General features: G+C 53.5%; 91 protein-coding genes and 18 pseudogenes (1 of these 109 running past the window's edge). 47 read left to right on the top strand and 62 right to left on the bottom strand.

Translation table 11 applies throughout. The features are described 5' to 3' along the window. From CFBP5473_RS24035 to traR, 6 genes are all read left to right on the top strand, one after another. Positions 1-67, top strand: the final stretch of a protein-coding gene (locus tag CFBP5473_RS24035) for a PfkB family carbohydrate kinase (RefSeq protein WP_027676682.1). The gene continues 752 nt to the left of window position 1, outside the view; the window shows 67 of its 819 coding nt (coding positions 753-819); its start codon lies off the left edge, out of view; its stop codon occupies positions 65-67. Positions 68-74: 7 nt separating this feature from the next. Continuing rightward, entirely contained in the window at positions 75-1280 is a 1206-nt protein-coding gene (locus CFBP5473_RS24030) for a M24 family metallopeptidase (protein WP_027676683.1), read from the top strand. Then, positions 1280-2362 carry a polyamine ABC transporter ATP-binding protein gene (gene potA / locus CFBP5473_RS24025; RefSeq protein ID WP_051441386.1) on the top strand — a complete coding sequence of 361 codons (1083 nt, stop codon included), beginning with the start codon at positions 1280-1282 and terminating at the stop codon, positions 2360-2362. The genes CFBP5473_RS24030 and potA overlap by 1 nt, the downstream gene beginning before the upstream one ends. 32 nt (positions 2363-2394) lie before the next feature. Next, on the top strand, positions 2395-3414 hold the full coding sequence (locus CFBP5473_RS24020; RefSeq protein WP_051441387.1) for an ABC transporter substrate-binding protein: 1020 nt from the start codon (positions 2395-2397) through the stop codon (positions 3412-3414). Between the two features lie 26 nt (positions 3415-3440). Continuing rightward, complete coding sequence (locus CFBP5473_RS24015; RefSeq protein WP_027676684.1) at positions 3441-5219, top strand: ABC transporter permease subunit; 1779 nt, start codon at positions 3441-3443, stop codon at positions 5217-5219. Positions 5220-5676: 457 nt separating this feature from the next. Further along, positions 5677-6381, top strand: a complete 705-nt coding sequence (gene traR / locus CFBP5473_RS24010) for an autoinducer-binding transcriptional regulator TraR (protein ID WP_136954446.1) — start codon at positions 5677-5679, stop codon at positions 6379-6381. 339 nt (positions 6382-6720) lie between these two features. Here traR and CFBP5473_RS24005 read toward each other — a convergent pair whose 3' ends face one another. The 5 genes and pseudogenes from CFBP5473_RS24005 to CFBP5473_RS25630 all read right to left on the bottom strand — a co-directional run. Beyond that, positions 6721-7623, bottom strand: a complete 903-nt coding sequence (locus CFBP5473_RS24005) for a homocysteine S-methyltransferase family protein (RefSeq protein WP_027676687.1) — start codon at positions 7621-7623, stop codon at positions 6721-6723. A gap of 24 nt (positions 7624-7647) precedes the next feature. Beyond that, positions 7648-8088, bottom strand: a complete 441-nt coding sequence (locus CFBP5473_RS24000; RefSeq protein ID WP_027676688.1) for an Lrp/AsnC family transcriptional regulator — start codon at positions 8086-8088, stop codon at positions 7648-7650. A gap of 154 nt (positions 8089-8242) precedes the next feature. Further along, a complete protein-coding gene (locus tag CFBP5473_RS23995; protein WP_051441388.1) occupies positions 8243-8884 on the bottom strand; it encodes a phosphotransferase in 642 nt (213 codons plus the stop codon). Between the two features lie 23 nt (positions 8885-8907). After that, positions 8908-10170: a trans-sulfuration enzyme family protein gene (locus tag CFBP5473_RS23990; protein ID WP_084631801.1), complete on the bottom strand. Its 1263-nt coding sequence runs from the start codon at positions 10168-10170 to the stop codon at positions 8908-8910. A gap of 268 nt (positions 10171-10438) precedes the next feature. After that, positions 10439-11431 (bottom strand): annotated as a pseudogene (locus CFBP5473_RS25630) (homoserine dehydrogenase); the annotation flags it as partial. Between the two features lie 225 nt (positions 11432-11656). Between CFBP5473_RS25630 and CFBP5473_RS23980 the strand changes: the two are divergent. After that, entirely contained in the window at positions 11657-12124 is a 468-nt protein-coding gene (locus CFBP5473_RS23980) for an Lrp/AsnC family transcriptional regulator (RefSeq protein WP_027676689.1), read from the top strand. 10 nt (positions 12125-12134) lie between these two features. Here CFBP5473_RS23980 and CFBP5473_RS23975 read toward each other — a convergent pair whose 3' ends face one another. Further along, the gene (locus tag CFBP5473_RS23975) at positions 12135-13049 is read right to left on the bottom strand and encodes a LysR family transcriptional regulator (protein ID WP_037171568.1); all 915 of its coding nucleotides are present in this window, start codon (positions 13047-13049) and stop codon (positions 12135-12137) included. A 228-nt stretch (positions 13050-13277) separates the two neighbouring features. Between CFBP5473_RS23975 and CFBP5473_RS23970 the strand changes: the two genes are divergently transcribed. From CFBP5473_RS23970 to CFBP5473_RS25525, 5 genes and pseudogenes are all read left to right on the top strand, one after another. Continuing rightward, positions 13278-14051, top strand: a complete 774-nt coding sequence (locus CFBP5473_RS23970) for an ABC transporter ATP-binding protein (protein WP_027676691.1) — start codon at positions 13278-13280, stop codon at positions 14049-14051. Positions 14052-14115: 64 nt separating this feature from the next. After that, the gene (locus tag CFBP5473_RS23965) at positions 14116-14967 is read left to right on the top strand and encodes a lysine/arginine/ornithine ABC transporter substrate-binding protein (protein ID WP_027676692.1); all 852 of its coding nucleotides are present in this window, start codon (positions 14116-14118) and stop codon (positions 14965-14967) included. Positions 14968-15043: 76 nt separating this feature from the next. Beyond that, positions 15044-15751, top strand: a complete 708-nt coding sequence (locus CFBP5473_RS23960; RefSeq protein ID WP_027676693.1) for an ABC transporter permease — start codon at positions 15044-15046, stop codon at positions 15749-15751. Positions 15752-15755: 4 nt separating this feature from the next. Further along, complete coding sequence (locus CFBP5473_RS23955) at positions 15756-16481, top strand: ABC transporter permease (protein ID WP_027676694.1); 726 nt, start codon at positions 15756-15758, stop codon at positions 16479-16481. Positions 16482-16585: 104 nt separating this feature from the next. Beyond that, positions 16586-16720 (top strand): annotated as a pseudogene (locus CFBP5473_RS25525) (LysR family transcriptional regulator); the annotation flags it as partial. 66 nt (positions 16721-16786) lie between these two features. Here CFBP5473_RS25525 and CFBP5473_RS25520 read toward each other — a convergent pair. Then, a pseudogene (locus tag CFBP5473_RS25520) lies at positions 16787-17071 on the bottom strand (hydantoinase/oxoprolinase N-terminal domain-containing protein); the annotation flags it as partial. 604 nt (positions 17072-17675) lie between these two features. Between CFBP5473_RS25520 and CFBP5473_RS23940 the strand changes: the two are divergent. The 6 genes from CFBP5473_RS23940 (at position 17676) to CFBP5473_RS23915 (ending at position 23789) form a co-directional block, all read left to right on the top strand. Further along, positions 17676-18794 carry an NAD(P)/FAD-dependent oxidoreductase gene (locus CFBP5473_RS23940; protein WP_027676696.1) on the top strand — a complete coding sequence of 373 codons (1119 nt, stop codon included), beginning with the start codon at positions 17676-17678 and terminating at the stop codon, positions 18792-18794. Then, positions 18791-19084, top strand: coding sequence for a (2Fe-2S)-binding protein (locus tag CFBP5473_RS23935; RefSeq protein WP_084631802.1), 294 nt, complete (start codon positions 18791-18793; stop codon positions 19082-19084). The genes CFBP5473_RS23940 and CFBP5473_RS23935 overlap by 4 nt, the downstream gene beginning before the upstream one ends. After that, complete coding sequence (locus tag CFBP5473_RS23930) at positions 19081-20499, top strand: FAD/NAD(P)-dependent oxidoreductase (RefSeq protein ID WP_027676698.1); 1419 nt, start codon at positions 19081-19083, stop codon at positions 20497-20499. The genes CFBP5473_RS23935 and CFBP5473_RS23930 overlap by 4 nt, the downstream gene beginning before the upstream one ends. A gap of 46 nt (positions 20500-20545) precedes the next feature. After that, complete coding sequence (gene rocF / locus CFBP5473_RS23925) at positions 20546-21520, top strand: arginase (RefSeq protein ID WP_106389456.1); 975 nt, start codon at positions 20546-20548, stop codon at positions 21518-21520. Between the two features lie 77 nt (positions 21521-21597). Further along, on the top strand, positions 21598-22680 hold the full coding sequence (locus tag CFBP5473_RS23920; protein ID WP_027676700.1) for an NAD/NADP octopine/nopaline dehydrogenase family protein: 1083 nt from the start codon (positions 21598-21600) through the stop codon (positions 22678-22680). 47 nt (positions 22681-22727) lie between these two features. Further along, positions 22728-23789, top strand: coding sequence for an ornithine cyclodeaminase (locus tag CFBP5473_RS23915; protein WP_027676701.1), 1062 nt, complete (start codon positions 22728-22730; stop codon positions 23787-23789). A 188-nt stretch (positions 23790-23977) separates the two neighbouring features. On the opposite strand, the pseudogene CFBP5473_RS23910 reads toward CFBP5473_RS23915, so the two are convergent. Next, a pseudogene (locus tag CFBP5473_RS23910) lies at positions 23978-24546 on the bottom strand (transposase); the annotation flags it as partial. A 594-nt stretch (positions 24547-25140) separates the two neighbouring features. Between CFBP5473_RS23910 and CFBP5473_RS23905 the strand changes: the two are divergent. Beyond that, entirely contained in the window at positions 25141-26301 is a 1161-nt protein-coding gene (locus CFBP5473_RS23905; protein ID WP_051441389.1) for an NAD/NADP-dependent octopine/nopaline dehydrogenase family protein, read from the top strand. A 181-nt stretch (positions 26302-26482) separates the two neighbouring features. Here the strand turns inward: CFBP5473_RS23905 and CFBP5473_RS23900 are convergent, their stop codons facing one another. Beyond that, a complete protein-coding gene (locus tag CFBP5473_RS23900; protein ID WP_136954445.1) occupies positions 26483-27892 on the bottom strand; it encodes a hypothetical protein in 1410 nt (469 codons plus the stop codon). 740 nt (positions 27893-28632) lie between these two features. Between CFBP5473_RS23900 and CFBP5473_RS23895 the strand changes: the two genes are divergently transcribed. After that, positions 28633-29832 carry a M24 family metallopeptidase gene (locus CFBP5473_RS23895; RefSeq protein WP_084631803.1) on the top strand — a complete coding sequence of 400 codons (1200 nt, stop codon included), beginning with the start codon at positions 28633-28635 and terminating at the stop codon, positions 29830-29832. Positions 29833-30183: 351 nt separating this feature from the next. Here the strand turns inward: CFBP5473_RS23895 and CFBP5473_RS23890 are convergent, their stop codons facing one another. Continuing rightward, positions 30184-31383 carry an SDR family NAD(P)-dependent oxidoreductase gene (locus CFBP5473_RS23890; RefSeq protein WP_037171571.1) on the bottom strand — a complete coding sequence of 400 codons (1200 nt, stop codon included), beginning with the start codon at positions 31381-31383 and terminating at the stop codon, positions 30184-30186. A 483-nt stretch (positions 31384-31866) separates the two neighbouring features. On the opposite strand from CFBP5473_RS23890, the gene CFBP5473_RS23885 reads away from it, so the two are divergent. Beyond that, the gene (locus CFBP5473_RS23885; RefSeq protein WP_027676704.1) at positions 31867-32973 is read left to right on the top strand and encodes an SIS domain-containing protein; all 1107 of its coding nucleotides are present in this window, start codon (positions 31867-31869) and stop codon (positions 32971-32973) included. A 443-nt stretch (positions 32974-33416) separates the two neighbouring features. On the opposite strand, the gene CFBP5473_RS25775 is transcribed toward CFBP5473_RS23885, so the two are convergent. From CFBP5473_RS25775 to CFBP5473_RS23865, 3 genes are all read right to left on the bottom strand, one after another. Beyond that, the gene (locus tag CFBP5473_RS25775) at positions 33417-34124 is read right to left on the bottom strand and encodes a RolB family protein (protein ID WP_027676705.1); all 708 of its coding nucleotides are present in this window, start codon (positions 34122-34124) and stop codon (positions 33417-33419) included. A gap of 1880 nt (positions 34125-36004) precedes the next feature. Next, positions 36005-36724, bottom strand: coding sequence for an isopentenyl transferase family protein (locus CFBP5473_RS23870; RefSeq protein ID WP_027676707.1), 720 nt, complete (start codon positions 36722-36724; stop codon positions 36005-36007). A 473-nt stretch (positions 36725-37197) separates the two neighbouring features. Beyond that, on the bottom strand, positions 37198-39444 hold the full coding sequence (locus tag CFBP5473_RS23865) for an FAD-dependent oxidoreductase (RefSeq protein WP_084631804.1): 2247 nt from the start codon (positions 39442-39444) through the stop codon (positions 37198-37200). Positions 39445-39844: 400 nt separating this feature from the next. Here CFBP5473_RS23865 and iaaH point away from each other — a divergent pair, with 400 nt between their 5' ends. Beyond that, positions 39845-41203 (top strand): indoleacetamide hydrolase, encoded by a 1359-nt coding sequence (gene iaaH, locus CFBP5473_RS23860; RefSeq protein ID WP_328703253.1) that lies wholly within the window; start codon positions 39845-39847, stop codon positions 41201-41203. Between the two features lie 543 nt (positions 41204-41746). Here iaaH and CFBP5473_RS23855 read toward each other — a convergent pair. Together CFBP5473_RS23855 and CFBP5473_RS23850 are read right to left on the bottom strand one after the other, a co-directional pair. Then, positions 41747-42370 (bottom strand): annotated as a pseudogene (locus tag CFBP5473_RS23855) (RolB family protein). Between the two features lie 763 nt (positions 42371-43133). After that, positions 43134-43679: pseudogene (locus CFBP5473_RS23850) on the bottom strand (ATP-binding protein). A 166-nt stretch (positions 43680-43845) separates the two neighbouring features. Between CFBP5473_RS23850 and CFBP5473_RS25625 the strand changes: the two are divergent. The 5 genes from CFBP5473_RS25625 to CFBP5473_RS25670 all read left to right on the top strand — a co-directional run bounded on the left by CFBP5473_RS25625 (position 43846) and on the right by CFBP5473_RS25670 (position 46777). After that, positions 43846-44052 (top strand): transposase, encoded by a 207-nt coding sequence (locus CFBP5473_RS25625; RefSeq protein ID WP_106389457.1) that lies wholly within the window; start codon positions 43846-43848, stop codon positions 44050-44052. A gap of 75 nt (positions 44053-44127) precedes the next feature. Further along, a complete protein-coding gene (tnpA, locus tag CFBP5473_RS23840; RefSeq protein ID WP_136954338.1) occupies positions 44128-44490 on the top strand; it encodes an IS66-like element accessory protein TnpA in 363 nt (120 codons plus the stop codon). Beyond that, a complete protein-coding gene (tnpB, locus tag CFBP5473_RS23835; RefSeq protein ID WP_136954339.1) occupies positions 44487-44834 on the top strand; it encodes an IS66 family insertion sequence element accessory protein TnpB in 348 nt (115 codons plus the stop codon). The genes tnpA (CFBP5473_RS23840) and tnpB (CFBP5473_RS23835) overlap by 4 nt, the downstream gene beginning before the upstream one ends. 72 nt (positions 44835-44906) lie before the next feature. Then, complete coding sequence (tnpC, locus tag CFBP5473_RS23830) at positions 44907-46472, top strand: IS66 family transposase (RefSeq protein ID WP_136954438.1); 1566 nt, start codon at positions 44907-44909, stop codon at positions 46470-46472. Further along, positions 46472-46777, top strand: a complete 306-nt coding sequence (locus CFBP5473_RS25670) for a hypothetical protein (protein ID WP_035209878.1) — start codon at positions 46472-46474, stop codon at positions 46775-46777. Before tnpC ends, CFBP5473_RS25670 begins: the two co-directional genes overlap by 1 nt. Positions 46778-46927: 150 nt before the next feature. Here CFBP5473_RS25670 and CFBP5473_RS23820 read toward each other — a convergent pair. Then, positions 46928-47134 (bottom strand): annotated as a pseudogene (locus CFBP5473_RS23820) (IS21 family transposase); the annotation flags it as partial. 209 nt (positions 47135-47343) lie between these two features. Here CFBP5473_RS23820 and CFBP5473_RS23815 point away from each other — a divergent pair. From CFBP5473_RS23815 to CFBP5473_RS23785, 6 genes and pseudogenes are all read left to right on the top strand, one after another. Continuing rightward, positions 47344-47793 (top strand): annotated as a pseudogene (locus CFBP5473_RS23815) (DDE-type integrase/transposase/recombinase); the annotation flags it as partial. Between the two features lie 71 nt (positions 47794-47864). Further along, positions 47865-48272, top strand: coding sequence for an IS66-like element accessory protein TnpA (gene tnpA, locus CFBP5473_RS23810; protein WP_084631712.1), 408 nt, complete (start codon positions 47865-47867; stop codon positions 48270-48272). Continuing rightward, entirely contained in the window at positions 48269-48616 is a 348-nt protein-coding gene (tnpB, locus tag CFBP5473_RS23805; RefSeq protein ID WP_027676207.1) for an IS66 family insertion sequence element accessory protein TnpB, read from the top strand. Before tnpA (CFBP5473_RS23810) ends, tnpB (CFBP5473_RS23805) begins: the two co-directional genes overlap by 4 nt. A gap of 45 nt (positions 48617-48661) precedes the next feature. Next, a pseudogene (locus CFBP5473_RS23800) lies at positions 48662-49363 on the top strand (transposase domain-containing protein); the annotation flags it as partial. Positions 49364-49871: 508 nt separating this feature from the next. Continuing rightward, positions 49872-50012: pseudogene (locus CFBP5473_RS23790) on the top strand (transposase domain-containing protein); the annotation flags it as partial. 21 nt (positions 50013-50033) lie between these two features. Next, positions 50034-50270 (top strand): annotated as a pseudogene (locus CFBP5473_RS23785) (IS3 family transposase); the annotation flags it as partial. Positions 50271-50417: 147 nt separating this feature from the next. Here the strand turns inward: CFBP5473_RS23785 and CFBP5473_RS25515 are convergent. Continuing rightward, positions 50418-50561, bottom strand: coding sequence for a transposase (locus tag CFBP5473_RS25515; protein ID WP_136954444.1), 144 nt, complete (start codon positions 50559-50561; stop codon positions 50418-50420). Between the two features lie 203 nt (positions 50562-50764). Next, on the bottom strand, positions 50765-51478 hold the full coding sequence (locus tag CFBP5473_RS23775; RefSeq protein WP_051441330.1) for an AcvB/VirJ family lysyl-phosphatidylglycerol hydrolase: 714 nt from the start codon (positions 51476-51478) through the stop codon (positions 50765-50767). A 139-nt stretch (positions 51479-51617) separates the two neighbouring features. On the opposite strand from CFBP5473_RS23775, the pseudogene CFBP5473_RS25510 reads away from it, so the two are divergent. After that, positions 51618-51918 (top strand): annotated as a pseudogene (locus CFBP5473_RS25510) (ATP-binding protein); the annotation flags it as partial. A gap of 50 nt (positions 51919-51968) precedes the next feature. On the opposite strand, the gene CFBP5473_RS23770 reads toward CFBP5473_RS25510, so the two are convergent. The 8 genes from CFBP5473_RS23770 to virD1 form a co-directional block, all read right to left on the bottom strand. Then, positions 51969-53831, bottom strand: a complete 1863-nt coding sequence (locus CFBP5473_RS23770; protein ID WP_027676208.1) for a virA/G regulated protein — start codon at positions 53829-53831, stop codon at positions 51969-51971. Positions 53832-53897: 66 nt separating this feature from the next. Beyond that, positions 53898-55568: a VirE2 family protein gene (locus CFBP5473_RS23765; RefSeq protein ID WP_027676209.1), complete on the bottom strand. Its 1671-nt coding sequence runs from the start codon at positions 55566-55568 to the stop codon at positions 53898-53900. A gap of 13 nt (positions 55569-55581) precedes the next feature. After that, positions 55582-55773 (bottom strand): type IV secretion system chaperone VirE1, encoded by a 192-nt coding sequence (locus tag CFBP5473_RS23760; RefSeq protein ID WP_027676210.1) that lies wholly within the window; start codon positions 55771-55773, stop codon positions 55582-55584. A gap of 591 nt (positions 55774-56364) precedes the next feature. Beyond that, positions 56365-58875: a virA/G regulated protein gene (locus CFBP5473_RS23755; protein ID WP_027676211.1), complete on the bottom strand. Its 2511-nt coding sequence runs from the start codon at positions 58873-58875 to the stop codon at positions 56365-56367. 99 nt (positions 58876-58974) lie between these two features. Continuing rightward, positions 58975-60993, bottom strand: coding sequence for a type IV secretion system ATPase VirD4 (gene virD4, locus CFBP5473_RS23750; RefSeq protein WP_027676212.1), 2019 nt, complete (start codon positions 60991-60993; stop codon positions 58975-58977). Positions 60994-61052: 59 nt separating this feature from the next. Next, entirely contained in the window at positions 61053-62780 is a 1728-nt protein-coding gene (locus tag CFBP5473_RS23745; protein WP_136954443.1) for a hypothetical protein, read from the bottom strand. Positions 62781-62793: 13 nt separating this feature from the next. Beyond that, positions 62794-64050, bottom strand: a complete 1257-nt coding sequence (locus CFBP5473_RS23740) for a relaxase/mobilization nuclease domain-containing protein (protein ID WP_027676214.1) — start codon at positions 64048-64050, stop codon at positions 62794-62796. 27 nt (positions 64051-64077) lie between these two features. Beyond that, complete coding sequence (gene virD1 / locus CFBP5473_RS23735; RefSeq protein WP_027676215.1) at positions 64078-64521, bottom strand: T-DNA border endonuclease subunit VirD1; 444 nt, start codon at positions 64519-64521, stop codon at positions 64078-64080. A gap of 254 nt (positions 64522-64775) precedes the next feature. Here virD1 and CFBP5473_RS23730 point away from each other — a divergent pair, with 254 nt between their 5' ends. Further along, positions 64776-65471, top strand: a complete 696-nt coding sequence (locus tag CFBP5473_RS23730) for a conjugal transfer ATPase VirC1 (RefSeq protein WP_027676216.1) — start codon at positions 64776-64778, stop codon at positions 65469-65471. A 2-nt stretch (positions 65472-65473) separates the two neighbouring features. Continuing rightward, entirely contained in the window at positions 65474-66076 is a 603-nt protein-coding gene (locus CFBP5473_RS23725) for a conjugal transfer protein VirC2 (RefSeq protein ID WP_027676217.1), read from the top strand. Between the two features lie 39 nt (positions 66077-66115). On the opposite strand, the gene virG is transcribed toward CFBP5473_RS23725, so the two are convergent. From virG to CFBP5473_RS25505, 14 genes are all read right to left on the bottom strand, one after another. Then, positions 66116-66841 carry a two-component system response regulator VirG gene (virG, locus tag CFBP5473_RS23720; RefSeq protein ID WP_027676218.1) on the bottom strand — a complete coding sequence of 242 codons (726 nt, stop codon included), beginning with the start codon at positions 66839-66841 and terminating at the stop codon, positions 66116-66118. Positions 66842-67053: 212 nt separating this feature from the next. Continuing rightward, positions 67054-68088, bottom strand: a complete 1035-nt coding sequence (gene virB11, locus CFBP5473_RS23715; protein ID WP_027676219.1) for a P-type DNA transfer ATPase VirB11 — start codon at positions 68086-68088, stop codon at positions 67054-67056. Between the two features lie 33 nt (positions 68089-68121). Next, the gene (gene virB10, locus CFBP5473_RS23710) at positions 68122-69249 is read right to left on the bottom strand and encodes a type IV secretion system protein VirB10 (RefSeq protein ID WP_027676220.1); all 1128 of its coding nucleotides are present in this window, start codon (positions 69247-69249) and stop codon (positions 68122-68124) included. Continuing rightward, positions 69249-70127 (bottom strand): P-type conjugative transfer protein VirB9, encoded by an 879-nt coding sequence (gene virB9, locus CFBP5473_RS23705; RefSeq protein WP_027676221.1) that lies wholly within the window; start codon positions 70125-70127, stop codon positions 69249-69251. Before virB9 ends, virB10 begins: the two co-directional genes overlap by 1 nt. After that, positions 70124-70837 carry a type IV secretion system protein VirB8 gene (locus tag CFBP5473_RS23700; protein WP_027676222.1) on the bottom strand — a complete coding sequence of 238 codons (714 nt, stop codon included), beginning with the start codon at positions 70835-70837 and terminating at the stop codon, positions 70124-70126. The genes virB9 and CFBP5473_RS23700 overlap by 4 nt, the downstream gene beginning before the upstream one ends. Beyond that, a complete protein-coding gene (locus CFBP5473_RS23695; RefSeq protein WP_413228990.1) occupies positions 70824-70955 on the bottom strand; it encodes a type IV secretion system lipoprotein VirB7 in 132 nt (43 codons plus the stop codon). Before CFBP5473_RS23695 ends, CFBP5473_RS23700 begins: the two co-directional genes overlap by 14 nt. A 62-nt stretch (positions 70956-71017) precedes the next feature. Further along, a complete protein-coding gene (locus CFBP5473_RS23690) occupies positions 71018-71905 on the bottom strand; it encodes a type IV secretion system protein (RefSeq protein WP_027676223.1) in 888 nt (295 codons plus the stop codon). Between the two features lie 64 nt (positions 71906-71969). Next, on the bottom strand, positions 71970-72638 hold the full coding sequence (gene virB5, locus CFBP5473_RS23685; protein ID WP_027676224.1) for a pilin minor subunit VirB5: 669 nt from the start codon (positions 72636-72638) through the stop codon (positions 71970-71972). Positions 72639-72654: 16 nt separating this feature from the next. Continuing rightward, positions 72655-75021: a type IV secretion/conjugal transfer ATPase VirB4 gene (gene virB4 / locus CFBP5473_RS23680; protein ID WP_027676225.1), complete on the bottom strand. Its 2367-nt coding sequence runs from the start codon at positions 75019-75021 to the stop codon at positions 72655-72657. After that, on the bottom strand, positions 75021-75347 hold the full coding sequence (locus CFBP5473_RS23675) for a type IV secretion system protein VirB3 (RefSeq protein ID WP_027676226.1): 327 nt from the start codon (positions 75345-75347) through the stop codon (positions 75021-75023). Before CFBP5473_RS23675 ends, virB4 begins: the two co-directional genes overlap by 1 nt. Further along, a complete protein-coding gene (gene virB2 / locus CFBP5473_RS23670; RefSeq protein WP_027676227.1) occupies positions 75344-75709 on the bottom strand; it encodes a pilin major subunit VirB2 in 366 nt (121 codons plus the stop codon). Before virB2 ends, CFBP5473_RS23675 begins: the two co-directional genes overlap by 4 nt. A gap of 15 nt (positions 75710-75724) precedes the next feature. Beyond that, positions 75725-76441, bottom strand: coding sequence for a type IV secretion system lytic transglycosylase VirB1 (locus tag CFBP5473_RS23665; RefSeq protein ID WP_027676228.1), 717 nt, complete (start codon positions 76439-76441; stop codon positions 75725-75727). Between the two features lie 178 nt (positions 76442-76619). Further along, positions 76620-77036 (bottom strand): transposase, encoded by a 417-nt coding sequence (locus CFBP5473_RS23660; RefSeq protein WP_084631718.1) that lies wholly within the window; start codon positions 77034-77036, stop codon positions 76620-76622. Between the two features lie 91 nt (positions 77037-77127). After that, positions 77128-77382 carry a hypothetical protein gene (locus CFBP5473_RS25505; RefSeq protein ID WP_234881941.1) on the bottom strand — a complete coding sequence of 85 codons (255 nt, stop codon included), beginning with the start codon at positions 77380-77382 and terminating at the stop codon, positions 77128-77130. Between CFBP5473_RS25505 and CFBP5473_RS23650 the strand changes: the two genes are divergently transcribed. After that, positions 77302-77664 (top strand): tyrosine-type recombinase/integrase, encoded by a 363-nt coding sequence (locus CFBP5473_RS23650; RefSeq protein ID WP_328703252.1) that lies wholly within the window; start codon positions 77302-77304, stop codon positions 77662-77664. The genes CFBP5473_RS25505 and CFBP5473_RS23650 overlap by 81 nt on opposite strands. Before the next feature lie 9 nt (positions 77665-77673). Here the strand turns inward: CFBP5473_RS23650 and CFBP5473_RS25800 are convergent, their stop codons facing one another. The 4 genes and pseudogenes from CFBP5473_RS25800 to CFBP5473_RS23630 all read right to left on the bottom strand — a co-directional run bounded on the left by CFBP5473_RS25800 (position 77674) and on the right by CFBP5473_RS23630 (position 83031). After that, positions 77674-77928 carry a hypothetical protein gene (locus tag CFBP5473_RS25800; RefSeq protein ID WP_234881936.1) on the bottom strand — a complete coding sequence of 85 codons (255 nt, stop codon included), beginning with the start codon at positions 77926-77928 and terminating at the stop codon, positions 77674-77676. A gap of 297 nt (positions 77929-78225) precedes the next feature. Then, positions 78226-80775 carry a two-component system VirA-like sensor kinase gene (locus CFBP5473_RS23640; RefSeq protein WP_027676229.1) on the bottom strand — a complete coding sequence of 850 codons (2550 nt, stop codon included), beginning with the start codon at positions 80773-80775 and terminating at the stop codon, positions 78226-78228. A gap of 215 nt (positions 80776-80990) precedes the next feature. Beyond that, positions 80991-82232 carry a cytochrome P450 gene (locus CFBP5473_RS23635; protein WP_234881935.1) on the bottom strand — a complete coding sequence of 414 codons (1242 nt, stop codon included), beginning with the start codon at positions 82230-82232 and terminating at the stop codon, positions 80991-80993. Positions 82233-82257: 25 nt separating this feature from the next. Further along, positions 82258-83031, bottom strand: a pseudogene (locus CFBP5473_RS23630) (aminotransferase class I/II-fold pyridoxal phosphate-dependent enzyme). On the opposite strand from CFBP5473_RS23630, the gene CFBP5473_RS25190 reads away from it, so the two are divergent. The 3 genes from CFBP5473_RS25190 (at position 82924) to CFBP5473_RS23620 (ending at position 85757) form a co-directional block, all read left to right on the top strand. Further along, complete coding sequence (locus CFBP5473_RS25190; protein WP_027676232.1) at positions 82924-83199, top strand: hypothetical protein; 276 nt, start codon at positions 82924-82926, stop codon at positions 83197-83199. The pseudogene CFBP5473_RS23630 and the gene CFBP5473_RS25190 overlap by 108 nt on opposite strands. Before the next feature lie 306 nt (positions 83200-83505). Further along, complete coding sequence (locus CFBP5473_RS23625; RefSeq protein WP_027676233.1) at positions 83506-85404, top strand: potassium transporter Kup; 1899 nt, start codon at positions 83506-83508, stop codon at positions 85402-85404. Between the two features lie 116 nt (positions 85405-85520). Further along, entirely contained in the window at positions 85521-85757 is a 237-nt protein-coding gene (locus CFBP5473_RS23620; protein ID WP_027676234.1) for a hypothetical protein, read from the top strand. Positions 85758-86457: 700 nt separating this feature from the next. Here CFBP5473_RS23620 and CFBP5473_RS25185 read toward each other — a convergent pair. Then, positions 86458-86631 (bottom strand): hypothetical protein, encoded by a 174-nt coding sequence (locus CFBP5473_RS25185; RefSeq protein ID WP_169696919.1) that lies wholly within the window; start codon positions 86629-86631, stop codon positions 86458-86460. A gap of 358 nt (positions 86632-86989) precedes the next feature. Between CFBP5473_RS25185 and CFBP5473_RS23615 the strand changes: the two genes are divergently transcribed. Both CFBP5473_RS23615 and CFBP5473_RS23610 read left to right on the top strand, forming a co-directional pair. After that, a complete protein-coding gene (locus CFBP5473_RS23615) occupies positions 86990-87334 on the top strand; it encodes a hypothetical protein (RefSeq protein WP_027676235.1) in 345 nt (114 codons plus the stop codon). Then, entirely contained in the window at positions 87324-89165 is a 1842-nt protein-coding gene (locus CFBP5473_RS23610; protein WP_027676236.1) for a zeta toxin family protein, read from the top strand. The genes CFBP5473_RS23615 and CFBP5473_RS23610 overlap by 11 nt, the downstream gene beginning before the upstream one ends. A gap of 73 nt (positions 89166-89238) precedes the next feature. Here CFBP5473_RS23610 and CFBP5473_RS25495 read toward each other — a convergent pair. The 12 genes and pseudogenes from CFBP5473_RS25495 to CFBP5473_RS23550 all read right to left on the bottom strand — a co-directional run. Next, a pseudogene (locus tag CFBP5473_RS25495) lies at positions 89239-89438 on the bottom strand (LysR family transcriptional regulator); the annotation flags it as partial. A gap of 834 nt (positions 89439-90272) precedes the next feature. Then, positions 90273-90410 (bottom strand): hypothetical protein, encoded by a 138-nt coding sequence (locus tag CFBP5473_RS25795; RefSeq protein WP_475361372.1) that lies wholly within the window; start codon positions 90408-90410, stop codon positions 90273-90275. A 121-nt stretch (positions 90411-90531) separates the two neighbouring features. Next, positions 90532-91461 carry a hypothetical protein gene (locus CFBP5473_RS23595; protein WP_027676239.1) on the bottom strand — a complete coding sequence of 310 codons (930 nt, stop codon included), beginning with the start codon at positions 91459-91461 and terminating at the stop codon, positions 90532-90534. Positions 91462-91950: 489 nt separating this feature from the next. Next, positions 91951-92190 carry a Blp family class II bacteriocin gene (locus CFBP5473_RS23590; RefSeq protein WP_027676240.1) on the bottom strand — a complete coding sequence of 80 codons (240 nt, stop codon included), beginning with the start codon at positions 92188-92190 and terminating at the stop codon, positions 91951-91953. Positions 92191-92258: 68 nt separating this feature from the next. Beyond that, a complete protein-coding gene (locus tag CFBP5473_RS23585; RefSeq protein ID WP_027676241.1) occupies positions 92259-93497 on the bottom strand; it encodes an HlyD family secretion protein in 1239 nt (412 codons plus the stop codon). Beyond that, complete coding sequence (locus CFBP5473_RS23580) at positions 93494-95626, bottom strand: peptidase domain-containing ABC transporter (protein WP_027676242.1); 2133 nt, start codon at positions 95624-95626, stop codon at positions 93494-93496. Before CFBP5473_RS23580 ends, CFBP5473_RS23585 begins: the two co-directional genes overlap by 4 nt. A 545-nt stretch (positions 95627-96171) precedes the next feature. After that, the gene (locus tag CFBP5473_RS23575) at positions 96172-96576 is read right to left on the bottom strand and encodes a hypothetical protein (protein ID WP_234881934.1); all 405 of its coding nucleotides are present in this window, start codon (positions 96574-96576) and stop codon (positions 96172-96174) included. Between the two features lie 116 nt (positions 96577-96692). Beyond that, positions 96693-97352: a DUF3313 domain-containing protein gene (locus CFBP5473_RS23570; protein ID WP_027676244.1), complete on the bottom strand. Its 660-nt coding sequence runs from the start codon at positions 97350-97352 to the stop codon at positions 96693-96695. A 101-nt stretch (positions 97353-97453) separates the two neighbouring features. Next, positions 97454-98836: an ATP-binding protein gene (locus tag CFBP5473_RS23565; RefSeq protein WP_051441332.1), complete on the bottom strand. Its 1383-nt coding sequence runs from the start codon at positions 98834-98836 to the stop codon at positions 97454-97456. Further along, positions 98833-99597: a response regulator gene (locus CFBP5473_RS23560; RefSeq protein WP_027676245.1), complete on the bottom strand. Its 765-nt coding sequence runs from the start codon at positions 99595-99597 to the stop codon at positions 98833-98835. The genes CFBP5473_RS23565 and CFBP5473_RS23560 overlap by 4 nt, the downstream gene beginning before the upstream one ends. A 176-nt stretch (positions 99598-99773) precedes the next feature. Beyond that, a complete protein-coding gene (locus CFBP5473_RS23555) occupies positions 99774-100220 on the bottom strand; it encodes a hypothetical protein (protein ID WP_051441333.1) in 447 nt (148 codons plus the stop codon). After that, positions 100207-100686, bottom strand: a complete 480-nt coding sequence (locus tag CFBP5473_RS23550) for a hypothetical protein (RefSeq protein ID WP_027676246.1) — start codon at positions 100684-100686, stop codon at positions 100207-100209. Before CFBP5473_RS23550 ends, CFBP5473_RS23555 begins: the two co-directional genes overlap by 14 nt. 734 nt (positions 100687-101420) lie before the next feature. Between CFBP5473_RS23550 and CFBP5473_RS25790 the strand changes: the two are divergent. After that, a pseudogene (locus CFBP5473_RS25790) lies at positions 101421-102436 on the top strand (IS110 family RNA-guided transposase). Between the two features lie 395 nt (positions 102437-102831). On the opposite strand, the gene CFBP5473_RS23540 reads toward CFBP5473_RS25790, so the two are convergent. Both CFBP5473_RS23540 and CFBP5473_RS23535 read right to left on the bottom strand, forming a co-directional pair. Beyond that, positions 102832-104034 (bottom strand): pyridoxal phosphate-dependent aminotransferase, encoded by a 1203-nt coding sequence (locus CFBP5473_RS23540; RefSeq protein ID WP_027676249.1) that lies wholly within the window; start codon positions 104032-104034, stop codon positions 102832-102834. 177 nt (positions 104035-104211) lie between these two features. Then, positions 104212-105357, bottom strand: coding sequence for a branched-chain amino acid ABC transporter substrate-binding protein (locus CFBP5473_RS23535; RefSeq protein ID WP_027676250.1), 1146 nt, complete (start codon positions 105355-105357; stop codon positions 104212-104214). Between the two features lie 245 nt (positions 105358-105602). Between CFBP5473_RS23535 and CFBP5473_RS25490 the strand changes: the two are divergent. Then, a pseudogene (locus CFBP5473_RS25490) lies at positions 105603-106501 on the top strand (DDE-type integrase/transposase/recombinase); the annotation flags it as partial. Positions 106502-106524: 23 nt separating this feature from the next. Here CFBP5473_RS25490 and CFBP5473_RS23525 read toward each other — a convergent pair. Then, a pseudogene (locus CFBP5473_RS23525) lies at positions 106525-108587 on the bottom strand (recombinase family protein). Then, the gene (locus CFBP5473_RS23520; RefSeq protein WP_234881933.1) at positions 108577-108780 is read right to left on the bottom strand and encodes a hypothetical protein; all 204 of its coding nucleotides are present in this window, start codon (positions 108778-108780) and stop codon (positions 108577-108579) included. Before CFBP5473_RS23520 ends, CFBP5473_RS23525 begins: the two are co-directional and overlap by 11 nt. 1450 nt (positions 108781-110230) lie before the next feature. Here CFBP5473_RS23520 and CFBP5473_RS23505 point away from each other — a divergent pair. Then, positions 110231-111444 (top strand): IS3 family transposase gene (locus CFBP5473_RS23505; protein WP_106389433.1). Its coding sequence is split into 2 segments (ribosomal slippage): positions 110231-110567 and positions 110567-111444, totalling 1215 coding nucleotides; the frame shifts between segments, so codons are not numbered across the junction. Between the two features lie 598 nt (positions 111445-112042). On the opposite strand, the gene CFBP5473_RS23500 is transcribed toward CFBP5473_RS23505, so the two are convergent. After that, positions 112043-113518, bottom strand: coding sequence for an alpha,alpha-trehalose-phosphate synthase (UDP-forming) (locus tag CFBP5473_RS23500; protein WP_084631720.1), 1476 nt, complete (start codon positions 113516-113518; stop codon positions 112043-112045). 563 nt (positions 113519-114081) lie between these two features. Here CFBP5473_RS23500 and CFBP5473_RS25765 point away from each other — a divergent pair. Together CFBP5473_RS25765 and CFBP5473_RS23495 are read left to right on the top strand one after the other, a co-directional pair. Continuing rightward, positions 114082-114489: pseudogene (locus CFBP5473_RS25765) on the top strand (glycerophosphodiester phosphodiesterase family protein); the annotation flags it as partial. Positions 114490-114507: 18 nt separating this feature from the next. After that, positions 114508-115332, top strand: coding sequence for a hypothetical protein (locus tag CFBP5473_RS23495; RefSeq protein ID WP_234881932.1), 825 nt, complete (start codon positions 114508-114510; stop codon positions 115330-115332). The last annotated feature ends 11 nt before the right edge of the window (positions 115333-115343 follow it).

Raw genomic sequence — 115343 nt, 5'->3', positions numbered from 1 at the left:
GCTAATCTGCGGGACGCGCGGCGCCTTTGGTCACGCCCGTCCTATCACCCGCGATATTCCTTTGTGAGAGCGCCATGACAGAAAACCCAGCAGACTCCAAACTGACATTTCCAAACGAAGCCGACTACACCAGGCGCATCGAGCGCGCCAGAACCGCAATGAAGGAGAACGACATTGACGTTCTCGCATTGTCGAGCTTCGACAACCATCGCTTCTTTACCGGTCTCGACGGCATTGCATCCGTGAGGCCAATTTGGTTCGTCTTCCCTCAGGATGGCAGCCCGGCGTTCATTTCTCCGCGCATCGAAGCACCTGAAATTCGCTCGCAGTGTACCGTTCCGGTCGCCGTCGAATGGGTTGAGTGGGAAGAGCCGGCCAAGACGCCAATGTCGTTTTCGGCTGCTCTGGCAAAGCATATTGAGGCGGTCGCGCCAACAGCACGCAAGATTGGCGTAGATTTTGATGCCACCTCCGCACGCAGCCTGGATCTGGTTCGCGATGCTCTCGGTAGCGATCGAATCGTCGATATTACTGACATCATTCGCGACGTGCGCCGTCGCAAAGATCAGGCAACGATCGACGTCGTTCGCCGCAGCGCTGACATCGCAGCGCACCAGTTTCTGGCAAGCCGCGAAGCCGTCAAGCCAGGCGTTCCGGAATGGAAGGTGGCGCTGGCATCCCGGACCGCGGCAATGGAGCGTGCGGCGGAGTGGTGGAATGGCGACGAAGATCATTCGCCGCTTCTGCAGGGTATCCACGTCATGGGCTGTGGGAGCATCCGCTCCGGTCGTGCGCATGCCGTTGCTGCGGGGCGCCCAATGCGCGAGGGCGAGGTTGTACAGCTTTGCTATTGCGGCCGCCCGTTCTTTGGCCACGGAATATGTTTCGATCGCCCGCTAAAGGTGGGGGCAGAAGAAGTCTCGGATGATCTTCGCAAGATTGTCGATGTCGCACGCAAGGCGCAAGAAGCCGCACTGGCAAAAGTTCGTGCCGGCGTGACGACCGGCGAGGTCCACGCCGCTGCGGTCGCAGTTATCGAGGGCCATGGATACGGCGGCGCTATGCAGCATCGCACTGGGCGCGGTATTGGCCTGTCAGATCCTGAATTCCCTGAGATCAAAGCCAACGATCCGACAGTTCTCGAAGCCGGCATGTTGCTGGGCATCGAGCCTGGTGTTTACGTCGATGGCGTCGGCGGCGCCCGTTTTGGGGACACCGTCCTTGTGACGGAGACCGGATACGAACCGCTCACGCCTCTTGAATTGGGCAGGGACATCTAATGACAGACCAGTCGCTCCCCGCCGTTTCCTTCCAGGGTGTCACCCGGCGCTATGGGCCGGTCACTGCGGTGAGCGGCGTCACCCTCGACATAGCAAAGGGCGAATTCTTCGCCCTGCTCGGCTCAAGTGGTTCCGGCAAAACAACGCTTCTGATGTTGCTTGCGGGTTTCGACCAACCGACGGAAGGCACGGTGCTGATGTCTGGCACCTCCGTGACGGAGGTTCCGCCGCACCGCCGCAGCATCGGCGTGGTATTTCAAAACTACGCCCTTTTCCCTCATATGACCGCAGGAGAGAATGTCGCCTATCCGCTCAAGATGCGCGGCGTCGGGCGAAGTGAACGGGAAGAGCGCGTGAAAGCGGCGCTCAGTCTCGTCAACCTGACGGATCGCGGGGCTTCATATCCTATCCAGATGTCTGGAGGACAACAGCAGCGTGTGGCACTTGCCCGCTCACTGGTCTTCGGTCCTGATATTTTGCTCATGGATGAACCGCTCGGAGCTCTCGACCGGAGACTTCGTGACCAGATGCAGCACGAGCTGAAGCGCATCCAGCACGAACTCGGCATCACCGTCATCTATGTGACCCATGACCAGTCGGAAGCGATGGCGATGGCGGACAGGATTGGAATCATGTCGTGCGGTGAACTACTTCAGGTAGCCGATCCTGAGACCATTTACGCAGCGCCTTCCAATCATTTCGTTGCACGGTTCATCGGCGAATGCTCGATCCTCCGGGTTACAAGCCTGGACGATGGCCGAGGATACCAGATCGCAGGCGCGCGCCAGTTGCTGCCGTCCCCGGCTAAGACCCCTTTCGATATTGTGGTCCGACCGGAAAGCGTTTCAGTCCGCTCAGTCGCCGAAGCAAATTCGGACGAAGGCTTCGCGGTTCCAGCAACAATCCGCGACATCACCTATCTCGGATCCGGGTGGCGCGTAGCACTGGAAATTTCTGACGGGCAGTCGCTGCTCGCCAACATCATGCGAGGAGACCTTTTGGCCGGAAGCCTTGAGCCCGGAAAAAGCGTGATTGCGCGATGGGCTCCAGCATCCGTCGCCGTTCTTCCGACTGAAGGATGACCCTAAAGCGGAATATTAGAGGAGAAGAAACTGTGGGAACGATCAAACAAAAAACTGGGATTTGGCTTGCAGCTGCGGGCGTTTTTCTTCTTGCCGGCGCCGCACCAGCCGCCGAAGTGGTGGTCGCATCATACGGCGGGACTTTCCAGGATGCTCAGACAAAGGCTTTTTTCGAGCCTTACAACAAAGCATCGGGTGTGAAGGTCACTGCCACGACGGGTTCAGCCTATGCCAAGGTCAAGGCTATGGTTGAGAGCGGTAATGTGACGTGGGACGTCGTGTCTGCTGAAAGTTCGGCACATGCGAACGAGGCCAAGGACAACCTTCTCGAACCCCTCGACTACAAGACCATCAAGGCGGACGGTATCCCCGCCGAACTGCGCACCAAATACGGCATCGGCTATATCACATTCGGGATGAATCTTTCCTGGGACAAGGCGAAGTTTGCGAATGGCGTCACGCCGGCGCAGTTTTTCGATCCCTCGGTGAAAGCCCGTCGTGCTATTCCGCTAGAACCCGAATACACGATTGAATTTGCCCTGCTCGCCGACGGCGTCAAGGCTGCCGACCTCTACCCGTTGGACGTTGACCGCGCACTTAAGGTGATCGACCGCGTTAAAGACCAGATCGTTGCCTACAAGGGTGCCGCCGACACGCAGGCGCTGATCCAGCAGGGTGAAGTCGATCTGGCCTACATCCCGAACGGCCGCGTGAACAACGCGATCAAGGCCGGCGCAAACTGGGCTTACGGTTGGGACGCATCGGTCTCAGATACCGAATGGTGGGTCGTCGTGAAAGGTGCTCCACACAAGGATGAAGCGATGAAATTCATCAATTTTGCGGTTCAGCCCGAGAACCAGGCGGAGCTGACACGAAACATCCCCTACGGTCCGACCAATGTCGAAGCGCTTAAGCTTCTCGATCCTGCGGTCGCAAAAGACCTCCCAAGCTACCCGGAGAATGCGAAGCTTGGCGCGATCCTCGATTCAAAGTGGTGGAACGACAACCGTGATGCAGTGAAGGCCCGCTGGTCCACTTACATAATGAACTGATCGCATTAAGGCAGGAGCGAACGACGATGACGCGAAATTTTTCAAGAGACTGGGAGCGGCTCTTCCTACTTGCTCCGGTGTTTATTCTCCTTCTCGTCGCACTCGCACTGCCACTGCTTTACATTGTGCCCTCTGCGTTCGGCGGAAATGCCGCCGGACGCTTTCTCAAGATTTTCGAAAGTCCGGTATACCTGAAAATTATTTGGACGACGGTGCGGATCAGCCTTGAAGCGACTGCAATAACACTCGTTGTCTCCTTTCCGCTGGCGTGGCTCCTGAGCCGGGCGACGGGATTTAAGGCGATGTTTCTCGGATTGCTGGTCCTCGTTCCGTTTTTGAGCAGCGTTCTGGTTCGAACCTTCGCGTGGCTGGCAATCCTAGGTCAGCGTGGACTTATCAACGGGACGCTACTTAGTCTCGGGCTTATTTCGGAACCATTGCCGCTTCTCTTCAGCGAACCTGCAGTCATCCTCGCTTTGGTTCACTCTTCAATTCCTATGATGGTATTCGCCCTGGTAACAGTGCTTCGTCGCATCGACGGCCGCGTCCTGCTGGCAGCTAATACTCTCGGCGCGAACCCGCTCCGGGCTTGGTTTGGCATCGTCATCCCACTCTCAATACGTGGTATCCAATCAGGCGTTATCATCATCTTCCTCTTCACCATCGCGAGCTTCATTGCGCCGGCTTTTCTTGGCAATCAACGCCAGCAAATGCTCGCGCAAGTTATCCAGTCGGAGATCGAGACTGGTGCAGACTGGCCGTTCGCGGCAGCACTTGGCATCACGCTCGCGTTGGTCGCGACAATCGTCGTCGGCCTATTAAGTTGGGGTTTGAGTTTCTTCTCTCGTTGGCAAAGGCCAGGCTCGTCGCCTGCGGACCGATCGCAGCCGTCAGCAGGGCACGCGGATATGGATCTTCTACGTCGGCCTGTAGCATTACCCTCTGCTCGGTTTCAGCTTTCGGCGCTGTTGTCGAACGGCGCACGCTTGTTTGAACCAGTCTATCTTACATTGGTTTCAATCTTCATTCTCCTGCCGCTCGTTGTCCTCTTTCCGGTATCATTCAGCTCGGCCGACGTACTCATCTTTCCGCCTCCTGGCTATTCGTTGCGCTGGTTCGAGACGATCTTTAGCAGTTCAGAATGGACTAGCGCGGCACTTACGAGCCTACGTATAGGTGTAGCCACTTGCTTGCTCAGCCTGATGCTTGCCACGCTCGCCGTGCTCGGGTTCGGTCGGCAAAGATTTATCTTTCAGGGAGCACTCGAAGCCTTGGTGCAAGCTCCCCTCAGCGTCCCGGCCGTCGTATTCGCCCTTGGCGCATATCTGGCTTTCGCACGGGTGGGGCTTGTGGATACGGAGATGGGCATCATCATAGCGCACACGGTGCTGATCTTCCCCGTTGTCTATCTTATCGCATCGGCAACTTATAGCTCGATCGACCCCAGGCTTTCGCTCGCAGCGGCAAGCCTCGGAGCAAACCCTTGGAGCGTTTTTCGCACGATCGTCTACCCATTGTTGCTACCAGGTCTTGCAATCGGCGCACTGATCGCCGTCCTCCTTTCATTCGATGAATCTGTGGCTTCGATCTTTCTCAGCGACCTTTCGGTCAAGACACTGCCGAGAAAATTGTGGGAAGGGATCCGCTTCAACACAAGTCCAGAATCCGCCGCCGTTTCCGCGGTTCTGCTAGGCGTGACATGCGCCTTTATCGTCGTCGGCATAGTGGTCATGCTGTGGCGCAAGAGGGTCGCTGGCGCTCCGACCATGATTGGAGTTTTGAACACCCCGGTGGAAGAAGCTTAGGCCTCCCAAGGCGATGTGGCTGCCGTCGGACTCTCCTGCGGCAGCCGCACACAGCTTGGCTCTGAATGAGCCGGTCCGACCGGAACAAGAGAAAGTCACGAGAGTATGGAGAAGAAGCCCAACACAACTGATAATCCGTCGAACGGCAGCAGGGTTGCATCTGATTTGGTCGAGAACTACGGACCAATAGGACTTAAAGCTGTGCTGTCCGCGACCCTTACTTACCGGACGCATGGATGTGGGCCAGGAAAGACAGCCGACGATATCAACATCCACCTTTTATCTCGCCTTTCCAATGTTGCGGGGCCAGACGCAGTTGAGATTGAAGTCGAAGGGAACGAGAAGCGGAAGGACGTGTAACGCGAATGAATTCATTTCCTTCTTAGGAGAAATGTACCGACTGTCGGCTTGAACGGCCGCGCAACCGACATTCGATGGATTTTGACGGAGGGCACGAATGCAAACTTGGCTGGATAAGCTGACCGATCTTGCCGCGATTGAAGGCGATGAGTGCATCCTGAAGACCGGGTTGGCCGAGATCAGCGATCATTTCGGCTTCACCGGTTACGCCTACCTTCACATCCAGAATCGGCACATTACCGCCGTGACCAATTATCATCGCGAGTGGCAGTCGGTCTATTTCGATAAGAAATTTGACGCTCTCGATCCGGTCGTCAAACGCGCAAGGTCCAGGAAGCACATCTTCACCTGGTCGGGCGAGCAAGAGCGCTCGACGCTGTCGAAGGGCGAGCGCGCCTTCTATGCCCACGCAGCCGATTTCAGCATCCGCTCCGGCATTACCATTCCGATCAAGACCGCCAACGGGTCGATGTCGATGTTCACTCTGGCATCGGAGAAGCCTGTGATCGATCTCGATCGGGAGATCGACGCAATTGCAGCTGCGGCGACCATCGGGCAGATCCATTCCCGCATCTCATTCCTTCGCACTACACCCACGGCGGAAAATGCCGTGTGGCTCGATCCGAAAGAAGCGACCTATCTTACATGGATCGCGGTCGGCATGACGATGGAGGAGATCGCCGACATCGAGGGGGTCAAGTATAACAGCGTCCGGGTGAAGCTTCGTGAGGTGATGAAGCGCTTCGATGTCCGCTCCAAGGCGCAGCTGACCGCGCTCGCAATCCGCCGAAAACTTATCTGAAGAGAGTTCGACAGGTTTCTGAGCAGCGATGTCGGGGTTATTTCAGTCGAGAACGAATAGGTGTTTCTCAAAAAGTTTGAGAGTTGGGGTTATCCGGTTCCCTTCGTGACGATTGGCGATGAGCGCCACGTGGCCAGATGAGCGCAATACCGTCGCGCACCTGCCGTAGCTTGATTGCGCTGGGGCTGTATTGCTGCCGGCTTTACTCGTTATTGGGCGCAGAGGAGCTTACAATACCGACTTTCTGCTCGACTACGCTGCATTTTAAACTGCGTCGTCGCGCCAGCTTTTGCCTCGTGTGACATCGTTTCGGCTAAAAAGCCCCAACATTTCCAGTGATCAGCCCTTCAATGCGCGATGGAGCTCGCTGATGTGGTTAGCACCGATGCCGCAGCACCCACCAACTAGGGTTGCGCCAGCAGCCACCCAGTCGCAAGCAAAACCGGAATAGCGATCGTTGGTAAGGTCGGCCCGTGTTGCGTGCAAGGTTTCATTGGCAGCACCAATTTCCGTGTCTGTTTCGAAGGCGTTGGCGTAGACGCCTATTTCAACCTGCGCACCCTCGTCGGCGATGACGCGCGAAGCCGTCGCGACAGCCTTCGCCATCACTTCCGGCCTGCTACAATTGAACAGAAGCGCATTTGCGCCGGAACACGCCGCCCACCGGGCGGCGTCCTCGACGCTCTCGCCCGAACGCAGGCGTGCTGGACCAATGTCGTCCTCGCGTGCGTCGGCAAGAGTGAACGAAATCCATATGGGCTTTCCGCTCGGCTCGACGGCAGCACGAACCGCCTCCCCTTCCTCGATCAGGCTCAGCGTTTCCCCGAGCCATACATCGACAAATGGTTCCAGGTTCTTCACGAGCACCGACAGATAGTCCTGCACCCGGCTGCCATCGAAGAGATGGGGTTCGTAGGAACCGAAGATTGGCGGCAGCGAACCGGCGACAAGCACGGAGCGCCCGGCGGCATCAGCGGCTTCCCGCGCAAGACGTCCGGACAGCGCGATGAGCGATGCGCCCTCGGCCCTGAAACGCTCCTCGCCGATATGATAGGGTACCAGCGCGTAGCTGTTGGTCGTGACGACGTCTGCGCCTGCCTCGATGAACTCTCTGTGCACCTGCATCACGATATCGGGATTTTCGACGAGCGCCAGGGCAGACCACTCAGGCTGGCGCAATTCGGCGCCAAGGCGCTGGAGTTCGCGGCTCATGCCGCCGTCGAGAATTTTTATGTTCGTCATGGCATTCTGTTCCTTTGTAAATAGTCAGCGGCGTACAGGCAAGGCCAGCACAAATGCAGTCAGCGTATCGCGCACACCAGTCAATGAAGAGATATCATGCCAGACTTTGCGGATCTGGTCGGCATCCCCGGCCTCGAGACGCACGACGAGATCGAATTCGCCACTAACGACGTCGCAGGAGACGACCTCCGGCATATTCTGGATCGCATTCACGACGTCCCCTCCTCGCATTCGATCATGAAGATAGACCAAGAGCAACGCAGCACTCACCCCGCTTTGAGTCCCTGCGCCACGGAGGATCGTATATCCCTTGATGAGCCCGTCCCGTTCCAGTCGCTCAATGCGTTTTCTGACCGCGTTACGCGAAAGGTTCACGCGTAGCGCGAGGTCTGCATGGGCAATTCGGGCGTTACGACCGAGTTCTGAAAGGATGCGCTCGTCGGCTCTATCGATGACGCGCATCACGAGATCTCCAGTCTGATTGTATCGAGGAGCCTGCGCGTCGAGACCTCCAGTGACGCTGCGATCGTTAGGGTCTCGATACCCGGCATCCTTGCCGCATTCCGTTTGACCGCCGCCGAGTGCAGGAAAGCTGGGAGGACCTTCATTTCCTGTTCGCTCAAGGGGCGGATACATACATAGCCGGATAGGATTGCGCGAGCACGCCCGGCGTCGATACCGCCAAGGCAATCCACTGTCCATCTGACGAGGACTTCGGCCAGTTCATAAGCCCAATAGTCTCATGCCGCAGCCGGAAATTAATGATACCGCTGACAAGATCCCCGAGAAAGAAAACGTTCTCGGGGTGGAGTGCACCGTGCACCGGGCCCTTCGGGAGGTCATTCGTTGTGGACACTGCAGGCTTCAGCGTCAGGTGAACTTTTGCGATGTTCCTGCCAAGGTCGACAAACCGCTGTAGTGTTGGCGACTGGGACTGGGCGCCCTGCAGGAATCCAACCACCGCGACCAGCTTGCCGCCGATTGTGATCGTCGCATCGCCCCGAGCCGTTCGAACTGTTCGCGGGCAAGGAATACCGGCGGATAAAAGTTTGTCCATCGTCAAGAAAGCCTGATCAAGACTGGAAGGCTCTGCCCCGTTTTCAAACAGGGTCACCACGAATTCGCCATTAGCCGTTCGAAAGAGGTACGTTGTTTCGCTATCACCGTCGGCAATGCCTATGGCGGAGGTCAACGATCCCAAACGGAAGGCTGCGGCTATCTGATTATGCTGATGGTCTGAAAGCTCGGTGAAGACGTCCATATCAGTGCGAAGCCTTCAAACTCTCAAGCTCTGAGCGCCTGATCCAGGTCTTCGATCAGATCCTCCGGCGCTTCCAGCCCTACGGACAGGCGAAAGATGCCGTCACCTGCAAAGGACCGATAGGACCGCAACTGGCTGCCCTGCAGACGATAAGTCGACTTCATCATCTCGTCGGTTTCAAGAAGAACCACGATGCTACGCTGATGCCCGAGCGAGAAGGCATAATGAACGACGCGGAGCCGACCTGCGAGTCTAAGCGCAACTGCCTGCGGATCGGTGACCTGAAATGTGATCATGCCGCCAAAGACGGACATTTGCCGCCTCGCCAATTCATGCTGCGGATGACTCTCAAGTCCGGGATAGGTAACTGCGCTCACCATGGGGTGAATTGCCAGTGCCTGCGCGACTTCAAGTGCCGAGTCCGAAATCGCCTTCATTCGAGGGAAAAGAGTGTCCATACCGCGCATGATCAGCCACGCATTGTGCGCGGACATGGCGGCTCCGAGATAAATTCCTGCGCGCGCGCGTATCCTTGCAACCAGGTTCTTGCGACCGCACACTACGCCACCCAGTGCATCGCCGTGACCATTGATGAACTTCGTCAGCGAATGGATGATAAGGTCTACGCCAAAGTCCGCCGGCCGGGTGGCAACGGGCGTTGCAAAGGTTGAATCGACGGAGACAAGAATATCCCTCTGATGCGCCATTTGCGCGACGAGGGAAAGATCCGTTAGCCTGAGGATCGGATTGCAGGGCGTCTCGCAGTGGAGGAGCTTCGTATTGGGGCGGAAAGCCGCGATAACCTCGGCTGGGTTTGCCATGTTTACCGGCGTGACCTCAATTCCGAGTTCTGGAAGAATGCGACACGCAAGCTCGTTGGCGCCAGCGTAACAGACGTCGCTGACAATCAGATGATCGCCCTGCCTGAGGAGAGTCAGGAACGTCGCGGCTATCGCCGCAATACCAGTTGCGGTGGCAAGGGCCTCCTCCGTGCCTTCAACCGTTGCCATGCGCTGTTCAAGGGCGCGAACGGTCGGGTTCGTCCAGCGGGCGTAAAGAAAAGGCAGGTCTGCAAGATCCTCAACGCCTTCTGCTGAAAATGCGCCGTCGCCAGGGACAAGCGTATTGTTGACGGACATTGAGATGTTCGGCGCAATCGCCTTCGTGCTCGGATCAATGGTAAGGCCGCCATCCAAAGCGAGGGTCTGCCATCGCAGCGGCGATGGCGGCTGATCTTCTCGAGCGCTTGGCGCCGAATGTACATTTGCACGGGACGTCACGGACATGAAAAGCCTCTTACGCTCGATACTGGGGTATCAATCTAGATGCATTCCGGTAGGTAAGACCGCAATCTGTGTGCTTAAATAGCCGAAAACACCAAAAACTTCGGGTGGGCGCGCGGAAAAAATGCGCGGTGCGCCTCGTCCCCGAGACGACGATGCCGCATCATCGTCCGTTGATGCAGACGACTTTAGGCTGTGTCATATCCCTCGTAGGCAAAACGGACGCCCTCCCGACCCATGGTTCCATATTTGTATCCGCCAAAAGGCATTGCATCGAAGCGGTTGTTTCGACCCGCCCTGCGCCGTGCCGGATATCGTGACAGCCCCTAGCAGATGCATGCTGAGTGACAGGGCATTGGTGGCCCCGCCGATGCCCGCAAGCGGAAGATCGCGCGGAAGGAGACGGGGCGTGACCTCGGCAACGATCGTCCCAGCGGCGTGGCGCGTTGCCGAACCGATCAACTTCCAGCGCTTCCCATTGTGTCTTGCAGCGGCGACATCTGCCGCCGAAATACCGGAATGCCTCTGCAGGCGACGTCATCTGGTTGACGTTACCGCCAAGCAATTCATTTGCCAGGATCGTTGCCTTCAAGCGGACGTCATGCCCCTCGATATCGGCCGTCGGATCCGCTTCCGCATATCCAAGTTCCTGTGCCTGGTGCAAAGCTTCCAGGAAATCGCATCCCGTCTCCATGCGGCTAAGAATGAAGTTCGATGTTCCATTCAGGATGCCTTCGAAACCAAGAATGTCACAACCGCCAAGCGTTTCTTTCGCCATTCGCATAATCGGCGTGCCGCTCATGACGGACCCCTCGTATTCGAAGCGCACGTGGTTCTGCGCCGCCAGTGCTTTCAGTTCCACCGCCGCAAGGGCAACGGGGCCTTTGTTCGTCGTCACTACGCGACGGACGCTTGAAAGCGCCCACCTGCAATGCGAGATCGCGGGTTCGCCGTCACCGGGATTCGTAAAGGTCGCTTCCACAACGATGTCGGCTTGTACTTTGCGGATCACCGCCTCGTTTTCCGCGACGCTACGCCCGCCGGGCAGGCGTGAGAAACCGCCCTGTTCGACGGACGTGTCGACAAGGGCCCGTGCATCTATACCGGCGTCCGACACAAGCGATCCGAGCTTAAGATCGGTAACGGCGACGATCTTCAGTCGGAAGCCGAGCGACTTGGCCCATGTTTTGTTTCTCGTGGCGATAAGCTCAGCCAAGGCGCGATTGACGCCGCCGAACCCTATCAGCACAACTCTGTATTCCATATCGTTCTCTCTCCCGCTCTCATCTGTCGGTCAAAGTGACGTTCCAACTAGGTGTTAGGAAGATTGCGAAACGCTCAAAAGAGTGTGCGACCTGGCCAATGCGGGAGCAAAATGCATCGGACCCCGGATGATATGCGGCAGAACTGCGCGGTGAAACCATAATGCGGGTTAAATCTGCAAAGCTTTTTGCTAGCGTGCGGATACGATGTGATGGGAGACGCCGCTATGGGCGAGCCGCTTGACGCGTTCGACAAACATATTTTGAGGATCGTGCAGTGCGACTGCCAACTGAAGGCCGAAACCATCGCGGGCATGGTTGGGCTCTCGGCGTCTGCCGTGCAGCGGCGGTTGAAAAGGATGCGCGAGACCAGAGTCATCTCGAGCGAGATCGCTGTTATAGACCGCAAGTCGGTCGGTAATCCTATGACGTTCATCACCGGGATGGAGATTGAGCGAGAGAATTACGACGCGCTGTCGAAATTTCGCCTATGGGCAGAGCAGCAGCAGAACATTCAGCAAATCTACTATGTTACCGGTGCGGTGGACCTGATCGCCATTATATCAGCGGACGATGTTTCTCAGTACGATGACATCACCGCTCACATCATGTCAGAGAATCCACAAATAAAACGCATTCACACGAATGTGGTTTTAAAGGAGCTAAAGGTCGGTCTCTTTCTACCGGTGCCTTAGTATGCGAGGATCAGACTGTCTCGTACGGCAATTTTCCGAGCGCTTCGAATAGCACTGTTTGAAATTCGGTGACCAAACGAGGCGGAGGACTGCCACTCGGCAACACGATGGCGAAGTGGTACGGGATCACTGGCTCAAAGGGCCGGCGCACTACTGGATTTGCGCAGTAGTAATCTGCCGTGAACGGATCGACGATCCCTATACCCATTCCTTTGCTAACCAAATCGCATACGCTCAGCGCCAGACCGCTTTCTATCCTTCGGCCGCAGTGGACGTTAAAGCTGTCGAGCACCGAGTCTATCTGCATTCGCAAGAGGCTCACGGGAGAAAGGCAAATCAAGTCTGTGCCCTCTAGATCCTTAGCATGAACAACGTCCTTGCTTTCCAGCACATGCCCAGGTGGCAACAGGCACACTGCTCGAAAAGAGGGAACAGGTTCGACCCTTAGCCCAGGATAATCGCTGGCCAGTATGGATATCCCAAGATCGTAGTGTTGAAGCGACACCAGTTCGAGGACCGTCTGCGAAGGAACCGTGTCAAGGTACACCGATACATCGGGTCGATCGCCGATGAAGGTCTGAATAACGCCGGACATAAAACTGAGAGACGGCGCCGTATAACAGGCGACCCTGAGGGAACCCATATGGGACTTCTTCAATTCGGCCGCGACCTTGTCGATATGCTGAATTCCGTTGAAATGCCGCGACACTTCCTTGAACAGGATACCGGCTTCACGTGTCGGTCTCAATCGATTGCCGATCCTGTCGAATAGGCGAAGGCCGGTCTCCTCCTCGAGATCCTTGATAAGGCGGCTTATTGCGGGCTGCGTGATTCTCACCAGATCAGCTGCTGACGTCATACCTCCCGTCAGCATCACCGCCCGAAACGCTTCCAACTGACGCGATTGAATCACTTCGTCCTCCATAACATATGCACATGGGCGCATGCTTATTACTGCCCTTGCGATATGGAAGGCAAGCTTTTAGTCATAATTGGAAAAGTAGGGATCTGCCTTCCACCAAGCGAACAGCGACAGCGATAGACATGCTTTGTCATCGAACCTGCACGCGGCTTGAGGCCGGAGCAACGTTGTTGGCAATCGTTTGCTCGCTCGGCGTACTGAGTTAGGCGGCTCAAAAATGAGGGGATACGAATGGACAGTGCAAGGCCCACCCTAGAAGCAGAAGACATCCATAAAAGCTTCGGGACACTCGAAGTTTTGAAAGGAATTTCTCTCACGGCCAACAAAGGTGATGTGGTTTCCATTATTGGTAGCTCCGGCTCCGGCAAGAGCACCTTTCTGCGCTGTATGAATTTCCTCGAAACGCCCAGTAGGGGTCGTATCGCAGTCGGCCAGGAAGAAATTGTCGTCAAGACTGATGCAGCCGGCCGGTTGGTCGGCGTCGATCGAAAAAAGATTGAACGCATGCGGATGCAACTCGGCATGGTCTTTCAGAGCTTTAATCTCTGGGGGCATATGACCGTTTTGCAGAACGTGATGGAAGGCCCGGTACACGTTCTCAAGGAGCCCAGGGGTGAAGCGCGCGACCGCGCAATGGATTTCCTCGACAAAGTCGGCATTGCAGACAAGCACGCGGCCTATCCGTCTCACCTGTCAGGCGGCCAACAGCAACGTGTCAGCATAGCACGCGCTTTGGCAATGCAGCCGAGCGCGCTTCTCTTCGACGAACCAACCTCGGCTCTCGACCCAGAACTAGTAGGGGAAGTCCTCAAAGTGATCAGGAAGCTCGCGGAAGAGGGGCGGACCATGGTTGTGGTGACCCATGAAATGGGCTTCGCCCGTGAGGTGTCGAGCAAAGTCCTCTTCCTGGAAAAAGGGCAGATCGAAGAACAGGGAACACCGCAACAAGTGTTCCAAAATTCCACTTCAGCACGGTGTCGAGCTTTTCTTTCCAGCGTCCTGTAGGCGCGCAAGCGCGCAGATTAACCAGAAGCAGCAAATCAACAAAACAGCAACAGAGGTGAACGTCATGAAATTCTCCAACTTCAATTTGTTCGCGGCAATTTTGACTGGCGCGCTGATCGCGGCGGGACCTAGCCAGGCGAAGGACTACAAGAGTATCACCATCGCGACTGAGGGATCGTACGCGCCGTACAACTTCAAGGATGCGGGTGGTAAGCTGATTGGTTTCGATATCGATCTTGGAAACGATCTTTGCAAGCGCATGAATATTGAATGTAAGTGGGTCGAGCAGGCCTGGGAAGGAGCCATCCCTTCGCTCACATCTGGCCGTTACGAGGCGCTGATCGCAGCTATGGGCATGACGCCGGCGCGCGAGAAGGTCATTTCATTCGCTGGCCCATACCTTCGGACACCAATGACTTTTCTGACCACTGAAAACAGCCCGCTGTTGAAAACTCAGACAACGATCGAGACCCTGCCACTTGATAAGATTACGCCGGAGCAGAAAGCGGAATTAGAGAAGTTCACCAAGGCGTTCGAAGGAGTGAAGTTTGGTGTCCAGTCCGGCTCGTCTCATGAAACGTTCATGAAGGAGATGATGCCAAGCGTTCAGATCTCGACTTACGACACAATTGAGAATGTCGTGCTCGACCTCAAAGCGGGCCGGATCGATGCTAGCTTGGCATCCATCAGCTTCTTGAAACCACTTACCGATAAGCCCGAAAACAAAGACCTCAAGATGTTCGGCCCCAGAATGACGGGCGGTGTTTTCGGTAAAGGCGTCGGTGTTGGCATCCGCAAAGAGGATACCGATTTGAAAGCGATGTTCGACAAGGCAATCGAAGCCGCTGTCGCCGATGGGACCGTCAAGAAACTATCGTTGCAATGGTTCGGCTACGACGCCGCTCCCAACCAGTGAATCTTGTTTCAATCGCGGCGTCGGCACTCGTGTGGCCGACGCTCTTTTGCGTTACGCCAACCTTGAGACGTGAACCATGGACTTGACACTGCTCCAATGGGGGGACGCCGGCTGGGGCGATGAACTCGCACGCGGCGCGCTGATGACAGTGATTGTTGCAGCCTGCTCCTACATTTTCGGGATCATCTTCGGCTCGATTTTTGCCGCTGCCAAGCTTTCAGGCTTCTGGGGGCTGCGCCTGCTGGGGGACATATATACGACAGTCGTTCGCGGCGTCCCCGAACTACTCATTATTTTTCTGGTGTTTTTCGGTGGCGGGACACTTCTGCGGACCGTTGCAAACGGCTTGTTCGGATATGACGGATACATCGAACCACCTATCTTCGTGATCAGTGTGCTCTGCATTAGCGTGAGCGCCGGGGCGTACGCCACCGAAGTCATTCGCGCGGCCGTACTCGCGATTCCGCCTGGTCAGATCGAGGCGGCGAAATCCATCGGAATGGGGCCATGGCTCAGGCTGCGCCGTGTGATCATACCCCAAGCGGCCCGATTCGCATTGCCAGGACTTGGAAATGTCTGGCAATTCACCCTCAAGGATACATCGCTCATTTCAGTCGTCGGTCTTGTCGAAATCATGCGGACTGCGGCCATGGGTGCGGGATCTACGAAGCAGCCCTTCACCTTCTACCTCACAGCCTTCGTGATCTTTCTTCTGCTTTCCTCCGTCTCAAACCGGGGCTTTCTCAAAGCAGAACTTTGGGCAACCCGTGGCGTGAGGAGTTAGTAATATGGACCTGATCATCGAGTCCTTTCCAAAACTTATCGCGGCTCTTCCCGCGACGCTAACACTGGCATTCACATCAGTTCTGATCGGTTTTATCATTGCGGTGCCAGTTGCTCTGATGCGGCTTTCTGAAAACCGTGTCGCTTCGTCGGTAGCATATGGATACGTCCACCTCATAAGATCGACACCCCTGCTGGTGCAAATATTCCTGATCTACTACGGATCTGCTCAGTTCAGGAGCTTCCTGACAGAGGTTGGCCTTTGGTGGTTGTTCCGCGAACCCTGGTTCTGCGCAATCGTCGCCCTTGCCCTCAATGATGCGGCCTATTCCAGCGAAATAATCCGGGGCGGTATTCAGTCGGTCGCGCTTGGGCAAATTGAGGCTGCGCGCGCTGTAGGAATGTCCCGCGTAATGCAATTTCGGAGGATCGTTTTTCCGATCGCCATCCGGCAAGCGTTGCCGGCCTATGGTAATGAAGTGATGCTGATGATCAAATCGACCTCGCTGGCTTCGACGATAACCATTCTTGAGGTCACTGGACTAGCAAAGCAAATTATAGCAGCGACATACAGGCCGGTGGAGGTGTTCATTGTCGCTGGTGCGATCTACTTGGCGATAACGTTCATCATCACCCGTCTTGTCGTGCTGGCTGAATGGTGGCTCAATCCCCATATGCGCGCCTGGACGGGCAGCACCTCCAAGAGCGCCGATGTGACACATTCGAGTTGAGTGTCTCGTCCAGTCGTATTGTGAGGGGATGCTTGTTTGGTATTGGCGTAGCATTCATATCTCCTGGCACGTCTGTTCCGCTACCCATGTAACGGTAAGCGGATATGTCGTTTCAAATACAGATTAGCAGTATCCGCTGCTTTTTCGTTGCCGCTGAAGAACTGCATTTCCGCAGGGCGGCGCTACGAATGAATGTGTCTCAACCGACTCTCAGCCAGCACGTTAAACGGCTCAAGGATCTCATGGGCGTGCAATTGTTCCCCCGGTTTACGCGCCGTGTGGAATTCACGCGTGCCGGAGCGTCACAGCTCGAGCAGATCCCTGTAGCCCTTCGTCACAAAGAACGCGATCTTTGGCCCTTTTCGCTCAATCACGGCGTTCGTGCTGACCGTGGTGCCGTGCATCACAAATGCACCTTCCTCCGGCTCGGGATCTAGCTGTTCCAGCAGCATTTCAAAGCCGTCACGAAATCCGTTTTCGAACGAAGGAGGGGTCGAAGGGACCTTCAGGGTTACGATCCTGTCCTCGCCTTCGCGCCAACCGCAAAAATCCGTAAATGTCCCGCCGATATCGACGCCGATCCTGAGCATTGTCGTTTACCCCTGTATTTTCCGTTGGTCGGCCTGCGGGATATGTCGATCTATTCTGATCTCCATGAAACTTGTCTCCGTTCTGAAACCAACATCGAGATGTTCTGGCGATGAATACGCTGCTAGTTCCACTTGGAGAATTTGCGAATCGCGCTGATTGATTGGATATCGCTATCAATCTCTTGCGATGATTAGGCGTTCGCTCAATCAAGGTATCCGAGGGGGGTTCCAGCCCGAACACATATGAGCCGCAGCTCGGGGCGAGGGTCTTTTTCGACAAATCTTCAATAACATTTGAACATCGCCGCATGCCTATTACTGCCCTTGTCGCATGGACGGCAAGGTCTTATCCCTAACAGGCAAGGGAAGAATTCAAAGATAGCCAGACCTGAAATCGACCCGCTTCACATGTCGATTATCTTTTCAAGAAAGACAATCCGAAGCAAAGAAGATCTTCAAAACTTGGCCACCGATGGGCGACAGCTGGAAACACTGTATAGCCGGCCGCATAAGGGATGAAGATTCAGTTTGGCTCATTGAAGGCCAGCGGCCACGGATCGGTTACTCGAGCCGGGCGGGTGCCTTCGTACCGTGAGAAGGTCAAATGGATCGCGAGTTCGAGACAGCTATCGTTGGAGGCGGTGTAGTTGGCGCCGCCATTGGATATGGCTTGGCCAAACTGGGACGCCGGGTGGTCATCATCGATGGCGCTGACGATGCGTTGCGCGCGTCGAGAACGAATTTTGGCCTGATTTGGGTTCAGGGCAAGGGCGACGACTATCCCGAATATCATCGCATCACCCGCCAAAGCGCCGAGTTATGGCCCGGTTTTGCATCGGAGTTAAAAGAACTGACCGGTGTCGACGTCGAATACCGTCGTAATGGTGGCCTGCTCTTCTGTACGTCGGACGCTCAAGCGGAAGAAGAAAAGGCGATCGGCGAGAAGATGGCTGCCATCCACCCCGACTATCGCTTCGAGATGCTGGAGCGCTCGCGCCTTGAGCGCATGCTTCCTGACATCCGTCTTGGGCAGAAGGTTTGTTCGGCGTCCTTCAGTCATATGGATGGCGACGTCAATCCGCTCCTCGTGCTTCGCGCGTTGCTGGCCGGATTTGTGCGCCTGGGCGGAACCCTGGTGACGGGGGAACACGTCGACAGCATAACCCCGACCCTTGGCGGTTTCCGGCTGGCGACAGATGCGCTCACGATAGAGGCGGAGCGGGTAATTATTGCCGCGGGCAATGACTCCATGGCTTTTGCGAGGAGCCTGGAGCTTCCGCTTCAGCTTGTCCCGGAAAAAGGGCAGCTCCTCATTACGGAACGGGTCGCCCCGGTCTTCCCCTACGCCGCCAGCGGCATTCGTCAGACGATGACGGGCACGTTTCAGCTCGGCGTTACGAATGAACGCGTCGGTCTCTCGACCGACGTTACATCTGGTGGCGCCCGTCACATCGCCAATCGCGCGATCAACGTGATGCCGGACGTCGGCGCTTTGAGGGTCGTCCGGCAGTGGGCGGGGCTACGCGTTCTGACCCCGGACGGGGTGCCGGTCTACGATCGGTCGCGCCGATACCCCGGCATTCATGTCGTGGCCTGTCATTCCGGCGTCACCCTTGCCGCGCTGCACGCAGGTCCTTTTGCCGAATGGCTCGCAGCCGGCGGAAGAGAGCCGTCCTACGACGCTTTTCGCGGCAGCCGGTTCAAGAGCGGGATCGCCGCATGATGAGTGACGTTCTCTTCCCTTCCGGATCAGCCGTCGAAATCACCGTCGACGGTCGCGCCGTGACCGCTCGTGACGGAGAGCCGCTGGCCGCTGTCTTCCTGCGTCTGGACGACATCCATACCCGCAGATCCTTTCCTTCCGCCCAGCCCCGGGCGCCCTACTGCATGATGGGCGTCTGTTTCGAATGCGTCGTGCACGTAGAGGACATCGGCACGATCCGTAGCTGTCAGCAAATGGTTCACGCCGGCATGAAGGTCGAACGCCATGACCATCCGAAGAGGCTGAAATGAACCATAATTCGAGCACCGACCTGTTGATCATCGGAGCAGGCCCCGCTGGAATGGCTGCCGCGAGGCGTGCTGTACGCGGCGGCCTTTCCGTCGTCGTGCTGGATTCGCAATCTCAGCCCGGAGGCCAGATCTGGCGCAATGCCGGACGTAACGCGACTAGCCCGTTGGTAAACGTTCTCGGTGCGGAATATCGACGAGGAATTCAACGGGTCGAAGCATTTCTGACCTGTGGCGCAGATTACATCCCGGAGGCTCAGGTCAGTTGGATCAGCCAGGGCTGGACAGTGGAATACGTCAAGGACGGAGAAATCCGCTCCATCAAGGGACGGTATCTACTGCTCGCCACTGGCGCCCAGGAACGCCCGGTTCCGTTCTCCGGCTGGACACTTCCCGGCGTCATGACGGTCGGCGCCGCACAGATCCTTTTGAAGACAGCAGGTCAGCTGCCGCGAGGTCCGGTTGCCGTCGTCGGCAACGGTCCGCTCCCTCTGCTCTACATGCAGCAGATGCGGCTGGCAGGCGCAAAACCGGCCGCGTTTCTCGACACGACCCCTCGCGGTCTGATCGGCCGTTCGCTGCGCGGTGTTCGCGGGGCGCTCCGTGAACCCGGCCAGATCCTGAAGGGGATTGCCTGGCTGCCACAGTTCAACGGCGTTCGGCATGTGCGGAACGTCGTCGAGGTCAGTGCCGGGGGAACAAAGCGACTTGAAACTGTATATTTTGAAACTTCAGACGGCCGGCCCGACCGACTGGATATTAAAACCCTCCTCGTTCACGAGGGGCTGGTGCCAAGCCATCAGCTTGCAGTGTCGGTTGGCGCGCAGCTGATGTGGGATGTCGGGCAGTCGGCCTTCCGGCTGGAGCGCGACGACTGGATGAATGCCGGCCCGGATGGCCTCTACCTCGCCGGCGATGGAGCACGGATCGGCGGCGCGACCAATGCCGAGCTCGAAGGAGAGATCGCCGCGATCGGCATTCTTCTTGGCGATGGCGTTCTGACGCCCGCTCAGGCGAATACCGAGGCAAAGCCGCTCAGAGCCTATCATGCCCGGCAAAGGGCATTCCGACGATTTCTGGATGGGGTCTATCCGCCTAATATAGCCCGGACCCGACCGGACGACGGTACGATCGTCTGCCGCTGCGAAGAGTTGAGCGCGGGCATGTTGAGGGAAGCTGCTGTCCGTGGCGCTTGCCGAGGCCCCAACCAGCTGAAGAGTTTTACACGCGCGGGCATGGGTCCCTGTCAGGGAAGGCAGTGCGGCTACCCGGTACACGAACTGGTGAAGTCCGTTGCGGGGATCACCGCCGGCGAAGTCGGCCTGTTTCATCCGCGGCCTCCCCTTGTTCCGCTCACGGTGTCGATGCTCGCAGCACAGGAAGCCGAGGAAGTCGTCTCGGCGTCTACGCATGAATGATCGAGCGGCCGTCGCCGCAGGTGATAGTCAAAACTGAAGTCGAGAGATGAACGGTGCCTGCGAGAAAAATGCTTCGCGGCGTCGCAAGGAGAATGAGTTGAAGACCTGCCAAATCTTGGGAGCTCCGGTTCAAAGCGGTGCGTCGCAGCCTGGATGTCTGATGGGGCCTGCTGCGTTTCGGACTGCCGGCTTGGCCCAAACCCTGACCGAACTAGGCTGGACGGTCACCGATCTTGGAGATGCGACGCCGACGGCAGAGACCGAACTCAGCCATGCCAATTCTGCAGTCAAGAACCTTGATGCGCTGGTGGGGTGGACGCGCAGTCTGTCCCAAAAGGCTCTGGAGATGGCACGCAGCTGTGATCTCCCGGTGTTCCTCGGTGGCGATCACTCGATGTCTGCCGGCACGGTTTCGGGTATGGCTGAGCGGGCGGCCGACCTCGGCCGGCCGCAATTTGTGCTTTGGCTGGACGCTGACACGGACCTGCATACGCTGCACACGACGGCGAGCGGCAATCTCCATGGCACGCCGGTCGCCTATTATACGGGGCAGCCAGGCTTCGAAGGGCTGCCGCCGCTCGCCGCGCCCGTCGATCCCCGCAATGTATCGATGATGGGAATTGGTTCGGTCGATCCAGAGGAGAGACGCCGCGTTGCTGAGATCGGTATCGATGTCGCCGACATGCGGGTACTGGACGAGCAAGGCGTCGTCCGCCCGCTGGAAACGTTTCTTGAGCGTGTGAGCAAGGCCAAGGGCATATTGCACGTCAGCCTCGATGTCGACTTCCTCGATCCAGCGATTGCGCCGGCGGTGGGCACCACGGTTCCTGGCGGAGCGACGTTCCGGGAGGCGCACCTCATCATGGAGATCCTCCATGACAGCGGTCTCGTCACGTCGCTCGATCTTGCGGAGCTCAATCCGTTTCTGGACGAGCGAGGACGTACGGCCCGGCTGATGACCGATCTTGCCGCGAGCCTGTTCGGGCGGCGCGTGCTCGACCGGGTGACGACAGCATTTTGACTTCCGGGATTTCGTCAGTGCAATGGAGCTTCGCCTCTCGCACGGGAACGCCCGCCAAAAGCGCAAGAGGAACGGAAATGAAAGTTGGAATAGCCGGAGCAGGATCGATCGCCATAGGATATGCGGCGCTTCTTCTACAGAATGACCATCGGCCAATGATCTGGTCGCGATCACGCGAAAGAACTGCGGCCTTCTCCGGTGGCAAGCCGATAAAGATCACTGGTGCGATCAGCACAGAGTACCACCCTCATGTTTGCGCAAGCGCGGAGGAATTGGCCGAGGCCGACGTGATCGTTCTGGCACTGCCCGCCTACGGGCACCGATTCGTCCTCGACGCACTTATACCGCATCTCAGCGCACGTCATTCGGTGATCATCAGCGCCCATCTTTCCTTTGCGGCGCTTTATCTCGCCAAGAGTTTGGCCGAGCGCGGGATCGAGATCCCGATCACCACATGGAGCACCACCGTGCTGACCTGCAAGCCGCGGGCGACGGATACGTTCAACATCGGCGCTGTACGGGCAAAGGTCGATATGGCGACTGTACCGGCACGTTTCGCTGAACGGGCGCACGGAACCTGTGTCGCTCTGTTCGGTGACCGCTTCGACGTGAAGGACGACATTCTCACCATCGCGTTGAGTAATCTCAATCCCCAGGACCATATGGGCATTGCACTATGCAATCTGTCGCGTATCGAGCGGGCTGAGGATTGGGGTCAGAACACCAACGTCACGCCTGCCATCGGCCGCTTCCTTGAAGCGCTCGATCTCGAAAGGCTGGCAATCGCGTCCGCCTTCGGCAAGACGGTTCGCTCGACCTTCGATCACTTCCGATTTTCGTTCGACATATCCGGTGGATCCGTCTCGAAAATGTCGTCGATCCTGGTCGAGCGCGGAAGCGACCCGGCAGGCCCCAAGAGCCTTGATACACGTTACGTGCTCGAAGACGTTCCCTTCGGTCTGATCCCAACCTTGCATCTGGCAAAAGCAGCCGGCGTGTCTGCGCCCTTGCATGAAAGCGGTGTCCGGATCTTGAGCGCCTGCTACGGACGCGACTTTTCCGAAGAAAATGACCTGCTTCCAGACCTCGGACCGCTCGATTTGTCCACGCTCAAGGATCGGGTGGTCAACGGATATGCGATCGCAGCTGCGCCCGCGTGATCCAAGGCCATCCGAACGTTCATCAAACCTATAATGGGGGCCAGAAGATGCCTGCAATTGACAACCTCAATATCGTTCCGTTCATCAGCGTTGAGAACATGATGGACCTGGTGGTCAGCACCGGTATCGAGAACTTCCTTAATCAACTGGCCGGCTACATCGAAGAAGATTTTCGCCGCTGGGAGAGCTTTGACAAGATTCCACGGGTGGCCTCGCATTCCCGAGACGGCGTGATCGAACTCATGCCGACGAGCGACGGCACGCTTTACGGCTTCAAATATGTCAACGGCCATCCGAAAAACACGAAATCGGGGCGTCAGACTGTGACTGCCTTCGGCGTGCTCTCCGATGTCGACAGCGGTTATCCGCTTCTTCTTTCGGAGATGACGATCTTGACCGCGTTGCGGACCGCCGCGACCTCCGCGATCGCAGCAAAATATCTAGCCCGCAAGGACGCGCGCACGATGGCGCTGATCGGCAACGGCGCCCAAAGCGAGTTTCAGGCGCTCGCCTTCAAGTCGTTGCTCGGTGTCGACCGGATCAGGCTCTACGACATCGACCCGGATGCGACCGCGCGTTGCGGTAGCAACCTCCAGCGGTTTGGGTTTCAGATCGAGGGGTGCACCTCCGCGGAACAGGCGGTTGAAGGCGCTGACATCATCACCACGGCGACGGCCGACAAGCACAACGCCACGATCCTGAGCGACAACATGATCGGCCCCGGCGTGCATATCAACGGTGTGGGCGGCGACTGCCCGGGCAAAACCGAGATGCATCGCGACATCCTGCTGCGCTCCGACATTTTCGTGGAGTTTCCGCCGCAGACGAGAATTGAAGGCGAGATTCAGCAGCTCGCACCTGATCATCCGGTAATCGAGCTTTGGCGCGTCATGACCGGCCAGGAAACGGGCCGCAGGAGCGATAAGCAGATCACGCTGTTCGACAGTGTCGGCTTCGCGATCGAGGACTTTTCGGCGCTCCGCTATGTTCGCGACCGCGTTGAGGGATCAAACCACAGCAATCCGCTCGACCTCCTCGCCGATCCGGACGAGCCGCGTGACTTATTTGGGATGCTCCTGCGTCGCGAAGCTGTGTTGGCCAAGTCCTAAAACCTGGAGCTAAAAAGGATATCTTCGTGTTGGAACCCGACAAAAGCGCTCCACCCTACTCGCAGAAATACATGTGCTACTGTTTGCCAGATTACAACGCTAGCCCGCCGTGGAGACTTTGAAGAAAGCAAGCAGATCCAGCGAACTCCAAATCCCGCCGATCCTGTGCCAAGCGGAAGGCGGCATCCCCGTGCGTTATTGAGCACGGCCTCATTAACAAGTGGCGAACCAAAGATGACCGCTTTGATTTCATCGACGAGATCATCATCCGCAAACGGCGGCCGACCACGGGCTTTGGAAGGACGCTGTCTCACCCGCTCCGCCATGTTTGACCGGGCAACACCAAATGTCTCGCACACGGCCGTCATCGGGAACTTCCCTTCGGCAATGACAGCGCGCGCAACAGGTGTTTTTTTGGGCCGGTGGCGATCTCAAGCGCCTCTTTGAGAATCTCGCCTTCCATCGTCTTCTTGCCGAGCAGACGCTGTAGTTCTTTGACCTGGTTTTGAAGGGCACGATATTCGGATGCTGGAACGACATCTTCCTCGGCAGCAGTTGCCGTCAGAGCTTCTTGGGTGGCAAGCTTACGCCAAGTGAATTACTGGTTCGGCTGGATGCCGTAACGCCGAGCGACGATGCTCACGGTTGCGTCCGGCTCATATGTTTCCTTAATAATGGCGAGCTTCTCTGCCGTCGACCAGCGATGGCGGCGCTTAGGGCCGGACAGGACTTCTATCTTAGGACTGTGACTGGTCATAATGGGCACATTACCTCGCACACTTGTTAAGTGGGAGATCGTGTCCAGATATTTATGGGCCATTACAGTCCGTTCAATGGATGTACGTATTTACGGATGTACGGATGTACGGATGTACGGATGTACGGATGTACGGATGTACGGATGTACGTGACATCACCATATATCCTGTCAATACACGCGCAAACAAGCCAGCCCTAACGACAGCAACTTGCAACTACAAGCTCGACAACAAAGCCTTATTGGGCACATTATCTTCGCACTTTGTCCGGAGATTTACGGGACCATTAGAGCAATGTAGTGGGGCCGTATACGAATTCCAATCTATTTGAAGTTAGCCCGTATTTTCTCCATCCCATCAAATATCCTGGCGGAAAGATAAAGGGCGGCGAAGAAAACAAAGTGTGAACGCAAACCAGGCGCCGCTATTGCGAATGGCATCAAGTTCAAATTCGCGACTTTATGTACACACTGCCCCACCTGCTTTGACTTCTGTACCCCAATTAGGTGTGCTAACACCCGTTAAAATGGATTGAAAGAGAGCAGCTCTCAGGCACATCAAAACTACATACTCTCTCATAGAAACCCTAGAATATGGATTTCTCCTCCAGCACCTGTGCACCCCTCAGCGTTTTAATTCTAGGTGCCGGTCACGTTGGAACCGCTCTCGCTGCTTGGTTCACCTTCAGAAGCATCGCCGTCTCACTTTGGGCACCCCTTGAACATCGGGGATATCTAAAAGATTTCTCTGATGCGTGCGTGAGGATCAGAACGAGTGGGCTGTTAAATGGCGATTACTTCGTTCCTGTACAGGAAAGCTTGGCTTCAGCAGTGGCGAAAGCCACGTTGCTCATAATCGCCACCCGAGCCGACGCTCATCCGGACTTGGTCAGACGCTTTCAATTAATAGGGGAGAGTTTGTCAGCGAAAGAAGTTCTAGTGGTCTGCGGGCGAGGCTTCGCCATCAAATACGCTGGCGCTCTCTCATTCAAGAGAATACTAGAAACGGACAACTCTCCGGTTACGTCCAAACTAACAGGCGACCATTTGTCAGTTGTTCAGATCAAAGAGTTCAAAAAGGTATTTGGAGCGTCGTGTTATCCAATATATTTGGGTGAAAATTCACGAGCATGCCTTCCATCTGATGTGATATGTATGCTGAACCAACTTTTCCCTTTCAGCGTGAAAGCGATACTCCCATTGGAGACTGCGCTATTTTCTAACTACATTACACATGCCGTCTCGGCTGTACTTAATATTGGGAGGTTGCCCGACGATTGTAAGCTTTCAGAAAAAGCTAAGAGTTGGCGCCGCAACCCCGAGAAAGGCGGGAACGGGTTCCCCTATTATTTTTATGGTGAAGGCAGCAATTCTGTAGTTTGCCGCGTACAGGAGGCTGTCGACAGAGAACGTTTAGAAATTGGGCGCGCTTATGGAATTGTTCTTCGACCAATCCTCGCTGAATCGAATGAAGAGTATGGAACAGATTATCCGTCTCTGAGGGAGTATTGCCTAGCTCCCTCTCCACACAACGTGAATTTTGCATGCCCGGACAGCATACAGCATCGCTATTACATGGAGGAGCTTTCTAATATCGAATTAATCATTTCGCTAGCAAATGCTGTCGGTGTGCGCGTTCCGCTGACCGAGGGCGTTGCTTTGATTATCCGATCTGCGGGTGGCCTCGGAGAGCGGACGCTGACAGATCTGAAGGCGGAGGATGCTGTGAAGTTTGGAGGGAATTGCCAGAAGTGATACCTGCCTTCGCAAACGACATTATCTCAATCGACTAAGTTATTAGCGTTCATGAATTTCCTTTCCTCGTAATGTTTGTCATGTTTGTGTTTTGTTTGATGCGGTATAAATGCATTTTACTACGAATAACATTAGCTATCTTTATAAAATATCCAATTATAAAACACGAAAAAAGTTTATATTACAAAGCCGTAAATTTTGCCCCGATCCACATGAATACGTCCGCCCAAGCCTTGGGGTACAAACACAAAAGGGAAAGCACTCCATAGGTCATCCAGAAACTGACTCCAACAAACCCGTTAAACAAAGGTTTTTTTGTTGCGAGCCAGTAAGCTAGATTAATCACCATGAGGATCGTGCTAGGAAAGGAGGGCCCCGCTGTGTTGCAGAATACGCGTACCACGTCGTCTAGACCCTGTGATTCATCCCAGACGTCAACGGCTATCCGGAAGCCCAGTGGTATGAAGTAGGCGCATGCGATAAGCCCAGCGTAGGCATCAACCGGGAAGGCCGACACGCACGTGATTGAGCCTATGAATATCACTCCTATCAGAATGACCGACTTGCCAACAGAGCTTTCTCTGCCACGAGGCCTTTCATGCAGCAGCCAGTCGATAGCTGTCAAGATGTCTTCGTGATCCTTCTTGTAGTTACTGACCTGCGCGCCAAGTCTGTTACTCAAAGTAAACCCATCAAGCCACTTATATAATACTGAACTATACTCTATTAAATCTGATTGTAGAACGCGAATTTCGTCCTTCTCCGGGCTGGTCAACCTTTCGCCTCTTATTCTCATCTTATAATAGAAATCGTAGATACTCTTTCCATTGTGCATCAGCATCTGCCAGGCAATGCTAATAAGCGCCTTCCAGGTGATACTAGCGGGTCCGCTTAGACCAACTTTTGAGATCGTCGGGCTGCACATCGCGATGAGGCCCACGATTAGGGTAGGGTAGATGCCGAGAAAGCACTGGCGGCCAATAGCGAACGCAAGTCTCGCATCCGCCCACTGGAAGTCTATCAAGCCAAGCACGATCAGTTGATTCTGAAGTGCCCCAGGCGCACCACGTAAAAAAGCGATTTCGGCACTAAGCTTTATCGATACAACATTCGGTAGAACAACTACAGCTTCCATTAAGCAGATCAAAACCCAGAAAAGGATTCTTTCTGCAAATCGGCTTGAATCTCTTCCTTGCCACCGCGCTTCTTGCCTCTGAATGGCTCTGGAGGCCGCCGAGAAATAAGATTTGGCGCTGGTAGTAATGTACGGTTTCTCAAGAAGCTGACCAATAACGCTATCGCGATACTCACGACATGCCGCTGCTGCGATGCTGTGCTCGTCTCTAGAACTACCAAAAGCGAACATTCGGCGAGAACTGACAGTTTGAACTGCTGGGGGTGCGACTGGAGCCCTTTCTTGAGCCTCCTGAAGAGCAACGCCTGAGCATCCTTCGTCAATTGTTGGCAATGGAATCGATACACCTGTCGCAATCTCACGGGGATTTTTAGAGAAAGCGGCAACACATTCAGTTTCCTCGAAAACAGACGTCTCGTCCACAATGTACGATTTGCTACCGCCCCAGATCGGCAATCCAAGTATCCTCTGACAACACCTTGAGTGAAGAACACCCTTACCCCTAAAAGAAAACCCGCTAGTGACTGAGCTTGGTGTTTCCATTTCTATGGATTTTTTAGCTGTAATTTACCGGAGAAAGGGCATTGCGGTCTTACTTTATGAGTAAGAATTGTGAAGGCAAACAGCACAGAACTGTGGATGATTGCGACCCGTGTAAAAGGCTGACGTCATGCATGACAGATCAAGACAGACTGCGCATATTTCGTCAAAATATCCACCAATGCCAACGCTGAACACGCGATTGAAATTCTCTCTTTCTTTTGCAAAGTCAAGTTTGACGGCTAGTTTCGAAGACCACGTAAATTGTGGACAATGTTTAGAAAAAATTTCCCTCTCCTTAAACTGCGGCTGACTGACGGCCTCAATCATCTACAGTGGAAATCAGCGAAGGGATATGAGCGCACTTGATTGGGTACGTTAACAATTTAATCGACTACAGAATGCCATCGCAAACATTTTACGTCAGCGCTTACGCTCAGGACACCTAAGACGTACAAAACACGCTTACTCCAACTATGTGTTGCTTCCGGTCATAGACTTTGGAGAGTGCCTGTCTAATACCTGGCCCACCATCAACAGCCCTTTTTTACAACAATAAATTGGCTTATTGAAATCAGGCATGCACTCCGCACTACTGCAAGAATTTTGCCTTCTGACAGTCACCTTTTACCCTGTATTCTTCTGCCCACAATACCATGGCTCTTTTGAGAAAACATTCGAGCAAAGAAATTTTTTCCTCTACAGCAGATTACCGCAACCGCGTTGCGCGTCTACAAGCCGAGATGAAAAAGATCAAGCTAGAAATTATTGTGTTGCACGGCTCGGCTAACCATCGTTTTTTTACAGGTCTGGACGGCCTCCCGGACGTAAGGCCTATCTTCCTTATTGTACGTCCAGAAGCGGAGCCAGTGTTTGTATCACCTCGTATCGAAGCAGTTGTGATACGCAAGAAATGTCCAGAGAGGGTCATTGCAGAATGGGGCGATTGGGAAGAGCCAGGATTATTTAGGTCATTTGAAGACGCAATTGCAGCTCTCATCAAAAATGAGGCGCCGCAAGCGGCAACGATCGGTATCGACTATGATACGATCACCGCGCTCAATCTGAATCTTCTCGTTAAAAAAATTCATCCTGTATGTATCTCCAATGTCTCAGACATGATCGGTGATATACGCCGCTTCAACGATGTAACAGTCATGGAGCACCTGTCGCGCGCTGCCGAAGTCGCAGTGGATAAATTTCGCGCAATCTCGGATGCCATCGCGCCTGGCATCACTGAATGGCAGGCGGCTCTCAAAGGTTTCTGCGCTGCAACAGAGTGTGTGGCCAAATATTTGGAGGGGGATGAGAACCACTCACCCCTAGGTTCTAGCTTTACTGTTATGGGTAGTGGATCCGAGCGCTCAGCGCATGCCCATTCGGTAGCCGCTGGCCGCGTTATGGAGGACGGAGACCTTGTACAAATCTGTTGCTGCACGCCTATATTTCTTGGGCAAGAAATTTGCTTTGACCGACCCGTGTTCGTGGGGACGCTGGAATTGCCGCAACCTGTCAAAAATATCTTGCAAGCAGCGCGTGAAGCCTCGGCGGCGGCTTGGGCGTTAGTCCGGCCAGGTGTTACAGCGGGCGAAGTGCACAACGCGGCATTGGAGGTTATTGTTCGATACGGCTATGAGGAGGGAATGCAACATGGTACTGGGCGATCTATAGGTTGTGGCGGGGTTGGATTTCGGATCAAAGCCGGGGACCCGACCGTGCTCAAGGAGGGTGACATCATAGGGATCGAGCCGGGAGTCTATGGCTACGGTGTTGGTGGAGCACGCTATGGTGACACGGGAGTTGTATTGGCTGAAGGATGTGAGATAATCACACCGTTTCAGTTGGCTAGGGACTGACGCAGGCCCAAATTCTATTGAATAAAACGACGAGCACCGTGTTACCCTTCGTTTTCTATAATATAGAAAGGGCTGGCCGCCAATTCTCATTTTGTTGTCGTATTATTTTTATGTTTTATCCCGTGCTTCGTCATAATAAAATTAAAATAAAATTTTCCAATTTAGAGTTTTTTCACTGCTATATAAATCTATTGATATTTATTAAACAACTATATTTCAATACATTTTGGCAACAACATTCCAATATTATTATATAAGCAGAATTACAAGACAGAAAAAACACAAAGTAATATCTTATGGCCCCTACTGCAAACCCAATAATGGGTAAATTATTTCACGAATCATAGCAATTCAACGAGTGTGCGCAAGATTAGAACACGCAAGTTGCTCGCGAACGAGCTTAGCGATATGCCCAAGCTCAATCGGATCCGTCGAAGGACTGATGTCGGTAGCGACAACACCAAGGCATATATCAATGGCGCCTACACCATGGCCCAACGCGCGCTTGATCACGTTGTAGCCGGCCAAGGAATTCTGAACACGTTGGCCCGCCATGGCGTGAAGATTAACGATGCGGCCATAACCTGATTCAAGAAGATGAGGCATGCATAGCTTTGCCAATAGGAAAGGTGCACAGTTGATGTCCCATTGCTGTTGAAGCTGCGAAAGATCGGTGTCTTTCTCTAGGTCAACATGATCGCGACAGTCAGTGTTGTTCACTAAGCCGTCGATCCTTTTAAATTTCTCGACGGTCTGGGTCACCCAATCTTTCATCGAGCTATGGTCCAAAGCATCAAAACGCGCATAGTGAAGAGCTTCGTTCTGGTCGCCAAAAGCCGCCTCTAGGTCTTGAATGTTGCGCGCACCCAGACTTACTCTATAGCCGTGCCCGATAAGGTCTTCAGCAATGGCCTTGCCAATGCCGCAAGTTGCGCCGCTGACCATTACCACAGGGCTTTCGATGACCCGCACGGACCAGGTCTTAGCATCGAGACTGAAATGTAGAACACGCCCATTGGCGGTATGCTCGTCTGTTATAGGAACTCCGAGCAGTGCCGCGACAACCCTGAGCACACCTCCATGGGCGACAAACAGAACGTTTTCTGAACGTGCATGCTGCAGAGCCTTGGCGACATGGACTGAGAAAATCTCGGTTTCTTCACAATCGGAATAGTCGTCTTCAAACATCTCACGTGGGCCGAAGCCACCTTCGTGTTTTCCAAAATCCCGCTCCTGAAGATCTTCGTCGATCTGGAAGTTGGGGCAGCCCAGATTAGCGATGAAGGCCGTCTGAATTGCACGTAAAAGCGGTGAACAGACAACACCGCTTATCGGAAGCGATCGAAGAACATTGCCGGCCAACAAAGCCTGGCGTTCCCCTCTTGCGTTGAGACTGTTGTTCGTGCCGGAACCTTGGACGCCCCAGAATTTCTGACCATCCACGACCTTTTCCTTCTCGTTGAGGTCTGTCGCGCCATGTCGGATGAAATAAAAACTTTTGAGATCAGCGGGCGCCTTCGCAGAGCCGAGGTAGGCCTGAGAAATTGGCATTTTCAAATGTGGAAAGATAGAAATTTTGAGCGAGGTTGATAAGATTGATGAATATCGGTGTTTTGATTTTTGATGTTTCGGGCTCTTGTTTATATTGAGCTTCTGCGACGTAATGCGTAAGCCATGACGCGTGGTTTTTGAATTGGCCTAAAGTTTATTCTACGTAGGTCGCGCATATTCGCGTGTGGGACATGCCGCCCGCACTCAATTGTCGCTGATGTTTTGTCGTAATCGCGACTTTCGCTCCATCCGCAGCCGTTGATGACTCAGGACTAGATAATCTGACGTGCCAAACCACCAAAGTCAAAGGCGTGCCAAAACCGCAGTATTACAGTAAGAAAAAAATGGGCGCGACGCTCACCGGTGACGTCATTTTGCTTATTTCAAAACGATAAATAGCCTCTCTTCGTATTCTATGTCCACAAATTACCAATACGTTACACTAGCACCTAAATCTCATAACCGACGCCGATACACTGAACGATGGACGTTCTCTATAATCCCACGGCAGACGGCGCAGCAGCCAAGATTACTAAACAACTTGAGCCCGCCATCGAGCAGCTTGAGGATGTCGCAAAAGCTGGGCGCGATCTAGCCGCCTTAGGACTGAGGCAGGTGTTCTTTGTATCCGCTGGCGCTGGGCTGGCGATCGGAGAAAGCTTGATCGCATACACAGATGGGGCTGCACAAACCCTTCAATTCACTAGCCACGCTGCTTCGGCATTCGTTGACCTGATGGGGGAAAACCCATCAATCGCTAATGCTTCAGACACTTTGGTGATTCTGTCTTCAAAGTCTGGTGGAACTCCAGAAACTGTAGAAGCAGCGAAGCTTCTACAGGACAAAACTTGTAAAACTGTCGTTTTTACAAAGTCCTCAGACACTAAGCTCGCCTCATACGGCCACATGGCGTTCTTCGCCGAGGAAACAACCCAGGCTTTCCATGCTACCCACATGCTGATGGCAGCATTTACTGGCGGTATTTTGGAAGAAAAGGAAACTTGGAGGTTTATGCCAGCTCTGGCATCAACTTTGAAAGCGCTGCCAGCGGCACTGCTTCATGCTGCAATGAAGGGCATGTCAGCGGGCCACACATTTGCTGAAGACTTCAAAGAGGATACCCCACTTTATGTCATAGCCTCGGGATCTGGCGTACTTGTCCCGCGTGCGTTCGGGCTTTGTGTTCTGGAGGAACGCTTTGGGTTCGATGTACATGCTATCCAGGCCAGTGACTTTTTCCACAGTGTAGTGGAGACTGTGCGTGCGGATAAGGAGACTGTGCGTGGGAATACAAAGCCGCGCTTCATTCTCACCATTCCGGAAGATCGAAGCCGAGGCAGGATGCTGGATATAAAGACTTTTTTTGAAGAATCCGCCAATGACCTTGAGGTGACCTTTCACGTGATTGATACCAAGGATCTTGACACTTCAGGCATCGACCCCGAAATCCTGAAGATCGTTGGTCCACTCCTCTGCGAAGCCTACCTGAAACCCTGGGCCCCGATCCTTGCAGGTGTAACCAAGAAAACAATGAATGACCCGCTCATACATATGGGGAGGTTCAAGTACTACAATTGCCATCTGGGTTGAGTTGAAGTCACGCTCATCCTCAAATCCCGCCTGTGGCTACCGAAATATCAATCTATGCTATATTCAATAATCTCGGGCTATGCCCCTAGTGTTTGTGGCTTGTGTGTTTATGTTGTTTAACAGCCCATAAGAGGCTGCCTTTACTATGAAATATTAAAATAAATCATCAATGTTGTCATAAATATTTACATCCTTGATCTTAAAAATCATATGAGCGAAGATCCGGCGATAATTTAAATTCCCTCCACAAGATACATTGAACACTTAACGGGATAAATTTTAATACAATATTAACGATATATATATCTAATATTAAATTACTAGGCCCTCAGCCTTACGAAATTCAAATTAAAGCGTGTATTCATACAATAATTTGACATAACACAATACAACGCCATGATACTAAAAATCCAACCACAGAATAGCAACAATAATACTTTAAATTATTGAGATCGTGCGTTCATTTGACATCGGAAACAGGTCTTCAGGGGCCATCCACAGCGCTTTGCAACGGTGAGAATGCTTGCAGCTGGCCGAGGTTCAATCGGCTGAGAAAAGGCCGGCCCGAACGCGACAACTTCACCTCCGAAGCATGAACCTGGTATCGGTGCAACAAACCTGCGCACGTGTTTACCATGGATTTCGAGAACTGTGTGGATAGTATTCGAAAAAGATGAACTGGGAAGAAAGGCGAAAAACGCCTCCACATCTTTCAAGGAAAGCCGAGAACCAGGCGAAATCTTGTTATACCATTCGCGTATGGTCTGGGCTGTCATTCCGTCCGCGTACGGCGACTCAGTGCACGCCACAAATCTGAAGGCGTCTTTGCAAAGAAAGTTTCCACACTCCGCATATCGACGAATTTCGTGAAAGGTACCGTAAAAATACCACAAGTCACTATCGGGGAGCACGAAATCCAAGCTAGGATCGTGCAGGCATGGCACTTCAGAAAAGCGCGCTGATTTCTCGTGGGCTGTCTCCCTCCCATCTTCTAGAGCGAATTTAGCCCACGAGTTCTGAGCATTGACCAACGTTGTCCTGATGAAATCCACATACTCCTCTTTAAAGCCGCTAAGAATGGAATTTCCCAGATCAGTATCGGATACGAAATCGACATGTTTGGGTTGGAAAGCTGGACGATGAAACGCCATTTTCGGGGTTCGCAATGGGATCTGAAAAACTCGGTTGATAGTTGATATACCTGCTTTCTACGATATCCGAATTAGATCAGTGATCCTTTCAACTTAAACGAAAGTTTCGACAGCAGTGAGTGAATTTAGCGTATAGATCCCTAGTGGCCAACTAAAACAAGCGCCAAATCTGGGCTGACGCTAAGTGAATTTTTTGCCGAGATTTGCGGCACTATGTCCGTGTTGGTTGGAAAGTAGCCGCATCTTTTGACATTTTGACCAAGATCGTCGGTGATGACACGTAAGTATGATGCATTATCGATCCACGTTGTGGACCCCTGCCCGTCTCAAACGTCAACAATGTCTGCACCACCCGTGCGAATACAGTTACATATCAGAGGTACCAACTTGCCCGTGCATCCAAGAAGTCAATATTGAACAGCCAATAAGTTCGCCCTGCGGTCCAATCCAATCGGTGAGTAATCCACCCCAAACTTGGATGGTGTCAAATATCAGTCATTGCCGTTACGTCACCCAGGGACCACTTGGCACACAGCCAACTGTGGCTTTACGGAAAGTCAGCAATTGCTGTCAGCGCAAAATCCGCCAAGCTTGACTAGCAATCGATTGGCTTGTCTACAGACGAGAACAGGCTGGTTTTGAAAATTGAGCCCCCCGCAACCAGCGGCACGGATCGCGCCACGCCGGCCTATATACAGGCGACCAAAACTAATCGCTCAACATAAGAAAACTCAACATCATGAATTTCTCACAAGTTGCTTTGGCTTTTCACGACCTAAGTTGGGCATCCCAAGACTTCAAAAAATATCTTGGTGAATTTCTAAGTCTGGATACGGGAGAGGTAATCCAGACTGATAAGAAATGGCTGTATTTATACGGAAGCAATACACTCTTAGAGCAAATTGATGACACGCACATCCTATTCAAAGAAAAGGAGGAAATATCTTTCATTCCGAAGGTGCCGGCTCAAGTGAAGATGGAGGGAACTGATGCAACATACTATGCCGTCATTTCTCCAAGCACCTATTTCCTGTGCACTACGTCTCCAGAAATAAAGTTTGCGAGGTGCCATGACCGTCCAACCTGGTACCCGTTGGTAGCGTATGGATCGATGTACTAAACTACCAATATCGTGATCGTGATTTATTCATATCGAATATTTTTTCTGTTCGCGTTCAACAACAGCAATGTATTGTCTCATGTAACCTTGAATTCTAACTGTTTTTACAATATTAAATATTTGCCACTATATTTTCTCCTGACCTTTGTGGTTCCAGATTAAATCAATCAATATTAATGAGTAATGGCAAACATTTTACTTATTTCTTATGATTATTCAATATTATCTAAAAGAAATAGAGGGGGATCAGGGGACGCTTGGTCCGAAATCAAAACTCTGGGCCTAGACGATTGGCTTAGCACGTTGACAAGCTGCAAAGATCTCTCCTGTTACCGGCTAAGCCGAAGTCGGGCAGAAATTTCGCCTCGCTGTTCGAATCTCCTGAGGCACCTCTTTTCGATGAACTTGAGTTCTAACCGTCTGTGTCGGTTGTAGACGTCTTTTAAAAATATTATCTTTAGCTATATCCTGGCGTGGAGCTGTTCCGTCAAGAAACAAGCGCCGATAGTTGCGCTGGAATATACGCTTTCCGGAAAAAAATATTATTGAATGGATAATATATCCACAAGAGGTCGATCCTATTAAAATATAGATCAAAACAATCTTGAAGTTACGCCGCGATTAGCGGCCAATATTTTTATTTAAATCACGATAATACAGCATCCATGATTACATAAACAACGCTTTGCAGAAAGCATACTTTAATTTAAGATGGCACAATATTTTTCTCCAGATATTTATCGGTAGTTGTACTGGGAATTTAGCATCCAGAAAATGGGTGGCCCTGCGAAAAACCCTCACTTGGACCCAGCAGCGTAAATGCCTCCTCTTGTTGACGTGCATACTCGAGATACTTCTGGGCTATTCCGAACACCAACTCGCTGTGCTTGGACGGGCTCAGTTGCAACAGTTCTTCAACCTCCAGTTTGTTGCGTTCCGCGAATTGGACGGCGTCACGGTAGCCATCTATCCCCATAAGTGCCGGCCTGAGATCGGGGTCACTCCAGAGATCGACCAATTCCTGCAGAAGTGATGGCCTGTCAGAACTTCCGAGCATCTTTTCTACTCTGGCCTTCGCTGTTTCTAGAAATGTGTCCTCATCTCCGAGGCGAAAGCGCGTTATATGCCACTGATGGCCAACGTTCCAATAGTTGCTTTGCGCCATGCACTTGAGCAACGAGATCGAACCGCCCTCAAGAATAAGACCGCCTTCGGCCTCATGAGTATAGACCGTCTCCACCAGCTGATCATGCGCACGTTTGGCGGTGATGACTCCTTGCTTTAGACGCCGTTCCTCGAGATAGAGTCGGGTTGTGCCTCTTAGCTCAGTTGCTGTGGGACGCCCGCTTCCCGTTGAAAGCTCGGGGCAGCATTGAACGCGGTCCAAGGCAAGGACGGGCAAGCTGCTTTGCTCGCTGAGACCTATGGAAAACGCGGTCTTTCCGGTGGAGGTCGGCCCGAAAATCAAGTGGAGGTCCATGATATGATGATCACTCTCCGTGTAATTTGTTTATGAGTTTGAGAACACAAATTGAGAAAATAAGGGGAATTTAAAAACTTTAAATCACAAGGTGGTCGCGATAAAGTTTGTTTGGCGGCCAATCGTTTTCCTGGGTCCGAACATGGCGTCACCCAACACAAAATTTTCAAAATGTTGGTCACACACACTCAAGCACTCGCCGCATAATGTGGACTTTTTATTTAAGTGATAATAATGATTGGCATATAATTTGTCTTTATGCCTTATGATAAAACCCGACCATGCCCTGTAATATTTCTTTTAATTAAACATTTGAAAATCAATAACAGGCACTTCTGTGCACACAAAAAAATATAATATTATTATTTTACATGCCTTCGTCAACAAATTTGGAGTGAGGCTGCTAGACCGCAGCGTAAATAGCTTGTTACAGATACCAGCACACTTTCTCGGATGTAAATATAATGGATAAATCACTCAGTGGTGTATCTTTTCCATGGGTGCGCGAGCGGATTGCCTTCTGCCAAAACTCCTCCTGAACTATGGATGACTACGCAAGCGGCATTGCATCCTGTTTGAACAGCACCCTCCGACCATCCGCCAGTAAATGAACAACAGCAACCAGCAAGATAAAGTCCTGTATCAATAGAGCGATAGACGCTGTCAAACGGCTGAAAAAACAGCGTTTCAGAATATATGTCTTCGCCACGACGGTTGAGTTTAAAGGCGCCGCCGGCATCTGGATCAGTCAGCCAGTCGTGCTGCACTACATTTTCTTCATAGTCACCATCTGCAGGCACCAAATACTTAGCGAATTCCGGGTAAGCGCGACCGATGTCGCGCCGCAGCATTGCCAACCGCTGTCTTTTATCCGAAACGGCGAGGAGCTTATGCGAATCGGCTTCCCACGTGTAACTTACGAGTACCAATCCCCTTCCGGTCGAATTTTGTGGATCGTAATCCAGGCAATATACGGACTTTGCGACACCCGTGGTAAGGAGGCAGGGCGGAAATTGATGATCGCGCCAAAATTTTCGCTCAGTCAATATAAACAGCTTCGATGCGCTCACCATGTGACTTTCTTCGACTGCCCGATTGACTTCAGCACCCAGGAGGCTCGTATCGAACGTAAGTAGATGTTTAAGTTGAATGTTGGCGAACCCAGACGTTACCACGACCTTATCGTAAAGCTCAGGCATTCCACCTCTCACGCTGACCTCTATTTGCTCCTGCTTTTTTTTGATTGTGGTGACCTGTTGGTGACGGACACGCTGGCGGATTGACGTTCCGTGAAACAGTTGAGCGGAGAGTCTACGAGGAAGCTCTGAGATCCCCTCGTAGATCAACTGCACATTCTCTTCGTACCCATTGACGATTAGACGAAGGATTTCGATAAAACCACATTCAAAGACTGGGCCAAACCCCCCGGATCCAACTCCCAGCAGCTTGAATAGATCCCAGTCGGTAGGCTTGCTCCACCGTTCGCCTCCGGGAGGGTTTTCTCCAAAAAAGATTTTTTCAATGCCAGATGAGAAAGATTCCTGCCCAAAATACCTCAACCAAGCTTGCCAGAAATCATGCGCCTGTCGCAAATGCCCTAATCTCATGGCATCACTGATAGCATTGGGCGACGCCAACACAAACTCTCCATCAGTGTACCCTTCTTGCAAAAATGCTTGCCATCCATTGGAAACACGACGAAACATGGCCGGGGGTTTCTCCCCAGACTTCCACGTGTATCGGCAATCACCGTAGTAGAGTGTTGTATCTACTTGCCCGGGATTGGGGAAGAGACCGGTCGAAGCCAGACCCAACCGCTCGAGAATGACGAACAGAGATGATTGGCTCCGAGGGAACCGCATGGCTCCCATCTCGGCAACAACGTGTGTAGCACTGCCAAATCGGTGTGACCATAACTTACCTCCAATACGGTCTCGTGCCTCATACAGCGTGAGATCATCAACTCCTGCATGAAGGAGTTCACTTGCCGCAACAAGGCCAGAAAGGCCTGCTCCAATGATCGCCACCTTTGGCTTGAGAACGCCTTTAGGAAAAAAGCCAATTCCGCCGGACCCGCATTTTTGGAGAAACGCGCCGTAGTCATACAGCAAATCGATCGTGGGAAAGGACACTGCGGACGCTTTGGGCACATTGCTCCGGCCGTATGCCACGATCTCAAATCCCGCATCGCCTGCAAGGGACAAAGGAAAGCCGGTAAAGCTTTGTGTCGAGCCTTCATCGGACGGTGCCAAAGTGACGGTTTTCGAGGGCGCATTTTTAGAGACCGCAATGGCGATGAAATGACTGATATCGTCACGTCCATAATGATTGTTGCCCAGTAACTTGATGGCCTGAAGCATGAGCGCACTCGATAAACTTTTGCAGAACGGTGCTACATCGACGGCAATGAGGGTTTGTACTTTCGCTGCCGCCAAGTCGCCAGGTTGTATGATCAGTTGGAGTGTTTCCGCGCTCACGTAAACGAAAGCGACGACTTCGTCGCTACATCCACTACCTGAGATCTGACGAGAACCGCCGCTGGTCAGTCTTTTGCATGCGGATTGGCGCTCGCAAGAGCTAGCATCTACGCTCTTCTTGCAAATTTGACGTTTGAGGAATGTATTGAAGAGGGCCGTCCGCAAATCGTCGGCGTCAGCCGAATCCATCAAGTTGACAGGTAACGTGGGCAACTGGCGCAACAACGTCCGTGGATCTGCCATTCGTGGGATTGGCTGGAATTTGGAATTAGTTGTGATCGTTTTGTTATCGTAAACCGCTAAACCTTTGATCTTATAACTGATCTAGAAAGTAGTCTAAAGTTGTCAACTCAACGATTTCACTTGGGCCAGGGACCGATTAGTTAATAGTGCCGCGAATTACGGATGTTTCTAACTCGAAAGCGACGTCACACATTATTGGATCACATATTTTCAAAGATGCCTCTATTCTTTCTTTGAAAAACTATTGCCTCGATTAATCAAATAATTTCATTCACTCATCCCAAGACCCTACTCAGATCGGCTGACGATCAACTCATTTGTGAAGCACCGATCGCGTTTTTCGAAGCACGCAAGCATGGTGCCCCTCACGCCAATCTACCAGACCCTCAAGTGCCTGAGAATGAAAAAATACTCCTGCCTGGAACTTGTTGACACCCTAATAGCCCGGTGTGCAGCCACAAAATATCTCAACGCCCTTCTGTCAACAGACTGGGAGCAACTGCGGTTGAGCGCAAGAAAAATCGATCGTGCCGGACGCGCCGGCGTTGGACTGACTGGCATTCCCCTTTGCTTCAAGGCGAATATCGCAACAGGCATCTTCCCCGTAAGCGCAGCCACCCCAGCACTGATGAACAACTTCCCGGGCGAGCCATCGGGCGTTGTCAAATCACTTGTAGAAGCAGGAGCACTAAGAGGTGCGTCAGGGAACATGCATGAGTTATCGTTCGGTATAACAAGCAATAACTACTTCACTGGGGCGGTCAGAAACCCCTGGAACCCGACCTTAATCGCTGGAGGCTCAAGTGGTGGGGTGGCTGCTGCGGTGGCAAGCCGTATCATGATGGCCGGTATTGGAACAGATACAGGCGCGTCAGTTCGATTGCCTGCTGCGCTGTGTGGCGTTGTCGGATTTCGTCCAACGCTTGGTCGGTATACGAAGGACAAGATAGTTCCGGTCAGCTTCACTCGCGACACCGCAGGAATTATTGCGCAGTGCGTTACCGACGTGATCCTCATAGATCGGATCATATCAAGGAGACCAGCGAAAATTGCGCCCGTATCGCTGCAAGGACTACGGATAGGTTTGCCGCTTGCACACTTCTACAGCAATCTTGATTCGGATGTTGGCTCTGCAGCAGAGTCGACCATCAGGCTACTGGCAAAAAAAGGCGTAACTGTCGTTGCAGCCGATATCCCGCATCTGGAACAGCTTAACAAGGGTGCAAGCTTGCCAATCGCACTTTATGAATTTCCGATAGCTCTCCAACGGTATGTCGATGAGTTCGTAGAAGGTGTCTCTTTCACCGACGTTATCGAGGGGATACGCAGCCCCGATGTCGCAAATATCCTCCGCGCCCAGATCGAAAGCAAACAGATTTCAGAAGCTGTCTACAGGAAGGCGCTTCATTGCTTTCGGCCCAAACTGCAATCCGTTTATCAGAGGCATTTCGATCTACATTGTCTGGACGCTATCCTTTTCCCCACCGCACCCCTAAGTGCCAAGCCGATAGGGCAAGATGTGACGGTTATTCACAACGACTGTGAGGTCGATACCTTTATGGCATACGTCCAAAATGTCGATCCGAGCAGCAACGCAGGTTTACCAGGCCTAACCGTACCGGTCGAACTTACTCCGACGAGATTACCCATAGGAATGGAAATCGATGGGCCAGCCGGGACAGACAACCGTCTATTAGCAATCGGCCAGGCAATAGAGGAAGTTATAGACTTTCAAAACCGCTACGGTTTTGCGATGTAATATAGATCAGAGAAATTCTACTTATTTCATCTTATATTAAATAAAGTTATTCTCTTACTTGCCAGAATTCGATAATTATTGAGTATATTTTATGTTGAAAGCGAAAAAATTCTAAATATCGGCATTCAAAATATGCTTTGCTTAGCAATCGTCTTTCGTGACGATCCATGTCAAAATATGGCTTACTCAAATATCGACGTGAAGAGAAGCGTGGTCAGTAATTTGTGCCACAATATGCTTACAAGGGGGCGGAACATTCGAGTTTTTAAAAGGTAATCTTATAGAAAATTATTCAATACAGCTTGAACTATATACTTTTAAAAAAATTACTTATTTTGAGAATATTACAGGAGCATAATTATATTTCCTCTAAAACATGGAGGTTTAAAATCAAGTTGCTGTGCCTCTGCATAGAACGATACTAAAATACAACACGGCATATATCGAACAGTCGCCGAACAAACACGACTTATTAGCGGAAAGACACAAAACACAAGCTTTTCTAAAAAGCTGGGAGATAAAGCAACATGGATAATTTAATCTCTATGGAATAAGGTTACACGATCCAACAGCTACGATCGGATAATGGATCAAGTCGCCAATCTGATGCTCTATCTCTTCCTCTTCTCCATCTTCCTCCTCCCCAACCTCGACATCTACTTCGTCTTCTCCCTCTTCCACATAGTGCCCGCCTCTCGCGAAGAACCCATAGTCTACACCCTCGACCTCCTCCGTCCCAAATCGCACAAACATCGAGCTTCTCATAATAGCCAGAAAGAACATATTGGTAGATGGGCCATAATAATAGTTAATTCGCCCTCCCTGATCACAGCGCTCCTGTAGTACTTGATTGAGTTGTTCAGGGCGCAGCAACCAGGGTGGTATCCCAGTTGCCACTGCCCCTTAGTTCGAGGAACTAGAGGGAAGGAGACGATGCACGGCGCAATATCCGGCGGTCGCTTGGTTAGCGTACACATAACTGAAATGCTGATTGTTCAAAATGTACTCATCATCGAACTCACCAGGGAAAAGTTCGGATGGATGGAAGTACGTTAAATCACCCATCGTGGTACGGTAATCCTCTTCTGCATAATTCAAGCGATCCTTGAGGTTTTGCGCGCGGTAGATACGGGTGAAATCCCGAACAGCCCATTGCGGAGCCGTCATAGTAAGAAGTCGCTTATTGAGAACGAATTGTGTGAGTGACTAAGCGGAGTGTGGTTAACTGATTTATACTCGGGAAAAGCGCAGTAACACCACTCATGGAGTCATTCTTTTTTAACAACGCACCGCTAGTTTTGTCGATGATTGCGGAAAAACGCACATGCGGTGGTCTCTTGGAATAAATCTCCTCTGATTGTCAAAAGCCCAGCACATTTGTTCGCTGGTGGGCCAATCACAGAATTTCAAACCGCGTGCTGAAAGTGTCATTTTACTAAGACAGACCGCAATTAGGAGGCATATCAGGCGTGCATACGTGAGCTCTTACGTTTTAGACGATAAGAAAGCTTTTTCAAATTTGGTAAAGTGGAACTTTAGTCTCAATTAAAAGCATATTGTTGAGTTAGGAACAGTCGTCCACCCTCAATTTCGAGGACAATCTACACATGCATCAAGTCGCCTCAACTTTACAGCAATTAGAAATCTCTGGACAGGTCTAAAATGGTTTAATGGCTCCACCCCGCAGGCCCAGTTGGTTCACCAGTTCAATTTAGGGTTACCATCCATACTAAATTCCCCAGTAGTTTTGAGGCAGCGTATTTCGGAAGAACGGGACAGCGGTTTCACTAATTCCGGGACAGCATGAAGTGGTCGATTTTCGCCTGCCTGGTTGAAGGTTGAAGTCATAAAAGATTGATTTCTGCGTTTTCAGCGCCGTTCAGATGGGGTAATGTTTTTTGCCGTCGAATGCTGTCGGCTTCAAGGCAATTCAGTGCTCATTGTGGATGATCCGATCGAGGATTGCGTCTGCTATGGTCGGTTCTCCTATCAGGTCGTGCCACTGGGCGACGGGAAGCTGCGCGGTGATTTGCGTCGAATTCCGGCGATAGCGTTCCTCGAAGATTTCCAGCAAGTCGAGGAAAGCGACCATCGAGCCCGGCAAAGCCAAGGTCTTCGAACAGACGCGGCATGCGCAGATACAGGATGGAATGATCGAGCCGGACAGCTTGGCGACCGAAGGCGCACGCAAGCCAGGTTTTTCCTGTGCCGGTCTGGCATGTGATGATCATATTGTCATGCGCCTTCAGCCGTGCCCCTTGCGCAAGCGACAAAGTGTTGCGGCGGTCGAGACCACTATGAGCGGCAAAGTCGATGTTCTCGATGCTGGGCGAAGCTTAGAAGCTGCAAGCCGGTTGGTCAGGCGCTTGTCGGATCGCAGAGCCGTTTCTCGATCAAGCATCAGGCCGAGCCACTCGTCACGGCTGAGATCGCTGCTGTTGTTCTGAGCGGCAAGTTCGCGATAGGCCGTTGCCATTCCGGCAAGGCCAAGGGCCTGCATCTGTTCGAGAGTTGGATGTGTGTCAGCATGGGTTTTTCCTTTCCTTCACTGGTAATAGGGTAAGCGGCAAGCTGACCCCATCTGGCGTAGTTGGAGCGTTCGCCTGTATTTCAGAAAAACGATTCACATAATGTGAGCTTCCATGTCTGCGCCGAGCTCTAGAACTAGGAACTTCCCCATGATCGAGGCCGTTGCGGAACGGCTTAAAGGTGCGCCGAGGCAGTTCCGACATCGTTGGTCCGATGAATTTAAAGAACGGGCTGTAGCTGAAGCGATGGAGCCTCGCGCAAGCGTTTCAGCGATTGCACATCGCATTGACAGTGAGCGTCCAGTGAGCTGTTTTTGCTGATCGGGCAAATCAGGCGATGTTCTGGCATTAGAACCAGCATTAGTGCTGACATAAATACCAGAGCAAAGAGGTTTCATGGCCCGCATGGAGATCATGTCCGGTACCGAGCGCAGACGGCGCTGGTCGGACGAGGCGAAGCTGAGGATACTGGCGGAAGCTGATGAGCCGGGTGCTCGCATTGGTGACGTGGCGCGCCGGCATGACGTTCATCCTGGCCAGATCCGCTTGTGGCGAAAGTCGTTCAACTATGTTGATCGACCGACGGTGTTCCTTCCAGTGGAAATCGTGGAGGAGTTTGGCGTAAGTCAGGCGTCTACGACGGCAACGAGGCTGGCGATCGTCGAGATCTTGCTTCGAAACGGTCGGAGTTTGAAGGTTCCTGTTGACGTTGAGTTGAAACTGCTCGGCCCGCTCGTCGCTTGCGTGGAGGCGGCATGATCGGGCCGTCAGGGAATGTACAGGTTTATCTGGCCTGCGGAGTGACTGACATGCGTCGCGGTATCGACGGTTTGTCAGCGCTGGTCGAGGGGGTGATCAGACAAGCGCCTGGTTCTGGCGCGATCTTCGGGTTCCGCGGCAGGCGCGCGGACCGAATCAAGCTTTTATGGTGGGACGGCCAAGGCTTTTGCCTGTTTTACAAGGTTTTGGAACGCGGATACTTCCCATGGCCGGCGGCCAAAGATGGCGTTGTGCATCTGACGCAGGCTCAGTTGTCGATGCTCGTCGAGGGGATCGACTGGCGACGACCGACATGGACGTCAGCGCCTCATCGCACGGGCTGAAAGCGTTAATTTGCAAGGGTGTCAGGGGTAAAATGCTGGCGCTAAAGGGCCAAATCAGTTACATTTTTGGGTATGGAAACAACGCCGCCACAGGGTCAGGACGAGCTATCTGCACTGCGTGCATTGGTTGCTGAACAGGCGGCGAAACTCGAGCGACAAGACGCGGAAGTTACCAAGCGCGATACCATAATCGACATTTTGCGCGCGCAGTTGGAGTTGCTGCGCCATCGACAGCATGGGGCCTCGTCCGAGAAAATAGACCGCAAGATCGAACAATTCGAACTGATGCTCGAGGAGATTGAAGCGTCCCGCGCCGAGGCTGAGGTTCGCTCTGGAAGGACACCACTGCCGGAGCTGGAAGATGCCTGCGAAAAGCCAAAACGCAGACCTTTGCCGGATGGGCTGCCGACAGAAGAGCGGATCTATCCGGCGCCGTGCAATTGCCCGACCTGCGGCGGGACATCGTTCCTGAAAGCACCTGATAAGGTGGTCCAGGTCATGGAGCATGTGCCGGCATCCGTGAAGATTGTTCGCCATGTCGAAAAGCGCTTCGTTTGCAAGGACTGCGACACTTCGTTGGCTGGCAAGATGCCGACCCTGCCGATCGAGCGCGGCAAACCCGGTCCCGGATTGCTTGCCCATATCATGGTCTCCAAGTTCGACGATCACATCCCACTTTACCGACTGTCGGAGATGTACGATCGGCTTGGGATCGATATCTCCCGTTCCGTGATGGCCGACTGGATGGGGCGTGCATCGGCTTTGCTCGGCCCCCTGATTTTGCTGATCAGAGCGCATATCGCGGCCGTCGATCGGATCCATACCGACGACACTCCGGTCGATGTTCTCGACCCTGGACGAGGAAAGACCAGGACCGGGAGGGTCTGGGTCTACGTCTTCGATGGGCGTGGCTATCAAGATCCCAGGCCCGGAGCGATCGCTTATTATTACAGCCCTGACCGCAAGGGGGTTCACCCAGCCGAACATCTTTCCAACTTCAGTGGCGTGATGCACGCGGACGGCTATGCTGGCTACAACAAGCTGTACGGCAATCAGATCATAGAGGCTGCCTGCATGGCGCATGTACGCCGCAAATTCCATGACGTGATCAAACTCAAGCCATCAACGATCGCGCAGGAAGCGCTGTCGCGCATTGGTGCTCTCTACGATATCGAGGATCGTATCCGTGGCATGTTGCCTGACGAGAGGCGGGATTTGCGCCAGCAGCATGCCAAACCCATCCTGGACGAGCTGAAAGAGTGGATTGAGGATGTCCAGACAACACTGCCACAGAAACAGAAGCTGGCGGAAGCGATGCGGTATGCGCTGTCACGATGGGCAGCATTGAGCGTCTATCTTGATGACGGCCGGGTTGAAATCGACAACAACATAGCTGAGCGTGCCATGCGACCACTGGGAATTGGCCGAAAGAACTGGTTATTTGCGGGCTCCGACAAGGGTGGTGAGCGCATCGCAAATATCTTGAGCATCATCGAAACCGCAAAGCTTCATGGCCACAATCCGGAAGCCTATCTGACCGATGTGTTGGCCCGGATCCAGGATCATCCCAAAGACCGACTTGAAAATCTGCTGCCTTGGAACTGGACGCCGGCAAACGCTCGGTGCGAGGCTGCCTGATGGCACGCTCAAGGTTCATTTACACACTCAACCAAGTCGCCGGCATGATCGGCGAGAACCTCGAACTGATCGAAGAAGTGACGGCCAACTCGGACAACATCTCCGAAGGCGAACTGGTTTACGTCAGCGATGGCACTGAAGATGGCACGAAGGGTCTGACCGAGAACGGCATCAAAGAACTTCAAAGCCTACTTGCCGACATCAGGACGTGGGACGGCGGTATCCGCGAGTTCCTCATCGACACACAGTGCGATCCTGAAATAATCGACCGCATCATGGCCGATGAGATGAAGCGCGGCCTTTAGATTCTATCTCGCGACACCCGAAAAATGCTTTCGCCGGACGCTCACCATTGACATTCATCCATCACAACTATTTTGCTGGCGTCGTGATGCTCCGGCCGGACAAAGGGGCTCCTCGGTGGGTAGGGCCGTCGAGGCGGATTCGGGAACGAATTTCGCGAGGGCGGTGGTTGAGGTGGCTAACGGCCAGACCGAAAGGCCGGTCTCCTTTGCTCGCAGCAGATACGTCGCCACAGAGGTTTTGCCGATCTTTAGGCGTTCCGAAACGGCGCGAACGGAAAGGCTCTTTTCATGCTTCAGACGCAGTATCGATCGAAAGTCTTTCACTGTCGTTCGTCCCGCTTGCTTCCGTCTTGGCATAGACCCTCACAACCTTTGATGAGGAGTCAATTTGCCAGAACGGCGCTTGCGAAAATCGACCAAAATCTGCGTCCGAGACTGTCCCGAAATTAGTGAAACACGCATTTGAGGCGTGGCATGCAGTTCTGACGCCTAGTCATCTTGCTTACGTTTATATATATCCTGCCCCCGCCCCTTCCCCAGCCAAAGGCCAGCAAAAGTAAGCGCATGCGTCACTGGCCAGGAAAAGTGTGATCGTCTCGGAAAAGGTTGTCCAGCGCTTGATGAAGCAGGAGTGCTTGGTCGTACCCAGACCGCGCCGACGGCATTTCGGATTATACCTGGGAGAACTAAGTCCAGCACCCGAGAACCTGATCAATCGCGACTTCCATGCAAAAGCGCCGAATGTGAAATGGCTGACAGACATCACCGAGTTCCAGATTCCAGCCGGGAAAGTCTACCATTCGCCTATCATCGATTGCTTCGACGGCATGGTCATCAGTTGGTCGATTGGAACGCAACCAGATGCGGAGATGGTCAATACTATGCTGGATGCAGCGATTGAGACCATGACCGAAGCAGAGAAACGTCCAGTCGTCCATTCCGATCGCGGAGCTCATTATCGGTGGCCCGGCTGGCTCACACGGGTCAGCGAATCGAAACTGGTTCGTTCAGTAAGCCCACGATGAAGGCCGTCTTGCGATGACGGCCTGCTGACTGCCAGTCATAGTGGTAACACTAGAGTAGTCATATGGCGAAGCATCCAATTGAGGTGATCACGTCTGTGGAGCGCCGTCGGCGTTGGTCACGCGAAGATAAAGAGCGGCTCGTCGCTGCGCGCTTTGACCCAGACGCGGTCATCTCGGAGATTGCCCGCGCGGCCGGCATCCATGTCAGCCAGTTGTTCCGTTGGCGCAAAGAGCTTTGTCGGATCGAGAAGCCAAGATCTGACACTGCGGCTTTGGTGCCGGTAATCGTGTCCGAGGCCGCTTCGACAGTCTCCCCCGCTCAGCCGGGATCACCCACCAAATTCCATCCTCGTCGGAAGCGCAGTGATGTAACAATCGAACTAGGTCGGGGCCGACGCGTCCGCGTGGAAAGCGACATCGACACGGACGCGCTTGGCCGGATTTTCGATTGCGTATTGGGTCTGCGATGATCCCGGTTCCGAGTGGTGTGAACGTCTGGCTGGCCACGGGCTATACGGACATGCGCAAGGGCTTCCCCGGTCTGTCGTTGATGGTGCAGGAGGCGCTGAAGCGTGACCCGGTGTGTGGGCACTTGTTCGTATTCCGCGGCCGCGGCGGTGGCCTGATCAAGGTGTTCTGGCATGACGGCCAGGGAGCTTGCCTGTTCACGCAGAAGCTTAAGCGAGGACGCTTCATCTGGCCGTCAGCGGCCGATGGCACGGTGGTGATCACGCCTGCGCAGCTCGGTTATCTGCTGGAGGGCATCGACTGGCGGATGCCGCAAAAGACTTGGCGGCCGACGTCGGCCGGATGAGCAAAAACACTGGAATGATGGGGTCAAATATGATTCCATCCTGTCATGAGCGACGCGACCGAAGAGCTTCCGGACGACCTTGCAAATGCCCTCGCATTGCTGGCCCAGGAACGCGCTCGACGTGTTGCAGCCGAAGCAGAAGCGGCAACCGCCAAGGCAGAAGCCGCCAGTGCAAAGGCACTCGTATCGCATTCCGAAGCGCTGATCGCTCGGCTGAAGCTGGAGATCGACGAGGTCCGCCGTGAACTCTACGGCAGCCGGTCCGAGCGCAAGGCGCGGCTCCTGGAGCAGATGGAACTGCAAACCGAGGAATTGGAAGCGGACGCCGGTGAAGATGAACTGGCCGCGGAGATCGCAGCCAAAGCTTCAACCGTCAAAGCCTTCGAGCGCAGGCGTCCGTCACGCAAGCCCTTTCCCGAACATCTGCCACGCGAGCGCATCGTCATCGCCGCTCCCGCCAGTTGCGCCTGCTGCCGATCGGCCAAATTGTCGAAGCTTGGCGAGGACATCACCGAGACCCTGGAGGTCATCCCGCGCCAGTGGAAGGTCATCCAGACGGTACGGGAGGAGTTTACCTGTCGTGAGTGCGAGAAGATCACGCAGCCACCAGCACCCTTCCATGTAACGCCACGCGGCTTTGCCGGGCCAAACCTGCTGGCGATGATCCTGTTCGAAAAGTTTGCCCAGCACCAGCCGCTTAATCCTCAGAGCGAACGCTATGCTCGCGAGGGCGTCGAGTCCTCTCTCCGTCGAGAGATATTGCCCGAATACATCAACGATCTCCTCGTGCTCACTGCGCTGAACCGGAAGCGCGACTGGTATTGAAGCTTTCTCCCGTAACGCCGAAAGCAAGTGGCGGAGCGCCGATCGATCGCCCGAGTCGGGCTTCCAGTGTTTGAAACGATGCTCAAGAAAGCGGTCGACGTGAAGCTCGCTTAAATCCTGCGGAGCATGTCCATTGCCAACATGCCAGTCCATCAGATCCCGAAACAGGCTTAGCGAGCGCCACGTGCAGTGCCGACCCAAACCTTCGTTCGACATTTTGGCTGTGTAAACGCTTACAAACTCCCGATACGGGCCGTAGACCAAGTTCCGGTATAGGGAGCTGCGATTCAAATAGTCAGTTGCGTTCATATGTCCTCTCCTTTGCGTCGATTGCGACGGAGAGACCCTAAGCTATGCCGACTAGACGGCCGCTATGGCGCCGGAAACGTTGGCAAGTTGATTAATCGGCATAGTTCGCCGGTCGGCATGAACGGCAAAGCTCAACGACATAGATCCGCAGGCGTGGCTGGCCGACGTTCTTGCCTGCATCGCTGACACGCCGATTACCAAGCTGGAGCAATTGTTTCCGTGGAATTGGACGCCGCAGACCGTCAACGCTCAAGCTGCCTGACCTGTGGCCTTCAGCGGAGGCTTACTTCGTTCAATGTCCCGAAAACGTTGCTCGCAAGACAACGCCGCTTGCGAAGGCTTCTTCGGCCGGATGAAAATCGAGCTCTTCTATCCCCGAGACTGGAAGGCTATTACAATCGAACAGATCGTTGCCGAAGTAGACGCTTATATCCGCTGCTACAATGAGAAGCGGATCAAGATATCGCTGGGATCACTCAGCCCAATCGAGTATCGAAGAAGCCTTGGCCTTAACCCATAAATCAGTCCAACTTTTTATCCGCATCCCCAACACACCGCGGGGGCGTCTCAACGACCATGGCCGCGAATTCGACGGCGTCTTGCGGCTCAGACAAAACCAGTTTGCCCTGGCGTGCCAGTGTTCACCAGGTCGATAGGTGATTGGCCTTCAGCCCAAGGCCGCAACCTCATTCACCGTCACACCTGGTCGCAAGCTCTCCGGCACGATCCGCGCTTTGATCTCATCCGGCCATTGACCATGCATCTCGCGTCCGCTCCGCCTCGTCGTGAGAACCTCCAATGTAGTGCCCATGGAGAAACTCCTTGTCGCTCGTCCATGGAAACTCGACCACAGATCAGGCAACAGCGGGCAACGTAGGGGCCAGAACACCGATTACACTTAACAAAACGTCTGAAACTGTTCAGACAAAACGAGCCACCTCTAAGGCGCGTATGGCCGTGACGAACGCGGGATGGCCAGTCGCCAAGAAAACAGGCCGACCTGTAAGGTTCAATTTAGTTAGGCGGATTGTCTGGAATAATGAGCTTAGCCAAGAGTGAATAATCATTGCCGAGATGATGACCGCCCTTCAATCCCACGGTTTTTATCGCTGTTCCACGAAGCGATGGGCAAGAGCTGTAACGATCATCCAAGCCATATATGCACCGCACCAGCAGCGGATTAACAGAACCAAGATCATTGATAGGATCTCCACCTTTCCCTTCTGTCTTCAGTCCTAGCCAGCCCCTTAAGGAAACGACATAGTCGACTTGATGCGATAGCGCGAGAAGCGAGATTCCCTTGATTTTGGCCTTTTGATTTTTGGGTAGTCCATTATAGGCTGCGGGTAGTATATCCGCGCCGAATGAGAACCCAGCGAGAACAACATTGTGCGCCCCAGTTAGGCGGGTATATGTATCTATCAGAACGCTCAAGTCTCTGGATGTTTCTTCAGGCGTCTTTTGCGACCAGAAATATCGAAGGGAGTCGATCCCGATAACGTGTATGCCTTGCTTCGCCAAGTTAGCACCGACTTGTTCATTAAGATTACCCCACCCTCCGTCCCCAGAATAAAAGATTACAATCGTATTACTTTTCGGCTTTCCTGCGAGAAAATGGACAGGGAGCTGTGGTGATTGTTTGAAACTAGGTCGTTCGTGAGCAATGGTCGCCTTCGTACTGATGAGCAATACGCTTGTCATCAAAGCGGCAGCAGTCCAGTTAAGCATTACTATCTCCAAAAATCGGGCACGACTAATGCTGTAGATGTGGAGGAATATGCAAAACCTATCACCTGCGGGAGAGCCTTTGAATGAAGATAGCGTTTCAGTTGTAATTTAGCTTCCGGTGGCCTACCTAGTGTTGATACGAGAGAACGTCATCGCCCTCAACCCAACGGGCCGGGTAAGACGCATGTGGCTCCGGCCTCGGCCTGGGCTGCAAGAATGGCTTCTCCGTCGTAGCGAAATGATGGAGCGACAGTCGGGCGGCGACTACTCCGGTTCCAGAAGCAGATAGCAGCCAGCAAGCTGCGGATCACCGATAAAATGGGTTTCATGCCGCTGCCGAAAAACCGGTGCAGAATTGCTGTTCTGACCGATCTCCCAGCGTTATGAGCGATTAAGCCCTGATCGCCAGCGATGTGCCGTTCGACGAATGGTTTGGGTCAATCAAGCCAAATGAGCGGATGCCAGATGTACGTGGATCGACCCATCCATTCTAAAGTGAAAGCCCTCCTGACATAGAGCGCCCACGGCTCCCTGACCTTTCCAAAATCATAGATCGCTCGTGATCCGCCTTCGGCAAACCACCAGGTAATGGCATATTAAGCAGTTCATTCAGTAAAGCTTGCTGTTCCGAATTTGTCAAATGGTCACCTTCCGTAGAAAGTTCTGGCCGTTTTTCTGGGACGCGCGACGGGTCCGGTTCGCCAAACAACGCCTGAGGATCAAAGCGTTCGCTTATCGAATTTACCGAATGGTCGCGCTCCAAAGGCACTTGCAAATGATCATTCACCACACTCGCCAACACTGAACTCGTTCGCACTCGGCTGTCTCCGGAAGCCTCACGAATGCTGTCCTCAATACGTCCGCCCAGTGCGCCATCTGCTTTAAACGGCGGCGGAAATGGCACACTATGTAGGGAACTCAAGAGCTCTTGCTCTTTTGGATCCGGCTGATGATCAATGAACTGAAATAAAGACGCAAGTGACGATTCGGACTCCGTTCTGCTGACCGACGATCCACCTGACTCAACCCCTTTCGCTAAAGAATGTGGATCCGAGAAACGCGCATTTGACGACTGAGGTGGTGTTTGAGGACTAACCTGTCGCTTTGGGTTCGGCAGGCGCAACAGGGGTGACGTCTTTGCAATTACATCAATTGATCGTTCGGTTGCAGGCTCAATCCTTAACTCAGCGTCATCATCGCCCCGGCCATCTCTAACCAAATTGACGCGCTGCGACGGCCGTACTAAATTGACATTTATCTGCTGTTGAGGTGACTTGGGGAGAGCTGCGCTCTCTTGCCAAGCCCTCCTATGATCTGTCGATTCCGAATTGCGCAGCGTCTGAGCGTCGCGTTCTTGCTGATTTAGCGTCGTCAGTTTTCGTCGGACTGTCACGCCAAGTATTTTTTTTGAGATTTGTTTGACGTCTTCGTTCAAATACGCTGTTTCACTCTTGTAGATCTTACCGAAAGTATGCTTGGTGCTCGTCAATTGCCCGCTAGCATCATCGTAGACGGCTGATCGCTTGTTAAAGAGCCGTCGATGACTCGATATATCTCGGCCAAGTTCGTTGCCCTCTTTGTCTAGGAGGGACCTATAAGATTTGCTGAATGCGCCACCAAGTTTTCGAATTTTAGTCCGAGAGGTTTGACGATCCGCAGCCTTAGTCGAATTCTTGGAGAATCCTAGACGTTTGCTGCCGATGAGCTCAAGGTTGCCTTTGTCATCCCGTTCAAAAGTCTCCTGCTTGGCACCTTTTTGACGGGTGAGTTCACGAAAGAGCCGGTTTTCCGTTCCGGCCCGATAGGGTTCACTCACCTTCTCGGAAATCGGATGAAATAGCCTATTTCGGTTGACATATTTCGTGCGGATCAGGAGGCCGTTTTCATCTCGCTCCCATTTTTCCTCAAAGCGTCCGTCTTTGTATTTCACATGCTTCGCGCGAAGTGTGCCATCCTCGGCGTAGAGATGGCTGCTTACGCTGCTCCAGGTCTTCTTTTTGTGAAGAGCCAAATAGACATCGCCGGTCTCGGCGTTACGCTTCAGAACCTTCGTTGTTTTTCTTAGTATACCATGCATGCGCGTTAATTCTTCTGGGCTATCGACCCGGATCCGTTTATTTCCAAGCATTTTATAGCTTATTTCGCCTCGAAAGCCGGGATCAAGTCTGTCGACTATCTGCATATCCGCGGAATATTTTCGCTTCTGCTGCGGCGTTTCGAACGGAGCTCGTTTCCTTGATGCCTCTTCTTCTGTAAGCCACGCTTTAAGCATTTGCTCGTGAAGCCGCTTAGCGGAACGGCGCATATCAGCCGTAAGCGACTTCGTGACAATTTTCTTCGTCGTGTCGACCATTGTCTAACCCTTTCATTGGCACGCTTTAAACTAGTGGGCTTCTTCACCGGCGCGGTAGCGGGAAATCTACAGACTGTTTACGGTCGGGCTACGAGTTCGGCTTTCGTAATTGCGCCGGCTGTCACTGATGGGCGGCAACGCTGGCTCTGGCCGTACCAATGTACGCGAATATTTATCGGTCGCTTCATGGAGAAGCTGCGCTGCGTCGTCCGGCAATGTCATCATACGGCGCTCGTATTCCGCAACACTGGTGTAAGTGCCAGTTCTATGACCATCTTCATTGCGATCCGCTATCAGCACATCTTTTGGAGTCAGTTTTTGCAACTTTTCCTCAGACAGATCTCGAAGTTCGCGCAAATTCGCTCCATCCGCAACGATAACCGCTGCTTGTGCGCCAAACTGCTCAAACTTGACGATATCTGCATGGCTTTGCCGACCCATCGAAACAGGCAGACCAACTCGATCCATCAACTGGGTGAAGTGCTCGGGGTCGGAGTATTGCAGTCTCGGAGGTGACATATAGCGGTTGCCGTCGCGCGCCAGAACTTGGACGCGATCCCAATACACCCCTTTTTTTAAGGCTTGAGCCCAAGGAGAAGTGGGTGCATTTTGCAACAAGAAGCGAACACTGACATGGCGGTCGGGGGTTAAACCTCCCTGACGATCGGACTGCCTTCCCATATTCACTGTCGCGTATGGCAACTCCCTGTTGTGAGCTCGGTTCTCGCCGGCGAACTGCGCGAAACGGATATCCGCGCTGCCACGCTCCCATGATTCCAAATATTTGGAGTCATGCATAATTCCAGATATAGATTTCAGCTTGATCTCGGTATCCGTACCGTACTTACTTTTTACAGCATGTTCGAATTCCTCAAATCGTTTACCGGTATAAAAGTCGCCCGCAAATCGATACATGAAATGTATATCATTTTGCGGGGTCTTAATTAAGATATCTGGCAGCAGTGAACCAGCTTGAAACTCGTGCACGTAGCGTTTTTGAATTTCTCTGCTTCCGTATTTCTCCGTGTGAATATATCGGTTTTCAGGTCTCAATTTATTATTTTGGTCAAGTTTAATATTCGGATTAGCACGATAGAAGATTTCGGTACCAGTGACGCCCATCTCGGCGTGAGCACGATTCCAGACTTCCAACTTGTGCTGAAAACGCGCTTTGCGCTGCTCATCCAATTCGAGTTTGTCCCAACTTTCAGCCAAGTCCTGAGGGATTTCGATCTTATCGAATGCGAGAGGTGGGGGATAGTAGTTGCCGACCCCATCCCGATAGAGTCGGCAGACTTGATTGAATTCCCTCTTGGTAGGCAAATGATCAAGGTTACCTTTAGCAATACCTGCGAACTTGTCTTGTCCGGTTTGCCACACAAGAATATACTCATCTTGACGCCGATCATGGCCTGGTAAAGTCATATTCGCGAACAGGCTTGATAACTCACTTTCAACCTCAGACCGACTTCCGTTAACGCTGCCAGAATCGTGGCTCGACTGAGATCCGAACGCGTAAGGACCATTTTCGGGACTTATAACTTCCGTATACGGTGGGCTCCCGAGAACGTTGTGTTCGGCAGTATTCTCGCTATCCCCCATATGAACTTCGGACGTGTCGGAGGTATACACGTTGTCCCTTTTCTGACGCTTTGAAATATTCAAACTGGAGTTTTCGACATTGTCTGCTGCGGTGCCAGCGATATTTTTAGTATTGCCATCGCCCGTCGTATCCATCGTCTGACTCCTTTTAGCTGACAAGGTTTTCTTCGGGAAGCGGGCACTGAAGAACAAAATTCTCCAGTTCTATCATGTCGAGATCCAAACTCGTAAAGCCATCAGGCTGATAATTTTTGTTCAACTTCTCTATATGAAGTTCTCGCGGCTCCTCAGCCGCCAATTCAGGAACGTTTTGGCTCGTGTTTAGTTTGATGATCGCCATGTCATTGTTTCTCCTGCGAAAATTTCAATCTTATCTGTGCCTGCCGCTCCGATCCAAAGCCCGCCTGAGCATCGAACGTAGATTTATCTCCGCAAATTAGAGTTTGCTCCATTTGCGTGGTCCCGTTTGGACCGGTGCGAGAGTATGCCTTCTGCAAAACCTCTCCGCATACTTGAGTCGTGCTCTGCCGGGAGCCATAATTTGCTGATCCAGGCCGCGGTCCTCGTCTCGCTCCCTTAGCCGAGTTTGGTCAAAAAAAGCCACACACTTGGGTTGCTGATTTTGCCACCAAGGCAGTTCAACTCTTGGCGTTCGCGTCGTTAGCCAGCGCGATGCGAAAGCCCTCCTATCAGTATTACAGCGTGCATTGTGTTCCAGAGTCGTGGAGGACATAATCACCGAATAGAGCTGAGCCTGTGTTGAACTTATCATCTGGGCCCCCGTCACTAAACGAATATCGCGTTTCATCTGTAACTCCTGCTAAGTCGCAGAGATAGCGTGACTTTGTCAAAGAAGGTCGCAGAAAACAGGCATCAAGTAACGGCGCCATCTGGATGCAATTTTGTTGACCTGTCATCATGGATGATGCCGTCAACGTTCACTGTATTCTGCACGGCTTCGTTCCCGGGACTCGTAGGCTCTTCGCTCGTCGTGGGCGGTAGCGTTGTCCTCCGCGTTCGACGACTTGGCTTTAGCAGGTGACGCACCTATCAGATCAGCGGTCCGGTTCAACGCGGAAAGAAGGGCCTTTTTTTTCTGCCGTGGAGGAAGTGATTTGACCTCCAGATCTCTCTTGGCGTCGTAAAGGGTCAAAAATTCCCGATAGACTTGGCGCTCACGCTCGATGGTTGGCCATTTTCCTGTCAATGCGGTCTCGCGAGCAAGGACGGCTTCCGTTTGCCCACGTGGTCCAAGGTGCAGCAATTGGGGCTCTTGTTGTTTACCAGGTGGTGAGAGAATAGGATCCCGGCTTACCGTATAGTTGTAGCTAGTTGTCGCTACCTGAATTGGTAAACTGACCCCTTCGGGTGATACACTTTGCAGACCATCATTGGCAAGCTGGTGCGCGTAGCCTAACTGGTTCAACTGATATCCATTCGAAGCTATAGCACCTTCCGCAGACGCGACAGGGTCTGTCAGGGTTGCCTTTTGATCTGAGCGATAGCTCGCATCATCTGGCCATCCACGACCGATAAGTCCGGTTCGTCCCCTTCCAGTCCCCACATGTTGCCGATGAAGTTCCTTGCATTCGAGGTAGGCCGGCATTGGCCTCTCAAGACGACGTCCCTCCTTTGTTGCCCGCAAGATGTCGTGGACCACCTTGAAACCGAAAATATGCTCCGACTCGAACTTTCCAGTTTCGGTCGCTAGCCGTTCTCGTTCATTTTTCCGACTTCCATATGTGCCAATATTATCGCCTCTCGAGCGAACGGCTTTTTCTGGGGAAGGCAATCTAGTTGCCGATCCACCTTTGTCGGACAAAAGTCGGCGCACATTGTAATTGAAGTCATTAGTGGTCGCTGTAGCTGCTCGGCGGCTTTTCGTGCCCAACCGCTTAACTTCACATGCGCCACCCCAAGAATCGCTGGCGGCGATGCTCTCGGTTTGAATTGCGTTGGGTCCAGATGGACCGAAATACAGTGCCCGCCTCGTTTCCAACTGTGAGCGGGCCGAGGATAGCATGTGAGTGGTTTCTTGGGCTGCCTCACATGTAAACTCACGCTGGCCTAATTCCGATAGATCTCCCAGAGCGGGGCCAGAGCTATTGGTGCTACCCGTCTGGGACGCGTGGCAAAGGGCTTCGCTCTCGTCAAAAGGATCACGTTCATCGGGAGTCCAGGCCGACGAGTCAAGCTCCGCTCGACGAGAGTTCACATCCAGGTCTTGCCATCGAGGTTGGGCTAGCTGCCCCCACCTTCTGTAAGCCAGACGTTCGCCATCTCCGAGCGACTTTCCCTCATATGAAAAAACCGACGATGGTGAATTTACGATCGGCATCGTCGAGACAGATGCCCCGTCTTCCGCGGCCTGACGTGCATCTACGATAAGATCTTCCCAATTCGGCCTCTCCAGCCTAATCCAGCGCTCATGCGCGGCGCGCTCGGGTGCCCCGAGCTTCATGTCATCATAGGCAAAAGACGCAAGAGAAACCCCTTTCTGGTCGATTGTACATTCATGATTGTGTTTGGGCGCATCAGACCGAGACTTTAACGCTTCCTCAAGGGCATCATTCGCATCTGCGAACGAACTAAGATGACCAAGTTCTGCCATCCGCGCATTGACGACGAGGTCTTCCCATGTCGGCTGGGCCTCCCCTTCCCATTGTTCGTAAGCTCGCTTTTCCACTTCGCCCAGTGGTATACCCTCATATTCGAAGATTGAGGAGGACGCCTCTCCTGACCCAAGGGTCCACGCGGCTTCGTCGATTGCATCCCGACGCGCCTTGAGCACCAAGTCTTTCCATGTTGGTGGCTCCAGTTCGCTCCAGTCATCGTATGCAGCGCGCTCGGCTTGCCCGAGCTTCATCTCGTCGTAGTTAAAGGACGCAAAATCACTCATGTTTCCTTTGATTGATTCGCTCCGCTTGCGCTTCAAAGAATCGGAGCAAACGTTCTCGCCCTCGCCTAGGCAATCATATACGTCGGCGAACCTGCCAGGATGGCCGAGTTCTGCCATGCGCGCATTGACAACGAGATCTTCCCATGTGGGTTGAGCGTTCTCTTGCCATTCTTTGTACGCTTGCCGCTCCGCCTCACCTAGCGGCATTCCATCATATTCGAAGATCGAGGGACAAACCCGTCCCAGATCAACAAGCCACGTGGAATCATCTGTTGCATCCAGTCGCGCCTTGAGTACCAGGTCTTTCCACGTGGGGGGGGCCCGTCCATCCCAGCTCTCGTATGCTTCGCGCTCGGCAGTGCCAAGTCTCACGTTATCATACTCAAATGACGTGGATGAATGTGCGCTGCGCTCGGTTTGATCCTCACTGCGAGCACACTTGGGCTCGGTTGGGGAGAAGACAGGAGCAGCTCCGGCAGGAACTTCCAAAAGTGATGCTGTCGAACCGATGATGTCGGCTTTTGAGTTTTCTAACGGTTTCATGGCGATATCTACTCAATTTGCACCCTACGAATTGTTTGTCGAGCTTTGCGCAACTACATAATTTGCGCTGGCAACGAATTACTACAATCTGGTAGCAACTTAAGGCCATGTCACCGGCGGTGGAGGCGTAGATCTATATCGTTCCTGAAGCTCTATAATCTGTTCTAGCAGTTGCTGTTGCGCAATCAGAGCCGGAGCCATTTCGGGGGTAAGACTGGAATCTAGTGGCATACCACCTGAATTAGCGCCTTTCTCCATCGCAGTGATTTCAATCGAGCGTGGGGGAGTGTCACGCCCAATTGTAACACTCTCTGGGCCGCCGTTGATATTGCTGCTTTGCTTTTCTGCGGCTTCCTCATTGCCTACCATAGAAACCATGTCGCCCACACTTTGCTCTGGCACTACGACGCCGTGTTGGCTGAGGTTTTGGATCTGCTGGTAATTTTCTTTCGATAGCATCAAGGATACTGGCTCAGGGAGAGGGCCCATTTGGCGTTCGAAAAGGCGCTTCAGCATACGATCCGAATAATATCGCACTTTCCGCAGTTTAAGAGGCGGCTGCCCTTTAATAAGGACTATTTCATGGTCGTCGTCGAGTAGACGGACCTGTTCGGCGCGCAGAAGCGGCGCTCCTTGGTCGGAGATTTGTATGTTATGATCAAACATGCGCGCTTGGCTGTACGACGTTGAGCGAGCTTGAAACGTATAGTCACCGATAGCTTTAGAAATGTAGGTTGGCGTCTCGTCATCAGCGGTCGCCATGAATACCTGCACACCGGTATTGCTAAGGAAATTTTGTTTACCAGCTTCATCATAAGTTCCCGTCAAAGCAGACAGGCTCTGTATGATGAACATGAAGCGGCCTTTGTAGCCCGCAATTGTCGTAATCGCCGTTTCTACGGCTTCCAGCTTGCCCAGGTGCTTGAACTCATCGAGGAGAAACAGAACCTCGTGCCGTTCATCCCCAAGGGGCAGCGATCGCTGCAGGATTGATACAACCTGCTGGAAGAGAAGACGCATCAACGGCGCTACGACTTCCAGATCGTTCGGACTGACACAAAGATAAATGCAGGTCTTTTTCCGCCGCAAATCGTAGACGGAAAAATCCGAGCGGCTTGTAGCCGCCTTGACGAGTGGATCGGCCCAAAGATTGAGGCCGCCGTCGCCGAGCACCGATGTGTAAGACGTCAGTATTTTGGTGTCATTTCCCGCCATATTGTCGAAGATGCGCTGAGCCTCTTTGTTTTGAGTTTCCTCCGCGAGCTGGGCAAATAGTTTGTATTTTTCACCCGGCTGAGCGAACAGATCGTAAACCGCGCCAATCGTCGGAGTACCGCGCTCAATACAACTCAATATGCCTGCAACGAAAAGATCTCGTGCACCGTCGATGAAACCCTCCGCACCCTTGCCTTTGGCTGTGATGAGATTCGCAGCAAGGCGGCGCGTTTCCGTAAAGCGCCGTTCGGGCGGCAACGCGGCGATGTCAAGCACGGGATTGTAACAGTGCGTTCGCCGCTCTGGATTTAAGGGCGAGAACTTGAAAACCGCGTCACCACTTGATTTACGCGCCCTTGATGTGAGTTCGAATAGCTCGCCTTTCACATCCAGAGCAATTACTGAACCCTTGAAGGTTAGCAACGTGGGGATAACGACGCCGACACCCTTACCAGCGCGAGTTGGCGCGACGACGAGGCTGTGAGGTTGTTCTCCATTAGTTAGGTAGCTGCCAAACCAATGTGGTCCACATGTTTTGCCGAAGATGGGTCCTGTGACGTGACTGTAGCGCTGGAGGTATCTGGCGTGGCGCATCTCGCTGGACAGGGCCCAGCGAGCAGTGCCGTGATGATCGCGCTCGCGCATCGATATCAATACTTGGCATAGCAATACGAGCGTCGACGCCGCAAAGATGATGACAAGTCCGCGATAGAACGTTGGGCTTGCGTATCCCAAATAAGGCGGTGTCTCGTACAGGAACGCGAGAACGCTGAAAGTCATCATCGTTTCGCCCGTAAAGCCATGGCGAAATGTGACATAGAGACTTGCTGCACAGAAACCAACGGCAAGTGAACATGCAATGCTTGCAGCTAGGCGTGTCGGCGTGTATTTGCCCGAATTCATCATGTGGCCACGCTCCGTTCATCCTATTGGTAACGGCAATTGTTATAAGTCAGTTGGCTTTACAGCCCATACCCGCCGCGCATGCGCGGTTCTAAGACCCTCGCCCGATCCTGTGCGTCACGGCGATCCCCGTCCCGGCATGCAGGCTGATCCGCTCCAGAAATAGTGGATGGTAGAACCATCTCCTCGACAGCCTTGTTCAGATTGGGGCTATGAGATTTTTGCCCCACATCCTGCTCTGAGCAGGATCTCTCGGAATGTGGTTTCGAGATTGCGTCAATCCCTGCCCAATCCTCGTCGGTAAATTCGGGAAAATCATGCGACTTCGTTTCTGATGAGCTTGGCCCGTGCCGAGAACCCTCCGGATGGGCTGCAGAACCTGTAAACCAACCTCCGGCGGCCACGGTAGAATCTTCGGGTATTATAGTGTCGCCTAACCTGATCGCCTGAGTGCGGTTCGCAACATACCGCCTCGTAGTTGGGCGGGGGTCGGAGAGTGCATCGATCCGCGACCAATCCTCGTCTGTAAATTCGGGAAAGTCATGCGACTTCGTTTCTGATGGGCTCGGCCTTTGTCGAGAACCCTCAGGATGGGTTGCAGAATCTGTAAACCAAGGACCGGCGCCCATGGTAGAATCTTCGGGTGTTAAAGCGTCGCCTAAACCGATCGCGTGAGTGCTGTTCGCAACATCCCGCCTCGTAGTTGGGCAGGGGTTGGAGATTGCATCGATCCGCGCCCAATCCTCGTCGGTAAATTCGGGAAAGTCGTCTGAGCGTTCCTCTGGTGATCCAAGGGATCGAACATCGGACAATCCATGAGGCGTTTGGCTAGCGATTTCGGTCGCGTCGCCAGAATAGTTACTTTCAGCGACGACTTGGGTACTTTCGATGTTGGGGGATCCTGGCTCAGGGCTCAAATCCGCTTCGGCTGTGTCAATAGGAACAATCTGGGTATTGAGCGGCGAACTTGTATCGGCAAGCAAATCAAGGTCATCCAACCCCGGCCCGGAGCCTTGTGCCACCCGTAAAAGGCTGTTGGTCTGGCTATCTCTGCTGTCTACTATCCAGTCGGATGCGCCACTGTATGTTTCTTCGGGTTGGCCCTCGCCAGGTATGATCACATTATGACCTGAACCTGAGGCGCCTGTGGCAACGGCTAGCGTCGCAATGTCTTGCTGAGATTGCGTACTGCTCTCCTCAGTCACGTTGATCTCATCCAGCCCCATTTCAAACCGGTGCGGTCCTTCCGACGCAAGCCTCGCGGTCGAGCTATCGATTATAGCCAAAGACGCGGCAATGGTACTCCTCATCTGTTTCGAGCTGCTATTTTGCTTCGCCACCGATTCCTCAGCGGTTCGCTCGTGTACGCGCAATCGCTTTGTTTCCTCCTGGCCAAAAAGAGACGACGACGTCGCTTCATGGTGGGCCCCGGCAGCGGATTGCACCTCAATTTCCCGCAGATATTGCATGGCGGTGCGAAAATATCCTTTTTTCCTGGGAAGGATAGGTGATTGGAGTTCGAGAGCTTTGGATGATCCAACCGGGAGCATCTCTGCGGTATTCTGAGCATAAATTGCACCCCGTTGATTTTCGGCGGGGGTCCTTGGATGGTCGCCGGCGGCACCAGGAAGTTGTGAGGAGCCATTCGATGCCACGGGTTCTCTAGGGTTGTGTCCCCCACTGGCCGACAGCGGTGTGACTGTGATTGGCGCACTTCTGCCTCCTTCGTTAAACGGGTTCCTCGGAACGGAGCGAGTGAGATCTCTATTGAATTCTTCGTTCAGCATGATCGTTCTCTTTCTACCTTCTATTTCCCTCATCACCTTGGCTGCGCTCGTTCCTTGGACGCTTGCGAATGCTCCGCTCCGCGTCCTCATCACGAGGACGCTTAGAATTAGACTCTTCCTGCCGCGAGCCATCAACTGGCGTAGGCAATTCGTCTGTAACAATGTTAGTCCGTCCCCGGGGGCGCAACGGACTCGATTCAGGCGGGTGTTTAGGTGATATGATCGGATCGTCACGGAAGCCCGGTGCGTCGGTGATTGTCACTCCCGACTGAAATCTGTTCCCCCTAGAAATTTTTGCGCCGCTCTGCTCCACATCACCACGTGGCCGTTTCCGATCACGCCGATGCCAAGTGTCATCTTCACTCGCAGTGTACGCGTTGATGGGTTCGGTCGAATGGCCTCCAATATCCTGGCCGTCTCCGACGATTGTGAGAGGGGCGTTCCTCAAATTGGCATCGTCCACAAAGGCTTCATCGCTTCGGGATTGGGAACAGGACTCGTTTCCAATCGGAATCCGATCCGGCGTCCCGCCGCTCCCCTCCGATCCGATTGGTGCCCTCGGGCGCACGTTTCGTAACGAGCTTTCTGACTTGTTTTGAGATGATTCACCGTGTGAAAAACCTAGATCAGGACCGTCGAAATGAATGCGATTAGCCTGTTGCCGCTGAAGACGGCGATACTGGGCGAAAGTCATCGGCCGCTCGGTGATGCCGCGTTCTGCTCGCGTGCTCGCCTCCAGAACGATGCCGTGACGAAGTGAAATCTCAGCCATCCGAATGCGCAAGGCGTCGTAATTCAGTTGGGGGTGGCGCCGGGAGATTTTCAGCCAGCCGTGCCCCAAAAGTTCGCGACGATTAACGACGACATGCAGATGTGGGTGGTCGCGATCGGTGTGGAAGGCAGTAAGATAGTTGTACCTGCCACCCCCTACGCCTGACCCAAACGTTTCGGCTGCCCACTCGCGACTCGCTGCATAGGCAGCTGCCTCACTTGTACCGGCAGGGAAGCTCACAATAATATGGGTGGTCAACTCTTGTTGCCTTTCCTCGTCGGACTGATTCTCGTCGTAAGCCCCGGTTTCTTGAACCCAACTGCGGGCAAGGTCGCGGATCTCATTCGCCGGTATGAAAACACCAAGATGCCGCGCCGAGCGCTGAAGTTCCAACTTGCCCTTACGCGACAGATACTCCAACTGATTGATAATTTGCTGGATGGTCTTCGTACCACCTCCCGGGACTATGCGAATAATGACTTGTGACCGATCAGGCATCCAACAGTTTCCTTGCCAAGAACTATGTCAGTGCGAGGCGTCCTCCAGCATGGAACAACCGTCAATTCTTCGCCGTGATACGGACAAAATAGATCGGAGCAAGCCATCGAGATCGGCGAACGCTGTACCGAAAGCGTTCCGTTCAGCTTGAAGAGCAGCCAAATCCGTTGTCGGATTTTCCGCGTAGGCTGTTAGCAGCGCCGCAATGTTGTTTGAGAGCGTTCCTATGGAGTGAAGTATGGCTTCCATTTTATGCCGAGTCTCTGCATCGATTTCGAGAAAGCCCGCGATCCGACGGACGGCAACCCTTATGGCCATGCTATCGGATAGCCCCAACCTGCGGGCCTGGCGGGAAAAGTTCTCATATTCGGCCGATCGCAAACGGGTACTGACGACCTTGAATCTTTCGATCTTCGTTTCTTCGCTCCGGTTTACTACGCTGTCAGAAAAGGATTTTGCGTTCTGCGACATCGCTTGCTCCATAGAAAGCGGGATGATCTTGCTTCGTTCGGATCAAAGTCTCTAGCCAAGAGCAGATAAGCCTAGCCCTACGAAGATTAAAATCAATAATATACAGCGTATTTTTCGATTTAATAAGCTACACTCGCAATCAAGCCGTAATATATCTGAAATATATTTATGTTAACATTTATTCTAATGCACATTTACACATACGAATAAAAATACAAACGCACTCGTGCTCACAAAGTCTACGGGATAAACTCATGAAACTTTTAACTTTTTGCTCGTTTAAAGGTGGCGCGGGCAAGACCACGGCGCTCATGGGCCTTTGTTCTGCTTTTGCAAAAGGCGGCAAAAGAGTAGCTCTTCTCGATGCCGACGAGAACCGGCCTTTAACGCGGTGGAAAGAAAACGGCGTGCGCAGGAACACCTGGAATGAATCCTGCGAGGTGTACGCTGCAGAAGAAATGTCGCTACTCGAGGCGGCTTATGAAGACGCCGAAGCTCGGGAATTCGATTATGCGTTGGCCGATACGCATGGGGGTTCGAGTGAGCTCAACAACACTATCATCGCGAGTTCAAACCTGCTTCTGATCCCCACAATGTTAACTCCGCTCGATGTCGATGAGGCACTTTCGACGTACCGTTACGTCATCGAGCTGCTGCTAAGCGAAAATTTGGTGGTTCCAACCGCCGTTTTGCGGCAACGGGTCCCGGTTGGTCGATTAACGACGTCGCAGCGCGCGATGTCGGAAATGCTAGCGAACCTGCCAGTCATACAATCTGCAATGCACGAGAGAGACGCATTCGCTGCGATGAAAGAACGTGGCATGCTACATCTCACGTTGTTGAACGCAACAGATGATCCGATGATGCGCCTCGTTGAGCGCAACCTAAGAATTGCGATGGAAGAACTCGTGACAATTTCAGAGCTTATTGGCGCAACTTTGGGAGATTGAAGATGGGGATCCGCAAACCAGCTTTGTCTGTCGGTGAAGCAAGACGGCTTGCTGCCTTGCGATCGGAGGTCGTTCAAACAGTTCCGGCCCATTCCTCGCAAGGCGCGCAATTTCCTCAGTTACCTGAAAGAGGCAGACCGGAAGTTCTACATCCCCCTTCAGCCGCCAAGCGTCGCGACAACTTCGATCGGAAATTGCTGCTTACGGCAGACGCCTTGAGTTCAGCAGCTACGCCCGAAAAAATCCAAGTCTTCCTCTCGGCGCGACCGCCAGCTCCTGAGGTATCAAAAATATATGACAACTTGATTCTGCAGTACAGCACTTCCAAGTCACTGCAGATGATCTTGCGCCGTGCGCTCGTCGATTTTGAGAGCATGTTGGCGGACGGATCAATCAGCACGGCCCCAAAAAGCTACCCGATCTCACAAGTATCCAATAAGCCTGTTATTGTTCAGACCTCCCGCATGTTCCCGGCGTCGCTTGTAGAGGTCGCACGCAATTACTTTGATCCATTGGGATTGGAGACTGCCCGGGCTTTTGGTCACAAACTGGCTACAGCGGCCCTAGCATCTTTTTTTGCAGGAGAGAAGACCGGAAAATGGTAAAGGATCATCCTGGATTGTAAAGACATATGCGTCGCCGCTCTAAGCCGCCATCATGCCTCCGAAAGATACATTCACATCAGCGTCGAAAAAATACCCAGCACCCCTAACCGTTTTAATCAAGTTTGGGCTGGCTGCATCCTCTTCGAGCTTTCGGCGCAGTCTCAAAATGAGAACATCGATGCTTCTGTCAAATACTTCCTCGTCACGCACGCGGCTCGCAATGAGCAGTTGCTCTCGAGAAAGGATGTCGCGAGGCTTTTCCAAGAACGCGACAAGTAGATTGAATTCCCCCGCGGTCAGTTTCACCTCGCCATTGTCTGTAGATGTCAATCGCCGTTGTCTGAGACTGAGTGTCCAACCAGCGAAACAAAATGAGCGACGGTCTTTGGTTCGCCCGACATTCGGTCGCACGCGTAATGCCACACGTATGCGTGCCAGGAACTCGCGTGTCCCAAAAGGTTTCGCTATAAAATCCGTGGCTCCCAACTCGAGCGCGACAACCTTATCCGCCTCTTCGAGGCGGTCTCCGCTGATGATTATTATAGGGATATCGGATTTCGCGGCTAGACCGCGAACGATCTCAAGTCCGTCTTCACGTCCTAGATTGAGATCCACGACAACGACATCGACCGTCTCGGATGCAAGTACACGGTTGAATTGCTGACTCTCGGACACAGTAGTCACCCTCAGCGCATGAATCTTAAGATACTCGGCGATGAGGTGGCGCATTGCAGAATCGTCATCAATGACAAGAACGTGTTTCACAATCTCACCTCTCTAAGAGAAGACTAAATTAACATACATGCAATCAATGGACGAATATTTTGGAATAAATGTGTTCTTTCTCTCAATATGCGGGTAATCTGGCGGAATTTCGGCATTTTTTTGGTGAAAAAATGCGCGTTAGGCATTTCAACTTGACGACAGGCCCTGTAGCTGTTGAACTGTTCACTTATGACGGTACATTCTGGGGCGCTCTAGCTCTGGTTAAGTAGATCTCCAATCGTTTCGCCGCGCCGACGAGCATCGGCCGCAAGCCAAACCTCACCTACTTCATAAATATCTCCATAAGCCTGAAAGGGGACAATGACATCTATCGCCGTGGCCAACATGTCGAGGAGTGTACGATCTTCCAAGCCAGCGCCCTGAGGACTGCTTTTCACCAGCGAGAAAAGCTTTTTGAACCCTTGAATAGGATTGGCACCATGGATCGTGGATATCGACCCAGGATGGCCTGAGACGACCTCACTCAGGTATGCCCATGCCGCGTCGTCCCGCATCTCACCGAGCAATATACGGTCTGGGCGCATTCTAAGGCTTGCCTGCAGTAATTGCTCCGCGGTCACCACTCCCATTCCACCACCGCTCTTTGAGTAGAGCAGTCTGACATGGTTTTCGTGAGGAATGACTAGTTCAAGCGTATCTTCGATGGTTATCAGCCTCTCTTCTCGGGGAATAGCGCTGATCAAGGTCTTGCTCATCGTAGTTTTGCCGCTCCCGGTCGGGCCACAAAGTAAAATAGTCCGCTTGCCGGTAACGCATGCACGTAGAAACGCCTCCAGATCACCGCGATCGTATTCTTGCAAGATCGCAGCGTCTAACTGTTCTCGACGCTGCGTTCTTATTTGCCACTGATTCCATCTACTGGCGTCATAGCGAGCCGCGACTTCCCCTAATCCCGAAACACGATTGCTTGGCCGACGGATTGTCAGGCTGACAGTTCCCGAAGGTACGGTTGGCGGCAAGCATATCTGCAATCGCTCTCCGCCTGGAAGTTCTGTGGCACAAAGGGGATTCCTAGGGCCGACATCTTGTTTTCGTAATGCTCCTGCCAGAATGGCGATGTCCTCAAGATCATCGAAAGAAAATGGCGCGTCGAATCTCGAGAAGACTCCACCCCGGCGCACAAAGGCCTCTCCTGGTCGATTTATTGCAACTTCTTCAGTTCTAGGATCATCGAGCCATTTTAGAACTGGCTTAAGAAGAATAAGTAATTGGGGACTTACTTCCATTAGAGGCATCTCGTAACTTTGACTGTCTGTTTACTAGCGCAGATGACGATGTTTTGCCGTTTCCCCCGTCAGGCGAAGCTGATAAACTCCTGAAAAATCTAGATCGCGCGCGACGAAGATCGATACCGTATCCCCCTCATTTTTGCTCAGGGTCGGGGGAATGTTGATGCTTGCCCGTAGGGCGGTATCGGCTGCTTGTTCACCATTGTTTTGGAAACTATTAATACTGGTCCCGCCAGCCGAATTCCCTGCATAGCTGCTCGCCGCTTGAACGGCACCCTGGACAACACTGAGTAGCATAGCTCCGCTAAAGCGCGACCAAAAATGATTATTGACCGTACCTGGCAGTCCAGACCGGCCGAGTTCGTCAGCCCCGGGCGAGGCAAGCGATACTATCGCATGTGAGGGCGTCTCAGCGCGGCTCCAGAGTACAAACACGCGAGCGTCTCCTTGCTGGAGTCCTCGCTGTATCTCGCCGACAACTATCGTACCGCGATCCAGAAGCACTACATTTCCGGTTGTGCCACGTATATCTTGGGGCAAAACGCATTTCACATACCCCGCTAGATTTGTGTCAATAGCGGTCTGTAGTATGCAGGGAATGATCGTCCCTTGCGTGATTGCAAAATCTGGATTGGGCAAAAGTGTAGCAAGGCTAGGTTGCAAAATGCTCGGTTTCATCCTGGTCGATAGACCGTTCTCGGTCTCTTGGACAGAAGCGGCCAAGTTGTTTGGGCTCGGATTGGCGTCGCCACGTTCTTCAATATTTGTATTTACTGACTGCAGCCCGTTTTGAGCACTTCCTGTGTAGGCGAAGATCGGCGTTTCTTCGGGCTTCATGTCGGTGTGTGCTCGCTGATGTGGGTCAGCCTGCGGAATATCTGCTTCTGAAACTGGTGGGGGTAACACAGGCTTTGCTGGATTTTCTATCGGGGCCGGCCGGAATGGATTCGTGTTCGCGTCAATCATTGGGTTTGTTGCAGACTGGTCGGCTTTTTTATGATGATGTGCACCAAGCCAGATAAGGCTTAATGACAACAACAGGACCAAACCCGCAACAAGAAGCTTTTGCGATCCTGAAATGCGCCTACCGCGAGGACCCGTCACGAGTGAGCCGTTAGGATCTATGGTCTCTCCAGATTGGTTGCCGAGGTCTTGCATTACCGCACTTCCTTAAGGACACGAACTACATCCGGTCTAACTGTGCCAGTGCCTGTCTTCCTTCCGACCGGGTCATATGCCTTGTTCCAAATGCACAGTACAGTATGGCCATCCCGTAGTCGCCACGCTCTGGAAACAGATGCGACTACAACGCCATCACCTTTCACCGAATAGTTGGCGGTGGCTTCTTTGCCGTCTGGGTTGATGACGTAGATTGACGGTATCCGTACGTTTCCGGGAAAGCGAAATGTCGTGGAAGACCCGTCGTCGACAACTTCTACCGGCAGCAGCGAGCGGTCCCCTTGCGCGACATAACTCCAGTTTTTCCCTCTTGGGTCGCCACTTGATGTCGGATGTTCAAGCAAGTCCTCGGCTCGACGCTGATATTGCGCTTGCGCCCGCATCCGACCCGCAAAATCTTTCTGCTCCGCGTCTTTTTGGCGAGCAGCGGCAATGTCGGCAGGATAAGTGAACTGTACGCTATAGAAGAGATCAGGCTGCTCTTTATCGAGCCGAGACATCGTTCTGGTCGCGAGGCTGAAAACATAGCGCCGCATTCCCGCGTCACTTGCTGTGAGGACTATCACAGGCTGCGGCTGCAGTACTTTGCTGGCCTTGAAAAACAGATAATTGCCGCGTGGTAGCGCAGCAAGATCTTTGCTGTCCGAAACGGCGACAGCTGTCACCGTTTCATTAGACCCAAATGTCACGACCAGTGTGGCTCCAACAGCGGTTGAAAGGTGCACTACCTGGTCGGGATTGTAGGCGAGATAGCGCATCCGTGGATCCAGTTTGCCTGCCGCCGGCGTGTCTTCTGCCCTGGCGCTGCTGGTTACAAAGAGAATACAAAGCAGGCCCAGAAACAAATTTTTGGTCATTGCTGGCTCCGTGTCATGTTAGAAACGGTATCTTCCGACGTTTGATAAGAAGTAATGATCAAACCGCCCGGGTTTGTCAGCCTCAACCGGCCTGGTAAGTCAGCTACCGTTTCATAATGCACGGTTGCGGTCCAAGTGGTTACAATCGGGGACTGTCCCTCCATGATGAGAGTGCGTTTGTAGCGGAGCTGCTGGACGCCAGGCATAAGTTCGTTTGAACTAATGTGCTCGGCTTCCAGTTTTCCGCGCTTTCCGATGATGATTTGAGGAGAACTCGGGTTGGGGTAGTTAAAGTACTGCTGGTAATCTTGTCGTACTGTTGGAGCGCTGAAGCTCGAAACCAGATCGTATGCATATTGGGCTGTATCTGCCGTGTAGCTTTCCCGCAGACGAACATACTCCCACAGAGAAGCGTTTACGACCGCTTGTTCCTGCGTCTCTGGCAATCTCGAAATGGAGACCTCACTGTCAACCGTGCCGTCCGGGCGCACCCACAGATATACTGGGACCAGTTTGTTCAATGGGACCATCACCGCGATCGCGAAGGCCTGCGCCAAATTCCCTGCCAGGGCAATTATGGCCAAAGCAGCCAAAGCCCTGGAGACCCGCCGAGAAGATCTAGCGCGAGCAGACTGGAACGCCTTCACTTCATTATAGTGATCTGCCAATGCTTCCTTCTGGACCAATAGAGCATATTCAGAACCGTTCATTGATCTCTCCTCCGGTGATAGGCTGAAGATCCGTTTGGGCAGGCTGCCATCGCCCAACGTTCAGCGGAAAGATAGGTCCCTTACAAGCCGCCAACCGATCGTGTGTCTGACAAGACACCAAGCCAAAGAGCAGAAATATTAGAAAGTACTTCAAAGGAACGCTCCGTGTGTCAGGCTGGATTATCTGCGGACAGTCCGCGCGAAGTGACGATTGAGACTACCAACCGTTTGCGTGTCGCCGTTCCAATAGCTTCCTCCTATGTTTCCGGCGATCGCCGGTAGGGCGACGATCAAAGCGTTGCCCGTCAGAAAGAACATATCGAGTTCATAGAGGCCTATTATCTTGGCGGCAGTCGTGCCCGCGGACGTTACAACCCCCAAGATTAGAACAAGCGCGGTCGCTTCTGTCAGCACGACGATAGTTGCCACAATGTTTAGAAGAAGCAGAAGTATACCATATGTGACAAGTTGGCCGATCCATTTCGAAGCCATGTCTTTCGTTCTATCAAAGAGATAGCCGACAAGGATTAGCGGCCCTATAGCTAGCAAAACCTTGATCAGGATACCGATAGCGTCGTAGATTCCAAACGCGGCCCAGAGCGTACCATAAAAAATCCATTGTGCGCCCTGAAACGCGAGGATATCTTGGTCATTCATTGGCCCGATTTCAGTGGCGATCTTCTGAAATGCCACCTGCGTTAGCGCAAACATGGTATCGAGCTGAGCAGGAACCGTCTCCAAGGGAAGGCCGCTGATTGCAAACTTCTGAATAAAATTGGGAATGGTTTCTTCGAAGACAGAGACCACGTAATCGTGGTACTCCGCCTGCTCAATCACGAGAGTAACGACCACCGAAACAGTGATGACGCGAGTTATGCCGCCGCGAGCGTCCACCTCTCCACGCATTACGAGAATGCCTTGAACAATAATCCAAAGAGTTACACAAGCCACGAGAGGTGCGCTCACCGCTCGTTGCATATCTCCCAGCAAACTATCGAGCCCGACGGTGAAAGCCCGGTCGAAAATTGTATGGATCGCCGTGAAAGGCGCAGGAATGCTAAAATTCATTGCCCTTACCTGGATCGAGTTTCAAATTCTTCAGAGAGCGAAAATCCCTGGGCGAGGAAAGGGGTCAGCGCATTTGAGCAACGCCAAAGATCAGCGCAGTTGCCTGACGTTCCTTTCGTTGGGCCGCAGCCTCCTCCGCCTCGTGCAACCCCGCCTGTGCGGTTGCCATCGTCAGTAGGCTTGTCGCCTGAATATTTTGAATTATTGCGTCGTGGATCTGTTTCAGAAGCAAGCCATTTGTGACGGTGGCCGCCATTATATTGCGCGAGCGGGAAAGTTGGGCAGAAGTCTCAGAGTTTGCCTCTAGACGCTTGTCCATTGCCTCCAAGTTGTCAGCTGCGACACCGGCTGCATTGGCGGCGCCCGCAATCTGTTGGCGCAAAAGATTGCCCTCAGCGTCATCACCTACGACTGTGCGATCGGCATCCAGTGCAATCGATCGAGCACCAGCCGAAGCAGGCATTCGTGCCGAAAACATTTCCTTGTCGAGTTGGCCGGCAGAAGGATACTGGCTCTTCTGGTCAAGCGCTGAAAGCATACCAGTAACGGCGAAAGGCGCGGTCAACATTGTGACCATTGTTATAAGCTGTTGAAGATTAGCAGCGGCATTAAGCGCCGTAGCTAGGGTCTCCGTCTCCGTTACTGGGTCAGTGACGACAAACTGCGCTTTTGCGGCATTCGAAAGCGCCAAGCATATGAAAAGCGCGCTCATTACGGTCCTCGATGTTTTCATCGACTCGATCTCCATCTTAGTCCCGTGCCTCGTGGTAACGCGTCATAAATTCGTCCAACCAAGCTGAAGGATGCTCTCCAGTGCTCTCGCGCAATCTCTCCGCAAACCGAACCGTGTTGGCGCGACCGGATAATACAGCCACATATTCTGGCATGTCGCGGAGATCAAATTCGCATACAACGCTCCCGCTCTCGCGCTTGAGCAAGAACTTACGTCTGCCTATCGCCATGTCCTCTCGGATCGCCTGAAACTCACGCTCGGTGCATTTCAACCCATCTACGTAAGCAGAGCGGTCTGCGGTTGGTGATGGGTAGAAAATTTTTGTCATGCATTGTGCAACGAGGCTTGCGCCTAACGGTGAGTCAAGTACGTGTTCTGGTTGTTGGGTGGCCAGAATCAACATTCCGTTGTTCTTCCGGACGGTCAGCAGGAACTTGTCGATGACTGCTGCGAATTTCGGATTTAGCAAGTAGGAGCGAAACTCATCGCAGCTCATCACGAAGCGTCGGCCGTCGACCATTGCTCCTATTCGATGCAAAAGGTATGCTGCGGCTGGGGCGCATACCTCCTCATATTCGAGGAGATGCGTCATATCGAACCCTGTGATCGATGGATCTAGCTTCACCTCGTCAGTCTCGCCGTCAAACGCCCAGCCGAGCGCGTTACCGCGACACCATCGCTGCATCCTAGCACCTGCACCTTCCGAGGGCCCGTGCAACAGGAATTCCCGAAGGCCTGCGAGAGATCTCATATTTGGCTCGAAGGACAGTTGTCGTTGGATTCCGCGTTCTAGGCGGCGATTTTCCTCCGGCGAGATTTTCCCCTTCCCGTCGCTTTCAATAAGTGCCACGATCCATTCGCGTAGAAAGTCGCGGGAATCAGCTGTATCCGGCAAACCTCGCAAAGGCGCAAGGCCGCTTGGAACACCTCTTCGCAAGGAGAGGTAAGTACCGCCGGTGGCGCGCACAAGCAGTTCACCGCCTCGGTCTTTATCGAAAAAAACGATAGTCCCGCTGCGTTTGGCCATACTCTGCTCGAGCATCGCCAAGATGAAGGTCATGAGCGTTGTTTTTCCTCTTCCAATTGGCCCAAAGATCGCGGTCATGCCAACATCGTTCTCGTGCGGAATATAATCGAAAGGTGTGCCTCCGTTTGTACGGAAGCGAGCAACTGCACCGCCCCAATGCCCGAACTTTCTTCCAACAGGAAAATTTTCGAATGACGCTAGTCCGGCGAAATTTCGTGAGGTTACGGCTCCAGGCCGGGTGCGCCATCTGTAGTTTCCTGGAAGTTGAGACCAATACGCGGCCTCCAATCCAATGGTCTCCTGCACAATGACTGCCCCCGCGTCAGACAAGCTTGTTCGAGCGCGCGCGCCGTTGTCGGCAAGAGTATTCAATTCATCGGCATAAACACAAAGGCTGAGATGGTGCGAACCCATGACGAATTCGCTGCTGGCTAGCGAATCTTCTGCTTGCGCAAGCTCCTCGATCTGGCTGACAGCCTTGTCGCCAGAACTGGTCATCTGGTTCGATTTGAGACTGAGCTTGGCGTGGGCTTGTGCACGTGTGAGGAAAGAGAACCCTTGGGTCAGAACGAGCGGAAAGCTTGAAAATAGTAGTGAATTAAGCATTCCTGGCCGTGTCTTTGCCGGATATTCGCGAAAAGAAAAGATCGAGCCGACGTAGCGATCTTTTGGCGCCCTAATTTCCAAGGCGTGTTTACCGCAAATGACCCGATCAGTATAAATTGAGGCACCAAGGGAGCCACTGACAATTGGCACTGGTAAAAACCGGCAAGTCATAATCAAGCGGAGCGCTTCGCCAATTTCTGTGAAAAGCACCTGATTTTTCTCTCGTATGCCTAGACGCCGCAGTCCGTACTCGTCGAGAGCGCCCGCAACTATACTCCAAATGTCCTCTAGATGTCTGATTTGATTTGGGAGCTCACCCGCGTTTTTACCGCGCCTAGTGAATTTACTTCTGGCTCTTCCAAAGGCGCTCCGGGGAGAGACCATAAGAGTGAGGTAATGGTCATTCCGGAACAAATTTCCGGACAGAACGCGCTGTTCAAACGTGTCGCTGAGGTCGGAGGCGAACGTGCTGCGAAAATGGCGTTGGGGCGGCGCTGGCACGTCGCTATGACGGACGAGATGAGCATAGACGGACACGTCATCATCGGCGATATTGCGAAATAGCGTATTAAAGGCGCGGCACCGCGCATTTCGAACTTCGATTTCCTCAAGCTCGAATGGGAGGCCAGCAACGTGGGCCATTGTCAAAACTGATCCGTCTTCCAGAAGAACGACGTGGTCGCTAAGGTGGCCTACATAAGGCAGATAGATTTCCCCAGATCTCTCGGTCCGTCCGCTTGCTCCGAACATCACGTCATTCCTCTTCCTCGCGACGGCACTCTGATCGGATTGGGACTGACGCTCGCACCGCCCCACGTGTGGCCATCAACGCTTCTCCCTGCCGTCTGGAGAAACAATAAGACTACGCTTGCCGCGTTATAGTCGCGCTCTACGACGAGCCGCGCTCCAAACCAAAGCGGCAAGAGAACAATTTCATAGAGGGGGTTTTGCACAATCACGATGAGAAACCCCGCCAACATCATGAAAACCCCAGCAAGCGTCAGCGGTACCCCAAAGAACAATGCAGGTCTCGTCGCCGCCAGATAGAGCGTGGCCTCTTCAAAATCGTCATTCATCCCCCACCCCCGGTGAGGGTTTGGCCGAGAAAGCTGGCTCCAAACATAATAACGATCCCGCCAACGACACCTGCCACGAGACCAAGGGAAGCTCGACCGAACATCCACGACACGCCGATGGCGACGATACCAAGGACGGCGAGCGATTGACCAAACGGACCGAGAATGAACGTGCATATATTGTTGACCATGGTGGCGGGGTCGGTGCCTCCAGCGGCTTGCGCAGCTGCTGGCTCGCGGGAAAACAAGCTCCAGCCGATCGCGCCACTTACACTCGGTAAGTACCCAACCAGCAGGCGCACAGCTCTGTCACGGAGGTCACGGACTTTCGAGAGCACGGGGTATTTCTCAAAGCATGCCATTATAGTGCATCTCCATCATTCAGTTCGAAAAACTTGATGTTGTTCGGAGGGCGCGTGGTCATTCAGTTCCTGCGTCTTCGGCGGCGCGGATGAACCGTCCGCTCCATTTGCCGAGTGAGAGCGCTCATATGACTCCCAGACGTTCCAGGGTTCTTCTGAACTTGGCTCACCACGTTCGGATTTTTCCGCTGACTGAGCGAGCGGTGGCACGAGTTGCTGAGCCGCCACTTCGACTCTCCGCACATAACCGTTGGCGAAGCCGCGAGTCTGATTACCGGTATTGTAAGCCGAGATTGCTCGCCTGAGGGCAAGTTGTTTCGACTCGACAGTGTTGCCGCCATGATAATGCCGTACGAGCAGGTGCGCCGCCGCTGATAAAGATGCGCATGGCTCGATTGCAGTGCCGGGAGTTAGGCCCAAGGTCGCGAAATTCTTGGAGTTGACTTGCATTAGGCCTACATCAACTGAATGGCCCGCGGAGACACGATGGTCTACGCTTTGCGTAGCATCCGCTTGGGTCCTGCAATGAAGAGTTTCGCCGGTTGTATTGTCATGAAGTACGAGTGGATCAAACTGGCTTTCGACCTTCGCAATCGCTTCGAGTGTAAACGGAGCGACTGAAGGCGCGCATTCGCGAGCGAGCTGGTTGAATTCGGCGAAAGATAGCGGCGCAGCTGTGCTTGGCTGCATCATCAGAAGAATGATCCCAAAAGATCCCGCCGTCCTCAGCATTCTTTTATTCCCCTCAATACCGCACTAATACTGGCTAGCCATGAGATGACTCGATCATTACCAGTCGCGATTATGTGAGGGATCTGTTACTTCCCGATTTTATCATCCCTCTTCTCGGTTTCATTTGAAGCAGAGCGATTCGATTTTGTGATCGGAAACTCCGTCTGCTCGAGCCCCTTTAGATAGGACTCGTACGCCGCCTCGCTGATGAAAGAAAATTGGCCCATTCTCTGCGGCCGATGGACATGATGCACCATGGCTGGCTTTCGAGGTTCTGTCGGGCATCGCGGCAACGATCGACGATGTCGTCGCAGGATTTGTACACGCGGTTTGATAGCCAATTTTCGCGCATGAAACGCCAGAGGTTTTTGAAGGGGTTGAGCTCCGGCGATTTGGGCGGCAGTGGCAAGATGATGATGATGGCAGGCACGATAAGGTTGTTCGACATGTGCCAGCCTGCCTGATCCATGATGAGGATAACCGCGAAGGCGTTCTTCTGGGCGGCCGCGACTTTCTGGATTGGTTCCGCCACCGTCACCCCGGCCAAAGTCTTGAGGCGTTGACAGCTGAGCACGTGCTTGCTGCTGTCGAGCATCGGCGGTCGCTATCGGCGACTTCCGGCACCCGCACGGCTGCGATCCCACACATTCGGATATTCTTCGGTTCTTATATTGGGCTGGCCACCATCACCAAGATCTCGCCCGCATCGTCTCGAGAAACGCCGTATTGGCGTTTGGCGCATCTGCTGCTGCTCGCCACCACGGGTGTCGCAACGGCGAGTTACGTGCCATACGGCTCCAAGATATCGACTGGCGTACTGGCGAGGTCTTATCCGGCGGACCAAGGGCAAGCGTGATCGGGTGGTGCCACTCCTCGAGGAGACCGGCGCGGCGCTCGTTGACTACATTCTGCGCGCTCGACGGAAGGTGGACAGTCCGCATCTGTTCCTGCCGTTCACTCCGCGGTGGGAGGGTTCAAGTCTGCCGCGCCCTTTTTCAAGGATCGTGAGGAAGCGATTACGGCATGGCGGGGTCAAACTTGGCCGGGTCGACGGTGCACATCTTCTGCGCCAAAGCCTCGCCAACCAGCTTGTCGGGCAGAGAAGGCGAATCAACGAGGTCGCCGATCTTCTTGGTCACCGGAGCATCAACACGTCGGCAGTGTACGTGAAGGTTGCGGCCTCGCAGCTCGCCGAGGTCGCACTTCCCTTTCTCCGAAGCTAACTACCTCAATCACGGCCCTCGCTCAACCCGGTCCCGAATCCGCCTCGACAGCCCCAGCCGCCGAAGAGCCCCCTTGTCCGGCGCGAGCATCACGACGCCAGCAAAAGAGTTGTGATGGATGAATGCCAATGCGATGTGTAATCGCTGAAACGCTTGGCCAGGCTCTATCTCCTCAGCTACTGCTCGTTCTTCAAATTCATCGGCCCAACGACGCCGGAACTGCTTCGGCGCACCTTCACGCCGTTCCGCAACGGCCTCGATCATATGGAAGTTTCTGGTTCCAAAGCTCGGCGCAGACATTGAAGCTCACAGTTTGTGAACCGTCTATCTGAAATACAGGCGAACGATCTAACTACCAGATGGAGTCAGCTTGCCGCTTACGAAGATTAGGAACTCAGGTCAGAACTAAAACACAACTGGCAGAAAAATATCGAAATCTTCGATCGAACTCTACAAATCCAAAAAAGGCCCAATGGCACCCTAACCGCCATTACCGGGAACATCGTCTTCCGCAAACGCTGCCTTATTGACAAAAAAGTATACGCGTAACAAGGTTGTCACTCATCCTTGCTGTTCAAATTTCCTTAGCCACCCTACCCCTTCGGTTCTGATATTCGCACGAACTACATAGGCGAGCGTCTTGGCTGAAATCGGCTTTTTCAAAAAGTGGATAGATCCCGCCCGATCCACAGAGAGGGGAATATTTTTCTGGTTTTCGCCGATAATGATTATCGGGGCTCCTCCTAGCTTTGATGGTAAGGATCCTGGACCGTCTCCATCTAGAAAAGACGGTTGATCAATTAGAACAAGATCAGCTTCTTTACCTTCCGACATCCAGTCGGTTAAACTGCTTAACGTTTCAAAGCCGACTGGCTCATAGCCGAGCGCCGCGATCTTCTCCTCGTACATTTCCAGCGTAGCTAAGTTGGGTTCAACTATCGCGACAATCTCGCCCTTCCCTTGCGGGATTCTTCCAGGTTCAAAAAAATTCTCTGATTTTACCGGTTGCTTCAACGAAAGTGGCAAGTAGACGTCGAAGCGCGTCCCTAAGCCGACGGTTGATACCACATCGATGTAACCAGCCATCGCGCCAACATGACCGTGAACCGTGGATAATCCCAGTCCCGTACCGCCGCTCTGGGCGCGGCCAGTGAAAAAAGGCTCGAAAATGTGCGGTAGTGCCTCCGCTGTTATGCCAGCGCCGTTATCCTCAACAGAAAGAAGGATATATTCGCCGGTGGGAATGGTGCCGTTTGCGAGGACCCTGCGCTTCTTCATAGTTGTCCTTCGTGCGCTGACCATCACGCGCCCTGTTCCTGAGCATGCCTCCGCAGAGTTTTTGCACAGATTCATCAGTATCTGCTCGATCTCAAGTGGGTTCCCGTCGACGACCATTGAAGCGCCATCAAATTTGAAATCGAGTTCAACGCCTGGAGGCAGCGCAACGCGTAACGATGGCACGATCACTTTCACCAACTCCGAAAGATCGAATGGCTTTGTTGTTCGATCACGCTTTCGACTGAGGGCGAGGATCTGGTTGACAATCAATCCCGCTCGATTGCCTTCAGAAATTATGCGATCGATGTAGTCTCGGGCATGGGTACGTCGGCGCAGAAGGTTGTGTGCCATTTCCGCGTAACCTAAGACTGCACCCAAAATGTTGTTAAATTCGTGCGCAATCCCGCCGGCAAGCGTACCGACTGCTTCAAGCCGTTCCGCATGTTTCAGACGACGTTCCAAAATATCTCGCTGGGACTGCTTATGCCGAATGACTGCATAGTGGCTAACACATCCAGCCGCCAGCTCCATAAGTTGAGTCTCACGAGAGGTGGGCGCCTGAAGATGCTCTCGATCAAATCCCAGGCCAAAGACAGAGACTATTCGGTCAGAAACCTTGAAGGCAAGCAGCACCCACAGAAATGGAGAGCTCTCACCAAAGCAACTCGTTTTTCGTGGAGGATAGGCTCGATAAATAGGTCCGGCCGCCTCGGCCTCGACCTCCAAAACAATTTCGCGCACCCGCTTTCCGTTCCATTCTTGCGGAGGAGTGTTTCCAAAAAAGGTCTCGGCGATGTCATTTTCATTGACGTTGATCAGCCCCAGCGCGCATTGATGAGCTTCGAAGAATGATTGAATAATTCCCAGCGCAGCGTTCGTTGAGGATTCCAACGACGGTTTCGATTCTGAAGCCTCATCGAAGCAGAGACCAATTCTTTTGATTACTTCTTCGAAGTCCAGTTGCCTCGTCAACACTTTGGTTCGAAGATGCAGCCTATGAACCAGAGAAATTATGCAAAAGGAAAAGAAAAACGAAACGGCGCCGAGGAAAACGCGTACCCGCTGTTCACTGGCAGTGGTCGAGCTGTAAGCTTGCAAGTACGCCTGCTGCAACTTCTTCGTGTTGTTGACTGTTTCAGACGTCTGAATCACTCTAATCGTGTCGTTCAACCGTGGCAGCAGGGTCAGGATAATCCGTCCACTGCGGATAATCTCCTGGACGCTGGCCTCATCCCCATCCGCCGAAAGCTGAAGCCGATCGAGACGCTCGTTGATCTGTCGTGCGAGGTCAAAGTCCGGCCGAGACGAGAACTGCAGCATCAGATAGCCCAACTCAGAGACGTTAAACTTACTCAAATCTCTCGTGTGCACGGAACTGGGGAACGAAGCTATCGACTGATTAAAGGTCGCCAACGAATCCTCGAACATCACGTTCTGCGCGCCGAACGCTGCCACGGCTGCGTCGGTCGCATCTACTGACATCTTCAACTGCGCTAGCAATTCAGCAAAATCACTGGCGCCGCGAAAGCCCGCTCGGTTGAAAAGCCGCTGCAAATCTACAACGCTCGTTCGCACTCGTTTCAAAGGAACGATCAGAGGATGATAATTTCGAAGAAGGCCGGCATGGGCACGCAACACGTTCCGCTGCAACATCGCGCAATCCACGTCGATCGATTGCAGCCCTGTCAGGATCGCTTCATTGCTATCGTTGTCTTGCCAAGCCCCTATGGCCAGAACCGCGAAAAAAATTGCTGAAATCAACAATCCCAATACGTACCACGATTTGATGTCGAGCAGAACCCTTCGGGAAGGTGATAAACGATCCCAGACCATGAGGTCACCTCTCCTTCTGACAGGCGCTCCAACGTATCGAACGTCGTTCACATAACGGCAATCCGTGATCTGACCCAGTTTCCCATGATTGCGCCTTCTGTGGGGACGAAAGACCGACTGAGGAAACCACGTTGGCCAGACCAGAATATGGCGGCGGCTCCTACGCGCTCCCTTCCATCAACCAATGAGAAAAGGCCTATCCAGTTCAATTCTCCTTAAAGCCCAACTCGCATTTCGGCAATTCGGCGCACCCCTCCATGACCCTGTACCGCCGGGCATGTGCCCTCAATTGAGAGATTGGGAGCATGTCTCAGCACCGTGGCTAGTCCTTCTTGCAATTCCAAACGAGCCAGCGCTTCGCCAAGACATCGATGTTCACCGGCGCCAAATACCATATGCCAGCGCATTTGCTTGCGATGAATATCGAAAAGCTGAGGATGGGCATAGTGTTTTTCGTCTCTTAGCGCGGACATAGTGCAAAGCGCGAGAGGTGTGCCTTTTGGTAGTATGAAGCCGTCAAGATCGATATCTGCCAGTGTTGACCGGGGGTAGGATCCTACTGGCGGCTCGAAGCGCAGTCCCTCCTCGACGGCGGCCGGCACTAGAGTAACATCGTTCAGCAGTGCTTCCCATGCCTGTCGATGTTGCAAGAGCTGTGCCGTCAATGCAGTGAGGCCGGTTTTGGTCGTGTCAGTTCCAGCCAGGATGATAAGCATCAACTGGGTTAGGCCTTCAACGGCTGAGAGATCTTCTGCTTCGCGCGTCGCGCTTATGTAGGATGATAGGAAGTCATCACGTGGATCCGTGCGACGATCGTCAATTACCGTTCGCACGTAGTTCTTAAACTCGGCCGCTGATTTTTCGATGTCCGGAAAGTCGGCGTCTTGCCATGAAGGGCTCAGGCAACGCGCTACGCGGTAGACGAGTTGAGTAAAATAGGGAATATCGCTTGCCGGGAGGCCTAATAGGCTTGCTATCGTAACGGCTGGGAGTTTTGAAGCATATTCCGCCACGAAATTGAAGGATCCAAGCTCCGTCAAATCTCTAAAAAGGATCTCCGTCAATTGTCTCACTTGCGGACGTAAATTTTCAATCATCCGGAATGCGAAGGTCCGAGTAAAAGGAGAGCGGCGCCTGCTGTGGGATTCTTTGTTTGAGAAAAGCATGCTATAGCGAATGAAGTCGAAGACCGCTCCTTCCTTTACGCCGCGATTGAGCATCAGCTCCGTCTCTATCTGACGGGTACGCTGGTCACTACTTAAGCCAAATACGTCGTCCGCCCTCAATACCAGGTGTACGCCGTCCTGCCTGCGAAGAAAGGGCCGCTTTGGCCGCCATTCCTTAAAAATAGCGTGGCCGAACTGATCTAGGTCCTCAACACTAACGTTATCTGGGTCTAACGTCGATATCATAGGCTGCGACTCTGGCGACAATTTTTGAGAGACTCTACCATTCATCAATTATTCTCCGGGGGATACGCTCTTACGAGCAATTCGAGCAGAAACGCTGATGCGCTTGCACGCCTCTTCCAGCAATTCTTCCGACGCATAGGAAATGCGCAAACTCGGGCCGAGGCCAAAAGTCGATCCCTGCACGACTGCAACGCCTTCGGCTCCCTGAAGCGCGGAAACGAAACGGCCCGTCTCGACGACTTTGCCGGAGAGCGCGGTCTTGCCCGTCAGGCGCGCGCAGGAGGGATAGACGTAGAATTTGCATTCCGCACACGTGGGTTCGGAGGGCGAGTTGAAGACGAACCCCTTGCTGATCGGCGTGATCGCCTTTTTCAGCGCCTCCTGCCCCAGCTCGAGAATGTCCTCGAGCATGGTGTCGACAAATACGGGCGTGCCCGCCGCCGATCGCAACCATTTCCAGATAGCTGTCCCGATAGGATGTAGGAATGATCACCTCAACGCTCGGATTCTGGGGCACCATGAAAGCCGTGAAACGGATCTGCTTGCCGCCCGTGTCGACAATCGTCTGCTCCGGCTTGTAGTCTAGGTTGTTTCCGTGCTGGAACTTGTCGGCTATCGCCTTGCGCCTCGCCGGAATACCTGAAATGGGCGTGTATTTTGTTTCACCACTCTTTATGGCACCGACAGCCGCTTTTTTGATGTTGTCTGGCGTCTCCAAATCCGGCTCGCCCGCTCCATGGATAGCCACATCGCAGCCTTTTACTTTCAGATCACGGGCTTTCTCAGAGACACTGATGGTGCCGGAAGGTTTTACGCGGGGAAGAATATCGGCACGCACAAACATCGCATTGTGACCCAATTGTTTCTCAAAGTCGGACCTTTCACCATTTCTACGTTAAACTCACTGCCGATTTCAATCGATGCAAAGTCGCTTGTTACAAACGAAATCAAAAATATCGCCGCCTCAGCGGACGGAACGGGACGTGTCGATCAGATTAGCTCGGCGTGTTGACCTGGCGCAGCGTCATGGATCAGCAATAAAAGCTAGCGCAGCAGTTGCGGCAAAACGCCCTGCAGGACCAAGTCAAGCCCGACCACGGCGCCAGTTAATTGGGCGATCTAGAACTTCTCGCGCATTACAAATGAAGCTCAATTCGATTTTCCAAATCGGTTGAGATCATGAGATAAGTTCTCAAAGAACGCTTGTGGAAGCCGTCGATCGATCAATGATCGAACCGGCTCCGAATGCACATTGACGTTTAGGCGCTTTAAGTAATGCGGGAAAAGAGGCTGGCTCTGAGGAGCCTGTTGCAACTTCATGTCCGAAGAGAGTCATCCGAACGAATCCCAGACGACGCCGAAAAGGCTGTTCTATCTTACGCTGGGTTCCGTCGGCGTCGTTTACGGCGATATCGGCACCAGCCCGCTCTATGCTTTTCGCGAAGCGCTGAAGCCAGTTGCCCATGATGGCGTCACCCGTTTTGAAGTCATCAGCCTGATTTCGCTGATGATCTGGGTGCTGACGATCATTGTCACCATCAAATACGTGCTCTTCCTGCTGCGCGCCGACAACGACGGCGAGGGCGGCACGTTGTCTCTGCTTGCCCTGCTGATGAAGACCGCCAACGGCCATACCGCCATCCTGATGCTGCTCGGCCTGATGGGTGCCGCCCTCTTCCTTGGCGATGCGATGATCACGCCGGCGCTTTCCGTCCTTTCGGCCGTCGAGGGCCTGAAACTCGTCACGCCGAGCCTCTCCGAATATATTGTGCCGATTTCGGTGTTCGTACTGGCGCTCCTTTTCATCGTGCAGTCGCGAGGTACCGGTACCGTCGCGAAGTACTTCGGTCCGATAACCGCCCTCTGGTTCCTCGTCATGTCCGCCGCCGGCATTTCCCATATCTCGGATGATTACGACATCCTTGCCGCCTTCAATCCCTATTTTGCGGTCAGCTTCCTGCTGCATGAGGGCTTTTACGGCGTCGTTGTGCTTGGCGCGGTCTTCCTGACGGTGACTGGGGCGGAGGCGCTCTACGCCGATCTCGGCCATTTCGGCCGCCGCCCGATCCAGTGGGCCTGGTTCCTGCTGGTTTTCCCGGCGCTAACGCTGAACTATCTCGGGCAGGGCGCGCTCGTTCTTGGCAATCCGTTTACAATGTCCGATCCCTTCTATCTGATGTATCCGAAATGGGCGCTGCCGCCGGTCGTCATCCTAGCAACCGCCGCGACCATCATCGCCAGCCAGGCGGTCATCACCGGCGCCTTCTCGATGGTGCGTCAGAGCATCAACCTCGGCTTCCTGCCGCGGATGAAAATCCTCTTCACCTCGGAAACCAACACCGGGCAGATCTTCGTGCCTTCGGTCAATGCCCTGCTGTTCATCGGCGTCATCTTTCTGGTCTTAAGCTTCAAGACTTCGGACGCGCTGGCGACCGCCTATGGCATTTCGGTCACCGGTGCCATGGTCGTCACCTCGATCATGGCCTTCGAATTCGTCCGCGCCCGATGGAGCTGGTCGCTTCCCGTCGCGGTGATCGCGCTCGCGCCGCTGGTCGTGCTGGAACTGATCTTCCTCGGCGCCAACCTTTTGAAGTTCCACGACGGCGGCTATATCCCGATCATGATCGCCACCGCCTTTACCGTCGTCATGTGGACCTGGCGTCGCGGCACGACGATACTGATGGAAAAGACCCGCCATACCGATATTCCGCTCGCCTCCTTCGTCAGCTCGATCGAGCGCAAGAGCGAACATTCGCCTGCCCAAGTTCCGGGTACCGCGATCTTCCTGACCAGCGATCCGGAATCGGCCCCCGCCGCCTTGCTGCACAATCTTAAGCACAACCATGTGCTTCACGATCGCAACGTCATCCTCACGATCCGCACGGTCAACAAACCGCGCGTCTCAAGCCACGACCGCTACAAGGTCGAGCAGATTTCCGAGCGTTTTTCCCGCGTCGAACTGCTGTTCGGCTTCATGGAATCGCAGAACGTCTCGCAGGATCTGGCAGTGTTACGCCAGACCGGACTGAAGTTCGACATCATGTCGACCTCCTTCTATCTCGGCCGCCGAAAGGTGGTACCGGACGCCAACTCGGGCATGCCCTACTGGCAGGACCGGCTCTACATCCTCCTCGCGAATGCGGCCTCGCTACCATCAGACTATTTCCACCTCCCAGCCAACCGCGTGGTTGAACTAGGATCGCAGGTTATCGTTTAGATGCGGCCTTGACGTGGATCGGCGGTGACCGCTCTTGGGACGGTTTGGCAGACAAGCGGTTATCCCGCCTTTACGAGATTGTACAGGAGGTAGAACTTGCACGAGGAGACTGAAGCATGGACCCGAACAAGAAACCAGACACTGCAATCAGGCGCTCGGACCTAGAGCCAGCCAGACCGGATGACACGCAATTATCAGGGTCGCCAGCAGCTTCAGAGATCGAGGGAGCAACCGTTCCGGTGAAACGATCATTTTTTCAGCAGTTGCTCTTGGACTTTGCCTACGGCTGTGACTTTTTTTATCCGTTGCAGCAATATGAAAATTTCACTTCGAAAGAAAAAGACGACGGGTAAGGACTGAGGGCCACTCGCCCAAGTAGTTCAAGCCCACGCCGCTTTGGATTGGTTCTCGGTCACAAGCACTCAATTCCCAGATGATGGCATTTTTGCCACTTCCGACAGGTTCGCCCTCGGCGCAACGCACGGGTCAGATTGAAAGGGATTCGGATACCCGAAGACATCAGTATCGTGCGCTATGACGATATTGAGTTCGGTGCCTTTTCCCCACGACGCTTTCTTCCGTGCGCAACTACGGAACTGTGGTGGCCAACGGCAGCAGGCAGGCCCATCGGCTGGATGGAGGCCGCCATCGCCGCTGCCGACGCTGATGCTAATCCCGGGCGGGTTGGGAATTTGTGAAAGCTCAGCTCGCGGCGAGGATAAAAGGGTTGGCGCTCCTCTCAATGTAAGGTGGCCGCTTCATATATTGTAAGTCATGGCCTAACGACGCGGACGATACCGTTGCGAGACATGGATCTGGCAATTGGTGTTCTGGGATACACGTCAATTCTCGGAAAGAATTTAATCTGCACAATTCGTACCAGCTACACCGCAACGCGTGCGCCCGGGTACTCTCTCCCCCGAGGAGATAAAGCGAGGGAAATCGTCGGCAACCGTGCCCGTACTCTTCTTGTTCCGAAGCGTCATCAGGCTGCAGTCGTGAACAAGGCATTCCGGTCAATGCAGGCCCCGTGTGCAAATTCCAGCGCCAATATCAACTTCCTAATGCTTTACGCACTTGCGGGAGAAAGTCCTTGCCGAACAGTTCAATGCTTCTGAGAAAGTCTTGGTGAGGCGCGCCCATGCCCGCCGAATGCTTGCGAAGGACGTGGACGATCTGCACCAATAGCGTCGGGGTGATGTGGTGCCTCTGCGCCGTGAAGCGCATATTCGGGTTCCGCTTGGCGGCTTCCCGAAAACCTTCTATTCCCAACTAAGCGTGCAAGGTAGCCGGAGCCGGATTGTACACCACACAGTGCATTTAGTTCCAAAGGCCCAGTGGAGAGAGACATCTAGTGCTTTGTCGAAATCAGCAAATGCGCCGCTCGAATGAATCATCTCCAGCCTTGGCAGTCGCAGTGATATCAGGCGTCGAGAGCGGCCCTTCGCAAGGCGGATTGCTTATCGATCAATTTTGTTTTTGTTCACGGCCGATTATAAATGCAACGATTACGTATTCGATTGCAATAAGGACGGATCTTTGAAGCAGTAGCGTGCAAATTACTTTTTACACAGGAGAAAGACCCATGGCTCCGAATTTGGATTCTCGGACAGATGCCGAGCTAACCCCCTCAGAGCACAGTCGTCAGCAACCTGGATTTGAGATCGTCAACGACGTTTACGATTTGGTAGGCCTGCTCACTTCGAGGTTGATTACTTTCAAATATGGCGATCATGAGCGCTTTGAAGAATTCGCGAATTGGTACGCTTCGGCCAACATTAAACGCATCGAGTTTTCTCGACGATTGGAGGGTCTCAACGGAAATGCCGTCCAGGCAGCCAAACTCGCTGAGGAGTTGACGCAATTTATCGAAATCTCCGTTGACCCTTGGCTCTGCAAATTCGAAGAGGTGCGCGGCAATGACGGATGATTTCGACATTGGGAGCGCCCTATCACTGTCCTCAACGCGGCGTAGGGAGATATTCGAGACTGAGATCCTTCCAGCAATCGGCGCAAATGGAGAGCCCATCGCAGAACCAACTTTTGCCGTGGTGAGCGGTCAACCTGGTGCCGGGAAAAGCACAATCATTCGTCAGATTAGTGGCAGATTTGGCGAGCAGGCGACACAAGTAATAATTGCTGACGATCTCAATGCATACATCCCTGGCAACAATGCTGCCTTGCTGAAAGGGTCGCATGCGCTAAGGGATGGAAATTCTCTGGCGACTACAGAGTGGTATGATGGCTTGTTTTATCGCAGTGTGCAAAGGCGATCACACATAATATTGGAATCGTGCTACCCGCCCCATCAGTACCGTCTATTTCTAGATCACGCGCGTTCGAATGGATATAAAACAGAACTTAATATTGTCGCGACCGACAGGATCACAAGCTTCACAGCAATTCACGACCGTTTCGAGAAGGCACTGGAAAAGCGTTTTTTAGCATCCACTGTATTGCCGGATGCTGAGACACATAATCATTACTATTCAGTATGGCCACGAGTCGCCTTTGAGGTCGAAAAGAAGAAACTTTTCGACAAAATCGCGATCGTCAGCCGGGACGGCACGACAATTTTCGAGAATGAGCTAGTTGCGGAAAACAACGGGAGTACGAAATGGAAGCAGCGACCTGACGCTTTACGTGTTCTGCTAAATGTTCGAAATCGACCATTGCATACGAAACAACAGGCATGGGTTGCAAGCGTTTGGGATAAACTTGCTCAGAGCAGGACATTCTCTCAGCACCCAGAATCAGCCTGCGTTCCGGTAGCCCGCTACAGGTCGAACGTCGCATTGGGTCTGAGAGAGCACAGCAGCCTGGGAGCTCATCAACTACGTTCTGACTATCTGAAAGAATTTTCAGAAATGTTCATACGTAATATATCGCATGATGTGGAATTTATAATTAAGCATAAAAGTAAACGCGATGAGTTCGAAGAACAAACATTTGAACGAGGCTTTTTGGAGCAATTGAAATCGGTGGCTTTTTCTCTCAAAGAGGCGAGCGTTACGACTTTTGAAAAAGCCATTAAAAAATCAAACGCTGAAAAAGATGCTTCTGGTTGCTCCGGCACAGTCTACATAGGCGACGGCACTGGCAATTTTAAGCGGCCGAGAAACGGCCCCTATGAGGAAAGAGTTGCGGCCGGTGTTGCTCCGGGCGGAGATCATCGACCTGTAAAGCCAGATCGCCCCAAATTCTTGGTAGAGGTTTCAAAGCATGTCTTCAGACCCATAGAGGAATACAATCAGATGGCTCGCGATCCTGTCAAGTATCCGACCGTTATGCGTGACCGACGAAAATTGAATGTTTTGATCCTGGCGAAGAGCAATAGGAATTATGAGACACCTGCTTCACTGCAAGCGCGATCAGAACGAGAAAAAAGCGATCTCATCAGGGAAGCGTTGATGGAGGCGAAGTTGCCCTATATTCTTGCTACACGGACGATACCGGATTTGCCTATGGTTCTGGTTGATGTAGGAAATGGTAAGACATTTATCGCTGGCGAGAAGTTCCCGCTGCAGGAAGGTGGGCGGCGTATCCCTGGCACGATCTCCGCCGACCGAATCTTGGTCAGAAATGAACAAGGGGGTTTCAATGAACTCAGCCAGAGATTGGCTGAGGGCACTGAACGAGCGCTTCCGTTGGCGGCAGTCGTGCAACTGGGATGGCAGCAGCAGAACGCTTTGGAACCGGCACCCGGTAGAAATGTATCGTTGAAACCACGTGATCGGAGTAATTCATTTGGAAGATCGTGAGTAGGACATCATGAAAATTGAGGTGCTTGCTTGGATTGTTGAAACGCACCCTTGCAAACTTGCGGGATCAACAAAGTGTCCCAGTCGAACTGGCAGTGACCTCGGCGACCTCTCCGAACGCATCCTCGGCTTCGCGAAGAATGATGACGGACCGCGCGTGCAGAAACCGGCCCGCTTCGGTTGGCTCGACGCGGTGGGTCGTCCGCAGGTCTGCCTCCAGCCAAAGTACTTGCTCGCTGACTTGGTGATGTCGAACTGCTCCGCAGCACGCATGAACAAGGCCTCGTCTAGCACGGCAACGAAATAAGCAAGCCGATTGAGATTGATCGCCTAAATTTGAGCACCTCATTGTAATCCAATGATACACAGTCTGAGTACTATTGCAGTCATCAACACAATCCAGAGAGCCTGCGCGCAGCAAGCTATGTTTGTGCCAATGACGACGGCTAGAGAGCTAACCCCTCGCGAGAATCCGGCGTCGAATATCTCCCCGTTGCCCGGTCGAATTGAGATCAAGATTGCCGGCGCTGGAATAGCGGTGATTGACCCGGTGGCGCCCGCCTCCTGCTCCTTCAATATCCCGATGATCTGTTGTTCCGTGAACCGTGAACGCTTCATTCGTCCGTCTCCTCATTGTGACGGACTCTACCAAACTTTGGAGGAAGTTCAGGGTCTCGGGTCACATGGCATCAGCACGACCTCCAACCATACTGCTTCTGTCGATGAAGGAATATATATCGGGGCCTTGGTCAGAAAAAGAAAGGTCGGCGTTCATCGCGCTCACTGTTCACCGATCGTGGCATCTAGCGTCTGCAGGAATTCCTTGGCAACGCGCGGTCCTTGGGAAGGCGGCATTCTCCAATCCTTCTCGACGGGTAATGTGTTCCGGAAAAGAGGCATCATCGCTGATGAGCCAAAATCATAAAGTCCCCCGGCCTCGGCCAGCTTGCAATTACCCACATGTGAGTTTCGCTGCGATTTCGGTTCCGAGGCGATTATCTGTCAGCCCGCTGAGGCCCGCCAGACGACCGTATTTCCCGAGGGGATCTGATGTTCTTGTAAGGTTACCACCCAAACGAGGTAAGCATTCGTCGGAGGACCGCAGTGTCAGGCTTTTTTGCGCGATCTGCGCTTCCATTTCGCAGCCAGAGCCTCAACGTTTTTGCCGAGATTTATGGCATCGACCTGGGAGGGGTCGTAGTCTGAACTTGCCCACCATTCGAGGAGTTCTCGATGTTGCTCAATGTTGACGTCGGAAAGAGCCTCGCGGAACTCTTCATAGCCCCAGGGACCGCCGACGGCCTCGAGGAGGAAAGGATCATCGAAGCCGGCCGTCGCTGGAAAGATCTTTTGCTGTATCTAACCGTCACAAACATGGGCCGGAACCTCTCGTACTTTCGCGATCATTAAGCTGTGCTCGCCTTTCGTAGACGCTGTTCAAGACGTTTGCCATGACGAACTGAACGCTACTCAACTGGCGCATGGTACGAAACTCGCTGGCGTCGTTTTCAAACACTTTCTCAACGCGGCTTTCGATGACAGACATTTTCTCTCGAAGACTGATAGCTCCACTCACAGCGAAATCCTCGTCCATCGACTGGCCCTCGCTGGCAATGTAGTCAGACCGTCCCTCGGTTATGTCCTTTATAATAACCCATTGCTCAGGCATTAGATTGTAATTAACAATTTGTTGTAGGTGCCTACGCTGTTGAGGATTTAAATCGTCATGCGCATAACTAAGAGCTTGAACGCCGGCGCGAATCAAAATCGCATCTCCCCGCGCAGAATAATTTGAAGCGTAGTCGAACGCTTTGTCGATTATTCGACCCTTTTGTGTCGGGGTGAGCTTATTAACACTGGGTGCAAATGCTTCTATAGCAGACGCTTGCTGATAACCATCTTGTAGGCTCAGTACATGGGTTACCAACTCTGATTTGCGGCGCTCCGAAAGCAAATCAAGAGTTCCTTCGATCGCTTCAATTCGTGTGCCAGCGCTTGCTTTAGTCCCTATCTCTTCTCTGTTGAACTCTCGATCGAATCCACCTTCTGGAATGGAGCATAGATATATCCTTTCCACGAGGACTGCGGCCCTGCTCAGGGCGTCGAGAACTTCGCTGCTGCTGTCATAAGCGCTTTTCGTGTTTTTATCTAACGATCTCAACGTTGTTAGATTTTCAACGGTTTGTCGCGGATCACGTTCGATCAGGAAATCCGAAATCCTTCTGATGGAATCCGCATTGAGTCGCTTCCACCCACTCTGCTGAGCGGATGTTTCCGGAATATCTTCGCGTCCCATATTTCTCTTCTCCATATCGGCGATCTGTATTGGATAGAAATGAGCCTAATCTAGTTTCTCCCGACCATGCTGATTTTTGAATTACAAATGCAACGCTGAGAAAAATATCTGTCGTATGCGTTATGTGGGCGTTAGGCACTTCAGTAAAGAGGTCTGCCGACCGGCGTCCGCACTAAGACAGGGATAGCCCGGACGCAAATCGGAAAGGCCCGGTGTCCAACCCGCGTATCAGCGCTTGATCACCAACGTCCAAGAGTCCCGCCTCCACGAATGTGCGCTCTCCGTACTCACCCGATCGTTCGGGCGAGCGGTTTAACTGGTCCCAAATTATTGACAGCGGACATCAGAGCACACTCAGCGCAGCGACTTTTTTCGGCGAGTTTTTCTACCGCTCACGAAAAGCGGAAAAAATGCCTAGTGAGGAAATCGATATTGCGCCGTATCCCGGCAGCTGGGTATCAGCTGCCGGAACTATTCAACGAAACCGGATCAGGCCGCGAATGTGTTTTCAAAGCTGAAGGAGCCGGAGGCGTTGCTAAACGAGAACGTGCCGGCCCTCTGAACGACTTCTGCCGGCAAAGTTGCCGAGAAAATGCCCGAGCGACTGCCGAAAGTGTAGTTGCCGCTGACCGCGCCGTCGGCGCCGATGGTGACCGTCGAAGCGACCGTGGAAGCGCCACCGCTGACGAGATCGAGCATGTCGGTGTTGATTTCAGTGATATTGCTCATGTTAGTCTCCTGTTAGGTTAGGTTAGGTTTGAGGGATTGACCTGAATGGTCCTTCCCTCTTCTTGTCGTCACCGGCTACCTATGGCCTTTAGAGGGTCCAATACCCAGTCGGTGAAGTGTCGGCGATCCGTTATGATATCGCCGATTAGGGTCATACCGGGGGTCAGCGGGCGCTCTTCGCCATAGGCGGCGATGCTGGTGCGCTCCAAGCTGACGGTCACGCGATAGACGGGATCTTTGAATGCAATGGGAGCCAGAAGCTCACCCTCGCGATAGGTAGCTCGGGATACCTGCACGACATGGCCCGACACCACACCGAACCGCTGGTATGGGAAAGCGTCGACCCTGAGTCGAACCCCCTGTCCGGGCTGGATCAGGCCGGCCGCGCGCGGCGGCACCAGCAGGTTGGCTTCGAGATTGCTGCCGGCCGGCACCAGCGCGGCCAGCGGCGATTGCGCCGTGGCCGTCTGCCCCGGCTGCGCCTGCAATGCAGCTACCCGGCCGGCCACCGGTGCGACCATGACATAGGCGCGGTTGACCTCCAATTGCGCCATGGATTGCTCTAGTTCGCTGCGAAGACCCTGCAACTGCGCCAGCTTGTCATCCCGCTCCGCTGGCAGGCCTGCCAGTTGCGACCGGGCATAGTTGAGGTCGCCTTGCCGCTGTTCCTTTTGCCGCTCCAGCTCGTGGATGACGCTTTCCTGAGCAAGGATCTGCTGCTGCCGACGCGACAGCTCGAAGCGCGTGCCGCTGCCCTTGATCTGTAGCTGCCCATAACGGCCGGCATCGTCGGTTTGCAGGGCCTGCAGACGGCGTTCCGATTCCAGACGCTGTTCCTGGCTCGCCAGCTCTCCGCCGAGCCCATCCACGCGCGCCGACAGACGCCGCCCCTCTTCGTCGAACCGTGCTTTCGCTGCCGTGATCTGGGTGTCGATCGACTGGATACGGGCTTGCGTTTCTGAGCGCAGCTTCTCACCGACCTGCCCGTCGGCGCCGGTTGTTTCCAGTGATAATTCCACCATTGGCTGCCCATGGGTCACTACGTCCCCTTCATGGACGAGCACCCTCGTGACGATACCGCCTTTGGCGGCGTAGAGCTGTGCCAGGCCGCCGGTTGGGGCGATGTAGCCCTGCACGGTCTCTTTCCGGGCATAGGTGCCGGTGATGAGATAGGTCGCACCGACGACCACGAATACGCCGAGGATCGCCGTCATCACCCCATGGCTCACCGGCTGCGCGATCATCACATCGCCACGGAGTCGACGGCGGTGTTCGATGGCTTCAGTGCGGAACAATGTCTCGCTCATGGCACCACCTGCAACGGCTGTGTCGGCACATCGCGCATCACCTCGCGCACATGCCCGTTCTCCACGGCGAAGACGCGCGCCGCGCCCTCAATGGCTCCGGGGCGGTGAGCCACCATCACCCGGGTAAGGCCGAGCCTGCTCAGCGCCTGCATGACGCGGCGTTCGGCAAGAACGTCGAGATTGGCCGTCCCCTCGTCGAGGAACAATATCGAGGGGTTTCGGTAGAGCGCCCGCGCCAGCAGCGCGCGCTGTTGCTGACCGCCCGACAGAGTCGATCCGAGATCGCCGACCAGGGTCATGTAGCCCATCGGCATGCGCAGGATTTCGTCGTGAAGGCCGACAAGCCCGGCAACCGCTTCGACGCGCGCCAGATCCATGTCGGGATCGAAGAAGGCGATATTGTCGGCGATCGTGCCGGCGAAGAGTTGGTCGTCCTGCATCACCACGGCGATCTGTGCGCGGTAAGCCCGCATCCCCAGGGCGCTAAACGGCAGACCGTCGACAAGCACTTCACCTTCACTCGGCGGATAGAGGCCAATCAGCAGCTTCAGAAGTGTGGATTTGCCACCACCCGAAGGCCCGACAAACACCACGGACTGCCCCGGCTCGATGGTCAGCGACACATCCTTCAGCACCCAGGCTTCGCGCTCGGCATAGCGGAAGGAAAGATTGCGAACGTCGAGCGCACCGGCGAGCGGACGATCCTTGCGTGCGTGCGCATCTAGCTCCGGCTCAGGGTCCTGGTGCACGGCATCGGCCAGGCGCTCCAGATGCAGGCCCGTCATGCGGAGCTTGAAGTATTGATCGACGAGCGACAGGGCCGCGGTGCTGAACTGGCTGCGATAGGACAGGAACGCCAGCAGCATGCCAAGCGTCATCTCTCCGCGGATGATGGCACCGGCGCCCAGATAGAACACCAGCAGCATCTCCGCTCCCGTCAGGAAGGAGAGTCCGGCCGTTCCTTTGAGGCTGACTTTCTGGAGGCGCACATTGTTGTTGATGCTGTCGGCATAGGCGTTCTGCCAGACACCGTGGCGCTCCAGCTCCCGGCCAAACAGCTTGAAGGCTCTCGCACCCCGGATGGTTTCGAGAAAAACTCCATCCACCTTGGCCTGATATTGGATGCCCTCATTGGTCAGGCTCCGCAGCCAAGGGAAGGTGCTGAGCCGGACGCACACGACGAGCGCCAGCGATACCAGCACTACGCTTGCCAGATATGGTGCATAGATCAGCATCACCGCCACTGTGATGATGGCCATGAGCCCGTCCAGAGCGCCAGAGACGAGGCCGCCTGTCAGAAGGTCCTGCACCGGCTGCAGGGAGTTGAAACGAGACAGGATATCGCCGAGACGCCGCTTCTCGAACCACGGCACCGGCAGCCGCAGTGCATGACGCAACAGGTTGCCGCGCATCTGGAAAGTCAAAAGGGTGCTGAAATGCATCTGCACGTAACCGCGTAACAGTGTCGTCGCGCTCTGGATCAGCAGTAGCAATCCGGCGCCGATAACGATCACGTTCAAAAAACTGAGATCGCCCTTGGATATCGCCTCGTCGACGATCATCTGGTTGACGAGCGGCGATAGCAGGGCAAAGAACTGCAGCAGGGCGGAGAGGGCCAGGATCTGCAGCAGGCTCGGAATAAAGCCGGCGCTCCTCGACCACAGATCAGCCAGGCGCACCCGCTCGACTACGTTTCGCTTGCGGAAGGTTGCGGCCGGCGTCAGCTCCAGCGCCACGCCGGTAAAATGCCTGGATGCTTCCGCATAGGACAGCAGCCGCTGGCCGCTCGCTGGGTCATGAACCTCGATCCGGCTTGGCTTTACCCGGCTCAGCACGACATAATGCGACATGTCCCAGTGCAGGATGCAGGGCATCTTCAGCTTGCTGATGTCCTCCATCTCCAGCTTCAGGGGCCGGCTGGTAAAGCCGAGATCGTCGGCAACCGAGATGAGGCTCTTCAGCGTCGTGCCCTTCGAAGACACGGCATGGCGTCGCCTCAGTTCGGACAGCGTCACGCGGTGACCGTGATAGCCCGCCACCATCACAAGGCAGGCAAGTCCGCATTCGGCAGCTTCAGACTGCAGAAGAGGCTCGATCCGGGAGCGATTGTGAAGGGCTATCAGAAGCAAGAGACCATCCCGTCTTAGAGGTGTGTAAGCTGGAAAATCGGATCGGCGATTTTGAACGAAGGCGCATCCGCAAGGGCGCCACCAAGGGATTTGCCCCCACAGACTGCGGAATCCTTTTGTGGGCGATGGGGAAACCTCGGGGTTCAGACTTCCCCATCCAGCACAGAACTTGCACCTGGCCAAAAGCATTGCCGATGACTGTACGGCGTCCTGAACAAGTAGACCTCCAGTTTGAAGGAGGGCATATGACCAATCCCCCAGAGACTGCTGCCGGCGGGCGGTCCCCGGCATTCGTGTCATCGGCGCGATAAGTGCACCGCCTTGTCCAAGGTATGGCAGACCTGATTGTTGAGTTGGGTCATGTTATGTTGAAAGATGTTACAGCCTGCCAGGGATCGGCCACAATTGATGGTGTGGATGGTTCGGGTGTTATTTTCCGCAGCAGAGGGGCGATCCATGTCAGCACTTGCCACAGTCGGTATCGACCTCGCAAAGAGCGTCTTCCAGATACACTGGTTTAATCGCGGTGCCTAAAATGACGTGTCTCAATACCGATCGTGGACGACACCCATAATGTCGCCTGACTTCGATACGCTGACGAGCAGGTTGTCGCCGCCGCGAGTTGCCTTGACCAGATAACGTTCACCGACATCCTCAACATTCCTCACTTTGTAGCCCCGATCCTGGAGCAAGGTGATGACATCGTTCGGTCCATAACTTGACCGTTGGCCCGACCAACGTCTTTCGACGTCATGATGGCGGTTCCAAGCATGGAGAAAGTCGGATTCCGTATTTCCGTCAACGGAATAGGGATCCGAAGGTTGGCCGTCATAGATGACGACCTGCGAAAAGGCAGGTAGCGCGGCGATCACGCTTAAAGCAATGGCCGCACTCAACACGATGAAATGACGTCTCATGAAATCTCCAGGATTGAAGGCGATCTGGCTCATATTCGGTGCTGCAATCGGGTTCGGTCCTTACGGCAACGAGGCGATGCGAGACGACATCATGCACTCAGCCCCTGTTGCTGTGTGTCGTTTGTTATTGCGATATGTTGCGGCCGTTCTTACTGACGCAGTTTCGCCAGAAGTGCGTCGGCTCCCTTGTCAATCGCCACCTGGGAGGCCTTGAAAGCACCGAAGCTTGCGCCGACATTCATTGCGTTGGGATACTGCTTGGAGACGTAGGCGGACAGAAGCGAGCCGGTCGCCGCGTCATATACCTCGACCGCGTAGGTCACGGAGCCGGTCATCGATCCCTCCTTGTCGCGTGCCGCTTGAACCGCGTTGTAGACACCGCCTCCGACATCAAGATGCGATAACGGGCCGAGGACAGGCGTGGTGGTCTTTGCCCCCGTAAGCGTCAGATGCACTCGCAGCGTTCCAAGCCCGGCCGAGCTGACGAGTGAAAATCGTGCTTGCAGCTTCTGGGTGAACTGGGATTGCATGTAGCTCGCAAGCGCGAGTTTGTCCTCTTCGCTCAATTTGCCGAACTGGTGGTCCGGCCCGCGGTAGACAGTCACAGCATCGACCATGACCTTATCGTACTGTCCCCATTTCGCGCCATTGTCATAACGGTACGGCGTACGACCGCTGCGGTCACTTGGATTAGCCCTAAGGTAACCGGCCGATGCGAGCCCAGCATAGGCGGTTGGGGCGGGTGTGGTGCAACTGGCAAGCGTGCTGGCAAAGACAATGCAGACGGTAGCCTTGGAAAAAATATTCAATGGGTTTGCTCCAGCAGATCATGGCGCCATGCGGCGAATACGGCTGAATGAGCAATAGCTGACGGTGACGCCGCTGTGTTTTCAGAAATGTTGGGAAATATTCACGCCCTGTGGGAGGCCTCAAACGATCGGCGTTTTATCTGCTGGCCATTTTCAGACTGGACCGTCTTCCCCTTCGGCAGAACGATCTCGACGACAAGTCCATTTGGTTGGCGATCCTTCAGCGTGAACAGGCCCTTGTGGCCTATCGAGACGATCCCCTGGGCGATGGAGAGCCCCAGTCCGAAGCCTCCACTCTTCGCGCCCGTCTGTCGCGATTCATCGGCTTTGAAGAACGGCTCCAGAACCTTCAGCTTCAGTTTATCGGGCAGACCAGGCCCATCATCTGAGACTGTGATGACGACACTGTCGCGGCGGTCTTCAAGTTCAATCTCGATATGTTCAGCGTACCGAGATGCATTATCGATCAAGTTGGAAATGGCGCGCGTCAGGCCTTGCGGAATGCAAACGAACTTTAGTCGGCGCGGACCGATGAAACGACTACTTACCCCCGTGTCGGCGAAATCGTCGGAAATCGTTTGGAGCAAGCTTGAGAGATCCACATTGCGGGCCGGCTCGAATTTGTTGTCGAGGAAGCTTAGGCTGGCATCGATCAGCGACGACAGCATCGTTACATCGGCAAGCATCATTTCCTTCAGTTCAGGTTCGTTCGTTCGATCGATCCTCATACGCAGCCGAGTGAGCGGCGTCCTGAGGTCATGGCTTATTGCCCGAAGGACCCTCGTCCGCTCTCGCAGCATGGTCTGGATCCGGTCTTGCATAATGTTGAGCGACGCTGCCAGGCTTCGGATTTCGGATGCCCCTTGTGCCTTGAAGGGCTCTTCGGAGTGATCGTCCATGCTGACGCGTTGCGCGGCATTGGCGAACCGGACAAGGGGCTCCGTGATCAACCAACTACCAAGCAAAGCAAGGAGAATAAGGGGAATGACGATCTTCAAGATTCCGCTCGCCATGGCTGGCACCAGCCAGACATGTGCCGGAAACTCCGGCATGGCGAAAGACAGAGCCTTGGCGTCGTCAACTTTCACAGTTAGAATCGCTGGCTGGTCTCCTGAAACGGCGTTTCGGATTGATGTAAAAATACCATCGTTGATAAGATCTTTGACCTGCCGCAGAATATCTGGGTTTGGCGCGCCTGTTTCATATGACACTGCCGCCTGGGAGGGATTGGCGCGGCGCGCCATCACGCCCATCCGATCGGCGAACCGCAGAGCCGCCTCCTCTTCCGCCAGAGTCCGACCTCGGGCAAACTGTTCGAGCACACTCTCGATCCGACCAGCGAACAAACCGATCTCAATGCCCTTATCGTGGCGCCCATAGATAAAGGGCTCCGTCGCAGCCGCGACGACGGATACAAGAACGACCAGAAGAATGGCAAGGAACAGGAGTTGCTTGCGTATAGAGGCGCTGCGGAGCACCTTCATGGAAGACGCTCTACCTTGGAAGCAAACAGGTATCCTCCCAGCCGCACAGTCTTGATAAATGTCGGGTCTTTTAGATTGGGTTCGATCTTCTGCCGGACACGGCTGATATGGGCATCGATGCTGCGTTCGATCGGGCCAGCGGATCCAGCATGTGTCATAGCCAGAAGCTGCTCGCGAGTGAGAACTTTGTTAGGATTACAGCAGAATGCCCATAGCAGATCAAATTCTGCTGTGGTCATGGAGACCTGTGCCCCTTCTGCATCGAACAGCTGGCGACTTTTTGGATCGATCCGCCACCCCGAGAATGTCATCGCCTCAAGTTCGGCCTTGGGCTGATCGTGATCGGCAGCTCGCCGCAGGATATTTCTTATACGCGCCATCAACTCTCGCGAATTGAACGGCTTGGTGACATAGTCGTCAGCGCCCAGTTCCAGACCAAGAATCCGATCGATATCCTCGCGAAGAGCCGTCAACATAAGGATCGGTGTCTTTCCAGACGACCGCAGGCGCCTGCAGATGCTGAAGCCGTCCTCGCCAGGCAACATGGCGTCCAGAAGGATCAGATCAAAGCTGTGACGAGCAAGGAGCTTGGCCATCTCGATCCCGTTTGCGACGGAAGCGGCCTCGAAGCCGTTGCCCCTGACCAGATCCACCAGCATGCTGGCAATGTCACTGTCATCTTCAACGATCAGGATTTTTGCCTGCGTCGTTGCAAACGTCTTGAGCGGTGCACTTCCAGGCTGCGGAGCGGAAATCGCCATATCTAGAAACTCTTGGCCAGTCGGGCTGAATAGTTGTGGTAAGTTACACACGGCTTCCCCGCATTTCATGCTATTTCTATTCGATCACGTGCAAAACTTCATTCGGAAATGTTGCAAGATGTTGCGGCGCCAAATCGCCTCACCGTGTTCCAGCCGTTAGTTGCAGCCTCCGTCCGTCAGCGAAATCGAGTATCGACGATGACGGCCGCGATGTAGCAGGCCCTGACTGTCAGCAGCAAAAAGAATGCCGTGGTCACCCAGGAAATCAGGTGATGTCTGTATCCCGAACGTCGGTGCAACTTTTCTGCAAATAACAGACATTTATGCTTGGCGAACCGCGCTAGCGCTACGAGTACGAAGAACGCCAGCATGACGTAGCCACACAGCGATGCGGCACTAATCAGCCAGAGCATGACTAGACATGCTCCAAGGAACACCTGTTCCTGTTTTGGAACCGCTACTCTGCAGATCTCGGCAACGAGGGGAAAGTTCCTTAAATGCCATCGCCTTTTCATCGTTTGTCCGCGCTCGTGAAACGTAGAAATCGGTTCACCGATGCCTGAAAGCGCAGTCCGGCTCATAAAACCGTCCGCACCGACACGCGCTGTTTCAGGGCTCTGCATTCATGCTGCTCTTTAACGCTCGCATGGAAAGAAACGCATTTGCCGCAGTAGCCCACCAGCGGCCTCTCGGCTTTTCCAGCACCGGCGACACTTTCACGCGACCTGCCTCATCGTCCGATCTCGCCGATGAAGATGACTGGACGAGAAACTCGACTCTTTCATGAAACGCTTTGCTGTCAAACTGCTTTGAGTGCACCGGAACCACGCCATCGGTGGAGACAGCTGCGTGGAAGAAGACCTCGATGTTGACCACGGGTAGCGCACGTATCGCGCGCAACAGGTCAATGTTCGGTCGTGTTGTAACGGCAAATGCGAATTCGTCGGAGCGGAGCGCGTCAAAAGCTTCTGGCACGGTTGATATAGCAACAGGCTTAAATCCCTGCTCCGCCAGCCTGTTGGCAATCATCCTTCCAGGAGCCTCGGGCATGAAGATGAGTATTTTTGCAAGATCCTGGGGGCAAAGCATAGGCGCGTTCCTCGTCGCTGATGAAGAACCTTAACGTGGCCCGTTGCAACACTGTGTTCAGTTTTGTACCGTTTTATGCGGGCAGGAAATCTTCGCAATGCCGAGGAATTGAAAGCGATTCATGTTCAGGATCCGCGTACATTGCCTGGATTATGCCAGGGACAAGCACTGGACCAATCTTGCCTGCCGACCCAAGTTGCGGTTAAACACGGTATACACCGGTTTGCAGAGGCCTTACAGCGCCGATGGCGCTACTGCACGCGAATTCCAATACGTGACTTCGACAGCAGGGGGTGGCGATGTCATGAGGTTTGCAGGTGGCTAACAAATCTTCACCACGTCCAACTCGAGTACCTTACCCAGTTTCTCAACCCGTCCGGCAATCTTGCCTACCCCGATGGCACAGTGATGGGTAGGTCTTTGCGCATTCCATGCCTCGACAAAACGCCGCGCTCCAACGGAAACTACTAGCGACTAGACATGCCCATCGAGCGGATAGCGAGAATTATCGTGGCACCAGCAGAAGCTGTCTCTTCGATGACAAAGCCACGAGGCACAAATGCGGAGGGACGGACCATGGCCCTGATTGCTTTGTAAACCAACACCAGCCCGAACCTAGATTCATCAAAAGTCAGTCAGAGCCAACGTTCCACACGATGGTGTAATTGCTTGCCGCATTTCCCAGTCTCGAGGTTGGTGGCAAACTAGCCCATTCACAACGGGAGGACATCACAATGAAACAGTATGTCGGATTGGACGCCTCACAAAAGGAGACTGCCGTTTACGTCGTTGAAGAGAGCAGTCGTCTGACCTTTGAGGGCCGCGCGAAGTCGGATCTTGGCGCTTCAGCGGCGCTGTTTGCGAAGAAGGCCCCGGATGCTGAACGCGTTGGCTTTGAGGCTGGTGCCATGTCGAGCTGGCTCTGGCATGAACTGAAGAAGAACGGCGTGCCAGTCGTTTGCGTAGATGCGCGACACGCCCATGCGGTGCTTTCCATCCGGAGGAACAAAAGCGACGAAAACGATGGGCGCGGCTTGGCCGAATTGGTTAGTATCGCGAAGTGGCGGTCAAGAGTGAGGCTAGCCAACAGGTGCGCTCGCTACTGATTGCACGGTCACGGCGCGTCTCAATGCGCGAGATCTCGAAAATCAGATCCGATCAATGTTGAAAGAATGCGGCCTGATCTCTCCTCGTGCCATTGCCGGACAGTTCCAGCGGTGAGTTATCGACCTGACGGGAGAGGGGCATGTGCTTTGGCCGGTTATACTACCGCTTCTTTCCGTTCATGAACATGTCCGTCGAGAACTTGAGGGGCTGGATCGCCAGATCCGGCAGATGGCTCGAACAGACGAAACAACAAGGCGGCTCACGAGCGTGCCGGGCATCGGTGTGGCGACGGCATTAACCTCCCGCCATACCATTGACGACCCGTCTCGCTTTCGAAGTGCGACATCCGTAAGTGCCTATCTGGGTCTGACACCAAGACGTAAGCAGTCCAGGGAGACGGACACTGTCGGTCAAGTCTCGCGATGGGGAGATCGTCTGTTGCGAACCTATCTCTTCGCGGCGGCCAGTGTCTTGCTCCATCGCACGAAGCGTTGGTGCGCTCTTAAGCGCTTGGGGCCTTCGGCTGGCGAAACGCAACGGAATAAAAAAGGCGCAGGTCGCAGTTGCCCGGAAACTTGCCATCATTCTGCATTGTATATGGACTGATGGTACTTCATTCCAGTGGGGCAAGGAGCCTACCTGATCCCATCGACCGCCACCCGAAATCGCAGGGCTGAGATGAGCCTGTGATGTCCCGCCGGGACGGTGGTTGTGATGACCTCATTCAATCGGCTGCGGTTCAATAACCGCGCTCTACACGTTGAGGCATCCGGCCCGAACATCAACATGAGGCCATGATCTCGAAAAGGACCGTGACACCGGCACGGACAATACAGACTTGACTAAGTCCCGCAATTAAAGGGCGGATTGACAGCCACGATTGCGCTTTCAAGAATCGAGGAGGTTTGATTCTGAGTTGCCATACATGGAATATGTCTCCGGGGGGGTGCCCATCGTAAATCACGACCTGCGAAAATGCAGGTAGCGCAGCAATCACGCCAAAGGCAGTGCGCTTGGATGAGGTGGTGTCTCATCAGCTTAGCGGCAATTTGCGCAGAAACGCTGGATGCGGTTGCAAGCCTCTTCCAGAAGCTTCTCCGATGTTGCGTAGGAGATGCGGAAGTTAGGGCCGACGCCGAACGCCGAACCCTGGACCACGGCGACGCCTTCCGTTTCCAGAAGCTCGGTCACGAAGTCTTCGTCCGTCTCGAAGGCCCTGCCCGAAGGTGCGGTCTTGCCGATCAGGCCGGCGCAGGAAGGGTACACATAGAACGCACCTTCAGGCACCGGGCAGTTGATGCCCTTGGCCAGGTTGAGCATTGAGACAACGAGATCGCGACGGCCTTCGAAGATCCTCTTGTTGGCCGGAATGAAATGCTGCGTACCGTTCAGAGCTTCGACAGCTGCCCACTGTGCAATCGAGCTTGCGCCCGAGGTCTGCTGGCCCTGGATCATGTCCATGGCCTTGATTAGCGGCAACGGGCCGGCAGCGTAACCGATACGCCAGCCGGTCATGGCATAGGCCTTGGAAACTCCGTTCATCGTCAGCGTGCGGTCATAAAGCGAAGGCTCGACTTCCACCGGTGTCACGAACTTGAAGTCACCATAAGTCAAATGCTCGTACATATCGTCGGTCAGAACCCAGACATGTGGGTGCCTGACCAGCACGTCCGTCAGCGCCTTCAATTCATCGTGGCTGTAAGCAGCACCCGACGGGTTGGACGGGGAGTTGAACAGGAACCATTTGGTCTTCGGCGTGATTGCATTTTCCAATGCTTCCGCCGTTAGCTTGAACTTGCCTTCAAGTGTGGTCTGAACGAAGACAGGCCTGCCGCCGCAGATCGACACCATTTCAGGATAGCTGACCCAGTAAGGCGCGGGAATGATTACCTCATCACCCGGGTTCAGCGTGGCCATGAAGGCGTTGAAGAGGATCTGCTTGCCGCCAGTGCCGACAATCGTCTGCTCCGGCTTGTAGTCGAGGCCGTTTTCGCGTTTGAACTTGTCGGCGATCGCGTTGCGCAGTTCCGGAATACCGGAAATGGGCGTGTATTTGGTCTCGCCGCGTTTGATCGCGTCAATAGCCGCTTCCTTGATATTTTCGGGCGTATCGAAATCCGGCTCGCCAATATTGAGGCGAACAACATCTCTGCCAACCGCTCGCAACTCACGGAACTTTTGAGATACCGCGATGGTTGCTGAAGGCTTCACGCGGCTCATTATATCAGCGAGAACAAGCATCAAGTGGGACCCCTAAATCTGTTAAATGGTTCACGTAGATCATCGTCTGAGCACAAATCTGTTAGGTTTCGTCGTGATCACTTGTTGCGAAGGCCGTCGTGCAGGCCCGCGCGTACGAAGACGTTCGAACGCGCGGTAATGAGGGCGGGTTTCGTGTTTGTCTGCAAGGGATTGAGGCTACTTTGGAACCGCCTGCTGTTTGCCAGACTCAAGCATATTGTAGGTTATATTTCCTTTTTCATTCTTTTTCCAAATATACATTGTATAGTCCTCATCCTTTCGGTCGCCCTTAGCGTCGAAAGAAATATCTCCGACCACGGTACTTATGGGCGCTCCGTCGTGAAGCTTCGCGGCCACTGCGTCAGGCGCGGTGGACTTGCTTTGCTCTATGCCTGCCTTAATGATTTGTAATGCGGCATACGCGTACAATGTGTAAGCTTCAGGTTCGAACTTCTTTTTCCTAAACTCTTTGACCACGTTCGACGCAGATCTTGACTGCCTGGGGTCTGGAGCGAACGTCATCAGTGTCCCCACAGCGGCGTCACCGGCAATCTGACCGTACTCAGTAGAGGTGATCCCATCGCCGGCCATGAGAATTGCACCGAGATTTTGGTCGGAGGCTTGACGCGCGAGAAGACCAGCCTCCGTGTATAAGCCACCAAAATATACAAGATTGACCTTCGCTTCTTTGAGCTTGGCGATAAGCGCAGCGAAGTCCTTGTCTCCAACGTTTATGCTGTCCCTGATGACTTCCTTTACACCAGCCGAATTAGCTGATTGAACCACCTCATTCGCTATCCCTACCCCGTATGGCGTTTTATCGTCGATTACTGCTAACTTTTTACTTTTAAGATTTTGAGCAATATATCTTCCTGCTACGGCACCCTGCTGGTCGTCCCGTCCACAAACTCTAAATGTATTCCATAAGTTACGCTCTGTGAATTGAGGATTCGTGGAGCCTGGAGTAATCTGGAAAATACCGTTCTCAGCGTAGACCTCGGATGCCGGAATTGAGACACCGGAATTATAATGGCCCACGACGAAATGGACGCCATCTGCGACAAAGCGATTTGCTACGGAAATTCCTTGTTTCGGATCGGAAGCGTCATCCCCTAAAACGATGCTCACTTTCTCACCTAGTATCCCACCTGAAGCATTAATATCCGCGGCCGCTTGGGCGGCACCCCGACGAAATTGCTCCCCGACTGCAGCGTTCGGCCCGGTGATAGGCCCTGCTACACCGATCTTTATTTCCGCCCTCGCTGAAGAGCCGAGCATAACGGACACACCAAGTAAAGCGCTGAACAAATGAATTCGGTTCATTTTTTTTCCTCGTGATTCACGTAAGGAGGAATAAATCGCATCACTTCATTATCCGATGATTTCAAATCCCTCTGCTTCGCCTTCAGATGCAATCGAATTTTTCAGGTTTATGACATCGGTAAGCGGCAAGCTGGGACCGTTCAGCGCGCGTAATCCACGGCATTGACGTGCACCCGTCAAATTAGGCCATTTAGAACTGGAATTTTCCACTTATGATCCCCTAGTGGGGAGAAGAGGAGAATTCGATGAAGGCCTCGAAGTTTTTGGAAGCGAAGATCGCATCGTGTTGAAGCAGGTAGAGAATGGCACGCCGATCGGCGAGGTCTGCCGCAAGGCGGGAATTTCGGACGCGACGTTTTACAATGGCGCAGGAAATACGGGGGCTTGATGCCGTCGGAGATGAAGCGGTTACGACAGCTTGAGGAAGAGAATGCCAAGCTGAAGCGAATTGTTGACGACCTGTCGCGGGACAAGGCCATGCTACAGGGTGTGCTTTCAAAAAAGCTTTGAGACCTGCCCGCAAGCGCAAGCTTGCCGACACGATCAAGGCGGACTGGAAGGTTTCGATCCGGCGTGCATGCTCGGTGTTGAAAGTCGACCGGTCGCTCTATGTGTACAAGTCCAGGCGTGGCGAGCAGGCCGAGTTGAAGCTGAAGATCAAGGATATCTGCCAGACGCGGGTACGCTACGGCTACAGGCGAAGCTGCGAGCTGATCGCACGGAGCCGACCCATTCCAACCATGTCTGGGCGATGGATTTCGTTCATGACCAACTGGCCACTGGTCGCAAGATCGGGGATCTGACGGTCGTCGACACCTACTCGCGCTTCTCGTCGGAGGTCGATGCCCGCTTCAGTTACAAGGGGGAGGATGTCGTTCAGACACTGGAGCGGGTCTGCCGGCAGGTCGGATATCCGGCGACCATTCGAGTGGACAACGGCAGCGAATTCATCTCTCGAGACCTTGATCTCTGGGCATATCATAGAGGCGTCGTGCTCGACTTCTCGCGGCCGGGTAAACCCACGGACAACAGCTACATAGAGAGTTTCAATGGCAAGTTCCGCGCCGGGTGCCTGAACTCTCACTGGTTCGTGAGCCTTGACGACGCACGAGCAAAGATGGGGGATTGGCGTAGAGACTACAATCCTGTTTCATAACGCCCATCTTTCTATGTTGTTGAAGGGAATAAGTTTTCCTGATCTGGATGCGATCCTGTGGGGTTTCGGCCGTTCTGCCGGGCGCGATCGAGGATCTGACGTGCTTGTGAGGTCGCAAGTTTTGAACGGCTGAAGATCCATGGGCCATCGCGTGGCGGATGCGTCCCCTCAATCTCGCCGGCCTCGGCCGCCAGACGCAGTGTCTTTGGCGTTATCCCGAGTAATTTCGCCGCACCGCCTAGATTGAGCCACGGCTCTACCCCGTCGAGCTGGGGGCGAAAGACCTGAATGTTGCGATATGACCTCAACGCAGTGATCCGCTCCCGTGTCCAGCGATTGCCATTGCCGGTCGTCAGGCCGTTGCGATTGAGAACACCGGCAATCACATCGTCATTGGCGATAAGGACGAGCTGTCGCACAGCGTCGACAATGTCGTCAGGCGTCGCGTTTCTTTGCCCTCGGCGCCGCTTCGGCAGGCGCAGTTCGGTGTGGACGCCACCAACCCGATGAATGACCAGGATAATCTCGGAGGTTCCATCATCGAGATCGGCTACCACTTCATTGATGAGCGTGCGCACGATGCGCTTCTTCAGCCTCGCATCGGTTGTCGGCGCTGACCAGACGGTGCGAAGAGTGCCCGCAAGTGCGGTTACCTGTGATGCGGACATGGGGAGCGGCTGCGGCGTAACTGTCCGATGTTTGGCAATCCTGGCCTCGATCTCGCCGACGCGAGCAAGCGCTCTGTTCCAGCGCGCTTCGAGTTCCGACGTCACCAGCCTATTCTCCGGATCAGCCGCGCGTATTGTCTGAATGCCCGCTCAGTGGCATAGCGCGCTGCTTCGAGGTCGCGCAGAAGGGCATCCTGAACCTGGTCGCGTTGGCTTGCCATATTGCGTTCCGCCTCGATGGCGGCGGCAATGGCTCCTGGTTCGACCACGCCGAGAAGTGCTTCTTCGATCGCATCATCGACCCGCAGACCGCCGAACGCAATGCACCGGGGCTCGCCATTATCGAGCAGACCACGCCAGCAGGAATAGCGTGGAATATTGTGATTATTTCCGGTGTACCGAACGGTCAGCTTCCGACCACACCTTTTGCAGCGGAAAAGGCCAGCAAGCAGAGCGTCACCATGCTTCGGCGCTCCATGATGGCGACTGGCCGGTGCATTGTCGCTGACCATCTTGCGGATCTCCTCCGCCCGTTCCCAACTGATGTAACCTTCGTGCGCATCCGGGATCAGGGCAAGCCATTCATCACGCGCCTTGCGGCGCATTCCAGACCGGCCATCATATCCCGGCACGGAGCGACTCTTACCATAGGCGTACGCTCCGCCGTAGATAGGGTTCGCAATCATCCGGTGGATGGTAGCATAATTTGGCCTGCGCCAGATGACTTCACCGTTAGCGTACCTGACCGGCAGGTCCAGCCCCTGTTCGAGGAACCATAGCAGAGCCTGCCGTGCACTGCCGAGTTCGGCAACTTTGTTGAAGACGAGTGCAATGGCCTCCTGGATGCGTCGGTCGGGATCTTTCTCAATCCTGTCGCCTGCCTTTACGAAGCCGACGGGAACAGTGACGACAAGTTCACCACGGCGAGCCTTCTCATAACGGGCGGAAAGGGAACGCTGACGCAAGAGATCGAGCTCATACTCGTTGAGACTGCCCTTCAAACCCAGAAGCAGGCGGTCGTTGCTCTGGCGGGGCGCATAAACCGCTTCCTGATAGATCAGAACAGTGTCGACGACGCGGCACATCTCAATGAGCTGTTGCCAATCGCGGCTGTTGCGGGCGAAGCGCGATACCTCACGCGCGGCCACGGCGCCCACTTTGCCAAGGCAGACTTCCGCCACCATCCGGTCAAATCCAGCCCGGGTCACGCCGCCGGCGGCCGAACGACCAAGGTCATCATCCACCGTCTCTATTTGTGACCATCCGAGTGCTGCCAGTCGGTCCCGCATGGCATACTGCAGGGCGCTGCTTTCCCGATTGTGCAGAACCTGGTGAGCTGAGGACTGCCGAACATAGAGGATGGCCTTACGCTCGAGATGGTGCGGCCCGATTTTCTCATGCATCATGACCGGCCTCCTTCTGCTGGGAGACGCGCCCGCAGTTTGCGTGATCGACGAACAGCCGTACGATGAGCACCGTCAATGCCTGGCGGGTCTCCTCCGGTAACTCCGGCCATTGCGGCGTCCCTGCCGTCTTCCCCCGCTGCGGGGACGGGAACAGATCGAACTGGTATGTCATGGACTGGCGAGGCATGGACATCTCTCCGACTCGTTTCGTGAGAGACCAATGCTGCACCCATTACCGCTGTTTGCGATGAGGCATCAGCGCCTTCCAATAATTTTGCCAAAGCATGGAGAGTTGCGAGATCGACGTGCGGAACCGGCTGGCTGCGCCAATATCCGCTCACGGAGTGGCCGAACATCCATGCCGGGACTTCAAGAAGTCGATCAGAAGAAGAACCAGAAAGGCTGCAGCGGAAAATATGCGTCCCTTTGGACAGCGCCTCATGGACGTGAACAAATCGCCCGGACCCACGGATGCCACGGATACAAAAGCTCGCGAACCTCGGTCCCGTGGGTGTTATGCCGTCGTGTTGTATAACGAGTTCCGGCCACACAGCGCGATTGGCAACAAGGTGCCGATTTCGCTCATCGGCACTTACGCCGACCTGAGCCAAAACCCCGGAAAATTCCAGCTCCCGCTGGCCCGAAAGCGGGGAGCACCTCACAAAAACGCCGGAGCGAACTCAAAACTGGATAAAACTTGGAGGCAAGGTCACTCACATCATACTGTGGGACTAAACACCTAATGCCCGAATGATTGGATTAGCCGATGACGGCTGTAACCCGTCGGGGCCGCTCGCAGCAGAATTGTACGCGATCAAACTTTGCGGTTATTCGCTGAACCACGCGGCGCATGTTGGCATCCGTTGCTTCAGCCTCGCCGAAAGAGCGCACTTCTCCGTCCTGGCCAAATCCGCCACAGCAATCGCTACCTTTAGCGTGGCGACATCTATTCCGACAAAAGCTTCTCTGTAATCTGTCACGGCTCGCCCTCCTTTAATGAGGACCGCCTAGGCGTGTCCAAGCATCCCTCGGAGGACCTAGTGTAGGGCGGACCGCCTCAGGCGCGAAGATGCGCATACGGCTTTACAGACTCACGAAATTTTCAATGAATATACCAATGCACAAACAAAGATGACTTAGCAATAAATCCTGTCAAGACATAGATCACATATATTCTGTCGGGACTGAGACTGACATAAATGACACACGACCAATCTAATTTTCGGCTCCCCAAGGAATTTTGCCTTCCGGGTCTGCTAACTAGGAACGTTGTTAATTTAGGGTATTGAAACGACATGATGTGCAGACGACATGGATAGTTGATTACTCGCCCCAAACTCGCCCTGCAAGCACCTGTAGTCAACGCGATCGTTTTGGTTGTCGTCGCGCAAGTTTCGCTACAGCAAACATTTTGTTGATCCGAAAGCTAATTGCCTCTCGCGCTAGCTCAGGGTTCCAGGAAGCCACGCCTGCCCCGAGCAACCATTGCAGAATCACTTTTTTTGAAAAGCCCTATATCTCTCCGAAAAAACCACAGACATACATCGGACCATCCTCTTTGATCGCGTCATGAACTGCACCCCATTTCGACCGGACAGTCGGCATAAGCAGAAAGGCTCAAGCACAGGCTTGAGGACAGGCTTATGTCTAACGAGTATCGACATGTTGAATTGCTGACGGGTGATATCCGCCGCAGGCGGTGGACAACCGAGCAAAAGCTGACGATCATTGAGCAGAGTTTCGAACCAGGCGAGACGGTATCTTCTGCCGCTCGCCGTCATGGCGTCGCGCCCAATTTGCTTTATCGGTGGCGCAGGCTCTTGAGCCAGGGAGGTGCTGCAGCCGTGGATTCTGACGAGCCGGTGGTCGGCAATTCCGAAGTGAAGAAGCTGGAGGATCGTGTCCGCGAGCTGGAGCGCATGCTCGGTCGCAAGACGATGGAGGTTGAAATCCTCCGCGAAGCCCTTTCCAAAGCGGACTCAAAAAAACGGATATCGCGACCGATCTTGTTGCCGAAGGACGGTTCGCGATGAAGGCCGTCGCAGACACGCTGGGCGTCTCCCGTTCCAACCTCATCGAGCGGCTGAAAGGCAAAGCAAAGCCGCGTGGGCCATACCACAAGGTCGAGGATGCAGAGCTTTTGCCCATCATCCGCAGACTGGTGGATCAAAGGCCATTCTATGGCTATCGGCGGATCGCCGCGCTGCTCAATAGCGAAAGGCGAGCCGCCGATAAGCCTGTCGTCAACGCCAAACGGGTTCATCGCATCATGGGCAACCACGCCATGCTGCTGGAGAAGCACACGGCCGTTCGCAAGGGGCGCCTCCACGACGGTAAGGTGATGGTCATGCGCTCGAACTTGCGCTGGTGCTCGGATGGGCTGGAGTTCGCCTGCTGGAACGGCGAGGTTGTTCGTCTCGCCTTCATCATTGACGCCTTCGACCGCGAGATCATCTCATGGACGGCCATCGCCAATTCAGGCATCTCCGGCTCAGACGTGCGCGACATGATGCTGGAGGCGGTCGAGAAACGCTTCCATGCAACCCGAGCTCCGCACGCTATCGAGCATCTCTCGGACAACGGTTCGGCTTATACAGCTCGGGACACGAGGCTGTTTGCCCAGGCGATCAATCTCACACCCTGCTTCACGCCGGTGGCCAGTCCACAGTCAAACGGCATGTCAGAGGCTTTCGTCAAAACCCTGAAGCGGGATTATATCCGCATCTCTGCACTACCGGACGCCGAAACGGCGCTCCGGCTCATCGACGGATGGATCGAGGACTACAACGAAATCCATCCACATTCAGCGCTCAAGATGGCTTCCCCTCGGCAGTTCATCAGGGCTAAATCAATCTAGCCGACCTGTCCGGTGAAATGGGGAGCACTCCACGTCAAGTTCGCTTAACGTTCGTTGGTGCAAACACGAGGTGGAGGAAAATCGTAACAAAACCTCACAGAAGGCAGGATATGGAGTATACCGATAGCGCATCGTTGCGGCGACCTAGGACAATTGCGTGTTGGCTAGAGCCATCAACGCAAACTGACGGCAGGCTTTCTCTGCCTCGATCAGCAGTGCTATATCTCGCCGGGGCTATATACGTTAGATTGACTCGATCTGAATGGAAGGACGCGCACAGCACATGCTTGCATACACAAGACTAAGTTAAACGTCCCTCTACCATTTAAAAACGAAGATCAATATAATTATCGATAATTTATTTGAAACGCTCTTTCTGCAACCAATCCCTCTCTATACAGCATAGAGAAGATTTACAAGACTTTAGAATGAAACAATCTCTAAACTTAAAATACTTCATAAATCTCGTTGCGAGGAATATTTACAAAGAAACAGACACTGCATACTATCAAGATTTTTAATTCGCGAACTTCCGGCACAACGAGTTAAACATATCAACGTATAATTACGTAATATGCGCCACATGACAGTAGTGATTTTATATAAATAAGTCAGCAAGATACGTATTGGTCCAGTAGTTGATATCGTGTTCCAACAGCCTGTTCATCATATTCCCCCAACGATCTTTACGCTCGGTAAGCGGCATTTCTAACGCGTCTGCAATCGCCTGAGCCATACTTTGAATATTTCGTGGATCTACAATAATACCCGCAGAAAGCTCTTGCGCGGCGCCAGCAAACCGAGAAATGATTAAAACGCCAGGGTCGGCCGCGGCTTGCGCTGCAATATATTCCTTCGCCACGAGGTTCATGCCATCCCTGATCGGTGTTACGAATCCAACCCTCGCCAACCTGAAAAGGGCGCCAAGCTCATCTCTGGACGCACCAGAATTGATGTAGCGAAGAGGTGTCCAGTCCACCGTCCCGATTGCGCCATTTGCCTTGCCGACCGCTTCCGCGACCGCCACTTGCAATTGTTGATATTCCGGAACGGTGGAGCGGGACATGGGAGCAATCTGGAGATAGGTCACTTTCCTGAGATACGAAGGGTTATCTTTAAGAAACTTTCGGTATGCCGCCACACGCTCCAGGATGCCCTTCGTGTAGTCAAGGCGGTCAACTGCTATAATGAGCTTCTGCCCCTGCAAGCTTTCCACCATTTGTCGCATCGACGGCTGCTTCACCGCAGCCGCAGCGGACTTCGCGAAATTCAGGGTTTCAATGGAGATAGCGTACGCACCGAGTTTGATCCTCCGCCCAAACAAGATAACAACGTCATTCTCGAGTTTTTCACCTTTATTGCAATTCACAGCCTCATGAAAATTGCTCAAATCATTGGGGGTTTGAAAGCCTATCACATCATAGCTGGACATTGCTTTGAGCAAAAGCTTGTGTACAGGCACGTCACGAAGCACTCCGAACGTCGGCCACGGGACATGTAAAAAAAAACCGACACGCCCGATGAAGCCTAGCTTCCTTAGTTCTCCAGCCAGCGGAATTAGGTGGTAATCTTGGACCCATACTGCATCATCCGGACGGCACAAAGGAAAAAGTATTTCCGCAAAGGTGGCGTTCACCCGCCAGTAGGCCTCCTCATAATCTTCGTTAAGAATCGCACGATCCTTCAAAGAGTGAAAAAGAGGCCAAAGGGTCCGATTGGAAAACCCGTTGTAATAGTCCCGGACGTCGGCGACGGTGAGGTCAACTTCGACGTACGTTACGTTCCCCTCTGGAGTTATTTTTGTTGATGTAGCTTCCGCGTCAGTTGTTCCCGACCAGCCCATCCAGATGCCGCCCTTCAACCTCAAAGCAGCATTCACGGCGACAGCCAACCCGCCTGAATTGTTGCCAGGAGATACATCATGGCTAATTCTGTTGGAAACTACGATCAGACGACCCTGCGTATTGATTGGGTCGGCCGTGCATCCTGGAAACTCATGCTCCGTCAATGCACAGCATTTTGAACAATTAGGCGTAGATGAAATATGTCTATTTTGGGGCCTTATGCACTTCATAATTCGAGTTTTTTATATTTCACTATCAGAGTGAAATTGAATTTTTGCACTAGACCTAATGATATTTATACATTCATGAAATTTGAATGCGCCTGACATTGCGAATATTTTATTTGCCCATTGGACTATAGTGCGCGTTGCTTTCACCCCCCTTAAAGTAGACAGCGTTATTGAGCAGGTGTTTGAACAGATTAAGAAGCTAGTAAAAGTCGCTGCGTGGGACCTTCAAAGTGCGCGTCGTACGTGAGATGATAGTTCAATGAGTATGCTTCCCACCAATAGCGAATCATTTTCAATGATGAGGTAAGCACTTACGCCAGCTACGAAAGTGAAATCAGGCAGAAGACACTATGAAAAATCAAATCAATATGACGTCCTTTTCTGCTGGATGTCATCGCCTACGTACTACGAGAATCCAGAGATATATTGAAGTCCGCAATTAAAGTTTTACTCCCACACGGTAGCACAGAATCTTGAAGCAAAAATGGTGGTATTCTCATTTTATTTGGGATTAATCGATAGTTACTTACTGACATATCCAACTGCAGGTTCTAGCTCAGCGTGTGCCATTTGAAGTAGATGGTACCTCATGGAAATCTTACCATATTAGCTGGAATTTACCTTCAGGGGAGTCAATCGACGACCTCCTTCGGAGACACTCCGTTCCGAACTTCCTCCAGCATTTAAGCGATCCTGATCTGGCCATCCAAGTAGTTGAACACCGCGGAATCTACAATTTCGGCGCTGGAATACAAGAGTGTACTCACACCTCAATCCACAATGCTATTGGGCACGACCGTCATCTTATCGAACTTGATGCAGCCATGACGTGTGATGGTGTTTTCATAGCTTGCCATGATTTCACTCCTTGGAGGGTCGCACAGGTTGAAAATAAGTTTGTTAGGGAGTTCCACTCTACGGAGCTTGTGGGGCTACCAGTGATAATTCGGGAAATTGAGGATGGTGAAGTTTCGGAGAACAACTTCGTAGTGACTAACGACACTATCCAAACAATTGAAGAAATCTTGGCCTCTGCTTTAGCAGCCAACCCTTACGTGACCTTCTTTGTGGACGTCCGTGAGGACGAACTCCCTTACTTCGTTCGGTGGATCAGCTACCATCCAGAGTACTCGCAGAATGTTGTCGTAAACTTCTATACCTTCAATTATCGCGATCCTGAAACTATTGTACAAGAGATTGAAGTACTCGCTCCTCGCAGTGACTGGATGGAAAACGTTGCACTCATGCCTGTGATTTTTGGTGAGGAGTTGTCGGCGCTGGCACTTCATCAAGGGCGCCGCGCCCCTTATGACGAAGACGCCCTTTTTACTGCGGGCGAAACTTGGATAGATGCTGTGGCAAGAAAAGGCCTTCGTCTTGTAGCAGTGAATACTATTTACACTTCAATCAGCTACGAGATGCTAGGTGAAAATTCTCCTTCTGCGGCCTGGAACGCTTTTAGAGCAAATCAAGCAGCAGAGCGGCTAGGAGAGTACATCAGATCGGATGATGGTTACTTGAAGAGTTTGTACCCCCACCTCAAACTAGTCAACAACACTCGCACCTACGACTACGCCAGCAACGTGCGAGGCAGGCTCAAGTTTTTCAACTTTGGCTTTGGCGATGGACTAGGCAATGAATGGGAAAACCATGAGCAGAAATATATCCGGAGAGGTCGTGCAACACCTGGCAATAAGAAATGCGATATAATAATTTCTGATCGATCTGAAGACGATATATCCTATCTTGCTTGGGAGGCATATGGTTTTGCCCACCAAGTCAATTTCAGAACGCCCCACCTTGAAACTGCCTGAGCATCGAGTTC

The sequence above is a fragment of the Agrobacterium larrymoorei genome, assembly GCF_005145045.1.
Lineage (GTDB): Bacteria > Pseudomonadota > Alphaproteobacteria > Rhizobiales > Rhizobiaceae > Agrobacterium > Agrobacterium larrymoorei.
This window is presented reverse-complemented; position numbering and strand designations above follow the sequence as displayed.

What these genes read in the sequence shown, in the direction of transcription:
- CFBP5473_RS23770 (WP_027676208.1), bottom strand. Translation starts at nt 53,831, where the DNA reads ATGGTCGACACGACGAAGAAAATTGTCACGAAGTCGCTTACGGCTGAT.
- CFBP5473_RS24030 (WP_027676683.1), top strand. Translation starts at nt 75, where the DNA reads ATGACAGAAAACCCAGCAGACTCCAAACTGACATTTCCAAACGAAGCC.
- CFBP5473_RS23565 (WP_051441332.1), bottom strand. Translation starts at nt 98,836, where the DNA reads ATGAAGGTGCTCCGCAGCGCCTCTATACGCAAGCAACTCCTGTTCCTT.
- virD4 (WP_027676212.1), bottom strand. Translation starts at nt 60,993, where the DNA reads ATGAATTCGGGCAAATACACGCCGACACGCCTAGCTGCAAGCATTGCA.
- virB4 (WP_027676225.1), bottom strand. Translation starts at nt 75,021, where the DNA reads ATGTTCGGAGCAAGCGGACGGACCGAGAGATCTGGGGAAATCTATCTG.
- CFBP5473_RS23540 (WP_027676249.1), bottom strand. Translation starts at nt 104,034, where the DNA reads ATGCTTGTTCTCGCTGATATAATGAGCCGCGTGAAGCCTTCAGCAACC.
- CFBP5473_RS23980 (WP_027676689.1), top strand. Translation starts at nt 11,657, where the DNA reads ATGGGCGAGCCGCTTGACGCGTTCGACAAACATATTTTGAGGATCGTG.
- CFBP5473_RS23560 (WP_027676245.1), bottom strand. Translation starts at nt 99,597, where the DNA reads ATGGCGATTTCCGCTCCGCAGCCTGGAAGTGCACCGCTCAAGACGTTT.
- CFBP5473_RS23535 (WP_027676250.1), bottom strand. Translation starts at nt 105,357, where the DNA reads ATGAACCGAATTCATTTGTTCAGCGCTTTACTTGGTGTGTCCGTTATG.
- CFBP5473_RS23740 (WP_027676214.1), bottom strand. Translation starts at nt 64,050, where the DNA reads ATGCCTGATCGGTCACAAGTCATTATTCGCATAGTCCCGGGAGGTGGT.
- CFBP5473_RS23625 (WP_027676233.1), top strand. Translation starts at nt 83,506, where the DNA reads ATGTCCGAAGAGAGTCATCCGAACGAATCCCAGACGACGCCGAAAAGG.
- CFBP5473_RS25505 (WP_234881941.1), bottom strand. Translation starts at nt 77,382, where the DNA reads ATGCGGACTGTCCACCTTCCGTCGAGCGCGCAGAATGTAGTCAACGAG.
- CFBP5473_RS25625 (WP_106389457.1), top strand. Translation starts at nt 43,846, where the DNA reads ATGTCTGCGCCGAGCTCTAGAACTAGGAACTTCCCCATGATCGAGGCC.
- CFBP5473_RS23765 (WP_027676209.1), bottom strand. Translation starts at nt 55,568, where the DNA reads ATGGATACGACGGGCGATGGCAATACTAAAAATATCGCTGGCACCGCA.
- CFBP5473_RS23915 (WP_027676701.1), top strand. Translation starts at nt 22,728, where the DNA reads ATGCCTGCAATTGACAACCTCAATATCGTTCCGTTCATCAGCGTTGAG.
- CFBP5473_RS23520 (WP_234881933.1), bottom strand. Translation starts at nt 108,780, where the DNA reads ATGTCCATGCCTCGCCAGTCCATGACATACCAGTTCGATCTGTTCCCG.
- CFBP5473_RS23665 (WP_027676228.1), bottom strand. Translation starts at nt 76,441, where the DNA reads ATGCTGAGGACGGCGGGATCTTTTGGGATCATTCTTCTGATGATGCAG.
- CFBP5473_RS23610 (WP_027676236.1), top strand. Translation starts at nt 87,324, where the DNA reads ATGACGGATGATTTCGACATTGGGAGCGCCCTATCACTGTCCTCAACG.
- CFBP5473_RS23615 (WP_027676235.1), top strand. Translation starts at nt 86,990, where the DNA reads ATGGCTCCGAATTTGGATTCTCGGACAGATGCCGAGCTAACCCCCTCA.
- CFBP5473_RS23975 (WP_037171568.1), bottom strand. Translation starts at nt 13,049, where the DNA reads ATGGAGGACGAAGTGATTCAATCGCGTCAGTTGGAAGCGTTTCGGGCG.
- virD1 (WP_027676215.1), bottom strand. Translation starts at nt 64,521, where the DNA reads ATGTCGCAGAACGCAAAATCCTTTTCTGACAGCGTAGTAAACCGGAGC.
- CFBP5473_RS23955 (WP_027676694.1), top strand. Translation starts at nt 15,756, where the DNA reads ATGGACCTGATCATCGAGTCCTTTCCAAAACTTATCGCGGCTCTTCCC.
- virB5 (WP_027676224.1), bottom strand. Translation starts at nt 72,638, where the DNA reads ATGAAAACATCGAGGACCGTAATGAGCGCGCTTTTCATATGCTTGGCG.
- tnpC (WP_136954438.1), top strand. Translation starts at nt 44,907, where the DNA reads ATGGAAACAACGCCGCCACAGGGTCAGGACGAGCTATCTGCACTGCGT.
- CFBP5473_RS23745 (WP_136954443.1), bottom strand. Translation starts at nt 62,780, where the DNA reads ATGCTGAACGAAGAATTCAATAGAGATCTCACTCGCTCCGTTCCGAGG.
- CFBP5473_RS23940 (WP_027676696.1), top strand. Translation starts at nt 17,676, where the DNA reads ATGGATCGCGAGTTCGAGACAGCTATCGTTGGAGGCGGTGTAGTTGGC.
- iaaH (WP_328703253.1), top strand. Translation starts at nt 39,845, where the DNA reads ATGAAAAAATACTCCTGCCTGGAACTTGTTGACACCCTAATAGCCCGG.
- CFBP5473_RS23990 (WP_084631801.1), bottom strand. Translation starts at nt 10,170, where the DNA reads ATGTCCGTGACGTCCCGTGCAAATGTACATTCGGCGCCAAGCGCTCGA.
- CFBP5473_RS23725 (WP_027676217.1), top strand. Translation starts at nt 65,474, where the DNA reads ATGGGGATCCGCAAACCAGCTTTGTCTGTCGGTGAAGCAAGACGGCTT.
- CFBP5473_RS23760 (WP_027676210.1), bottom strand. Translation starts at nt 55,773, where the DNA reads ATGGCGATCATCAAACTAAACACGAGCCAAAACGTTCCTGAATTGGCG.
- traR (WP_136954446.1), top strand. Translation starts at nt 5,677, where the DNA reads ATGCAAACTTGGCTGGATAAGCTGACCGATCTTGCCGCGATTGAAGGC.
- CFBP5473_RS23895 (WP_084631803.1), top strand. Translation starts at nt 28,633, where the DNA reads ATGGCTCTTTTGAGAAAACATTCGAGCAAAGAAATTTTTTCCTCTACA.
- CFBP5473_RS23755 (WP_027676211.1), bottom strand. Translation starts at nt 58,875, where the DNA reads ATGAAACCGTTAGAAAACTCAAAAGCCGACATCATCGGTTCGACAGCA.
- CFBP5473_RS23865 (WP_084631804.1), bottom strand. Translation starts at nt 39,444, where the DNA reads ATGGCAGATCCACGGACGTTGTTGCGCCAGTTGCCCACGTTACCTGTC.
- CFBP5473_RS23870 (WP_027676707.1), bottom strand. Translation starts at nt 36,724, where the DNA reads ATGGACCTCCACTTGATTTTCGGGCCGACCTCCACCGGAAAGACCGCG.
- CFBP5473_RS25800 (WP_234881936.1), bottom strand. Translation starts at nt 77,928, where the DNA reads ATGATCGAGGCCGTTGCGGAACGGCGTGAAGGTGCGCCGAAGCAGTTC.
- tnpB (WP_027676207.1), top strand. Translation starts at nt 48,269, where the DNA reads ATGATCCCGGTTCCGAGTGGTGTGAACGTCTGGCTGGCCACGGGCTAT.
- CFBP5473_RS23775 (WP_051441330.1), bottom strand. Translation starts at nt 51,478, where the DNA reads ATGCTTAACTGGACTGCTGCCGCTTTGATGACAAGCGTATTGCTCATC.
- CFBP5473_RS23930 (WP_027676698.1), top strand. Translation starts at nt 19,081, where the DNA reads ATGAACCATAATTCGAGCACCGACCTGTTGATCATCGGAGCAGGCCCC.
- CFBP5473_RS23640 (WP_027676229.1), bottom strand. Translation starts at nt 80,775, where the DNA reads ATGGTCTGGGATCGTTTATCACCTTCCCGAAGGGTTCTGCTCGACATC.
- CFBP5473_RS23960 (WP_027676693.1), top strand. Translation starts at nt 15,044, where the DNA reads ATGGACTTGACACTGCTCCAATGGGGGGACGCCGGCTGGGGCGATGAA.
- CFBP5473_RS23635 (WP_234881935.1), bottom strand. Translation starts at nt 82,232, where the DNA reads ATGAATGGTAGAGTCTCTCAAAAATTGTCGCCAGAGTCGCAGCCTATG.
- CFBP5473_RS23575 (WP_234881934.1), bottom strand. Translation starts at nt 96,576, where the DNA reads ATGAGCCAGATCGCCTTCAATCCTGGAGATTTCATGAGACGTCATTTC.
- CFBP5473_RS23905 (WP_051441389.1), top strand. Translation starts at nt 25,141, where the DNA reads ATGGATTTCTCCTCCAGCACCTGTGCACCCCTCAGCGTTTTAATTCTA.
- CFBP5473_RS25190 (WP_027676232.1), top strand. Translation starts at nt 82,924, where the DNA reads ATGGATAGCCACATCGCAGCCTTTTACTTTCAGATCACGGGCTTTCTC.
- virB11 (WP_027676219.1), bottom strand. Translation starts at nt 68,088, where the DNA reads ATGGAAGTAAGTCCCCAATTACTTATTCTTCTTAAGCCAGTTCTAAAA.
- CFBP5473_RS23690 (WP_027676223.1), bottom strand. Translation starts at nt 71,905, where the DNA reads ATGAATTTTAGCATTCCTGCGCCTTTCACGGCGATCCATACAATTTTC.
- CFBP5473_RS25775 (WP_027676705.1), bottom strand. Translation starts at nt 34,124, where the DNA reads ATGGCGTTTCATCGTCCAGCTTTCCAACCCAAACATGTCGATTTCGTA.
- CFBP5473_RS23590 (WP_027676240.1), bottom strand. Translation starts at nt 92,190, where the DNA reads ATGAGCAATATCACTGAAATCAACACCGACATGCTCGATCTCGTCAGC.
- virB9 (WP_027676221.1), bottom strand. Translation starts at nt 70,127, where the DNA reads ATGACCAAAAATTTGTTTCTGGGCCTGCTTTGTATTCTCTTTGTAACC.
- tnpA (WP_136954338.1), top strand. Translation starts at nt 44,128, where the DNA reads ATGGCCCGCATGGAGATCATGTCCGGTACCGAGCGCAGACGGCGCTGG.
- CFBP5473_RS23995 (WP_051441388.1), bottom strand. Translation starts at nt 8,884, where the DNA reads ATGGACGTCTTCACCGAGCTTTCAGACCATCAGCATAATCAGATAGCC.
- CFBP5473_RS23730 (WP_027676216.1), top strand. Translation starts at nt 64,776, where the DNA reads ATGAAACTTTTAACTTTTTGCTCGTTTAAAGGTGGCGCGGGCAAGACC.
- potA (WP_051441386.1), top strand. Translation starts at nt 1,280, where the DNA reads ATGACAGACCAGTCGCTCCCCGCCGTTTCCTTCCAGGGTGTCACCCGG.
- CFBP5473_RS25670 (WP_035209878.1), top strand. Translation starts at nt 46,472, where the DNA reads ATGGCACGCTCAAGGTTCATTTACACACTCAACCAAGTCGCCGGCATG.
- CFBP5473_RS23675 (WP_027676226.1), bottom strand. Translation starts at nt 75,347, where the DNA reads ATGAATGACGATTTTGAAGAGGCCACGCTCTATCTGGCGGCGACGAGA.
- CFBP5473_RS23920 (WP_027676700.1), top strand. Translation starts at nt 21,598, where the DNA reads ATGAAAGTTGGAATAGCCGGAGCAGGATCGATCGCCATAGGATATGCG.
- virB10 (WP_027676220.1), bottom strand. Translation starts at nt 69,249, where the DNA reads ATGCAAGACCTCGGCAACCAATCTGGAGAGACCATAGATCCTAACGGC.
- CFBP5473_RS23700 (WP_027676222.1), bottom strand. Translation starts at nt 70,837, where the DNA reads ATGAACGGTTCTGAATATGCTCTATTGGTCCAGAAGGAAGCATTGGCA.
- CFBP5473_RS23620 (WP_027676234.1), top strand. Translation starts at nt 85,521, where the DNA reads ATGGACCCGAACAAGAAACCAGACACTGCAATCAGGCGCTCGGACCTA.
- CFBP5473_RS24005 (WP_027676687.1), bottom strand. Translation starts at nt 7,623, where the DNA reads ATGACGAACATAAAAATTCTCGACGGCGGCATGAGCCGCGAACTCCAG.
- CFBP5473_RS24015 (WP_027676684.1), top strand. Translation starts at nt 3,441, where the DNA reads ATGACGCGAAATTTTTCAAGAGACTGGGAGCGGCTCTTCCTACTTGCT.
- tnpB (WP_136954339.1), top strand. Translation starts at nt 44,487, where the DNA reads ATGATCGGGCCGTCAGGGAATGTACAGGTTTATCTGGCCTGCGGAGTG.
- CFBP5473_RS23965 (WP_027676692.1), top strand. Translation starts at nt 14,116, where the DNA reads ATGAAATTCTCCAACTTCAATTTGTTCGCGGCAATTTTGACTGGCGCG.
- tnpA (WP_084631712.1), top strand. Translation starts at nt 47,865, where the DNA reads ATGGCGAAGCATCCAATTGAGGTGATCACGTCTGTGGAGCGCCGTCGG.
- CFBP5473_RS23890 (WP_037171571.1), bottom strand. Translation starts at nt 31,383, where the DNA reads ATGCCAATTTCTCAGGCCTACCTCGGCTCTGCGAAGGCGCCCGCTGAT.
- CFBP5473_RS23660 (WP_084631718.1), bottom strand. Translation starts at nt 77,036, where the DNA reads ATGCTCGACAGCAGCAAGCACGTGCTCAGCTGTCAACGCCTCAAGACT.
- CFBP5473_RS25185 (WP_169696919.1), bottom strand. Translation starts at nt 86,631, where the DNA reads ATGCGCTTCACGGCGCAGAGGCACCACATCACCCCGACGCTATTGGTG.
- virB2 (WP_027676227.1), bottom strand. Translation starts at nt 75,709, where the DNA reads ATGGCATGCTTTGAGAAATACCCCGTGCTCTCGAAAGTCCGTGACCTC.
- CFBP5473_RS25515 (WP_136954444.1), bottom strand. Translation starts at nt 50,561, where the DNA reads ATGGGCACTACATTGGAGGTTCTCACGACGAGGCGGAGCGGACGCGAG.
- CFBP5473_RS23595 (WP_027676239.1), bottom strand. Translation starts at nt 91,461, where the DNA reads ATGGGACGCGAAGATATTCCGGAAACATCCGCTCAGCAGAGTGGGTGG.
- CFBP5473_RS23585 (WP_027676241.1), bottom strand. Translation starts at nt 93,497, where the DNA reads ATGAGCGAGACATTGTTCCGCACTGAAGCCATCGAACACCGCCGTCGA.
- CFBP5473_RS23550 (WP_027676246.1), bottom strand. Translation starts at nt 100,686, where the DNA reads ATGCTTTGCCCCCAGGATCTTGCAAAAATACTCATCTTCATGCCCGAG.
- rocF (WP_106389456.1), top strand. Translation starts at nt 20,546, where the DNA reads ATGAACGGTGCCTGCGAGAAAAATGCTTCGCGGCGTCGCAAGGAGAAT.
- CFBP5473_RS23885 (WP_027676704.1), top strand. Translation starts at nt 31,867, where the DNA reads ATGGACGTTCTCTATAATCCCACGGCAGACGGCGCAGCAGCCAAGATT.
- CFBP5473_RS23935 (WP_084631802.1), top strand. Translation starts at nt 18,791, where the DNA reads ATGATGAGTGACGTTCTCTTCCCTTCCGGATCAGCCGTCGAAATCACC.
- CFBP5473_RS23555 (WP_051441333.1), bottom strand. Translation starts at nt 100,220, where the DNA reads ATGCAGAGCCCTGAAACAGCGCGTGTCGGTGCGGACGGTTTTATGAGC.
- CFBP5473_RS23970 (WP_027676691.1), top strand. Translation starts at nt 13,278, where the DNA reads ATGGACAGTGCAAGGCCCACCCTAGAAGCAGAAGACATCCATAAAAGC.
- CFBP5473_RS23500 (WP_084631720.1), bottom strand. Translation starts at nt 113,518, where the DNA reads ATGAAGTGCATAAGGCCCCAAAATAGACATATTTCATCTACGCCTAAT.